Here is a 115,343-nt window from a genome sequence, read left to right on the forward strand (position 1 = left end):
CCACCCGTTCCCATCCCGAACACGGAAGTTAAGCCCTCCAGCGCCGATGGTACTTGGGGTGAAGACCCCTGGGAGAGTAGGTCGTTGCCAGGCAAAAACAAGAAACCCATCCTTAAATGAGGATGGGTTGTTTTTTTATGTGCCCGGCATGGAGAATCACCCTAATGAAATGATCATGAAACAGGATTGACGATTGATATCAAGGAAGCAGAAAAATGGCTAAAAAAAGCATTATTAGGAGATCTAAAAGCGATGACTGAACCAGGGAGAAGATATTTCACAGAGGATGGTTTTGGGGTTGATTGAGAAAAAAGAGAAATGTGGTTGAAAAAGATACAGGATCATTTGTCCAAAATCATGTAAAATGAAAAAAGATAGGGAGTTTCTCGTTGGCAAGTAAAGGTGGAGGGATCTGGGGATCTGGTGCTAAAAATGTCGTAAATCCACAATAGAAGCAAATGATTCAGACAATATAGGATGTTGGCTAATCGTTGCAAGCCTGAAGAGAGCTGACTGCATAAAATCCGGAGAATTCTGGTTAAAAAATGAGAATATTTGCTTAGGTTTAACTTTTTCTTGTCAAAGAAGGGAAAGTTTATGATAAAGTGAATATATAAATCGTAAATATGAATCGGTTTACCATAAGGGAGAGGAACGATGCGAAAGTTTTTGGCTGGGATATTATTGCTCGGGATTGGGGCAGGAGCCTTTTGGTTCACAGGACCTTATTGGCCTGAGATTGCTTCTACCATCCCTACCCTAAAGAAAGCCGTTGAAGATATTCAAGGGCTTCATGTAGTGAAAAGTGATGCACTCCCAAAAGAAGAAGTGCCTATGGTTATTGCCAGGCACTTACAAAACCGTGATCAAACCTTCACGATCAAGTATAAGGTTGATCCACAAATCATCAACAAGTATCAAGAAGTTGTTGGCACAGAAAGAAAGAACCAAATTACAAAAGAAATTGATCTGGAATTTAAAAGGTTGTTTGATCATGCCTTGCGTGAAGACGAATATCTGGAGCATGTGATTGAGAAGTATACTTGCAGATGGACTTATTCCGACTGGACAAAAGAAGTAACGCTTTATTTTGATGAAATTGTATATCGGGAAAGCAAACAGGAGACCGAAGCGGTCGATGTCGTAGCTGAACGATTGGTGGATAAACTGATCCGACCAGAGATGACCGAGTATCAAAAGGTAAAGAAGATTCATGACTATATTGTAAATCATGTGAAATATGTGCTCGTCGACAATGGTCGGGAAAAAAACACGGCCTATACAGCTCTGTTTGAAAAGCGGTCTGCCTGTTATGGTTATAGCATGCTCGCCTACAAAATGTTGGAAAAAGCAGGAGTAGACGCCCATATTGTAACAGGCAAGGCGATTGCTGACTTTAATGATGGAAAACTTGTTGGGCATGCTTGGAATTTAGTAAAAATAAAAGGGCAATGGTACCACATGGACGTAACTTTTGATGATCCAATCGGTCCGAGTGATGCACAAAAGCCTTTTTATGATTATTTTTTGATCTCTGACAAGCGTATTAAGAAAAATCATTTCTGGAATCCAGAAGAACAAAAATATGATATGCCTGTAGCTGAAAGATCATATCCACGTTAAAAAACACCCCCTTCATGGGAGATGTTTGAGGCCGCTCTATAAAACCCGGTTTTCCTTTTCCAGTTGAACGACTTCTTGCTCGTTTTTAAGCAACGGGAGTGAAACGGAAAAGGAAAACCGGCATATAACGGAAACTTTGTCAACAAGCTGAAACACCTCCTTCATGGGAGGTGTTTTTTAATGTAACCACTATGATTCTAATAATGCTACAATGTCTTTTTCTATCTCCGTTGGTTTCGTAGCAGGGGAATAACGTTTGACGACTTGTCCCTCTTTGTTAATAAGAAATTTGGTAAAGTTCCATTTGATGCTCTTGGTAAGGACACCAGGTGCTTGTTGGGTGAGATACTGGAATAGTGGATGGGCATCTTTACCTTTCACTTTGACTTTGCTAAAGAGTGGAAAGGTAATGCCAAAGTTCACTTGGCAAAATTGCTGGATTTCCTGATCGTCTGCAAACTCTTGATTCATAAATTGGTCACTGGGGAATGCGAGGACGACAAAGCCTTGGTCCTGATACTTTTGATAAAGCTCCTGAAGTTCTTTATATTGGGGAGTAAAACCACATTTACTGGCTGTATTCACAATTAAAACCACTTTTCCTTGATAATCGGATAAAGATTTTTCTTCACCCGTCATTGTTTTAGCGCGAAAGGAATAGATGGACATGATGAGCTCCTTTCTATAAGGAAATAAATTCTTTAATTAAAAGATAACATATGACACGAAAAAGTACGATTTATTCCATTTCTAGGAACTTATATTTGAACTTTTATGATATAATGCAATGGTCTATATCAAAGATACATAGAAAGGACTTATAGCATGACGGTAACGAAATATCAATTGATGAGAAAACAACGTTCCGAAGAAAACCTGCAACGTGTTGGGTTAGAGGTAAATCCAGCATTTCCTGTATTGCCTGGTGAAGCTGATATTCAGACGCGTTCGGCAGAGGAAGTAGCCAAGCGAGCGTTAGCCTTATATAACTTGCTAGGTGTTATTTTTTATGAATCTCCAGAGGAAGTCGTTCAATGGACAATCAATGAAGGCCTGTGGGATTCGTTAAGTCCTCGGGAAAAAGAAATTTTTTCGATTCCGATTTCTGATCAAGATCCAGCCGAAAAAGCTTGGGCGTTAAGGTCTTTAAAATCGAATATATTAACATGGCGTATCGAAGCGCTTTGGGTATTGCTTTGGTGTTTAGGAAAAGTGGATCGTTTAGAGCTGCCACAAGAAAAATTGGATGGCTCAGGCATTCGGGAAGTGATGCCAGAGTTAGGTGAACCCGTTCAAGCATTTATTGAGCAAGCTCGCTTACGTCCACTTTCAGAAGTGCTAGATCAAATCGATCTGCATTATCGTATTTATTGGACAATGTCTGAGGCTGAGGAACAAGAGAAGGAGCTGCCAGTCTATTTCGACTCCTATATTCTGTATGAAAGACTTCATGCATTTAGCTGGTTGGCCGGTTTTGAAGAAGAATGGGATGATTGATGCGTTAAATGATAAGAAACGATTTCGTTCAAAAGTAAAAAAACAGCCCTTATTGAAAGTGGCTGTTTTTTGCTATCAAGAAGGTCTGGTCTGAGGATTGGACTCTGGCTTATGTTTTGGCATACGAAAACCTGTAAGAAAGGTAAGGACAGCTAAAGCGGTTAACAGAATGAAAATTGTTTGGATTCCAGAAGCCAGTGCTTCACGCACGTGGAACAGTACGGTTGAAGAAAGATGCTGAGAAGCATGTGGATTGAGTATTTGATCTAATTGTTCTTTAGAGATCGTGTATCCCTGCTTAAGACTGGCTTGCATGACCATATGGTTAAAAATGGTTCCTAAAATGGCAATTCCAATCGTAGAACCTAATGAGCGGATAAAGGTATTGGAAGCAGTTGCTGCTGCCCGAATTTCCCAGCTGACAACCGATTGGATTGTTACTGTCATGGTTGTAAAACTAAAGCCAAATCCAAGTCCCATGATCGATGTAATCATCATAAAAGTTAGGCGTGGTGTTTCCATATCGACCGTTGCCAGCCAACTGGTACCCATCAGGAGAAAGGAAAAGCCGATGAAAACTGTTTTACGTGGTCCCAGTTTAATAAGCGCTCTTCCGCCAAACGTTGCACCTATGGCCCAAGCAATGGATAAGGGAATCAAAGTGATGCCTGAAGCAGTAGCTGAGAACCCTTTGATCCCTTGCATCCAAATCGGGATAAACGTAACCATCCCCGTTAAAACTGCGCTAGCTGTAAATCCGGCGATGTTGGAAAAAAGCAGAGTCGAATTTTGAAAGATTTGTAATGGCAGTAACGGATCTGCTGATTTTTTTTGGATCCAGATAAATACCCCTAAAAAGAGAAAAGCACTCGCAAATAACCCAAATGTGACAGGAGAATTCCAGGCATATAGGGTTCCTCCCGCTTGCATGGCAAAGAGTAAAGCCGTCATCGCAATCGTAAAAGTGATTGCACCGGGATAGTCGATATACTTTTTCTCCTTCTTTTTGACTGTTTCATGCAAGAAAAGCCAGATCATTGTAAGCGAAACAGCACCGATCGGAAGATTGATGAGGAAAATCCAATGCCAAGAAAGATAATCCACAATGATTCCGCCAGCAATGGGCCCGATAATCCCGGCGATCCCCCAGACAGTGCTTACCCAACCTTGCATTTTCGCCCGTTTCTCATAAGAGTAGAGATCACCCATGATCGTAGCTGTTATTGGCAAGATGCCTCCAGCTCCCAAGCCTTGAATGGCGCGAAATCCAATAAGTTGGTGAATATTCTGGGCCAAACCGCAAAGTAAAGAGCCCAATAGAAAAATGGATGCTCCAACCGTAAAAATGATTTTGCGTCCGAACAGATCAGCTAATTTCCCATAAATCGGAGTAGCAATGGATGAAGTTAAGAAATAGATGGCAATGACCCAATTAATCCACTCTGCACCGCCTAAATCACTGACGAGTGTTGGAATCGCTGTGCTTACAATAGTACTTTCGACTGCAGCGAGTAAGATGGAAATAAGGAGGGCGATGGCAACGTTTCGCTCTTTTGTCTTTGTCATACTACTGCCCCCGATCTAATGAATCATCATAAAAAAGAACGAGTCGGAAAAACGGAGCGGGTTTTGAATCGATTTGTAACTCTAGGGACTTTTGAAATTACTTATAGAAAGAGAGTTTGAGGGTCACTCTACAAACTGGTGGCTCTTATTCCAGTGGAGCGACTTTGGCTACGGAGTGAAACGGAACAGGAATCCCGTAGCCCAAAACGAAGCTTCGTTCTAATTATTTAGAGATGCAAAAAATTAGATGTTATGATTGTATAATGAAAAAATCCTTGTTGTCTAGCTCAGGATAAAGAAGATGATGCTTGATTGGCAAACGGTTGTTTATTTAAGGCAGAGAGAATGGTTGTTTTGCTTAGATAGATACTGATCAGCGAGATGAATAACAAAATACTTAAAATAAAGTAAGATCCTTGTGTTCCAATCATGTGAATTAGTTGGGTAAAGGAAAAGACCAGGAGAACCCGGATGCCTAAACTCACTCCATTAATCGAGCTGTTAATCCGCCCCATTAAGTGATTCGGTACAATCTCCATCATGACTGTATTGCGAACAATGCGTGTTCCAGCGTTGCCAACCCCTTTAAACACCTTCAATAGCAAGAAGAGAGATAAGGATGGAATCAAAGCCATAAGCAAGGTAGAGATGAAAGAGAGAAAAACGGTAAAGATGATGGCAGAAACCATATTCCATCGATTCATCAACCAAGCCATAAAAAGGCCGGATAAGGCAGCACCCACAGCATATAATGCCTCAGCGATCCCCATTGCACTTGCATCTGCTTTTAAGGTTGAAAGAATATGAATCGGGTTCAAATAATTTCCGACCATTACCACGATAAAAGGCATGAGTGAGGAGATGAAAAAGATCGCAATCCAAGGTATTTTTTTGAGATAAAGAAATCCTTCTTTCATACTGGTCCAGTGACTCATGGATTGTGGCGCTTTGTTTTTGATTTGGGGGATATATCGAATGCTCAAAATGAGTAAAAAGCCCAGTACATAGGTCATTGTGTCAATGAAAAGAATGGTAGAGATATGTACTTTGGTAATCATCAGACTGGCGAAACCAGCACTAAGTAAAGAAGCGGTTTGTGATTGGATCTCTAACAGGCTGTTTAATTTTTTATATTGATCAGGATGAAAGATTTCATGTGCAAAAGCAAAAATACCAGGGAAGATCAAGCTCCAGTAGAGTGTTCCGACAATTTCCAAGACAATTAACTGCCAGATGGATATGTCTCCTGTTAAAAAGCTGTAAACTGCAAAGCTGAAGACAAAACTCCCTCCCCATAGTTGGGTAAACAATAGATATTTTTTTCGCGAATATCTGTCAATAATAGTTCCGATATAGGGGCTCAGGAAAAAAGAAGCCAGTGTTACACCTAATAAGGTATAGCCATAAATCGTTTCCCCACCGGGCTTTTTTACAATCAACCAGGCAATTGCAATGGCAGTGATCCCACTGCCAATAGAAGAAGTAATATTCGCCAGCAGGAAGGCAAATAATTTGTAATCTTTCCAAAAGGATTTTGGTTGCATAGGACTCCCTCCCATCTATGGATGCTTCGGTCTTTAGATGATCAGCTATTCTTTTCTCCTATTTTTTGTGTTTTTCGATTTTTCTTCTTTATATCGATGCTGTACTTCTGTGATTCGCTCTTCCACTTTCATCTTGGTTAGCTGTTCGATCACGTAAATGTTATACATGTAAACCACCTCGGGATACTTTTTAAACATTTTTGTTTATTATATCTGTTTTTATATTACCCTATGAACAAAACATTCGTCAACTTTTTATATAACTAAATTTATAAATAGGTTGTTTTGTGAAATGAATCAGAAACGTTGATTTTCACCATTTTCCGGTTGGTGTCCAATATATGTCCGCTCCAAAGGATTCTTGGACGAAAAATGCCTCTCTTTCTGCATCCAAATTTTTTTATAATCAATACCGCTGAAAAGGGATGAAAGGGATCAGTAAAGCAGATATTACTGACAAACTATTATTTTGGATTGTTTGTTTATATTGGAAGGAAAAAGCCAGAAATCATCGTGATAATTCGGTTATACACGAACAATTAATGGATTCCTTTTCTTTAATATTCGTTTTTTAATTGACTCGCTCTAGCTTCCCTGTTACACTAGGGGTGAAAGAGGAATTCTCATATATGCTTGGGGATATGGCCCAAGTGTTTCTACCGGGAAACCGTAAATTTCCTGACTATGAGAAGAGCCTCGTTTAGGTTACGGGTTTTTTGTGCCTAAACAGTGGTTTTTCTCAGGGAGTGAAAATCTACTGTTTAGGCTTTTTATTTTGAACAACGAAATAAGGAGCTTAAAACCATGGCGAAAGCATTAGTGGGAGTTATCATGGGTAGTACTTCAGATTGGCCAACAATGAAAAAAGCGTGCGATATATTGGAGGAACTGGAGATTCCTTATGAAAAGCAAGTAGTTTCTGCTCATCGTACACCTGATGAGATGTTTCGCTATGCAGAGGAAGCTGAACAAAGAGGCATTGAAGTGATTATCGCGGGTGCAGGTGGTGCTGCACATTTGCCAGGCATGGTAGCAGCCAAAACCGTTTTACCGGTAATTGGTGTCCCGATCCGCAGTTCATCACTGAATGGATTGGACTCGTTGCTATCCATTGTACAAATGCCCGGAGGTGTGCCTGTGGCAACAGTTGCCATCGGGGATGCAGGAGCTACGAACGCAGGCCTGTTGGCAGCGGAAATGTTGGGAGTTAAATATACAGAGATTAGAGAACGGTTAAAACAGCGGCGTGAAAATATTCGTAACCGAGTGCTAAAGGATCGTGAGCTGAAATGAGTAAACAAGGAACATGGTTACCGGGGCAGACGATTGGCATTTTGGGTGGAGGCCAATTGGGGCGAATGCTCATTCTGGAAGGGCGAAAAATGGGGTATCGGTTTGTGACGTTAGATCCATCTGAAGATTGTCCGGGAAGCCAGGTAGCCGATGACCATATTGTTGGAGCCTATGATGATCTCCATGCAGCACAGAAGCTAGCCGAGCAGGCAGATGTGATTGTATACGAGTTTGAGAACATTGACCCACAAGTGGTGCAGTATTTGGAGAGAATCAAGCCTGTTCCTCAGGGTAGTCAGCTTCTTTCCATTACACATAACCGTTTATATGAAAAGAAAGCGTTGGAGCGAGCAGGTGTGCCTGTTGCTCCTTATCGGATTGTCCAAACAATCGAAGACTTGAATCAGGCAGTGAAAAAACTGGGAATCCCTGGCGTGTTAAAAAGCACGACAGGGGGATACGATGGCAAAGGACAATGGATGATCCGAACATTAAAAGATGTGGAGCAGTTGCCTGCAGATATGTTTTCTGAAGAACGGCTGTATATTTTTGAGCAGTTTGTTCCCTTCATTAAAGAAGTCTCTGTTGTGGTGGCGCGCAGTACGATGGGTGAGGTTCAAGCTTTTCCGGCTGTGGTGAACCTGCATCGTCACCATATTTTGCATATGACGATTGCTCCGGGCCCATTGGAAAAAGAAGTGGCTCAAGCAGCAGAGGAACTGGCGATTCGAGTTGCCGAACAGCTGCAAGTGGTTGGTCTCATTGCTGTAGAAATGTTTTTATTGCCTGATGGCAAACTATGGGTAAACGAACTCGCGCCACGCCCACACAATTCAGGCCACTATACTTTGGATGCATGTGTGTCTTCTCAATTTGAACAGTTTTTGCGGGCAGTATTGGGTTTGCCACTCCAATCACCCAAACTGGTTACGCCAGCGGTGATGATCAATCTTTTAGGTGAACATTGTCCAGCGTTTATGACGAAGATGGCTCAGCTACCACCGCAGGTTAAAGTACATTGGTATGGGAAAAAAGACGCAAAGCGTGGTCGCAAGATGGGGCATGTAACCATTTTGGTTGACCGTATGGAGGAAGCTTTGACGCTTGCGGATCAGCTCGGTATTTGGCCCCCATTGACAGAAGATGAGAAACAAGCGATTATAGCTAAATGCAAACCATTAGAAGGAGTGGAAGCAGGAAAATGATCGAGCGTTATACACGGCCAGAGATGGCAGCCATTTGGACAGAAGAGAATCGATTTAAAGCCTGGTTGGAGGTAGAAATCCTTGCTTGTGAAGCTTGGGCGGAATTGGGGGTCATTCCAAGAGAGGATGTAGAGTTGATCCGAAAAAATGCCCGTATCAATGTGGAGCGTATTCATGAGATCGAACAGGATACCCGACATGATGTTGTGGCATTTACCCGTGCTGTTGCTGAGACGCTGGGCCCCGAGTCAAAATGGGTCCATTACGGTTTAACCTCAACAGATGTTGTGGATACGGCTTTGTCTTATTTATTAAGACAAGCGAATGAAATTTTGTTAAATGATGTGGACAACTTCATCCAGATTTTGAAACAGAAAGCACTGGAGCACAAATATACAGTGATGATGGGACGGACTCATGGGGTACATGCAGAGCCAACGACCTTTGGACTTAAAATGGCTTTGTGGTATGCCGAAATGAAACGAAACCGTGAACGTTTGGTGCAAGCGATTGAAACGGTACGTGTGGGTAAAATTTCAGGAGCTGTTGGAACGTACGCCAATATTGATCCGTTTGTCGAGAAATATGTATGTGAAAAGTTAGGATTGGAACCGGCTCCGATTTCGACCCAAACCCTGCAAAGAGACCGTCATGCAGCTTATATGTCAACCCTTGCCTTAATAGCTACCTCGCTGGAGAAGTTTGCAGTGGAAATCCGAGGGCTCCAGAAAAGTGAGACACGAGAAGTAGAAGAGGCATTCAAAAAAGGACAAAAAGGATCTTCGGCCATGCCGCATAAACGCAATCCGGTGGGTTCGGAAAATATCACTGGACTGGCACGAGTAATTCGTGGCTATATGATGTCTGCTTATGAAAATGTACCGCTGTGGCATGAACGGGATATTTCGCATTCATCCGTCGAGCGGATTATTTTGCCGGATGCGACCATTTTGCTCAACTATATGCTGAATCGGTTTGCCAATATCGTCAAAGAATTAACGGTTCTGCCAGACAATATGAAACGAAATATGGAGCGCACCTTTGGTTTGATTTATTCCCAACGTGTACTGTTGAGCTTGATTGATAAAGGTTTAAAACGGGAAGAAGCGTATGACCGTGTGCAGCGCCTTGCCATGCAAGCATGGGAAGAGCAACGGCCATTTAAGCCATTGGTGGAAGCGGATGAAGTAATTGCAAGCATTTTAAGTCCGGAAGAAATCAATGATTGCTTTGACTATAACTATCACTTGAAGCATGTGGATACGATTTTCGCTCGCCTGGGTCTTGAATAACCCCAGGCGAGAGAGAAAGGAGCCAAATGATGGAGGAGCTTTTATACGAAGGCAAGGCCAAACAATTGTTCCAAACCGAAGATCCAAATATCTTGCGCGTCAAGTACAAGGATGACGCAACAGCTTTTAATGGAGAGAAAAAAGCACGACTGACGGGCAAAGGAGAACTGAATAACCAGATTGCAGCCTGGTTCTTTCAGTTTTTAAAAGACAAAGGGGTTCCCAATCATTTTATTCGCATGATTTCTCCAACCGAACAGTTGGTAAAAAAAGTGGCCATTATTCCACTTGAAGTAGTCGTACGTAATATTGTGGCTGGTTCTTTGGCGAAGCGTCTGGGATTGGAAGAGGGAACGTCATTACGTCAGCCTGTGGTCGAGTTTTACTATAAAAATGATGACCTGGGCGATCCGCTTATTAATCAGGATCATATTGCCGTTTTGGAACTGGCGAGCGAAGAACAGTTACATGAAATGAAAACGATCGCTCTTCAAGTAAACGAATTGATTCGTGGGCAGATGGATCGTTTAGGCATTACCTTGGTTGATTTTAAATTGGAGTTTGGTATTGACGCAGAAGGCCGTGTATTGTTAGCCGATGAAATTTCACCAGATACCTGCCGTTTTTGGGATCAACGGACGAAAGAAAGATTGGATAAAGACCGTTTTCGTCGGGATTTGGGACAGGTGATTGAGGCATATGAAGAAATTTTATCACGATTAGGAGGAAAACAAGGTGTTTAAAGCGACGATTTTTGTCACCTTAAAAGATAGCGTATTGGATCCACAAGGAGTGGCAGTGAAAGGTTCTCTTCATTCCCTCGGCTTTGTTCAAGTACAGGATGTTCGGATCGGAAAGAGATTGGAAGTGCTTCTGGATAGTGAAAGTCGCGAACAAGCTGAAGAACAGGTACAGGCGATGTGTGAAAAATTATTGGCAAATCCTGTGATTGAAAACTTTGCCTATGAGGTGGAGGAGGTGGCCTGATGCGGTTTGCTGTAACGGTTTTTCCAGGCTCCAACTGCGATATTGACGCCATTCATGCGATCAAAGATGTATTGGGAGAGTCAGTCACAGCAGTCTGGCATAAGGAATCGGATTTAAGCAAATATGATGCCATTATTTTGCCTGGTGGTTTTTCGTATGGGGATTATTTGCGTACAGGTGCCTTGGCCGCTCATTCTCCGGTGATGGAAGGGGTCCGTGAGGCAGCAGAAAAAGGAAAGTTGGTCATCGGCATTTGCAACGGGTTCCAAATTTTGCTGGAAACGGGACTCTTGCCAGGGGCCATGCGTAAAAATGATCATTTGCAATTTCGCTGCAGTATCCCAACCCTACGTGTGGAAAATAACGAAACTCCTTTCACCTTGCAGTATCGAGAAGGTGAATTGATTCAAATTCCGATTGCGCATATGGAAGGTAATTATTATTGCGATGAAGTCACCTTGGCGGAGTTAAAGCGTAACAAGCAGATTATTTTCCGCTATGCAGGTGAAAATCCCAATGGTTCAATCGATGATATCGCTGGTATCTGCAACCGAAATCGAAATGTACTGGGAATGATGCCTCATCCAGAACGGGCCGTCTGTGATTGGATGGGTTCGTCGGATGGCATGAAATTGTTTACTTCAATGCTTCAGTATTGGAAGGAGAATTACGGTGCAGCTTAAACAATTGGTAAAAAGCTTACCTCATGAACCAACCCCGGAAAAGATTCGTGATCAGGCATTATATAAAGAGTTGGGCTTGCGTGAAGAAGAGTATGGGCATATTGTCAGACATCTTGGTCGTCTTCCGAACTGGACGGAAGTAGGCATTTATAGTGTGATGTGGTCCGAACATTGCAGTTATAAGCACTCCAAAGCCTTGTTAAGAAAATTTCCAACCCAAGGCCCCCGTGTTTTGCAAGGACCGGGTGAAGGTGCTGGTGTCATCGACATCGGCGATCATCTAGCAGTGGTCTTTAAAATCGAAAGCCATAACCATCCATCCGCCATCGAGCCATTCCAGGGAGCTGCTACTGGAGTAGGTGGAATTATCCGTGATGTCTTTTCAATGGGGGCAAGACCCGTTGCTCTGCTAAATTCACTGCGTTTTGGTGAACTAACCTCTCCTCGTGTCCGTTATCTGTTTGAACATGTAGTCGCAGGCATTGCCCACTATGGAAACTGTATCGGAATTCCGACAGTTGGTGGCGAAGTGGTGTTTGATCCAGCCTATGATGGAAACCCGCTGGTCAATGCCATGTGTGTCGGGATTTTGGAACATGACAAATTGCAAAAAGGGATTGCAAAAGGTGTCGGTAACCCTGTCATTTATGTAGGTGCAAGTACGGGACGCGATGGAATTCATGGTGCCACTTTTGCTTCGGAAGAACTGAATGAAGCATCAGAAGAAAAACGGCCTGCTGTACAAGTGGGAGATCCCTTTATGGAGAAGTTGCTGTTGGAAGCTTGTATGGAAATGGTAGATCAAGGGCTTCTGCTTGGGATTCAAGATATGGGTGCCGCTGGTTTAACCTGCTCCAGTGCTGAAATGGCAGCCAAGGGAGAACATGGCATGGAGCTCAATCTGGATCTGGTTCCACAGAGGGAAAAAGGGATGACACCTTATGAGATTATGTTATCTGAATCCCAAGAGCGGATGCTACTTGTCGTTGAAAAAGGAATGGAAGAAAAAGTAAAAGCCATTTGTGACAAGTGGGGATTGCAATCCGCTGTGATTGGACATGTCACAGGCGATCAGCGTTACCGTTTGTACTTCCAAGGAGAACTGGTTGCAGATATCCCTGTCAAAACTTTGGTTGATGATGCACCATGCTATGCTCCTGAACAAAAAGTACCGGATTATTATAGGGAAAATGAAACGATTTGTCCAGTCGAACAGGTAAAGGATGTTGACCCGCAAGAAGCGCTTCTCCAAGTGGTTTCATCCGTCAATATGGCTAGTAAGCGCTGGGTCTATCAGCAGTATGACCATATGATTCGGACCAGTACGGCTGTACGTCCTGGCTCAGATGCAGCTGTCATCGTGATTCGGGGAACCGATAAAGCCTTGGCGATGAGTACGGATGGCAATGGGCGTTATGTTTATCTGGATCCCGAGCAAGGTGGGCGAATTGCTGTAGCCGAAGCCGCCCGCAATGTTGTATGTGCTGGAGCTGAACCTCTTGGATTAACAGACTGTCTGAACTTTGGCAATCCAGAAAAGCCGGAGGTATACTGGCAGTTCGCACAAGCCATTGAAGGCATGAGTGCGGCTTGTCGTGAGCTGGAAACCCCAGTCGTGGGTGGGAATGTCAGCTTGTACAACGAGACCAAAGGCCAAGCGATTTACCCAACTCCGATCGTTGGGATGGTGGGCTTGATCGAAAAAAGAGAGCATATTACGACACAAGCATTTAAAGCACCTGGTGATGTGATTCTGTTATTGGGTGAAACAGATGCAGAACTTGGTGGAAGTGAACTCCAATATTTGGTTACCGGAAAAATCAGTGGCCGGCCACCCCGTCTCGACCTGGAGAAAGAACGGAATGTACAGCAAACGGTATTACGTGCGATTCGGAGCGGTTGGGTGCGTTCAGCACATGACTTGGCTGAAGGTGGATTGGCACTCGCTTTGGCGGAATCTTGTATTGATGGAAAATTGGGAGCCCATGTTTCATTGGAAACCGACTTGGCTCCAGTTGTACATCTGTTTAGTGAAAGCCAGTCTCGCATTTTATTAACCGTATCCAAAGAAAATGTAGATCATGTTCGGACATTGGCTGAAGAAAATGGTGTGGCTTGTACCGTATTGGGGGAAGTAACCGATCATCCAGAGCTCACCATTCAGGTAAATGGACAGGTGGTCATCCATCAACCCATAGCGAAATTGACGCAACGATGGGAGGAGGCGATTCCATGCGCGATGAGTCCATCTTCGATCTAGACAAATTAAATGAGGAATGCGGTGTATTTGCGATTTTTGGTCATCCAGATGCGGCGCGTTTAACATATTATGGACTTCATGCACTTCAACACCGCGGACAAGAAAGTGCTGGAATCGTCGCCTCTGATGGAAAGAAGTTTTGTGTCCATCGAGGTACGGGGCTGGTCACAGAAGTTTTCCAGAATGAGACGATTGACAAGCTCAAAGGACATGTAGCCATTGGGCATGTACGTTATTCGACCACAGGCGGAACGGGGCTAGTGAATGCTCAGCCCCTCGTCTTTAACTATGCCAATGGAGAATTGGCTGTTGCGACCAATGGGAATTTGGTAAATGGACAGCGATTGCGTCGAGAACTGGAAGAATCGGGTTCCATTTTGCAGACTTCCACGGATACAGAAGTGATCGCTCACTTTATCGCGCGTTCACAAAAAGAAACATTGGTCGAGAAAGTGAAAGAGGCGTTAAGCTATGTAATTGGAGCTTATGCGTTATTGATTTTAACGAATGATGAATTGATCGTTGCCTTGGATCCCCATAGTCTGCGGCCCTTTTCGATGGCTCTGTTGGGTGATGCATATGTTTTTTCCTCGGAAACGTGCGCATTTGATGTCATCGGTGCTGAGTTTTTACGGGAGATCGAGCCGGGAGAAATGCTGATTTTAAATCGAGATGGAATCAAATCCATTCGTTTTACCCAGCCACAACCAAAAGCGATTTGTTCATTTGAATATATTTACTTTGCACGTCCAGACAGTGATATCAGCGGGATCAATGTGCATGCCGCCCGCAAACGCTTAGGTCGTAAGTTGTTTGAAGAAGCCCCCATTGAAGCGGATGTAGTGACAGGAGTACCAGACTCCAGCATTTCAGCTGCAATCGGTTTTGCTGAAGCAGCCCACATTCCCTATGAGCTTGGGCTCATTAAAAATCGCTATGTGGGTCGAACCTTTATTCAGCCAACACAAGAGCTGCGTGAACAAGGCGTTAAAATGAAACTGAGTGCTGTACGAAAAGTGGTAGAAGGCAAGCGAGTGGTCATGGTAGATGATTCCATTGTACGAGGTACCACAAGCCGCAAAATCGTCAATCTGCTCAGGGAAGCAGGCGCGATCGAAGTTCATGTGCGAATCAGCTCTCCACCCGTAATCAATCCCTGTTATTATGGGATCGATACAGCGGATCGAAAAGAGTTGATTGCTGCTACGCATAAAGTCGAAGAAATTCGTCAAGCGATTAACGCAGACAGTCTGGCGTTTTTAAGTGTGGAAGGAATGTTGGAGGCGATTGGCCGTCCAGTCGGGGATAAAAATAGAGGACATTGTCTTGCTTGCTTTACGGGAGAGTATCCAACCGTAATCGAATCGGAACATGAGTACGTTAAGGTTCTGGAGGGAAAACGATGAGTCAAGCCTATAAAGATGCTGGAGTCGATATTGACGCAGGAAATGAAGCCGTTGAACGAATTCGGGCACATGTTCAGCGTACCTATCGTTCCGAAGTGATGGGAGAGCTAGGCGGTTTTGGCGGACTGTTTGCGCTCAAGAATTATCGTCAACCCATTTTGGTTTCCGCTACGGATGGAGTTGGAACAAAGCTGAAAGTCGCATTTGCCCTCAATCGACATGACACGATTGGGATTGACTGTGTGGCCATGTGTGTCAACGATATTGTTGTTCAGGGAGCTGAACCGCTCTTTTTCCTCGACTATCTGGCAACTGGGAAATTACAGCCTGAACAAGTCGAGATGATTGTGAAAGGTGTAGCAGATGGATGTGAACAGGCAGGCTGTGCGCTGATTGGCGGCGAAACTGCAGAAATGCCAGGAATGTATGCTGCTGGAGAATATGATATTGCCGGTTTTTGTGTAGGGGTTGTTGAACGGGAACATCTTTTGCCAAGTGCAACCATTGAAGAAGGGGATGTATTGATCGGACTGGCTTCCAATGGCTTGCACAGCAACGGTTTTTCTTTGGCGAGAAAAGTATTGCTGGATGATCGAACCAGCGATTGGGATGAAAAAGTGCCGGGCAGCGAGCAAACATTGGCTGAAGCGTTGCTCATGCCGACACGTATTTATGTACGGCCTTTTCTGGAGTTAATGAAACGGTTTACGGTTAAAGGAGGAGCCCATATCACTGGGGGAGGCCTTGTTGAAAATGTACCTCGCATGCTCCCGCAAGGACTGCAGGCCGAAATCGATCCAACGGTATGGGAAATACCTGCGATATTCCGCTGGATTGCTGAACTGGGGAGAATTCCTGCAGCTGATATGTATCGTACCTTTAACATGGGAATTGGTATGGTCCTGATTGTACCAAAGAGTGAAGCGGATGAAGTGGTGAAAGCGGCAACGGAAATGGGAGAAACAGCTTATATCATTGGCCAGGTTCGGGCGGGAACGAAGCGTTTTGTTTGGACAGGAGGCGAATGGGAGTGAGTATTGCCGTATTCGCCTCAGGAAGTGGCAGTAACTTTCAAAGCCTGGTCGAAACAGCCAGACGTGAGCAGTGGCCGATGGACATCTCTTTACTTATTTGTGACAAACCAGGGGCAAAAGTGCTTGAACGGGCGAAAAACCTCGAGGTACCGGCCTATCCTTTTAACCCTAAATCATACCCCTCAAAAGCGGATTATGAGCGTGAAGTGCTTGCCTTATTGGAGCAGTATCAGATCCAATGGATTGTACTGGCAGGGTATATGCGTTTGATCGGGCCTACGCTGCTTCAGGCTTATGGTGGGAGAATTGTGAATATCCATCCTTCCTTGTTACCGGCTTTTCCGGGGAAAAATGCAATTGAGCAAGCTTTTCATTATCCAGTGAAGGTATCAGGAGTCACTGTACATTTTGTGGATGAAGGAATGGATACAGGCCCCATCATTGCCCAAGTACCTGTGGAAATTGCTGAAGAAGATACAATTGGAACATTTACACAAAAAATTCAACAAGTGGAACATTGGCTTTATCCCAAGGTGGTTTATGATTTAATCATTGGAAAGGTAACTTCTCCAGTATCGTTATGTTCTGCTAAACGCGACAAGGAGGGAGTAAGATGAGTCAGATTCGTCGGGCGTTAATCAGTGTTTCGGACAAAACAGGGGTAGTGGCATTTGCGAAAAAACTGGCAGAGCAACAGATTGAAATCATCTCCACTGGAGGAACTTATCGTGTCTTGCAAGAAGCAGGGATCCCTGTGAAGGGGATTTCTGAGGTGACTCAGTTTCCAGAAATCATGGATGGACGTGTCAAAACGCTCCATCCGAAAGTACATGGAGGGCTCCTGGCGATTAGGGATTTGGAGACCCATCGTCAGCAGATGGAGGAAAATGGAATTGAGCCGATTGATCTGGTTGTGGTCAATCTTTATCCATTCCAGCAAACGATTGCCAAACCGGACGTTACCTTTGCCGAAGCGATTGAGAATATTGATATTGGTGGCCCTTCCATGGTTCGGTCTGCAGCGAAAAATCATCGTTATGTAACAGTAGTTGTGGATCCCAGCGACTATGACACTGTGGCAGAGCAGATCGCTCAAGAAGGAAATACTGATGAAGAGACACGGGCTCGACTGGCAGCCAAAGCCTTTGGTCATACAGCGGCATATGATGCACTGATTGCGCAATATCTCCATGAACGGATTAGCGTTCGTTTCCCTGAGCAATTGACACTCACTTTTGAAAAAGTAAGTGCACTGCGGTACGGAGAAAATCCTCACCAGCAGGCGGCGTTTTATCGTGAACCGTTAGCAAAAGCGGGGCAAATCACCTCAGCCAAACAATTGCATGGAAAAGAGTTGTCTTACAACAATATCAATGATGCAAATGCTGCCCTGGAGATTGTCTCTGAGTTCACAGAACCAACCGTAGTGGCTGTCAAGCATATGAATCCTTGCGGTGTCGGGACAGGTCACACCCTGGATGATGCTTTCCAAAAAGCGTATGATGCAGATCCTGTTTCGATCTTTGGCGGTATTATCGCCTGCAACCGCCCAGTCGAAGGAACGGTAGCCCAAAAGATGAAAGAAATATTCCTGGAAATCATTATCGCCCCAAGCTTTACGGAAGAGGCCTTAGAAATCTTGAAACAGAAAAAGAATTTGCGTTTACTCCAATTGGAAACATTGGCTGATCCGAACAAGGGATTGAAGTTCCAATCGGTTGGAGGAGGTTTGCTGGTTCAAGAGACAGATGTACACCAGATTCGTTTGGAAGATTGTCAGGTGGTAACGGATCGGGAGCCGACTCCAGCTGAATGGGAACAGCTTCTATTTGCCTGGAAAGTTGTGAAACACGTGAAATCCAATGCGATTGTACTGGCTAAAGATTCCCGTACGGTCGGAGTAGGTGCTGGGCAAATGAATCGTGTGGGAGCGGCTAAAATCGCCATTGAGCAAGCAGGAGAAGCAGCCAAGGGGGCTGTCTTGGCATCGGATGCTTTCTTCCCGATGAGAGATACGGTAGAAGCAGCAGCAGCGGCTGGGATTACAGCGATTATTCAGCCAGGCGGATCGATTCGAGATGCCGAGTCCATAGAAGAAGCCAACAAGCATGGAATTGCCATGGTGTTTACGGGCGTTCGACATTTCAAACATTAAACCATGGCTGTATCAGGTTCACTTCTTTCAGCGTATACTAGTAAAAAGCTCGAAGGGAGTGAACCCCTTATGTTACGTTGGGCTATTATATGGATTATCGGTGCGATTGCACTGACTGGCATTTTTCAATATGTTATTTCGGGCTGGGATTTAGCCCTTTGGCAATACAATATTCGCATGGTTGCAGGCGGCTTTTTTCTCATTGCCTTTATTGTTGGTGGTGTACTGACAACAGATCAGGCTTATCGCCAAAAAAAGCGCTCCTATTACCGTGAAGACTGGTCACTGATTTGTATACTGGTCACCATTGCCTTATTTGGCATCAGTTATTTTTTATCTTAATGGATCAGGACAAGCTTGATTGGGGAGGAGAAACCATTGCGCATACTTGTTGTGGGTAGCGGTGGAAGAGAACATACCATCGTTTGGAAGTTGAAGCAAAGTCAGCGAGTGACAGAAATTTATTGTGCACCCGGCAACGGTGGAATCGAAGAGATTGCAACATGTGTACCCATTTCACCAACCGATATCGATGGATTAATTCACTTTGCCAAAGAGCAAAAGATCGACTTGACAGTCGTTGGACCTGAAGCACCATTATTGGCAGGTATTGTGGATCGTTTTGAAGAACAGGGACTCAAGATCTTTGGGCCGAAAAAAGCAGCGGCTAGAATTGAAGGAAGTAAACGCTTTGCCAAAGAGCTGATGCAGAAATATCAGATTCCGACTGCCTCGTTCCAGGCTTTTACAGACCCGGAAGAAGCGAAAGCTTATGTACGTAGCCACGGAGCCCCCATCGTGATCAAAGCGGATGGACTGGCTGCAGGTAAAGGAGTCGTTGTAGCACAAACGGTGGAAAGAGCGGAGCAAGCCATTGTAGAGGCGATGGAAACACGTGTGTTTGGCGATGCGGGGAAAGAAATTGTGATTGAGGAATGTTTGTTTGGTCAAGAGGTTTCATTAATGGCATTTGTGGATGGTCAAACGATCAAACCCATGGTTATTGCCCAGGATCACAAGCCAGTGTTTGATGGGGATCAGGGACCCAATACAGGTGGAATGGGAGCCTATTCGCCTGTTCCGCAAATTTCACAAGCTGTTGTAGATAAAGCCATCGAACAGATTTTATTCCCAATTGCAGAAGCTTTTCACCAAGAAGGAATTCAATATAAAGGTGTGTTATATGCTGGCTTAATGATTACACAGGAAGGGCCAAAAGTGATTGAATTCAATGCCCGCTTTGGTGATCCTGAAACCCAGGTGGTATTACCACGTTTAAAATCTGATTTGCTTGAAGTTATTTTGGCAGTTGTAGATGGGAAACTGGCTGAAATGGAAATCGAATGGTCTGATGAAGCTGCTGTTTGCGTTGTGATGGCTGCAGGGGGATATCCTGGTTCTTATCAGACAGGCCATGAGATTACAGGAATACCCAAAAACGATGAAAAACAAATCATTTTTCATGCCGGAACCAAACTGGTCGACGGGAAATTGGTTACAGCAGGTGGCAGAGTACTGGGTGTAACCGCAATAGATAAAGATATCCCCAAAGCCCAGCAAAAAGCTTATCAGATGGTGCAGCAAATTTCGTTTCCAGATGCACACTATCGCAAAGATATCGCAAACAAAGCATTGAATTAAATTTTTCTGTCAGGACAAGCATGGAAGAAATAGGATGCCCCCCTTTGGAAGGTCAGGCTACTGATTGCCATGGCGAAAGCCGTGGCTTATATTTTTGCCTCAAAAAACGTGAGGGAACTACACTACAGAGGACTCTTCCTGTTTACATGGACAGTGGACTCACCCAAGAGGTTGGAAAGTAGGAAGAGTCCTTTATTTCCTTAACAAATGGTTTGAGAATCTTTTTTTCCTTGAAAGCTCATGGCATTGACGGGGATTTTAAACCACCAGGCACCGTCTTTTCTACGTAAAGGTTGATATCCTAGCTTTTTTAAAGTGCGAGCAACTGTCCAGCTGGCTGTATAAACGGTGGCGAGGTTAGTGGATTCATCAAACTGAATCACAGTTTCTTTTTCGGCTTCACTAAGTGACATTCTTCTTCACACTCCCCATAAGGATCAGTAATTTTTACCGATCGAATGTTCAAGTTTGTTTTTTTATTCTACCACGTTGTCCTCAGATTGCCACCTACGAAACTTACACTGTTTGTATCCTATTTTTCGACGAATAGTGACAATTTTTCCTTCTTTTTTCGGCGAAAATACAAAATTTTTTTTGGGTAATTTCAAGAACAATGGCTAGAATGTATACATAAATTGGCTGAAATTGAACTTGTTGAATGGATTGGTGACAGGTTCAGATATATTGCTTTATCATTTGATACCACTTCAGAAGATTTTCAAACATGTTTTAATCAAATTAATCAGTATTTTTATTGACAAACGGAAAAACGTCTGAAGGGATTGGATATATTTTTAGCAGAAGAATGTAGTATTTCTGGCATAATCGCTGTTTTCAAGTTGAAACGATGTTTTTGGCAAAAAAACATGCTTTTAGTTAACAACCTCCTTCTATATTTCTTGGGAATCATTATACAAAAAAGTCGGAATTTATACAATAGATTGAAGTTATTTTTTGTCAATGATTCCATAAAAAAGAGAATCTCGAACATCTGTTCCTATTTTATCATATCTCTTTTGTTTTGCAACCGGTTTTTACGTGTTTGTTTGTGGGTGATCCATCCAGGAAATACTATACCCTAAATTACGTCAGGGTTATCCTGTTAACAAAGATTCCGTTAAATGCCGGTTTGTCAAGAGTCTCATTCTGAATAACATCATGGTCTTGGTATTGTTTTATTATTCTTTATAAATATAAAATCATTGATCGAAGTTATAAAACCGAATATTATATAAATGTAGTTGTAATAATATTCGTTTTTTGGAGGAATCAATCATGTTTACAATCGATAAAAATACGCCTTTTTCGTGGAAAAAAGAGATTTTTGCCGGTCTAACCACCTTTTTTACCATGGCCTATATCATGGTGGTGAATCCGATTATTCTTTCAGATGCAGGAATTCCTTTTCAGCAAAGCTTTATGGCCACCATTATCTCTACCATTGTGGGTTCATTATTGATGGGGATGTTTGCTAAATACCCCATTGCGATTGCGCCGGCGATGGGATTAAACGCCTATTTCGCTTATTCGGTTGTCAAGGCTCATGCAGGGATCAGTTATCAAGCCGCTTTAGCTGCTGTGTTTGTGATGGGAATCATTTTTGTGATTCTTTCACTAACTCCTTTACGAACAAAACTGATTGAAGCCATTCCAGATAATCTAAAGCATGCAATTACAGCTGGAATTGGCTTGTTTATTGCCTTCATTGGGATGCGGATGTCAGGACTGATAAAGGACCATCCGACTAACCTGGTTGCTTTGGGCGATCTTCATTCTCCTTCTGTCATTTTGACATTGATCGGTTTATTCATCACGCTTATTTGCATGTCCTTAAACATTCCTGCTGCCCTGTTTATTGGAATGGTTGGAACAGGAATCATTGCCTATTTGACGGGACAACTTCAATTTTCCAAAGGGTTTGTAGCAGTCCCTTCTTTACCGGAGCCAGTAGTCATCAATCCGATTCAGGCAGTAAGTGATGTGATTCATTACGGATTGTATGCAGCTGTTTTTTCCTTTTTGTTGGTGACCATTTTTGATACAACCGGAACTTTTCTGGGGGTAAGCAAGCAGGCAGGACTTGTCAAAGACGGAAAAACACCAAATTCATCGAGGGCCATGCTGTCTGACTCGATTGCAACATTGGTCGGATCGGTATTTGGGACAAGTCCAACCTCCGCCTATATTGAATCAGCATCAGGTGTAGCGGCTGGTGGACGCACGGGTTTAACAGCAGTGGTGGTGGCTGGATTATTTGCTATTTCTGCTTTCTTTAGTCCGCTGATCGGAGCTGTGACCAGTATTGCAGCGATTACATCACCCGCTTTGATCATTGTCGGTTCGCTGATGATCAGTCATGTTCGTCATTTGGACTGGGATCGGTTTGAAGAGTCATTTCCTGCGTTTCTCGTTATTCTGAGCATGCCACTTACTTCCAGTATTGCGACAGGGATTGCACTGGGTTTTATTTCCTATCCGATTCTAAAAATCTTGAAACGACAATGGAAAGAAGTACATCCATTAGTTTATATCTTTGCAGTGTTGTTTGTGATTCAGCTCATTTTCATGCCGCACTGATCCATCTTTTGAAATTTCCCGCCTCAATTGAATATAGCTGAAAGGAAAAAGTGCTGACTTACATGAGTGACCGATTTCGCTCCCATCTTTTCGAGGTAGGTCAGTACTTTTTCTTTTTTAAGTATAGATCACAAACGGATAGACAAAGATTTGGATAAACTCGAATATCGTTTTTATGATCCATGATCCTGATCAGCAGTCTTTTTTGCAGTTGTGTGACCAGATTTTATTTACAGCATGGAAAACAGTTATAATAATGCAAGAGATGTTCGCGGTCTGAAAAATACCTGACATCAAATAAACGGTTGGTAATATGAATGAATCGGCTATCAACAAAGTCACATTGATCAGAAAAGGAAATCCGGCATATAACGGAAACTTTGTCACAGGCTGGTCTTCAACATCCTCACATCGTAGAGGATATCGAGCGGGAAGAAAGGTGGGTGAACATGCCACGTGCTCGTTTAATATATAATCCAACTGCTGGCCGAGAGCTGATCAAGAAGCAGTTACCCCAAATTTTGGATTGTCTGGAACAGGCGGGTTACGAAACCTCGTGCCGAGCGACCCAGTATCCATGGCATGCTGCGGAAGAAGCTGCATTAGCTGCTGATCGTGGCTATGATATTGTAATTGCAGCTGGAGGAGATGGGACCATTCATGAAGTGGTGAATGGAATTGCTCCATATGAAAATCCACCTAAGCTGGGAATTTTGCCGGCTGGCACAACCAATGATTTTGCCCGGGCATTGAAATTGCCGAGAGATTTGTATGAAGCGTGCCAGGTCATCACGAGTGGGAAAACAATGTCTGTGGATCTGGGGAGATATGGTGACCGTTATTTCATTAATGTCGCTGCAGTCGGAAAACTGGCTGAAGTGGCGCATGAGGCTCCAAGTCGTTTGAAAACACTCATCGGTTCGCTCGCTTATTATGCCAAAGCGATCGAGAAGCTTAGTTCATTTCTCAAACCATTTCCAGTGCAAATAAAAACAGCTCAAGGCGAATATGAAGGCGAGATCTCCTTGTTGTTGTTAACCAATAGTGTCTCGGTCGGAGGATTTGAACGGATTGCGCCTGAAGCCCGGATTAATGATGGCTTCCTGGACGTGCTGATCATTTCCAAAGTGAATATACCAGAATTGGTGCAATTGGCTGCTCAGGCATATAAGGGAGAGCATATTAGCAATTCCCGTGTGATTTATTTTCAAACAGACCAAATTGAATTAAAGACAGGAAAGGATTTACCCCTCAACTTGGATGGCGAGTGGGGCGGAGAGATTCAAGGATCTTTTTCTGTATTACCTCGCCACTTGGAAGTGTTTTGTCCATGAGCAACGTTCATCGGATCAGGTGAACGTTTTTTTATGAGAAAAAAAGGCGATAAGGGAGATGTTTATGAAAGAAAGAGCACCTGTTGAAGCAGGACAAGTTATTGAGTATGAAGTGACAGGCATTGCACATAATGGAGCAGGTGTTGGCAAATGGGATGGATTTACTGTGTTTGTGCCGTTTGCGGTTCCAGGAGAAAAGGTACGTGCTCGAATTGTGCAAGTAAAGAAAAACTATGCCCTTGCCCAATTGATGGATATCCTGGATTCCCACCCGGATCGGATTGATCCGCTCTGTCCGATTTATATGGAGTGTGGTGGTTGCCAGATCCAGCATGTATCTTATCAACGCCAGTTAGAGCTCAAACGTCAACAAGTGGTGGACAGCTTTGAGAGAATTGGCGGGCTGAAAGGGGTGGTCATTCATCCGGTTTTGGGAATGGATGAACCCTGGCGATATCGTAATAAGGTTCAAGTCCCGTTCGGATGGCAAAAAGGAAAAATGGTTGCTGGATTTTACGCATCTGGCACGCATGAAATTATCGATATGGAACAGTGTTTGATTCAACCATCTGAAAGTGACAAAGCCATTCGAATGATCAAAGAGTTGGCCCATCAACTCGGCATTCCACCTTATGATGAAAAGAGACATCAAGGTGTTCTTCGACATGTGATGGTGAGAGTGGGGCTACATACACAGGAAATGATGATTGTTCTGGTGACAAATGGTGAGCATTTGCCCAGGAAAAAAGAACTGGTTCAGCAATTACGCACAGCGTTTCCACAAGTGCGGTCGATCATTCAGAATATCAATGCCAAGCGTACCAATGTGATCCTGGGCGAGAAAAATAAAAAGTTATGGGGAGATTCGGTGATTCATGATCGCATCGGCGACGTTCAGTTTGCGATTTCGCCTCATTCGTTTTTTCAGGTCAATCCTGTTCAAACGGAAGTATTGTATGAGCAGGTACGGAAGTATGCGGATCTTACCGGGAATGAGACGGTGATCGATGCTTACTGTGGGATTGGGACGATTGCCTTGTATCTGGCAAAAGAATCAAGAAAAGTTTATGGAGTGGAGATTGTTCCAGAAGCCATTCGTGATGCGATCCGCAATGCGGAACTGAATGGAATGAAACATGTTCATTTTGAAGTGGGAGCAGCGGAAAAGGTAATGCCAAGGTGGTTGAAGGAAGGCATTCGACCTGACGTCGTTGTGGTAGATCCGCCACGTAAAGGATGTCAGCCGGAGTTGCTGGACGCGGTGGTTGGGATGGCTCCAGAGCGAGTTGTTTACGTCTCCTGCAACCCCGCCACGCTCGCTCGTGATGCCAGGTATTTGCAAGAGAAAGGATATATCGTGCAAGAAGTACAACCGGTGGATATGTTTCCACAGACCATGCATGTGGAGTGTGTGGCGTTGTTAACATCGACATAAGAGACTTTTTGGTGTGTTAGTGGTAGATTCACCACATTTTGACCACTAACTTTTTATGTCTCCGGCGATTTTGCTGCTGGAATGTCCCAACCTTTCTTGTATTTCTTTTAGGATTAGCTTTCAATAACTGTAGCATGTGTGTGCCTTGGATCGTGAAAGCGTATCTTAGGCACTTTTGTTTTTTTATCCCAAAAACAAACCGATTAAGCTTGATAAGGACAAATACGTTAACAAATCCGCTTCAACCTTTTTTGTCACAGTTATAAAATAGTTGATGTATAGAGTGATAGATAAGACTTCTTTCACCCCTTAGTGAAGGGAAATAGAAATAGATCGAGAAGGAGAATCGCATATGCACAATTTTCAAGAGAAGGTCAACTTCATCTGGACCATAGCTGAAATTTTACGGGGACCCTATAGAAAAGAAGATTATGGAAAAGTCATCTTACCCATGGCCGTGTTGCGGCGCTTTGACTGTGTGTTAGCAGAAACCAAAGAAAAGGTACTGGCAGAGTATGAGAAATTCAAGCATCTGCCGCAAGAAGCAAGGGATGAGATCCTGAACCGGGTAGCGATTATCCAGAATGGCATTCAGCTTTTCTTGCGTTTTTGCTGATAACGATGATTTAGTGCAAAAAGCCCAAAACAATACGAAAGAAAACTTCAAATTCAGCTATGAGAAAGCATTTTTGGACGTGGTCATTGGCCGAATGGCACAGAACGAAAAGTTTTTCCTCAAAATACTCGAAGACAGCGAATTTAAGGAAATGATTATGGAGTATATGTTTGATGAAGTTTACGATAGCTTGAAAAATAAGGTCTCATAAACAGAATTCGATTGGAGGGTGAACAAGTTCTCGAAACAATAAACAGGAAGCCAGTAACCTTTGGCTTCCTGCTATTCATTCACACAGCTGAAAAGCTGTGGGTCGATTATGTACTTATATCATATGTAGAAACTCAAAAAGCAACCCTCATTTTTGAAGATTGCTTTTTGGGAGGTATTTCAAATTTTAACTCGTAGCTTTCATTCACTACGGGACGTTTAATGTACATTTATTATATCCTTATTCGTACAGTACAGTCAAACAAAGTTGCTTTTAAACCCTAACCTCTTCTTGTGACAAGAACCAAGGGGTTGTCAACAATCTCAGAACCAATGCGATAAACATTTGGTTCTTTTTATCTCTCATTACCATGGTCATCCTCGATCCCTAGTCTTTGAAAAGCTCTTTTTACAATTGCTTTTGTGATGTATTTGGGGTTAGATTGATGTATTCGCAGAATGACCTCCTTTGCGTGTAAAGTGGGGAGGCCGCCTGATTCTACCAAGAGACAAATCAATTCGATTCCCCAGATCAGTTCTATACCGTCCGTTTCACATTCTCTTCTTAGTGCCTTATCATTTGTAACACATGTCCAGCCATGTTCTTTTGCAAGGATGAGGCATAAATGATCTTGAAATGATAAAGGTCCTCGTTTTTCTGATGCTGTGATGAGTTGATCTAATTCGGGTTCAATCAGCCTGATTCCTAATTCAGTGCAATCACTTTCTTGGATTTCTTTCACTTCATCTAATATGGGGGTAGGTAAATGAATTTGTCCTACATATTGACAAATTAATTTGATGACTGTTCGGTCACAATGAATAAAGTCAATCAAAATGTTCGCATCGAGAATAAGAAATTTTTGTTTATTTGTTCCCATATCTATTCCCAGGAAGAAACTCTTTCGCGCATCTCATTTAGATCTAATCTTAGGATTTCTGCACCACGGCTTAGAGTGATCAGTTCCTTTTCAAGAGCGATGCGAACAAGTCGGGATAGACGATCTTCCATGAAGTCGGAAGATGATAAAGAGTCTGGTTCATGCGCACGAAGTACCTCTGGCATGGATTGCTGGAAACTGTCAGGTTGTAGAGCATCTGGTTCTTCAATATTGGTAAGAGTCTTTCCGGTTCGTAATTTATAAGAGAATTTGAATTTCTTCCACACATCCCTATCTTTCTCTGAGAGGCGATAGAGTACAGTTTTGTAGCTTACATGAAAAATGCGTTTCACTTTAAGCACCCGATCGAAAAAAGATAAACCATAAGTTTCGTCCCACTCGCCTTTGAAGGCGCTTTCAGGCATTAAGAAATAGGAGGCGAAAATATTGGCTTCCAATTCATCATCAGGGTTCTCGTTACTTTCTTCAACGTTGTAGGTATCCAAATGAAGCAGTAAATGACCTAATTCATGTGCGGCACTAAAAATCCAGCGCTCCACTGAAATTCGATCCCAAACATTTACAATAATGGCTGGTCCCCCATCGGACTTGGCAACTGATAATCCGAAAAAACCATCAGATGCCAAACGGATTGGGTAAACTTTTATTCCACTCGCTTCCAGTAATCCCGCAATATCACGGATTGGCTCCTTTTCGGTCAAGTTTAATACCTTTCTTGCTTCTTTGGCAGCATATTTAGCCCGTTCAGCTCCTGGCGGGATAGTAGACAATTCAAGAGTCAGGTTTTCAAACTTGTATTCAATCTGTTGATTTAATAACTTTTCGAGATCATTGAAGTCATCCAGCCATCGTGCGACCTCAGCAAGAATATAATCACGATTATTCATTCTTTTCAAAGCTCGGAAACGAACCTTTTCCAAAGTGCGCACGGGTACAAATAAGTCCTGTAGCTTTATGCCGAGACCTTGAACGATTGCTTGCAAGGTTGACACTTTGGGAATGGACTCTCCATTCTCAATATTCCGATAAGTGAGTCGGGAAATACCTGCCCGTTCAGCAGCTTCGGACTGGCTTATACCTTTGAACTCTCGAATGCGGCGGAGATTCATCCCGATCATTTTCTGATCCATCTGCTCCACCTCTTATATTTTTGTTTTTCTATTAATTATTATATACAAAAAAACAAATTGTGTATACATGTAAATTCAACTTATCAATTCTTATTGTAGTACTTTCTTGATATGAAAAGCGAAAGTAAGCCAGCAAATCTTGCTTCATTTTTTCTAACTGAACCCGATCAGATTTTTTCCACCCATCTTTCCATGTCTTAACTTGACACATGGAGCAAGAACAATGAATTTTTCCTTTATTTAAGCGGCCTTTGTTTTGAGGGAGTGCATACCAATTTTCAACGGTTGAATCATAGCGCCATGCGTTGGTAATCGAAATTTTCCGCTGAATAACCCGTTTCCGGTGATGACGATAGTATGCAGTTGAACGATTCTTCTTCTTTGGTTTTTCAAACATCGCGTCATACCTCCTTGAGTGGAGCTCTGCCTGCAGGAAACCCCAAGGAGGTTTTTCGTATTCCCTACAGGCAGAGCATTGGTATGACGCTCGCTGGATTTGAGAGCATGAGCATGATCCCTCCATCCCATCTTCATTTTTATCTTATACCATTTCGGGTATCTTTTCATTAACCCTTATCAGTCAAGTGTTTGAGCGATTTTTGACGGTTATGGTTTGGTTCTAGCGAAAGATGGGAAAGTTGAGTAATATAACAAATGGAATCAAAAGAAATGATGGGCTTTATCTATTTAAACAGACTGCATGATATTCTTTTTTCATACTTGTCTGATGAATCTGAGTGATATAAACTGTAACTGTTATTTTTTTACAAATCGGATCCGGTATTTTCCTTTTCATTGGTGGCAAAGGTAGCCGAAAAAAATCATGTATGAACCTCGGAACGGTTTGTTGCAGGTAGGTGAGGTATGTAGATGAGCATCTTGGTTTGTTTGGATCCAGGACATGGAGGAAGAGATCAAGGCGCAATTGGCTTTTCATTGAAGGAAAAAGAAGTATGCTTGGATCTGGCATATCGGATTGAGCGACAGCTCAGAAAGTATGAAGGGATATCTGTTACGATGACTCGCTCCATTGATATTGATACAACTCCGGAAGAAAGAAGCGAATGGGCGAATCGTCATCATGCTGATCTGTTTTTAAGCATTCATACCAATGCCTCATCGGATCCAAGCGCAACAGGTTTTGCCTCCTATGTCAGTGTGATCGCTGGTTCCAAAGCTCGGAGAATACAGTGTTGGTTACACAATCGGATTGTCAGCTTTTTACGGCAATTTGGGGTAACGGATTTGGGCAAGAAAAATGATACAGAGACGCTCGATGGCCAGCTCATGGAGCTGAGACAAGCGCAAATGCCTGCAATTACCTTGGGTTCTCTCTTTATTACACACGCCAAAGATAATGTACTGCTTCGGGATTCATATTTTCGTGATCAGTATGCAGAATGTATTGCACAAGGTATTGCCAATATCTATCGTTGTCAACCCAAATAATTGATGGAATCATTTTCGATTTTACTGTTTCCTTTCATTCATCTATGACAAAACCCAGCAATCTCAGAAAGAGATGCTGGGTTTTTTGGTCTTTGAATTTATTCTTCCCAAACTTTTACTTCTTTCATGACGGCTCCTGGCCGCATATTCAAGACGTGTTCCAGACCTTCTGTAACTTGTCCAAACACAGTATGTACACCATCCAGATGTGGCTGTGGCTCATGTACGATGAAGAACTGACAGGAACCGGTATCTTTTCCGGCATGAGCCATTGATAAAGCGCCTGGAATATGTTTGTGCGGATTGTTGGCGGTTTCGCAGGGGATGGTATAACCTGCATTTCCTGTACCTGTTCCGTATGGGCAGCCACCTTGGCTCACAAAACCGGGAATGACCCGGTGAAAGGTCAAGCCATTGTAAAATCCGCTGTTAGCCAATTTCTTGAAGTTTTCTACCGTAATGGGAGCCGATTCAGGATATAAGTCGAGCAAAATTTTTGCTCCGTTTTCCAATTCAATGCTGGCTTTGGTTGCCATGAAATCACTCCTTTGTTATCAACGCTTTTATTCTAACTGATGAAATAACCAGTGAGCAATGAAAAAAACAAAGAGGTTCCTTTCATGTTCAGTGACTGAAAAGGACCTCTTTGTCGAAATCATTCGTTTGAATCGTTTCCTACCCGATCTCTATGTAAAATAAACCCATGCTTAGAGTACAAAGGATTTTTTTCGTGCTTGCCATCCAACTTATATGGGGATTGATTCCATTTATGCGTCATTTCGCTTTTGGACGAGTTGTGCTCCTTCTTGTTTAATAAGACGTTCCAGTTGATTGAGGTGTTCCATACTTTGGGGAAGCGTATGGATTTTTTTTAAATCAGGCTCCAAAAATTGAACACGTCCCCCTTGATTGGTGTGTACATAACGGGCGACACTGGCAAGAAATTCTTGCTGATTTTGCAAAATGGCATAGCGAATGACATAAAATGGATGTTGTTTTTCCTCTAATCCACGTGTTTCAATGGTAATTTCCACTCGGAAAAAGACCTCCTTCTTTTTCGTTATCTTTATTGTACCATATCAGAGATTGTTCAGCTTGTTGACAAAGTTTCCTTTATTGCCGGTTTTCCTTTTCCGTTTCACTCCCGCTCTATAAAAACGAGCAAAAGTCGTTCAACTGGAAAAGGAAAACCGGGTATGTGAACGGGTTCAATGGATACTTCTTTGGAATCGAAAGATTAAACATGAATCGGGAATCAAATGGTGCAAGGACCTCTGCCGTGTCTATTCTGCTTTGCGTTACATGTTTTCCAGTGGCAAAGGGATGGGTATATTTTTATTGATCCATCAAGAAAAAGTTGATTCCACCGACTCTTTTTAAGATAATAAGAAAGCGATATTTGATTAACGGAATAAAGTGGGTTGTTCTTCATTTTATTTAAAACATAGAAAAAATTGATCAAAATAGAAAAGGAAGGTTTTTTTCATTGTTTTGTTGAATGTTATGCTTTAAAGGATTGAACGGATGAAAAGGTGAGGAGGGGTAGGACATGCAACTGAGCAAATTGAAAAAAGAAGAAGTAGAGCAATTATTTGCCGCTGTGTTACAGTTGAAGACCATGGAAGATTGCTATAAATTTTTCGAGGATTTATGTACTGTAGGGGAGATTAAATCGTTGGCTCAGCGCCTGGAAGTGGCCCGGATGTTAAGAGCCGGGTATACCTATAATCAGATTGAATCAGAGACAGGTGCAAGTACAGCGACAATTTCAAGAGTGAAAAGATGCCTTCACTATGGGACGGATGGCTATAACATGGTGTTGGAGCGCTTGGAGCAGAATTCCTCTTCATGATAGTCACCCTCCGGTAGGGGATGAAAGCGTTTTAATCTTTGGAGTAGCCCTCTTGTTGCGGAACAACACGAAGAGGGATAATGTTTTCTATAAAGCGGAGGGATGGTTCCTTGCGGAGTGACTGTGATGGTACGGAAGTTGTCACGGAGAAAGGAACCCATCCCGAAGCGTGGGAGAAACAATCCATATTTTCGGGATGGCTTTATCCAAAAGGAGACCTCACCTCGCGAAAGATGCGGGGTTTTTTTTTGCCTCATGGTGTCGTGTATAATAAGGGATGGTGTGGGCCAGAGCGGAAGGAGTATGCGAGATGTTGCGAAAAAAGATAAAAAAGTGGCGCCATGTATTTAAACTCGACCCCAATCGATTGCTGTCCGATTTAGCGCTCAAAATGATATGTACATCGGGGACAGATGCGATTATCATTGGAGGAACGGATGGGGTTACATTTGAAAATACATTTCGATTACTGGAGCGCGTCAAAAAATACCCTGTGTATTGCGTGCAAGAGATTTCCAATCACTCTGCTGTTGTACCAGGTTTTGACGGCTACTTGATTCCTTCCGTTTTAAATACGGATCAATCCTATTGGATCAAAGGAGCTCACTTCGAAGCGATTCGCACTTATGGCAGTCTCATTCCCTGGAATCAGATTGTCCTGGAAGGCTATGTGATTCTGAATCCTGAGGCCAAAGTAGCGAGGCTGACCAAGTGCGATGCCAACTTGCAAGCCCGTGATGTCACAGCTTATGCCAGACTGTGTGACCAGTTGTTTCGGATACCTGTTTTTTATCTGGAATATAGCGGGACGTATGGAAAGGCGGAAATAGTCAAAGCGGCACGCAAGGGGTTACAGTATTCCCGTTTATTTTATGGTGGAGGAATTACGGATGAACAGCAGGCAAAAGAAATGGCGGCATGGGCTGATACCGTCATTGTGGGCAATCTGGTTTATTATCATGTGGAAAAAGCGGTGAGTACGGTAAAATGGGTAAAAGAAACAAAATTACGGGCCCTGAAGTAGAAAGGAAGAATGGCGATGAATCCTTCAACCCTGTCATTATTAAGCGGTTTAAATCCCATGCAGAGGCGAGCAGTCGAGACAACGGAAGGTCCTGTGCAGATTTTGGCTGGTGCAGGGAGTGGAAAAACAAGAGTATTGACTTATCGGGTAGCCTATCTGTTAGCTGAGAAGCAGATTCATCCTTGGAATATATTGGCGATTACCTTTACGAATAAGGCAGCTCGTGAGATGAAAGAACGGATTGTCTCTTTGGTAGGCTCAGTCGCTGAGGATATTTGGATTTCCACGTTTCATTCCATGTGTGTACGGATTTTACGGCGGGATATTGATCGGATCGGTTATTCTCGTAATTTTACGATTTTGGACACTTCTGATCAGCTATCCGTCATCAAGCAAGTACTCAAAGAAGAAAATTTGGATCCCAAAAAATTTGAACCCCGTTCGCTTCTGAATAAAATCAGTGCAGCGAAAAACCTTCTCCAAGGCCCTGGTGAGATGTTGGCGAAAGCACGAAGCTCTGGGAGTTTTTTGGACGAAGTGGCGGCACAGGTTTATGAAAAATACCAACATAAGCTACGAACCAACGAATCGTTGGACTTTGATGATCTGTTGATGAAAACAGTAGAGTTATTTAAGCAGGTTCCAGAAGTAAAGGAATACTATCAAAAGAAGTTTCAATACATTCATGTGGATGAGTATCAAGATACCAATCACGCACAGTACGTACTCATTCATACATTGGCCCAGCATCATCAAAATATTTGTGTGGTAGGGGATGCTGATCAATCGATTTATCGTTTTCGGGGCGCAGATATTACCAATATCCTTCAGTTTGAGCGGGATTGGCCACAAGCGCAGCTGATCAAACTGGAACAAAATTACCGTTCAACCAAAAAAATCCTGCAAGCTGCTAATCATCTGATTGCCCACAATACAGAACGAAAACCCAAAAACTTATGGACCGAAAATGATGAAGGAGAACCTCTTTATTATTTTGAGGCAGACAATGAACATGATGAAGCCTACTATATTGCTGAGAGAATTACCCAAGCACATCGAAATGGTGCAGATTATGGGGATTTTGCAATTTTATATCGAACCAATGCCCAGTCACGTGTATTGGAGGAAGTATTGCTCAAATCCAACATTCCTTACCAGGTCATCGGAGGAATCAAGTTCTATGAGCGCAAAGAAATTAAAGATATCCTTGCGTATTTGCGTTTGATCGTCAATCCGCAGGATGACTTGAGTTTGACCCGTGTGATCAATGTTCCGCGTCGCGGGATCGGTGCTGCCACTTTGGACAAGATTGCAAACTATGCAACCGAACAAGGAATTTCCATGTTTGATGCATTGCTGGAAATGGAGCAAATCGGATTAACCAAGCGTTCGCTCCAACCACTTCAGGGTTTTGTCACACTCATTCAACAATTGCACGCGATGGTGGAATATTTGTCCGTTGAAGAGTTAACAGAAGAAGTATTGACGCGTACGGGTTATCGGGAAGAGTTGAAGAAAGAAAATACATTGGAAGCACAAGGTCGTTTGGAAAACTTGAATGAGTTTTTATCCGTTGTACAGGAATTCGAAAAACGAAATGAAGACAAATCATTAGTGGCCTTTCTGACCGACCTGGCACTCGTTTCAGATGTAGATGCTTTGGATGAAACCGTCAATGAAGCCCACTCGACTTCATCTGTTTCGCTGATGACCCTGCACAGCGCAAAGGGACTTGAATTTCCTTATGTATTTTTAGTGGGAATGGAAGAAGGGATTTTCCCGCACAGCCGTTCATTGGACAATGAGGAAGAGATGGAAGAAGAAAGGCGCCTGGCTTATGTAGGGATTACGCGGGCAGAAAAATGTTTGCATTTGACACGAGCGCGTGTTCGTACTATCTTTGGACATACCAGCACCAATCCACCTTCTCGCTTTTTAAAAGAGATTCCAGGCGAATTGATGGAAACGGTTGGACAAGCCAAGAGCATGACCAGACAAGCTCCTGCATGGCGACGGACAGTAACCGGGCGGCCAGCTTCTACACAGTTCGAGTGGCAAGTGGGAGATAAAGTACAACATGCCAAATGGGGTATTGGTACCGTTGTGAAGGTACAAGGTGAAGGAGATGATCTGGAGCTCAATGTTGCTTTCCCATCCCCGATTGGGGTGAAAAAATTGTTAGCTCGCTTTGCACCGATTACCAAGTTGTAACACGGATATATTGAAAGGAGAATGATTTTGGAGTTACAAGCGGCCAAAGAGCGGATCCATCAACTGCGTGAGATGATTGACGAGCATAATTATCGTTATCATGTACTGGATGACCCCATTGTTTCCGATGCTGAGTATGATCAAATGATGCGGGAGTTGCTTCAGCTGGAGGAGCAGTTCCCTCAGCTCGTAACCCCTGATTCCCCTACTCAACGTGTGGGAGGAAAGCCGCTTCCGTTTTTTGAAAAAGTGGTGCATCTGTCTCCAATGCTGAGCCTGGGTAATGCTTTTGATGAAGAGGACTTGCGCGAGTTTGATGAGCGAGTTCGAAAAGCAGCTGAAGGGGAGCCTGTTCACTATGTCTGTGAGCTGAAAATCGATGGGCTTGCTGTCTCTCTTCGTTATCAGGATGGAATTTTTCAACTGGGGGCGACGCGTGGAGATGGACAGACAGGAGAAGATATCACCCAAAATCTGAAAACCATCCGCTCGCTTCCCTTGCGATTAAAACAGCCTGTCACATTGGAAGTGCGTGGCGAAGCGTTTATGCCCAAAAAGGAATTTGAACGCCTGAATAAAGATCGGGAGAAAAAAGGGGAGCCACTGTTTGCAAATCCTCGCAATGCGGCAGCAGGTTCTCTGAGACAGCTGGATCCGAAATTGGCAGCGGAAAGAGCCCTGGATATTTTCCTTTATGGAATCGGCTCCATCGAAGGGAAAGAGTTGGCCACCCATACGGAAACCTTGGATTATCTGGAGAAACTGGGATTTAAGGTAAATCCGGAAAGAAAAACCGTGGATAGCATGGACGGGGTGCTTGAATACATCAACGAATGGCGTGAAAAAAGACCGAATTTGCCCTATGAGATTGACGGGATCGTGATCAAGGTCGATCAGCTGGGATTACGGGAAAAAATGGGAGCAACAGCCAAGAATCCCCGCTGGGCCATTGCGTATAAATTTCCAGCTGAAGAAGCTGTAACGATTCTAAGAGATATTGAAGTACGTGTAGGGCGAACAGGTGTCATTACACCTACAGCGATCCTTGATCCGGTGTTACTGGCAGGAACCACTGTCAAACGGGCGTCCCTGCATAATGAAGAGATGATCCGTGAGAAGGGGATCATGCTTGGCGATCATGTGATTGTGAAAAAAGCAGGCGACATCATTCCAGAAGTCGTGGGAGTATTGGTGGAGAAGCGTACGGGTGACGAGCGTCCTTATCAGATGCCGACCCATTGTCCTGAATGTAAAAGTGAATTGGTTCGTTTCGAGGGAGAAGTGGCTTTACGCTGTATCAATCCTGGATGCCCTGCCCAAACGCGGGAAGGCATTATCCACTTTGTTTCGCGCAATGCGATGAATATTGAAGGATTGGGCGAAAAAGTAGTCACGCAATTGTTTGAACATGGGCTGGTTCGTGATGTAGCTGATTTGTACTATTTGCAAAAAGAAGACTTGCTCAAGCTGGAACGGATGGGTGAAAAATCGGTTCAAAATCTCCTGGAGGCGATTGAGGCAAGCAAAGATAATTCGCTTGAACGCTTATTATTTGGTCTAGGTATTCGCTTTGTGGGAGCCAAAGGAGCGAAAATTCTCGCACAGCACTTCCAAACGATGGATGCCTTTTTGGAGGCGACAGAAGAAGAGCTGTTATCTTTGGAGGAAATTGGCCCGAAGATGGCTTCGAGTATTTTGGCATATATCCAGCAACCGGAAGCACAGAATACGATCCAGCGTCTGAAGGAAGCAGGCGTTAACATGACCTATAAAGGGGCTTTGCCACAAAAAGAACAAGGCGATCATCCTTTTGCAGGCAAGACGGTTGTCATTACGGGTACATTGGAGCAGATGACGCGCAAAGAGGCGACAGAGTTACTGGAGTCGTTAGGTGCTCAGGTAACCAATAGTGTAAGCAAGAAGACAGATATTCTGATTGCTGGAGAAAAAGCAGGTTCCAAACTGAAGAAAGCCCAGGAGTTAGGGATCGAAATTTTGGATGAACAAGCCTTTTTGGAGCAACTTCCGAAATAATGGGCGAAAAAAATAAAAAAAATCACCTATTTTTACGCACATGAAAGCAAATTTAGTGTATGATAATATTGTTTTTTTATTTTCATTTTGTCATTGTCCGAATTCGTCTCGTTTTGGTCTTTGGTTTCTATTCTTCATTGGCGCAGGAAACTCCGATTCAACCATAATCGGAGGGAATGCGCTTTTTTTATTGTATAGAAATAGGATATAAGGATCCTCATATTGTTCATCAAACAGGAAAAGAATTTGATCATCATGAATATATCAACAATTGGAAAAATGGTTTAGGGGAGCGTTTTTTTGGATGAAAAAGGAGAGTTTCTTCGCTGTAGGAATAATCTCGGTGTTATTCAGTATTTTTGGACTTTCCGCTAGTGGATATGACTGGTCTCACTTGGCTCTGCCACCATCGATCTCTTCTTTTTGGGATTTGCAAGTGCAAACATGGAACAAACGCTTTAAACAGAAAAAAATCGAATTGTCTCCTGAAGCCAGACAACTGGGTGTAACCTTAACCTCGCCTCTATATCATCGGTTTGCGGCGAACTCAATCGTGACTGTATCCGGAAATATAGAAAAACGTCCCGTTTTGGCGAATGCCCTTATGTGGATACAAGTCGATGCGATAAATCCGAAACATAAAGCAATACCTGCTTCTTTCCACTACTATACGCCTATTCAAGCTAAACAATTTAAGCAGGCGATTCGTTTGTTCGCAGGGGAAGGAATGTATCGTGTAACGATACGGATGCCAGATCCAAAGGGGAATGGTTATCTTCCCTTAACTTCGTTTGATGTGATGAATGTGAATGCACGAGTGGAAAAAGATATTAGCTATAGCGAGGAGGGTATAAAGAGCGGTCTTCAGATTACCTCCCCACAGTTAAGTGACAGTGTGCAAAGAGGCTATCTGAAGCTGGAAGGAAAGACAAAAGCACCGAAGATGTGGGTGCAACTGAAAAAGGATCGACAAGTGTGGAAGCATCAGATCATTCCCTTAGATGGCAATTTCTCCGAAGAGTTGCCATTTCCTCATGGGGAAGGAAATTATGAAGTGGACATATTGGTTCCAGAACAGAGCCGTCCTGATCGGTGGGTAACTGGAGCCAGACTGGATGTGAAAAATATCTTGCTTTCTTCTTCCATACCCATTGAATATACAGATGTATATAAAAAGCGGGGAGTGGAACTGATCCAACCCCGGACAGGGTTTGATCAAGCAGAGCTAACTTATCGGATTGCTGGAAGAATCGATCCAAAAGCTCCATTCGCTACAGGAACCACCCATATGATTGTACGGATTGAAAAAGGATTCGAAGAAGCAACCTATTTTCTTCCAGTCCATGATTTTCGCTTTGATCAGGAGATCGGTCTGCGCTTTGGCGGAGGAATGTATCAGGTGACGGTATTTGTACCAGAGATAACGAAACGAAAATCAGATTATTTCCGCTTTTATCCTGTTGCTCACTTTCGTATTTGGAGCCATGCCAGGCAAGATTTGCGTGATTTGATGCCATCACGTGGAATTGAGTCCAATCATCCGGCCATTAAAAAATTGGCGCGGCGTTTAACTGCGGGGAAAAGGACAGACAGAGAAAAGGCAAAAGCGATTTATGCCTTTGTTGCAAAATATGTTCGCTATGATGTGGAGAAGTTCCGGCAACAGGATTATGCTTGGGATGATAGCGGCTTGAAAACCCTGCGCTTGCGTAAAGGTGTATGTCAGGATTTTGTCTTTTTGACGATTTCCTTACTTCGGGCGGCCAATCTCCCAGCCCGTTTTATTGAAGGGGAAGCAGGTGGACAACAGCACGCCTGGGTTGAAGTGTGGGTCGATGGCAGATGGTTGGCAATGGATCCTACCTGGGGTTCTGGGATCATTAATACAAATGGCCGTTTTATCAAAAAGTACGATGAACAGTATTTTGATCCAGCACCGGAAAAGTTTTCACAAACACATAAGCGTCGAGGGGTTATTTATTGATTGTGATAAAAGAAACAGTCTTGATCTGAATTCTATCTTGGTTTTATGAATTAACTTTCTGAAATTTCGTATGTTATACTGAAAATGAAGGAGTGATCGGGATGAGTAGCGATAAGGATAAGATGGATCAAATCCTGCAATTGTTAAAGAGTTTGCAGGCTGATGTGAACCATTTGAAGAAAAATGCGGTAACCAGAGAAGAGATTCAGGCGGCCAAGGAAGCGGCGACAACGATAGAGGATAAGGCGGAAGCAGGGTATATTTTGAATCGATCGTTAATTGACGGATTGTCCAAACAGATGAAGGAAGAGTTTAAAAAGGCGCGGGAAGACTTCCAAAACGTTTATGAGCATATTGAACTATTGGATGATCATGTGTCAGACGGCTTCAAACAGATCGGCAGCGTTTTAAGAGATGTGCAAGACGTGTTGACGCTACTGGCAGAACGACAGGATGAACAAGAGGAAATGATTCAATTCCTTGATGAACGCATGCGCCAGCAGGAAAAAACCTCGTTCCAAATCCGGATGAAGCTTAAAAAACTGGAGGGAGAATGAGTTGGATAATGGCAAGAGTTCTAGAACGCGGGAACAAAAGGACCCGCTTATTTTTTACTTGCTTTTAGCCAAACACCGCTTCCACCACCGATAAAAACTCTACTATTTGGTCTTGAAAAGGTAACATGGTAGTATCTGCTGTGGCTGGTATATTGGATTATTTTAGAGGAATTTCCATATTTGGAAATGGGCTATTCGCTCAAAAACTGTTTAACATTATTCAGCAATATCGCCTCCAGTTCGACCGGGTTTATCTGTCTTAAGTGGGCTATGTGTTGGATCACCTCAGGTAACATCGTCGGTGTGGTCTTCATACCCGTAAAAGGCCCTTCAAATGGCCAAGGTCCGTCTGTTTCAACCATAATCAGTGACAATGGATAAATGGCAGCGATGTCTGCTGTTTTTTTCTTGTAGAGAATATCGGGTGTAAAGGAGACATAATATTGATGTTCGGCCATCCGTTTCAAAGTCGATGGATCTGCCTTGATCCAATGAAAATGGGCGCGGCGAATGCCATATTCTTCAAGAAGATCACAGGCGCGAGCTGCATCGTCATAGACGGCATGCAGGATCACAGGCTTGTCGAGGTCTTTGGCCAATTGGAGGAAAGTGCGGAGAATTTCTGTATATGAGAGATAGTGAAAAGATTGCCCCATCTGCGTATTCGTTTGATGTAGGTAATAGGGTAGGCCTATTTCACCGATGGCATCGATTTCATCGGCATGTGCCTGGATAAAACGGACGAGAGGTTCGACTTCCTGCGCCTCCTGCTCAGGATGGAATCCACAGGCAATCCGGATCTTGTCAGGGAATCTCCGTTTCAAGGCAAGAGTTCGCTCGGAAGATGGCAAATCCATGGAGACAGCCAGTACCCCTTCCAGCTGCGGATCACGCAAGATTTGATCAATTTCGGTATCCGTATATTTCTCCAGATGGATATGGGCATCAAAGTAATTCATGGTAACACTCCTGTTGTTTGATTATTTCGTTAATATGCATTTATCGTATATTCTTTGATTTATAGTATAATAAAAATACAAATCTGAATATCTTTTCCTTATCTCTGTAAATAAATTCGCTATTTTTGAAGAGGAAGAGGGGAATGGATGTTTATTATTCTGATCATGTCTTTTTTCAGTATACTGATTGCAGGCATTCAGTTACTGGCTGCTGGTAACGTACTCGCAGGAGCTTCGCTTCTGGGATCAAGTGCTTTGATCAGTACGGGAACCATGTATTTTTACAAAAAGAAATCAGCGGCCAAGAAGTTCAAAAAGGCACTGAAACTGGGAGATTGCGACTGCTGTGATGTACCAGACTGCGACTGTTGTGATGTGCCAGATTGTGGCTTGGATTGTGATTGATAAATGAGGCTCTTCTGTTGATCGAGATCGATCTGTTCCATAGAGAGCAATGCTTTCACAACTGTGGATAAACATGCTTCGGCATACCTGGTTCAAATGGTTTCGGACCATCTGGGTTCGCAACCATTTTTTGTGTTTACAGCTTTTGAGGCTGCCAGTTGTTCAACTTGATGGTTGTAGCTTACCAGACATCAATAATTGGCTCTTTGAAATGGGTGAGATGTTATGAAATTTTTATCCATCATTCCCTGTCATCGAAGACCTGATCGGACCATTCATATCAAAGGAAAGCCGATGCCGCTTTGTGCACGATGTACAGCAATTTATAGTGCTTATCTGTTTTTGCCATTTTTCTATTTTGTACCTCAGACATGGTTCGTTTTGTACCTTTCCATTATTTTTCAACTGCCTATGTTCATCGATGGCTTGACACAAAAGTTGGGGATGAGGGAAAGTAATAATGTTTTGCGCGTGATTACTGGAGGATTAAGCGGCATTGGACAATGTCTGTTTATCTGGTATGTAGCACGGGTCATTATTCAGGTATTTAAATGAAACGAAGATGGTTAAAGGTGTTCTGATTTCTATAAAGCGAAGGGATGTGTTCCTTACGGAGTGACTTTGATGGTACAGAAATCGTCACTGAGGACAGAATCCATCCCGAAGCGCAGGAGAAGCAGGATCGCCTCTGGATCAATGTAAGCAGAAATTCAGGTGATCGCACCTTTTTATGTGAAAATGGTGCGATTCCTTTCTGAATACAGCTCAAAAAATCAGTCATGGAAAACGGTTATTTGCCCGGAGTGAATTTGATTGAGGTGTAGTTATGGGAGAATCGCAGCCAACGTTTTTCTACCAGGTAGAAGAAAAAGAGAATGGAAAGATGTTACGCCAGGTGTTGGAGAGTCGCTTTCGTTTTTCGAAGCGGATGATGCGCAAACTGAAAGCCCATCAATTGGTTACCGTCAATGGCGAAGTGATTTATTTAACTTCCCGTGTAAAGACGGGGGATCAGATTGTCGTACGGATGATGGAAGAGGAACTTCCTGAGCATATAGAACCGCAACCGGTTGATTTTCGGATTGTTTATGAAGATGAGGATATTGTGGTGGTGGATAAGCCGCCTGGATTGGTTGTACATCCAACCCGTGGCCATCCTGATCATACCTTGGCCAATGGCTTGTTTTATCATTGGCAACAACAGGGGCAGACACACAAGATGCGACCGGTTACCCGTTTGGATAAAGATACGTCCGGGTTGATGGTGGTTGCCAAGCATGCTTATGCTCATGCATTTTTAGCTGAGCAGATGGCCAAGAAAAGGTATCAACGGATGTACTTGGCGGTTGTACATGGACAGATGGAACAGGATACAGGGACTGTCGAAGCACCGATTGGCCTGCATCCGGAGGTAGCAACCGCACGAAGGGTCGATTTTGAAGACGGTGATCCGGCGATTACCCATTATCAAGTGGTCCAGCGCTATTCGAATGCCACTTTGGTACGGCTTCAGCTGGAAACGGGAAGAACGCACCAAATTCGAGTGCATCTTTCTTGGTTGGGATATCCGATTATTGGAGATTCTTTATATGGAACGGGCAATGATATGCATCTGGTTTCCAGACAGGCTCTTCATGCCACTTATCTTCGGTTATACCATCCACGTCTGCAGGAATGGAAAGAGTGGGATAGCCCGCTGCCGGAGGATATTCAGGATTGCATTCGCAAATTGCAAGCCATGATGGAATAACTCGTAGAGCTAAAAATGGACAAGTTTACATATAATGAGAGCGAGTTCAAGAGGGGACTCGCATTTTTCATATAATTGTTTCTATCTTTATAAAATCTCTTTGATACAATAAGAACATGATGGAGTAGGAAAGGAGCAGAACATGCGCAGGAAAGTAGCGTGGATCCTTGGCGGAGCCAAAGGACTAGGGGTGATGATCGCCAAAGGCCTGGCAGAAGAGGGGTACCGTTTGGCCATCAATTATCGACGCAGCCAAACAGCAGCGAATGAATTGCAGAGAGAATTGGCCCAGATGGGGTGTGAATCGCTCATTTTGCAAGGAGATGTCAGTCAGCTGGCTGATGTTAAACGAATGGTGAGCGAGATCATAACAAGTTGGGGAAGGATCGATGTACTCGTTTGTACAGCAGGACCATTTGTTTTTCGATCAACTCCGACCATTGGGCTAACGGATGAACAGTGGCGTAACATGATCGACGGGAACTTGTCCAGTGTGTTTTATTGTGTTCGTGAAGTAATCCCGCTCATGCGCAAACAGGGTGGAGGCCGGATTATCACTTTTGGTTTTTCAGGAGTAGATTCAGCTCCCGCTTGGGAAGGGTATGCTGCTTATGCGGCGGCAAAAGTGGGGCTAGTGTCGCTTACACGATCACTAGCCAGAGAGGAAGCGCCTTATGGGATTACCGTCAATATGATTGCTCCTGGAGATATTCGTGATCCCTTTAAAGAAGCTCCTATTGCTGCTGCCAGAGGGAAAGAGGATCCTCGTTCATTGGTTGGCCGTCCCGGTACCGGGGAGGATATTGCCAGAGTGGTTCGTTTTTTGGCTCATCCGGATTCTGATTTTATTACGGGAGCCATTATTCCAGTTACTGGGGGTTTTGATCTCCGGCGAGATTTTGTAAAATAAGTAAATAAATTGTAATACTATTGTAATATTCTCTTGGCAAAATCAGCCCATTTTTTTTTATATAAGTTATAATGTATATTGGATTATATTTATTTTTGTGTGGAGGATTTCTTTAAATAAGAAGCCAGTCCAAACCAAAGACCAGAACCAATCAAACCGGCGATGAGGCCAACTGCTCCATATAGCTTGAGGAAAAGCAAGGATGCCAGCATGCCGATTCCGCCCGTCACTCGACAAGCAAAGATAGCTGCTTTTGTATGCATAATGGTTTCACCTCTGCTTCAATATATCACAGATTTGGGAATAAAGGCAGAGGACAAGCGATGAATGTTGTGTTTTGATTGCCAAAAAAGGGAAAATAATCCAAAAAATATCAGATATCAAAATAGGAAGTTTTGTAGAAAAAGTATTTAGGAGGTTCATTCATGAACGATTATCATCGTATGGACCAACCTACCTTATCGCGTAGTCAGCGCCTTTCCAGGAAATCAGGGAGAGGAAATGATAAAAAGAAGAAAAAAGGTAGTGTGTGGCTTTTTTTTAAGTGGTTTATGTTGGGGATGTTGGTTCTCTTCCTTGGAGGTTTCAGCTGGGCGGCTTATATCTTTTTGACAACCGAGAAGCCTCCACTTGATGCGATTGCGAAGATCAATTATTCATCGGTTGTAAAAGATGCAAAAGGAACTGAAATTGGGCGAATCGGAAGAGAACAAAGAGAGTTTATTGATATTCAAACTTTAAAGAAAACCAATCCTCTGCTAGTCCAAACAATCAAAAAAGTAGAGGACGTACGTTTTGACCAGCACAGTGGGATTGACTATTTTGGTTTGGGCCGTGCGCTGGTGAAAAACATCATTCACCTTGGCAATGCCGAAGGTGGTGGAACGATCACCATGCAGGTCGCACGGAACATTATCTTGAATAACAAAGAAAAAACATATACGCGGAAGATTCGGGAGCTGGCGATTGCAAAGCATTTGGGCGAAAGCTATGACAAAGAAAAGATTTTAGAGGCTTATTTGAACTACATTGATTTCCATCCAAGAGCAAAAGGAATTGCCATGGCGGCGAAGCTTTATTTTGACAAAGACCTGAAAAAGGATACGCTTACGCCTGAGCAAGTAGCGATTTTGTGCGGATTGCCGAAGTCACCTTCTGGCTATAACCCGACTTCCCAAAACCCCAAGATTGTGAAACGTGCACAGGAAAGACGTGACCTGATCTTGGGTAAAATGGCCACCGAAGATGAAATGCCAGCTCTGATCAGTCAGTCTGAGGCTGAGAAATATAAACAACAGCCATTATCTGCGAAAAACTATACGCAAAAATACCTGAAAGGCGATAATACCTTAGCCGCTGCTTATTTGGATCTGGTTGATGAAGAATTGGAGAAACTGGAAGCAGATGGAAAACTGGAACCGAATGCACTGAATCGTGGTCTGGTCATTTACACAAACTTGGAGCAGAAGGTGCAGAAAGCGGTTGATAAAGCACTGAAAAATGATGATCTCTATGTTTCGAAGTCGGGTAAAAAACAGACACCGAAACAGTTTGATGCAGGGATCACAGTCATCAAACCGGATACAGGAGCAGTAGTAGCGGTCGGTGGCGGAAGACAATATCAACCTACATTCACCAACCGTGCACTTGAACCGCGACAACCAGGATCATCGATCAAACCATTGACCGTTTATACACCAGCGATTGAAAAAGGATATAACGAATATACCAAGATCAAGGATGAAGAAATTTATGTAGGCGACAAGAAGATTGAAAACTTTACCAAACGGTATTATGGAGAAATTTACTTTAAGGATAACGTAAAGCAATCCTTGAATGCTTCAACCGTTAAAATTCTGCAAAGTGTAGTTGGACTGCCAACCGCTTTTAACTATGCGAAATCTCTAGGTTTACCTCTTGTTCCAGAGGATCAGAACGTTTCGCCTTTGGCCTTGGGTGGATTAACCAAAGGGGTTTCTACTTTAGACATGGCACAGGCTTTTACGGTGTACCCGCAAAGTGATGGGAAAGTGAAGAAGGCCTATACCATTGAAAAAATTGTGGACCCAGCTTCGGGTGAGATCTATAATCATTCGGTAGATGAAAAAGATGTATTTACCCCAAAAGCTTCATACTATATGACGCGGATGCTGAAAGCGGTGGTTATGGAAGATGGTGGAACCGGTACTAGCGCTCGATTAAAAGACGGTCGCCCTGTAGCGGGAAAAACGGGTACTAGCCAGCTGGAAAAAGATGTATGGTTTGTGGGTTATACACCGCAATATGTAGCAGCAGTCAACGTGTTTAACCTGCAAAAGCCGTACGCACCGATCTCCAGTAAGGTACCAGCTTCGATCTTCAGTGAGTTTATGTCAGAAGCCTTGGAAGGTGTACCGGCAAAAGACTTCCCGCGTCCACCAGGAGTTGTCGACCCACAACCACCAGCACCTGAAACGAAAGAAAAACTGGCATTAACCGGTCATTACAACGAAGAGAGTAAGGCAGTCGAGCTGAAATGGACCGACTTGGGCAAAGACTATAGCTATCAGTTGCTGAAAGGAGAAGGAAACCCGTCCACACCTGTACCGGTATCCGGTACCAGTTATTTAGACAAGGATGTCAAAGAAGGTAAGACTTATGCTTACCAAGTGGTTGCGGTGAATAAGTCCAAACCGGATGAGAAATTGGAGTCGAATGTAGAGACGATCACAGTGAGCGGTAAGAAAGAGGAAGAGAAGTGTCAGCAAATCGGCCCCGATGGTAAATATGATCTGAATGATCCAGCATGTAAACGTTGGTGCGATGAACATAAGGAGGATCCTAAGTGTAAGGAAGAAAGAACTAATAATGACTGTGGACCAGGTGTAAGTGATGATGTGTGCGATAGAGCAAATAATAAAGCCAAAGAATGGTGTCGGAACAGCACCGATCCACAATGTGAACAGCAAGTGAAACAGTGTATTATCCGTCAAAATGGAGTTACTACGGGCTGTCGACCACCTCAAGATCAGGGAGGCGGTGGAGGACAACCACCACGTCCACCTTTCCAAATGTTCATCCGCCGGTTCTAACCTCCAGAAAGTCCCAGTGCATATGCGCTGGGACTTTTTGTTACCACAGCCAGATCAGAGGGAATATTCGTAATAACCTTTTCATATCTTTTTGTTCTGTAAACATGGTATTCTGACAATGAAAGATAAGGTGATACCATGACAAGTACATAGATACATATAAGAAGAGACACACCAAGGGGGGAGAAATGTGGATAAGCAAAAAGGGGAAAGGGATTTTTCGCCTCGCATTCGCAGTGCGCGTATAGGCTCAGCGAAAGAGAAAAAAGAGCAACCCCAGGAAGAAAAAAAGCCTGAGCATGAGGCACAAACAAAGAAAGTAACGAAGCTGTCTTCACCGCCTGCCCCAGATGGTCGGCCCAAGGCGGCGAAAGCTCCACGCCATAGATGGGGACTTCTTTTTTCATGGAAATGGCTGTTGGTCGTGCTCGTTTCCTCACTTGGCTTGATGTTGGGGATTATCGGCACGATTATGGTCACTGGCGAATTTTTACCGTTAGAGCGCATTGATGAAAGTGGTTTGATTATTTTTGACAAAGATAACCAGCGCCTGATTCAATTGGCGAAAGAACAGGATCCAACTGAGAAGAGGCGGGAGATCTATCATGAATACATTTCGTTACAGGACTTGAAAGCAAAGAATAAAAAATTGGTCGATGCCATGATCAAAGTCGAAGATGTTCGTTTCTATCAGCATAATGGCGTCGATTTTTATGCGTTATTGCGTTCTGCTTTTTACACCTTGTCTGGAAAAAAAGAACAGGGTGGCAGTACCATTACCATGCAAGTGGCGCGCAAAGTGGTCTTGGGAACACAAGAGCGCACACTCAGCCGAAAACTGAAAGAGATCGCCGCTGCCTGGAATCTGGAGCGAACCAAGGGAAAAGATAAGATCTTGGAGGCTTACCTGAACCGGATTGAATATGGAAACAATATTTATGGCGTACAGACAGCAGCAAAAGTGTATTTTGGCAAAGATTTGCAAAAAGATACCTTAACCCCAGGCGAAATCGCCATTTTGGCAGGCTTGCCGCAAGGAACCACCACATATAATCCATATCTCGGTGAAGACAATAAAAAACGGCTCAAAAAGCGTCAAGTCGATGTCTTGTATATCATGGCACGAAAAGATGACATGCCGCCACTGATTAGCAAAGAAGAAGAGGAAAAATGGTCCAAAAAAGAATTGCCGCTCAAAGATAAATCCAGTTTATATGCGTATAAAGAGAAGTTAGCCAATCTTCCGTTTCTTGAATTAATTCAGGACGAAATGGAACGAAAATACCCTCATTTCAAAGGAAAAAAGTTATATAGCAGTAACTTGAAAATATATACCAGTATCGATCGGAAAGTACAGGATGCAGTCAACGAAATTTTGAAAAACGATAACGTGTTCATTGATCAAAATGGGAGAAAAATGCCAGCCGAAAAAGTAGATGCCGGTATCACCGTATTAAATCCCAAAGACGGAACCATTGTAGCCGTAGGGGGCGGCAGGCAATATCGTTCAGGTTACCAGTTGCGTTCGGTGGAGAAACATCAGCCTGGCTCCACGATCAAACCACTGACTGTATTTTCTCCAGCGATTGAAGAGGAAGGATATCGCAGAGATTCGGTAGTCATGGATGCACCGATCGAGGTCAAAGGAAAGAGAATTCATAATTATGACCAACGCTATTATGGTTTAGTGACACTGGAGCAAATGACGAAGTGGTCATTAAATGCCTCAGCAGTTCAATTACTGAAAGATACGGTCGGATTGGATCGGGCTTTTGATTATGGCAAACGATTAGGTCTTCCCCTTTTGCCTGCAGATAAAGATTTTTCACCTCTGGCTTTAGGTGGACTTACCCAAGGAGTCTCCACGATAGATATGGCTCAAGCTTATGCGGTATTTCCGAATCATGGCCACTATGTTGAAGCTCATATCATCAAAGAGATTAAAGTGCCCAATCCCGATGGTAACGAAGAGACGATCAAAGTGGATCATCCAGTGAAGCAAGTATTTTCGCCAGAAACGGCTGCAGAGATGACCTATATGCTGAAAAAAGCAGTCCAGGATCCAGATGGATCAGGCAGTACCCATGCCCGTTTGGCTGATGGACGAGAAGTGGCTGGCAAGAGCGGAACTACACAAAACAAAGAAAAAGCGTGGTATGTGGGGTTTACGCCGGATTTGGTTACGGCGGTAGTTGTTTTTAATCAGAAGAAAGAGGAGAACGAATTGTATGAATTGACCGGTAGTGGCTTACCGGCAAAATTATTCAGTATGGTCATGTCGCAAGCCCATCAAGGTAAACCGGCCACCACATTTGCCGAACCTGGCTCTCTGCCTCAACCCAACTTGTCTGGTCAAGAGTTTGGGCTTAAGGCGATTTATGAAAAAGGACGGGTGACATTAAGTTGGAATCCACAGGGAGAAGGAGTCAAATATCAGATTTCCCGTTCGGAAAATGGGGAACACTTTGAAGACCTGGCGCAGAATCTTGCCGCAACCAGTTACGTTGACGAAATTGGAGAGCCCGGTCTCCTGGATCAAATGATGTCACTCCTCGGCAGCAAGAAAGTATATTATTACCGGGTGACTGCCATGGATCCCCGACGGCCCATGCAGCCGACATCGGCAGTGGTAAAGGTTTCTTTGTTTGAATAAGTTGGAGAGAAACAAAGAGTCCCCTTTTCCCGTTTAATGACTATTACAAAAATGCCGTCTGAAAGCCCCTTCAGCCGTGTGGAGTGTCAATGGTACTTATGGACAGGCAATGAAAGAGAAAAAATGGAGATATTGTCTACCAACCCGGATCTTTCCGGGTTATTTTTTGTCTAAAAAATAAAAATGGATAAAAAATAAAGGAAACATGTCACTGTTTGTAAAGATGACACCAATTCCAAAGAGATTTGCGTTATAATGGTTAAGTGTTAATTGCTAGCCAAACTTTCAATTCTTTCCCTTTCATGTGGATTTTATAACAAAGAGAAAAATCAGCTTAGATAGAGCAAGGTAGAGAATTCAACCACCAATTATATAACCAAGGGGGAAGCTAAATGGAGGATAAAAACAGGGATGATTTTCACTTCGCACCGAGGGTACGAAGTGAGCGAATCGGTCCCCGTCTGGAACGACAGAAAGAGGGGAAGAAGCAGAATTTTTTTAACCAGCTTTTCAGTAAATTACCAAGCTTAAAGGGAAAGAAGGGGCCAGACTCATCACCGAAGAAGCCGACGTCTCCCCAAACACCGAAGAGCAAATGGGCCAGTTTGTTTAGCTGGAAATGGTTTGCGCTTGTATTTGTGACTTCCTTTCTTTTGATGTTGGGATTTGTGTTTACAATCATGATCACTGGGGAAGTCCTTCCGCTGGAAAAAATGGATGAAAAATATACCCCGTCGATTATCTATGATAAAAACGGCAAAGAATACGCCAGAATGAGTAAAGAGATCGTTGAACCTGTGAAAATCAGTGAGATACGCAAAAACAACAACTTACTGGTAGAAGCTTTTAAAAAGGTGGAAGACGCCCGGTTCGACAAGCATAGCGGGGTTGATTATTATGCTTTGATGCGTGCCGTCGTGAAAAATATTTTTATGGGCAAAAAAGAAGGCGGCGGTACGATTACCATGCAGGTGGCGCGTAACGTGATCCTGGATGATCTGGATCAGACGTTGAGCCGGAAGCTAAGAGAGATTGCCGTAGCCTGGAACCTGGAAAGAGAATATGGAAAAGAACGGATTTTGGAAGCCTATCTGAACTTTATCTCTTTTGGAAATGGGATTAAAGGGGTTCAAATGGCAGCCAAAGCCTACTTTGGTAAAGATCTGACCAAAGACAAGCTGACGCCAGGCGAGGTAGCCATTTTGGCCGGTCTTCCCAAAGCACCAGAAGGTTATAATCCCTATAGCATATATAATGCTGAAGAAAAAAAGAAAAAACTGAAAGATCGGCAAAAAACGGTACTCATGATTATGGCCCGTGAAGATGATATGCCACCTCTCATTACTGAAGAAGAAAAAGAGCGATGGCAAAACGCACCACTTCCTTTGGCGTCAAAATCCAATGTGGAAAAGTATACAAAGCAGGGAAAAGCAACCCCATTTGATGACTTGATCAAAGCAGAAATTGAGAAGAAGTTTCCGCAATTTAAAAATAGAAACTTGAACACAAGCGGTTTGAAGATCTATACCAATATTGATCCAAAGGTACAGTCTGCAGTCGAAAGTGCGCTTAAAAATGATGATTTGTTTAGAAGCTATGGGACAGGTAAGATCATGCCATCGGATGAGGTTGAGGCAGGGGTGTCCGTTATTAATCCTAAAGACGGCTCCATTGTTGCCCTTGGTGGAGGACGGAATTATAAACCGGTACTGTCCCGGAATCGCGCATTGGATCAACACCAACCAGGATCGACGATTAAGCCACTAACGGTATACGGACCGGCTGTGCAGGAGAAAAACTTTAATGAGCATACCACGCTCATTGATGAGAAGATTACGGTTAACGGTAAACAGATTCAAAACTTTGATCATAAATATTATGGCAAGATCAGCATGGGAGATGCTTTGAAAAAGTCGCTCAATGCTTCGACGATTTGGCTCTTGGAAAACCATGTGGGAATTGATAAAGCCTTTGAATATGGAAAAAAACTGGGTCTGCCTCTGGTTGATCCCGATGACAAGAACCCTTCACCACTGGGACTCGGTGGGTTAACTAAAGGGGTCTCCACTCTTCAAATGGCACAGGCATATGAAGTTTTCCTCAATGAGGGAAAATACTACCCGGTACACTTGATTCGGGAAATTCGTGGTCAGGATTTGGAAACCAAAGAAGAGATTTCGGTTAAACCTGAATATGAGCCGATCCAGGTTTTTGACAAAAAGACGGCATGGTATATGCTGCGCATGCTTCGCAATAACATCATGGATCGTGATGGTACGAAGAGCGCTCGCTTGGATGATGGGCGTGAAGTTGCCGGAAAGACGGGAACAACGCAAGAGAAGAAAAAAGGGTGGATGGTTGGCTTCACACCTGATTTGATCACTGCAGTCACTGTGTTTAATGAATATGATCCTGATGAAAAGGGAAGTAAACAAAAAGATTATGAGATTACAGGTGCTGGGGCTCCAGCCAATGTGTTCAGTGCCATTATGTCTGAGGCACTACGTGGTACACCAGAGAAGAAATTCATAAGACCAGAAGGAGTCAGCGATCCTGCAGCGCCAATCAAGGATCTCGACTTGAAAGCGGAGTATGAAAACGGTCAAGTGAAGTTAAGCTGGAGTAACGCTGGCGAAGGCGTCAAATATACAGTGGCTCGTTCCGAAGACGGTAATAACTATCAAGATATTGCACGTGATCTGACAACCAATAGTTATGTCGATAATGTTGGCGAGCCTGGAATCCTGGATCAAGCTTTATCACTCTTCGGCAAAGAAAAGACCTACTATTACAAAGTCACCGTGATCGATCCGAATAATCCAGCGAACCAGAAGTCGGCAACGGTAAAAGTTACCATTATGGGAAACAAGAAGCAACAGGATCAAGGCCAAAATGACCAAGGAAATGACCAGGGTAAAGGCAAGGGTCATGATCGCGGACGTGGAAATGACAGAGATAACGGCAACTCATTTAATATTGGTGATTGGTTTAATTTCTAAGTCCAGCAACATTTTGCTGGACTTTTTTTTGTTTTATCGCAGGTTCGTTTCATCCATGGAGCGGGTACTAAAAATGATAACTGTTTCGTTTGTAGATAAATATTGATCCGGACGGCTTTCAGGGGGTGATTAGAATGAAAGGCAGGAAAAAAGATCCATTCGAGTTTGCACCAAAAGTACGAAGTGAACGAGTGGGGAAAGATGCAAACCAGGTGCAGAAAAATGAGGGGAAGGGTTTTTTCGATGCGTTGCGTCAGAATCTGGCTCAGCGGAGAAGAGAGAAAGAACCGAGTAAAAAGCCCCCATCCATTCCACCCCATAAACAACTGAAAGTACCTAAAAATATATGGCTTCGCTTGTTTAATTGGCGATGGTTGGCACTGGTTTTGGTTACTTCTGGTTTATTAATGTTTGGAATGGTATTGACGATTATGCTCAGTGCTGAATTTGTTCCACTGGAAAAGATGGATCAACAAGATCCGGCGACTATTATTTATGATAAGGATAATAAGGAGTATACCCGGTTAAAGAAAAAAAGAAATGAACTCATTTCCATTGCTGAATTGCGCAAACATAATCGAATGCTGGTAGAAGCTTTTAAAAAAGTGGAAGATGTACGTTTTGAACAACATGATGGTGTGGATTACTATGCATTGGCTCGTGCAGTTATGAAAACTATTTTTACAGATCATCAGCAAGGTGGCGGTACGATTACGATGCAAGTGGCCCGCAATGTCGTACTGGAAAGTTTTGATCAGACCATCAGCCGGAAGTTGGCCGAGATTGCGGTGGCCTGGAATTTGGAACGGAAATACACAAAGGACCAGATTTTAGAGGCCTATTTAAACCATATTTCCTTTGGAAATGAGATTTATGGTGTACAGTTGGCTGCCAAAGTCTATTTCAATAAAGACTTGAAAAAGGATACCCTAACCCCAGGAGAAGTGGCTGTATTGGTGGGGCTGCCGAAATCCCCTAACGGATATAACCCTTACCGAACAAAGAAGGACAATACAGGGAAGACAGGTTTGGAAAGATTGGATGATCGCCAATATATCGTGTTAGGTGAAATGGCAGAGGAAAATGAGATGCCACGGCTGATTTCGGAAGCGGAAAGAGACAAGTGGCGGAATATTCCCATACAAGTCCAACCTAAATATCATATGGACACGGTGTTACGGAAATATATGAGTACGCCTTTTGATGGAATCATTCATGAAGAGCTCAAAGAAAAATTCCCGCAATTTGAATATGAAAAGCTGCAAACCAGTGGATTGAAAATCTATACCAATATCGACCCTAAAGTTCAGCAGGCAGTGGAAAAAGCGTTAAAAGATGATCGACTTTTTGTAAGTTATACAGGCCAACCGATGCCAGCAAATGAAGTAGAAGCGGGAGTGACGGTGATCAATCCAAAAGATGGATCGATTGTGGCTATTGGTGGCGGGCGAAATTATAAGCCCAAGATCACGAGAAATCGAGCTTTTGATAAACATCAACCAGGTTCAACGATAAAACCGCTGACGGTTTATGCTCCAGCAATCCAAGAAAAAGGACTGGATGAGAACACCCTCCTGATCGATCAAAAGGTGACTGTGAATGGAAAAACCGTTCATAACTTTGATCAGAAGTATTATGGCAAGATCAGCATGGGAGAAGCACTGAAAAAATCACTCAATGCTTCAACGATTTGGTTATTGGATCATTATGTGGGAATCGATAAAGCCTTTGATTATGGACGAAAACTGGGCCTGCCTTTGATTGATCCAGATGATAAAAATCCAGCCCCTCTCGCATTAGGTGGATTGACAGAAGGGGTATCGACAGTCGACATGGCTCAAGCTTACTCCGTTTTCGTCAACCAAGGGGAGTACTATGAAGCTCATTTGATTCGTGAAGTGAGAGGAAAACGCCCGGGAGAAAAACAGGAGATTTCAGTAAAAGCCGAGTATAAACCGATTAAAGTTTTTGATAAGCAAACGGCCTGGTACATGTTACGGATGTTAAGAAACAATATCATGGCACCCGATGGTACCTCCAGTGCTCGACTTCCAGATGGAAGAGAAGTAGCCGGGAAAACCGGAACGAATCAGAATAAGGAAAAAGGCTGGTTTGTGGGCTTTACTCCCCAACTGGTTACGGCTGTTGCCGTGTTTAATGAAACACCCTCGGATGATAAACAAAAGGACAAAGAGTATGAGATTACGGGTGCAGGGGCTCCAGCACAAATCTTCCGCTCCATTATGTGGGAGTCTCTTCAAGATACTCCACCACAGCGATTTGTGAGACCACCAGGTGTAACGGATCCTGCCATTTTGCTCAAAGATCTGAATTTGAAAGCCGTGTACCAGGGAGGCAAAGTAAGATTAAGCTGGACTGGTACTGGAGAAGGAGTTACATATCAAATTGCCCGCTCAGAGGATGGCAAAAGTTATGAAGAGATTGCCAAGGATTTAACCACGACAAACTACATCGATCCTGTGGGTGAACCCGGACTCCTGGATCAGGCTTTGGCCCTATTTGGTAAAGACAAAGTCTATTACTACAAGGTCACGGTCGTGGACCAAAATAATCCGAAAAACCAAAAATCCGCTACTGTGAAGGTAACGGTTTCGAATTAACCAGCTTTTGAAAATGAGGAATCGTTTCTCATGGCAGTTTTATCGATGGTGAGTCAGGAATCCGTGAGAAATTGATTCCTCATTCATGATAGTGATATGCGGTCATTTTGTTTAAAATAGATGTGAGCGTGATGAGGATCGTTTTATGCTTCTGATTGCGATGGAAAGGGGGAACATGGATGCGGGAGGAATACGATCAACTGAAAGGCAAGTTGGATTATGCTCCCCCAGTTCGAAGCTTTCGGTTACGTAATTCAGATGCGCCTGAAAATAAGCAGACACAAGACAAAGGGATTCCAAAACCGAACAGAAAAAAAATGAGCCGGCGAAGGTATCTTTGGTTACGTTTGTTTAACTGGAAGTGGTTTTTGTTGGTATTGACGACTTCTTCTCTGTTGGTAGCTGGATTTGTGATGTCCCTGTTGGCAGCCGCTGAATTTCAACGTTTGGATAAGGTTGAAAAACTGAAGAGCCAACCAGCTGTCAGCGTTCAGGGAGGACAAAAACTGTATTATGAATTTGTCCCGATTCATCAGCTTCGAGTGAAAAACAAAATGTTGGTGGATGCATTTGTCAAAGTAGAAGATGTGCGTTTTTATCAGCACCAAGGCGTTGACTATTATGCCTTGTTTCGGGCAACGATCAAAACGTTGTTGGGAAGGAAGCAAGGAGGCGGGACCATTACCATGCAAGTGGCCCGCAATGTGGTGATTGGAAGTCATGCACAAAAGTTGTCCCGAAAATTGAATGAAATTGCAGTTGCCTGGAACCTCGACCGAAAATTCAGTAAAGACCAGGTATTGGAAGCTTATTTGAATGGGATCGGGTTTGGTAATGGAATTCAGGGTATACAGCTTGCAGCGAAGGCCTATTTTGGCAAGGACTTACGGTATGATGAGTTAACGCCTGAAGAAGTGGCTATATTGGTCGCCATCATTAATGGTCCTGATGTATATGACCCTTATAGAAGCGAAACAACAAAAAAGAACTTGAAAATGCGAAGAAATGCCGTATTAGACGTGATGGCAAAAGAGGATGATGGGATGAAACCGTTAATTTCGTCCGTTGATCGGGAACGTTGGAAGCAAACAGACTTGTCTGTTCGGAGTGAGGCGTTTAAAAATCGGGTAATCAGACAAGTAGCAGGCAAATAAGGAATTATGTTTATAAAAAAGCAAGAGATACAAATGTAGACCAGTATGGATGGCTGTGAGACCGTTGACAAAGAGATTTCATTTCCTGTCAAAGATGGCGCCATAGGAGGCAGGATAAAAAAGAGGCACTGTAACCAAAAGGTGCTTTGTCAACTTACTCACCCGTCGGGAGGCTGGTCTTTTCTATTGTTCTAACCCTTCCCTGTCACCCATACACTAGTCCTAAAAAGGAAAAAGGGGGGACAAGGTTGAACCAAAGGTGGCGCCGTGTTTGCCAGGTAGGCTTTACCTATATTGGGACGGTTATCGGGGCGGGTTTTGCGTCAGGACAGGAAATTTTGCAGTTTTTTACGGTGTATGGAAAGTATAGTGTACTGGGGATTGCCATGTGTGCTTTTTTCTTTGCATGGTTAGGCATTCGCATGATGATCATCGGAGCACGTCTGCAAGCAAAGTCATATCAGGAATTTAATCTTTTTTTGTTTGGGGAGCGGATCGGAGGCTGGATGAATTATCTTGTCAGTCTCATGCTGTTGGGCGTTACCATTGCCATGCTGGCTGGAGCCGGTGCTTTGTTTGAAGAACAGCTGGGTTTATCCTTTCATATAGGCGTATTGTTGACGTTTTTCTTCTCATATATGGTGATTGTGCGAGGTATGGATGGAATTTTATCCATCAATTCATTAGTGGTTCCCATGATGTTGGTGTTTACTCTTGTAATCGGATGGATGGGTTGGCAAAATGATGGACTCCATCTCCTTTTTCAACAGATGCCGATCCGGAATGAGCCAAGCTGGCTTTTGTCAGCTATTTCATATATGGCTTTTAACCTGGTTTTGTCACAATCGGTACTTGTTCCGCTCGGAGCCAGCATTCAGGATGAATCGGTTTTACGTTGGGGTGGCTGGCTGGGAGGAATTGGTCTTGGAGCGATGCTGATTGTGAGCAATTTAGTGATGCAATTGCATCTGGATGAAGTACTTTTCAAGAAAATACCGATTGGTTGGGTGATTTCTGATTTAGGACAAGGAATCCATGTTTTATTTATCCTTGTAATTTGGAGCGAAATCCTGACCACTTTGATTGGAGATATTTATGGACTGATCGCCAATCTGCGTGCATGGGTTCCTCTCCAACCGAAATGGATGATGATCAGTATTTTTCTTTTCGCTTATCTCATGTCTTTTATCGGGTTTCCGAATTTGGTTCGCTATCTTTATCCCGTGTTTGGTTATTGTGGGATGTTCGCCCTTTTTGTTCTCCTCATTCGTCGGGTACCTTCCTACTAGAGAAAGGAGGGAATGGTCTGAAAAGCATAATCATCATTTGTCTGGCCTATATCCTGGGCGCTCTGCCCTTGACGGAATGGATCAAACGTAAACAGAGGTATATTCCAAAGTTGTTTTTAAGCCTTATAGATCTGCTGAAAGGGATGATTGCCCCTGGACTGGCCTGGTTGACAGTGGGAATGGTTGGAGCTCACCTGGCTGCGGTTGCCGTTGTCCTGGGGCAAATATATCCGATATGGGGATCCAAACGGGGAGATACGGGAATCACCGTGGCAACGGGTGCCATTTTCATCCTGAGTCCGATCTTGATCCTGGTGGGAAGTGTGATTTATCTGTTCAGTCTATTGGTAACAAGATATATGGTGTTATCAGTTTTTTTTGCAACTTTGGCGGTGATGCTTTTTTCCCTGGTTTTTATTGCACATGTTTATTTATGGGTGGTAACGATTAGTGTAGGAGGCTTGATTTTATTTCGACAGCAACGATATTGGCGCCGTTTTCGCCGAGGAATGGAACCTCCCTTTCGTTGGCGTCATTTTTTTTAGAAGTGATTTCACAAGTCCGTGGAGTTACAAACGGATTTGGGCACCCGCTTTGTTTTTTCCGATCGTTCCAACCTAGCATTGTAAAGCGATTTTATAGCCAGTGTGCTTGCGGATGTTAAGCACTCCCTGATCCAAAATGAGATACTGGGCTTTTATACCAAGCAATTTTCCGGAAATGAATGTCTGTTTATCCAAGTTAAGAGAAGTCATTTTGGTTGGCGCAGAAATCTGTGGATAAGTAAATTCATAGATCTGTTTTTCTGACAAAAGGTAGTCACTGTAAGAGGGCGGAATATGGTCAAGAAGTCTTTCCCTCACTTCGAGTAAGTTTTCATCACTGATTTCGTTTTTTAACATTTTGCGCCAATTGGTTTTGTCTTTGATATATTGAGCAAGATGAGCCTCGATTTCACCTGCGATTTTTCGTGTTGGCACTTCCATGATGGGGATGGCGGATATGGCTCCTTGATCAATCCAGCGTTTGAAGGCATTGGTTTTGCGTGTGATGCCAATTTTGACATCGCTGCTAAGGGCAAGATAGACGTAATGGGTTTGCATGCAGTGTTTTTCGCCAAAAGCCTGGTCACGACAAGTGCCAGCTTGATAGTGACATAATTCGGGCTTCACAATGCATAAATCATTTTCCGCCCGATTGATATAGCAGGGGTAGCATGAGCCATTGTTATAGGTTTTTTTTATTTTTCGACCGCAGTAGGAGCAGGCTTTTTCGCCCAGAAATGTGATTTGAATGGTATTTCCAAGTGCTTCATTTAATCGAATCCGTTCATTTCCCAATGTCAAGTGATAAATAACAGGATTGGACGGTTCATGTTGCAAGGGTTGTATATAGCCGATCTGTTCCATTATTTACACCTCAAAAGATACCAGTTTATTGACAAAGTTTTCGTTATATGCTGGTTTTCCTTTTCCGTTTCACTCCCGCTCTATAAAAACGGGCAATAAGTCGTTCAACTGGAAAAGGAAAACCGGATTTGTCAACAGTCTCTATACTAAACTATTTCTAGTATAGCGGTGATCCATCGAATAAGATAGTTGTTTTTCACAGAAAGTGGGGGAAATGTTGGAAAGTATCCGGTTCTGGAATGAGCAACATCAGGGAGATGGAAAAAAGGTAAATGCCGCTTTTTTGTGCTGACTTCGATGATAAGCAGAGTAGAAAATTGCTTGTTCTAATATTTACAGTTAAAATAAAAATAAGATTATATAAAAATCATATAGACTCAAAGGAGAGGCTTTTGGTTGAAAAAATCTTGGAAATCACTGACAGCTGTATTGTTGTGTGGACTGCTATTGATTGGCGGAGTCATGTTGATGATGGATGCCCAAGTATCAGTAGCAGACAAAAAGAAACCCGATTCGCTCACTCCTTCATCTCCTGCTGCGGTAGCGACAGGAAATGCGGGGATGGTAGTAACTGCGCATCCGCTCGCTTCCAAGGTGGGCGCAGAAGTGTTGAAAGATGGTGGCAATGCTGTGGATGCCGCCGTTGCCATCCAGTTTGCCCTCAATGTGACAGAGCCCATGATGTCAGGAATTGGTGGCGGAGGGTTTATGATGGTCTATGAGGGCAAGAGCAAAAAAGTCACCATTATCAATAGTCGGGAGCGAGCTCCTAAATCCGCTCATCCTAGGATGTTTCTGGATGCCAATGGAAAGGAAATTCCGTTTCCTGTTCGTTCAACGCAAGGTTATGCGGTTGGAGTTCCAGGTACTGTCAAAGGTTTATATACGGCGCTTGAAAAATGGGGAACACGTCCCATGTCCAAGCTGATCCAACCGGCCATTGAACTTGCGGAGAAGGGTGTACCTGTTAACCGGGTATTGGCAAAGTCGATCGCCGACAATCAGGAGGCGTTGTCTCGCTCTGCGGCCAAAGATGTCTTCCTTCCCGGTGGCAAACCACTCAAGGAAGGCGATCGACTGGTTCAGAAAGATTTGGCAAAAACATTCCGACTGATCCAAAGTCAAGGCTGGAAAGCATTTTATGAAGGTCCCATTGCCAAAGCACTGGTTCAGGTAGTCAATGAAAAAGGCGGCAAGATGGATTTGAACGATCTGAAACGCTATCAAGTAACTATTGATCAGCCGCTGTGGAGTGATTATAAAGGTTATCGCATTGCAACGATGCCGCCACCTAGTTCAGGGGTCACCATGCTGCAGATTTTAAAGTTGTTGGATGAAGTAAAAGCGCAAGAAAAAGCGCCACGTTCAGCAGATAAGTATCATCTGTTTGCAGAAGTATCGCACCTTGCTTATAGCGATCGAGGTGCTTATATCGGTGATCCGGCATTTGTGGATGTTCCGCTAAAGGGACTGTTGGATCCTCAGTACGTTCGTGAGCGGGCAAAGCTGGTAAATCCAACGTATGCCAATGCATCTGTACAACCAGGGGATCCATGGAAATATGAAGGACGGCAGCCACAGAAGAAGGGAACACAGCAAGAGCATCCACCCGGTCAAACGACACATTTTACCGTAGCGGATCGGTGGGGAAATATTGTTTCTTTCACGACCACGATTGAACAGGAGTTTGGAACAGGGATCATGGTGCCAGGCTATGGATTTCTCCTGAACAATGAGTTAACCGATTTCGATGTTTATCCTGGAGGACCCAATGAGGTACAACCCGACAAGCGTCCACGTAGCAGTATGATGCCAACCATTATTTTTAAAGATGAAAAACCGATTATGACCGTTGGCTCTCCGGGTGGTTCCACAATTATTTCGTCTGTTTATCAGGTGATCTTCAACCGGTTGAGTTATGGCATGGATCTGAAGGCCGCCGTAGAAGAACCACGCATTTTTAGCGACAAATATCCAATGATTCGCTGGGAAAAAGGAGTTCCAGATGAAGTGAGAAAAGAGTTAATAAAGCGCGGGCATCAGTGGGAGCAAAATCCCAAAGAAATTGGAAATGCCAATGCCATGTGGATCGATCACAAAACAGGTGTTTACACAGGAGTAGGAGATTCTTCACGTGAAAGTACAGCTATTGGCTTATGGAAAAAGAAATAGGCTCGACCCTCGTGTTGCCGAGCAACATCAACAGAGGGATGGGGGCCTTACGGAGTGTCTGTGATGGAACAGAAGTCGTCACGGAGGAAGGAACCCATCCCCAAAGTGAGGGAGACAGGATAGAAAAAAGGCTGGCCTCATCAGGGCTAGCCTTGTTTATTTGGAGTAGTCCTCAGTCTTTTAATGTTTCATTGAAAAAGTGAATGGTTTCCGTGATCGCTTCTCTAAGTTGCGGAGTCATTTCTGAAAAAGGATGGACAGCTCCAAAGGTGTGATTTGCGTTTGCAATCACCTTGAGTTTGGCTTTGGGAGCGCGTTTCGCCATTTCTTGTGCACCTTCCAAAAAGCCGGGATGATCCTGATCGGCTTGTACGAGAAGAAGCGGACGGTCCAGATCAGGCAGTCGTTTCATAAAATGATATCGCTCAGCGTTTTGCTCGATATCGTCCAATACTTCACGATCAATCGGCATCCATTGACCGGTTCGGGCGTTAAGGATCGCTGATTTTCCTTTTTCCTTCAATTCACGGATAATGTCTTCCCCGAAGAAATCGGGACGATGAATGCTGTTCCAAACAGCTACACTTTTAATATCAGGATGTTCCAAAGCAAAGATGATACTGTTACCGCCACCACGGCTATGTCCTAAAATCCCTATATTCTTTTTATCCAATTGATCCCCGTAAGGAAGAGTGCGGGAATGAATATGTTCCAGAATCAGTGCGATATCTTCCTGTTCACGACTAAAGGTGAGATGGGCAAATTTATCAAGCTCCGTATAGGTTTCTGAATTTTCGCCAACCCCATTCATCGAAAAGTTAAACGTAATAACAGCAAAACCTGCTTCTGCCAGTTTGGTAGCCAGTATGGGAATGAATCCCCAATCTTTAAAGGCCTTAAAACCATGACAGAAGATAATCGTTGGAGACGGGATAGCGCTTTTTGGAATTCTTACTTCCCCACGAATGACTCGATCTTCTTTCCCTACATCCAAGGTAAAGGATTGTTTGTACATGCTCCCTCTTCCTCTCCATGTTGATATCGAAACGAAGGGTTTACCCTGCTTTTATCATAGCAGATTAGCAAAATTCCAACGAATCTCTTATAATAGGTGTGGACACGTCATGAAATGGTAGAAAATGATGTGAAAAACACATGATATTGATGGCAAAAGCAGGCAAGAGAATGATTTCTCAAGCATCACAGCCATGTCATGTCAGCAAGCTCGAGACAGATAACGAGAGGTGAAATCATGAAAAGTCGTAGAAGTTGGGCTATTATTTGCAGCTTGGTCCTGATCCTTGGCATTTTAGCTGGTTGTACTGGACAACAACAATCAGGCGGAGTGAATGCCCCTTCTCCTGAGAAATCCTCTGGAGTTAAATACCCGCTGGAAGTAAAAGATCAAACAGGGGCTAACGTAAACATTAAACAAGAACCGAAGCGAATTGTTTCCCTGGCCCCAAGTACGACAGAAATCGCCTTTGCTCTGGGATTGGGGAAAGAAGTGGTTGGAGTTACAACCAACGATGATTACCCAGCAGAAGTCAAGAAATTGCCCAAAGTAGGGGATATGAATATCAATCCGGAAAAAGTGTTGGAGTTAAAGCCTGATCTGGTTTTGGCAGCCAAAATCAATAGCAAGGAAACGATTGATAAGCTAAGAAAACTTGGTTTGCCGGTTCTGGTTGTCGATGGCAATAATTATAAAGAAGTATATCAGTCGATTGGCATAGTCGGAAAAGCGACCAATCGTGCTCATGAAGCAGATGAACTCATAAAAAAAATGGAGCAGGAAAAATCATCGTTATATCAAACGGTGGCAAAAATCCCGGAAAATCAGCGAGTAAAAGTGTGGGTGGAAATATCTCCGCAATTACATACGGCTGGAAAAGGAACCTTTATCGATGAGCTGGTCACATTGGCAAGTGGAAAAAATGTTGCTGCTGGACAAAGTGGATGGCCACAAATTTCCGCAGAACAGGTCATTAAATGGAATCCCGATGTGATTATTTCGACCTATGGAGATACCAAAAGCATCCTGGAGAGAAAAGGTTGGGAAAACGTTGCAGCTGTCAAAAACAAGCGGGTCGTCGCTGTTGACCAAAACCTGGTCAGTCGTCCAGGCCCACGGATTTTCCAAGGATATAAGGAAATCATTAAAGCATTGTATCCAGACAAAGTAAAGTAGGTTGAGCAGTATGAAGGTTTATCGTTTTGTTTGGTGGAGCGGAGGCTTGTTCCTCTGCTTTCTTTTTTCCATTGGCGCAACGGTTACATTGGGAAGTGCACAAATTGACATGGGCACGGTATGGAAAATCATCTTTTCCCATTTGTGGTATGGCGATCATCTGCCTCCTGACATCGATGTTTCTTCAAATGCAATCGTTTGGCAGTTGCGTTTGCCCCGTGTGATTCTGGCCGCTGTCGTTGGGGCATCACTCGCCATTGCAGGCGTGATTTTTCAGGGGTTATTAAAAAATCCACTCGCTGATCCTTATGTGTTAGGGATTTCTTCCGGAGCGGCTACAGGAGCAGTGTTAGCCATTTTAACCGGTTGGGGAAGCCTGTGGTTGGGAAAATGGACTGTACCTGTTTATGCTTTTAGTGGGGCATGTTTGGCATTGTTTTTGGTACTAAGAATTGCGGATCAGCGTTTGCGGACTGAATCGTTGGTACTCTCGGGAGTCGTTACCCAGGCTTTTTTTGGTGCTCTCCTGACTTTGGCCTTGTCGCTTTCGGAGAAGGAGTTCCAGCGTATACAATTTTGGCTGATGGGTAGCTTCGTGTTACGTGATTGGGATCATGTTTGGATTTTGCTGCCGGTGATGGGACTCGGTTCCCTTTGTGCATGGTGGTTTAGCCGAGAGCTCAATTTACTTGTCCTGGGAGATCGATCAGCTGCACATCTTGGGATGGACGTGACGAAAGTTCGCTTTTTTTTGTTGATGTTGGCCTCGCTGGTAACAGCCGTAGCCGTATCAGTTTCAGGAACAATTGGTTTTGTAGGACTGGTCATTCCCCATATGATGCGAATGCTCACGGGAGCGGATCACTATACTCTGATTCCTCTTTCCGCTTTGGCAGGAGCCATTTTTATGGTATGGGGTGATTGCGCAGCTCGGCTGATCCTGGATCCGCGTGAATTGCCTGTTGGTGTCATTACGGCTTTTATAGGTGCACCTTTTTTTGCCATGTTGCTCAAAAAGCAGCAAAAAGGGTAAGGGAAAGGAGGGAAACATTTGCTCAAAGCGCAAGGGCTGGTCAAGTCGTATGGTTCTCGGTGTGTTCTCCATGAAGTGGACTTGGAAGTGGAACGGGGTGAATGTGTAGGAATAGTTGGTCCGAATGGGAGTGGGAAAAGTACTCTCATGAAAGTGCTCATTGGCGAAGAACTGGCGGATCGAGGCCAGGTGTGGCTGGATGGACGGGAACTTTCTTTATACCATCCCAAAGAAAGAGCCAAAAAGGTGGCTGTTTTAGCGCAAGAAAGCTTGGGATCTGTTCCATTTACGGTTGAAGAAGTTGTTTATATGGGCAGATATCCATATCAGAAAAAGTGGTCATGGAAAGGGAAGAAAGATCGTCAAATCGTCGAGCAAATGATGAAGCTGATGGGAATTGAAGCATATCGGGATCGGAGTGTTGAATCCCTAAGCGGAGGAGAAAGACAGCGCGTTGCGATCGCCAAAGCCTTGGCTCAGGAGCCAGAGTTACTCATCCTGGATGAGCCGACGACGTATTTGGACATTCATTACCAGTTGGCGATTTTGGACTTACTGCACGAATATCGGCAAAAGCATCAATTAACCATGATCATGGTCTTGCATGATTTGAATCTGGCCGCTCAGTATTGTGATCGGATCGTGATGCTCAAAGAAGGAAAAGTGCATGTGATTGGTCGACCTGAACAAGTGATTCAAACCCGTTTCATTGATGAAGTGTTTGAGGTAAAGCCGATTATTCTCTCCCACCCCAAATGGCATGTGCCCCAACTTCTTTTGTCAGCGAAAAGGGAGTCGTGCGTTTCAGGCGAATGTTCATAAGGGAGTGTATGAGGAAAGGGTGAATCGATGTGAAAATTTATACCCGTACGGGTGATGAAGGTAAAACAGGTGTGATTGGCGGTCGGATCGAAAAGGATGATGTTCGTGTCGAGGCATATGGAACGATTGATGAGCTGAATGCCTTGATAGGGGAAGCCATGATTCGCATGAATGCCCAGGTTTATGCTGATCTGCTCACCGATTTAACAGAGATTCAGCATGAGCTGTTTGATGCTGGAGGAGATTTGGCCCAAGTGGGCAAGAATAGAAAGTATAAGGTAACCAGGGACATGGTGACCCGATTGGAAGAACTCATTGACAAGTATGATGCGGAATGTCCACCGATTCAGCGTTTTATCCTTCCAGGCGGTTCTCCAGTATCTGCAGCGTTACATATGTGCCGGGTGGTTGCCCGTCGGGCCGAACGATGTGTCGTAACCTTGACACGGGAACAGGAGACCAATGACGAAGTACGTCGTTATCTCAATCGTTTGTCGGATTTCTTTTTTGTTGCAGCCAGAGTGGCCAACGTTCGAGCCGGTGTACCCGATGTAGAATATAAGCGTGGTGGACAAGTATTTGGATAAGTGGGTAGGGAGTAGTGAACAGCAACTAGAAATATAGTCAAATATAGCTAAATCAGGAAAAATATCCTTAATTATTTTAACTTGAAAGGAGGGAAACTGCTACAAAGCATAGAAATTAATATCCTAAGACAAAACCAAGTCAAAATCCATACATGATGATCACATAACGAAATCATGTATATGTACCGGTGGCTAGCCGGGAATTTACACCTGTGGAGTGTTATAACAAACGAAAGTAGTATCTTCCCTGGAAGTACGAAATCGGACACGTTGAAACAGGAATTTTCTAGACATAGGGATATTTTTCTATGTTTTTAGTAGCAGGATGGAAATGGCTCTTGTCATGTATCAGTATCCCAAGTGTGGAACCTGTCGAAAGGCAATAAAATATCTGGAGGATCAAGGTGTTCCGTTTACTGCAAAGCATATTGTGGAGGAACCGCCATCCAAAAAAGAACTGGCTGAACTCATCAAGAAAAGCGGTCTTCCCATCCAGAAATTCTTCAATACCAGTGGAAAAAAATATCGGGAACTCGGTTTATCGCAAAAGTTAAAAGAAATGAGTGACGAAGAGAAGCTGGATTTGCTTGCATCAGATGGGATGCTCATCAAACGTCCGATCGTCACTGATGGGGAGAAAGTAACCGTCGGTTTTAAAGAGGAAACGTTTGATAAGACGTGGGTGAAATAAGAGAACACAGGAGCCAGAATCAAACCGAACGATGGCAGGTGTTCATTTTGGAAAGATCGAGGTCGTTGACAGAGCAAGCGGTCAACGGCCTCGGTGTTTATTTGGATAATTGAATCTAACCCAGCTCCACATATACCAAATGAACAAGCTCGTTCATTTGTTTCGTTTGCACTTTGGCTCCTTCCTGGTGAAACCAGGCCAGGAGTCTGCTTCGATCCGCATAAAATTCATCTTCAATCTGGGCAATAATATCTTCTCGACCCCGTTTACGCCATTGTTCCAAATAATCCATCCGTGCCTTTTCGTCGACAAACATCAAGTCTGCGATGCAAATGCGTCCCTCGGGTTTCAGAACCCGTTTCATTTCCTCCAGGGCCAGCAGTTTTTGATCATCAGTGAGGTGATGTAAAGCATAGCTCGTTACTACAAAGTCAAAGCGGTGATCCGGATAAGGAATGGCGAGAAAATTGCCGATTCGTGTTTCGATCTCCGGATGTTTTCGTTTGCATTGCTTTAGCATCTCTTTGGATTGATCAATGCCTTTGATCTCAATTCCTCTTTGCAGAAAGCGTCCAGCCAGGTTTCCGGTACCGATCCCAATTTCCAGCCCGACTTCGTCCTGCTTGGGCTGGATCATATGAACCACTTGATCCAATACCTGGTCATAGTCTTTGTGTATATATAATCCAAACTGCTGTGCACGGATTTTCTCATCATAGGTGGCTGCCTGCTTGTCAAAATTCCAGCGATCCATCCAATTGTCCCTCTCAGATTCGACCCGCTTGCACTGATTGGCGAGTTCCCATAAATTTTCCCAAGACCAGCTGTTTTCTGGATCATAGCTTTGAATCATATCGTCGAGCGTATGGATGATCTGTTTGAGCCGAACCCATTCTTTGAATAAAACGGCTCGTTGTAATTCTAGGTAGTCAAGGATTTCTTCAGGTGCCCCCTGATCAATCTTTTCCAGTACTTGCCGAATCTGTTCAATGGGCATTCCTACTTCACGCAGAGAGACGATGGTCTGCAGACGCCATGCTTCTTTCTCAGTAAAAACACGATATTGGTTTTCTTCGTTTTTCAAAGGAGCGATCAGTCCTTTTTCTTCATAAAACCGGATCGTTCGTGGTGTAATATTGAGTCTCTGGGCAATTTCTTTGATGTGCATCGCATTTCCCCCTATGAAAGTTCCTCCTTTGCAAGTATTGTACAGGTTAACGTAACGGAAAGGTAAAGGGGGGATGGACAAACCGGCATATAACGGAAACTTTATCTACAAACTGTATAGATTTATATACTTATTTAGAATATAATCAAATAAAAAGTTTCCATTTATAACAGAAAGAAGAATTCTGATTGAAAACGTTTTCAAAAGACTGTACTATCGGAAGAAGTTGTGGAGTTGGAAGAGAAAGGGGAAAGCAGATGGCCGAACAGCTGAACGAAACGCATCAACCTGATGTTTTTGAGCGTGAAAATGTACTTGAGAGAAAATTGGGCACACGCCAATTGTCGATGATGGTCATTGGTACTGCCATTGGAACCGGCCTGTTCATGGGATCTGGCCTGTCCATCAGTTATGCAGGACCGGGAGTCATTGTCAGTTATTCCATTGCTGCCTTAATCGCCTTTTTGCTTATGATGTGTTTGGCGGAAATGACGGTTAAACATCCGACTGCCGGCTCATTTGGAACCCATGCGGAATACTATATGGGGCCTTGGTCTGGATATCTGGTTCGACTCACTTATTGGGTGTCTTGTGTAATTGCGGTAGGCAGTGAAGTAACCGCTGTTGCTTTGTATATGAAGTATTGGTTTCCATCGTTTCCACAGTGGCTATGGATTGTGCTGTTTTCAGTCCTCATTGTTTATTTTAATGCTCGCTCTGTTTCGAATTTTGGTACACTGGAATACTGGTTTTCCTTTGTTAAAGTAACGGCTATTATTGTCTTTATTATCATTGGTACTGCCATTATTTTCGGGATCGGAACAAAGCCTACCGGATTTTCCAATTATGTTGCACATGGTGGATTTTTACCCAATGGTTTGTATGGAGTATGGATGGGAACAGTCACGGCCATGTTTAGTTACATCGGTTCGGAGATGATTGCTGTAGCGGCAGGGGAGAGCAAAAATCCAGCTGAAAATATTCCGAAAACCATGCGTTTATCTGCAGCTCGGCTTATTCTCTTTTACGTTTTGTCGTTGGCGGTTATGGTAGCCGTTATTCCATGGAAACAGGCCGGTTCGCAGGAAATTGCACAAAGCCCCTTTGTGAAAGTGTTTGCGACACTGGGAATCCCATTTGCAGACCATATCATGAATTTTGTCGTACTCATTGCAGCACTATCTGCGATGAATGCACAGGTCTATGCTTCCACACGCATGATGTTTTCACTGTCGAAAGGTGGATATGTGCATAGCTCCCTAGGCAATCTGAACAAACGCAACGTACCGATCTATTCTTTGCTGATTTCTTGTGGTGGTTTGGTGTTGGCCACGGTTTTGAATATCATGGTGCCGGATGCATATAACATTCTGATTGGACTGGCTACCTTTGGTGCCCTGTTTGCATGGCTGATGATCTTTTTCACTTATTTGCGCTTTAGAAAAGCAAACAGGGAAGCATCAAGCTATCAAGCACCGCTCTATCCGTTTGTTCCGCTGTTGGGAATCATCTTGTTAGTCGGTGTTTTCTTGACCCTCTTGCTTGATGCCGACTGGCGATTTACTTGGTATTCAGGGATCGCCTGGTTGGTGATCATTTCGCTATTCTATGTGGGTTGGGTGAAAAGAAAGAGGCAGTCATAATGAAAATAATAGGGTCTACTCTATATATCATGTCATGAATTTGAAAAAAGCTCTATGTTAGCGTTGGGGTTCCTTTTCCGTTTCAGCAAAAGCCGCTGGTTGGAAAAGGAACCTCTTTCTTTGTCAACAGCCCCTCAACCCCTTCAGAGGGATGAAAAAGGGGTTTTGTTTTTTATAAAGCCGAGGGATCTGTCTCTTCCGCTATGACGACTTCTGTACCATCACAGACTCCGTAAGGAACCAATCCCGGAGCGTTTAGGACAGCCACATGTTTTTGTTTTGTTATTTTATCGAAAATGATTTCAATTATAAAAAATATTTCTTTTCTATTGTGAAGGATTTGTTCTAGATTTTTGTGATGAATGGGATATAATGAATGAAAAACAGCAATAAAAATCTTTTATAAAAAAATAACATGGGCATTATTTTTTTAACTTTATTACTTTATTACTTAAAAGCGTATAAGTGTTAAAGTGGCTGAAGCGAGTAGAAAGGAATGCAGTAATGGCTAAAGCAAGTGAACAAGCATTATTTAAACAGGAAAATGTATTGGAAAGAAAGTTATCAGATCGACAACTCATGATGGTCGGATTGGGAACAGCCATTGGGACTGGGCTGTTTATGGGTTCAGGGTTGGTTATCCACCATGCTGGACCCAGTGCTGTCATTAGTTATGCAATTGCGGCCGTGATCACTTTTCTGATGATGGTTTGCCTGGCAGAAATGACAGCAAAACATCCTACAGCGGGCTCGTTTGGTAGCTATGCTGAAGTTTATATTGGCCCGTGGGCAGGGTATGTGCTTCGTTGGAACTATTGGGCTGTAAATGTGGTCGTACTGGGGGGCGAAGTGATGGCGGTCGCTTTATATATGGGTTACTGGTTTCCAGCTGTTCCCCAGTGGTTTTGGATTGTGGCCTTTTCTTTATTGGTTATCTGTTTGAATGCACGTTCGGTACGCTATTTCGGAGCATTGGAATATGGATTTTCACTCATCAAGGTAATCGCCATTGTGGCTTTTATTTTATTGGGAGCCGCACAAATTTTTGGGATCGGGACGGAAGCAGTCGGTTTCAGGCATGTAGTAGCCCATGGTGGTTGGATGCCAAATGGTTGGCAAGGCATCTGGTTTGGAACCGTTGTGGCGATGTTCAGTTTTCTTGGATCTGAAATTATCGCTGTGACGGCGGGAGAAAGTCAAAATCCGGAACGATCGGTCCCCCGAGCGATGCGATTGGCCGTGTGGCGTCTGATATTGTTTTATGTATTGGCGATTGCGGTCATGATTACCTTGATTCCATGGAATCAATCAGGAGCGGAAAAAATTACACAAAGTCCGTTTGTGAAAGTATTTTCTGCGCTCGGCATTCCTGGAGCTGATCATTTGATGAATTTTGTGGTATTGATTGCCGCTCTTTCCGCCATGAATGCACAGGTATATGCTTCTACACGCATGATCTTTTCACTGGCCCGGGCGGGTCATGTTCCTGCTTCGTTGGGCAAACTAAACAAACAAGAGATTCCCATGCGTGCCCTTCTATTATCCAGTACCGGGCTGGTATTGGCTACTGCCTTAAACCTTGCTTATCCCAACGCTTATGAAGTCTTGGTCGGGTTAACGATTTTTGGCGGTATTTTCGGATGGTTCATGATTTTAATCACCTATCTTCGTTTTCGGCGCAACGTTGATCCAGCAAGCCTGAGCTATCGGGCTCCTCTTTATCCGTGGGTGCCTGCCATTGGCATTCTGATGTTAGGAGCAGTGCTGGTATCCTTATGGATGGATCCGACCTGGCGTTTTACATGGACTGTCGGTTTAGTATGGTTGGGACTTCTTCTTCTATCCTATTGTTTTATCTACCGGAAAAAGAAAAAAGAGTTAATGTCATCTTGTTGAAAAAGTGGTTTGTCAACAGACCCTCGACATTATCAGAAGTTCTACAAAGCGGAGAGATGGGTTCCTTACGGAGTGACTGTGATGGTACAGAAGTCGTCACAGAGGAAGGAACCCATCCGAAGCACGGGAGAAACGTATCCACATTTTTCAGGATACGGTAGCTTCAGTTAAATGCAAACAAAATAGTCGTGGATCCAGTTGAGATGAGATAATGGAAAGGGGGCAGCACAATTTTCCTGTAATTGTGCAGAAGAAAATGAAGGAGAAACAAAACAACTTGTTTGATCGAGAAAATGTTTTGGAACGAAAGCTGACTGCACGGCAATTGACGATGGTGGCGATCGGATCGGCAATAGGAACCGGTTTGTTTATGGGATCTGGCCTGGTCATTAGCTACGCAGGGCCTGGTGCGATTATCAGCTATGCGGTTGCTGCGCTGATTGCGTTTATGATGTTGATGTGCCTGGCCGAAATGACAGTGCAACATCCTACAGCTGGTTCATTCGGGACCCATGCAGAAAAATATTTGGGTGGATGGGCCGGATATCTGATGCGTTGGAGTTATTGGATGATCAATGTGTTAGCCATTGGAAGTGAAGTGACTGCCGTTGCCCTGTATATGAATTATTGGTTGCCAAATGTACCCGGTTGGGTCTGGATTTTGCTATTTTCCCTGGTCATTATTTATTTTAACACGCGCTCTGTTCATTATTTCGGTACGCTCGAATATTGGTTTTCCATGATCAAAGTGACAGCGATTCTCGGATTTATCTTATTGGGAACAGCTATCATCTTTGGAATTGGAACCAAACCGGTCGGATTCTCCCATTATTTCAACCACGGAGGATTTCTTCCTCATGGTTGGATCGGAATCTGGTTGGGGATCGGGATGGCCAGTTTCAGCTACTTCGGATCTGAACTTATCGCCGTCACCGCAGGGGAGAGTCAAGAACCAACAAGGATCATTCCGAAAACCATGCGTCTAACGGCATTTCGTTTGATTCTGTTTTATGTTTTATCGATGGTTGTAATGCTGGCGATCATTCCCTGGGATCAATCAGGGACCAAAGAAGTGGTTCAGAGCCCGTTTGTAAAAGTGTTTTCTTATTTGGGTATTCCTGCTGCAGATCATATCATGAACTTTGTTTTATTGATTGCCGCTCTGTCGGCAATGAATGCTCAGGTCTATGGTGCCACACGCATGCTATTTTCCCTATCCCGTGGTGGCTATGCACCAGCGGTATTGGGCAAATTGAATGACCAGCAAATTCCTGTTTATGCCCTGCTTCTCTCCTCTGTGGGATTATTTATTGCCATTGTGCTGAATCTGTTTGTTCCGGATGCCTATAATATTTTGTTTGGTATCGTGATTTTCGGCGGTTTGTTTGTATGGAGCATGATTTTTGTCACATACTTTGCGTTTAAAAAGCAAAATAGACAGCAACAGCTTGCCTACCAAGCTCCTTTCTATCCACTTACTCCTGCCTTGGGACTCATTTTGATGGTCGGTGTTTGGGTCACTCTTCTCTTTACACCGGAATGGCGATTTATCTGGTATGTGGGAGTGAGTTGGTTTGTGTTGATTTCCGCCCTTTATTACTTTATATACAGAAAGAAACAGAAGGGATGGACAGAAGAAGAATCTGTTGCTTAAAGAAGATGAATTCATTGCTCTGCATGCGATATTTCGTCGACATGTAGAGCTTTTTTATTTGATTGTATGTATGAATTCCTTTCAGCCCATTCTATAGATGAAAACATGTTTGATAGAAATCAGGTGATAAGGATTTTCAAATTATATTAACTACAAACTAGTATTGACTTTAATCTAAGTACATGTTATCTTATTCTTGTCAAAAGCAAAACGCCTGTTTACGAAAATCCCAGATTGGGAAAAGTAAACATGGCTACATACATTATTGACTCTCGTGATTACAAACAAGGAGGAATGGATCATGTCCAACCTAGTAGGTAAACCAGCTCCAGATTTTGAATTGGAAAGTACAAAAAACTTGGAAACCTTAAATGAAAACGTAAAACTGTCTGATTACAAAGGTAAATGGCTCGTTCTCTTCTTCTATCCAATGGACTTTACCTTTGTTTGCCCAACCGAAATCACTGCATTCAGCGATAACTATCATGAGTTCCAAGCACTCAACTGTGAAATCCTGGGTGTAAGCACGGACAACAAATATGTGCATCGTGCATGGATCAACACCCCACGTTCTGAAAACGGTTTGGGAGAACTGAACTACCCACTAGGTGCTGACACTAACCATAAAGTAAGCCGTGACTACGGTGTATTAATTGAAGAAAAAGGTATCGCAAAACGTGGTCTGTTCATCATCGATCCAGAAGGTATCGTTCGTTATCAAGTAGTAACAGACCTCGACGTAGGTCGTAGCGTAGATGAAACCCTACGTGTACTTCAAGCTCTGCAAAGCGGTGGCCGTTGCCCGGCTAACTGGAAACCAGGTCAAAAACACGTTTAATGATGAGAAAGGACCTAACATTTAGGTTAGGTCCTTTTTCAAACGGATATAAGGAGGCGTGGGATCATGGCTTTGCGTTTGCGTACTGAAATGCCCGAATTAAAAGGAATTACAGAATGGGTGAATGGTGAAGTCACAAAAGAAGACTTAAAAGGAAAGCCTGTTCTGGTTCACTTTTGGTCCATTAGCTGCCATATGTGTAAAGCGAGCTTGCCGGATGTGAATAAAATCAGGGAAGAATATCCACAATTGGCTGTTGTGGGAATCCATATGCCACGTTCGGAGAAAGATTTGGAGATTGAGCCGGTCAAGGAAACCATTGAAAAATATGAATTGAAACACCCGCAAGGAATTGACAATACGCACAGTGTAGTTGATGCTTTTGAAAACGAATATGTACCTGCGTTTTATCTGTTTGATCCAGAAGGAAAATTAAGACATCGCTCAGCTGGCGAAAAAGCCTTGTCCATGTTAAAAGCACCTTTGGAGCGGGTTATGGCTGAAGTAAACCAAGCGTAATCTGGAGGGAACAAAATGAATTTGCCTAAGGAACTAAGATATTCTGTAGAGCATGAGTGGGTAAGAACTGAAGGAAATAAAGCCATCATTGGTATTACGGACTTTGCCCAATCCGAGCTGGGAGATATCGTATTTGTTGAATTGCCAGAGGTGGGTACGGAAGTATCGGCTGGCGAGCCATTTGGTAGTGTAGAATCCGTAAAAACGGTTTCTGAGCTTTATGCGCCAGTAAGTGGAAAAGTAGTGGAAGTAAACAGTGCTCTAGAAGAGTCCCCGGAAAATGTCAATGAATCTCCTTATGAAGATGGCTGGATGATTGTAGTTGAAATGTCAGATGAATCAGAGCTCGATAAACTGTTGACTGCTGAAGGATATGCAAAAACCATTGAACAAGAGTAAGATGGTTTGGTAAATCCCCTGTTTCCCAATAAGTGGATCAGGGGATTTTGTCGTTTTGAGGTTTAAATTGACGAAAGAAGTGGTAAATAATCAATACTTAACTAAAGAACTTGTATCGTTTTTCGCTTAATGTTTTTCTTTTATATGGGGATGGGAAGAGGAGGGAAAATGCTATGAGTTTCTGCTGTGGAGCCAGTATGATCGGTGTGGTAGGTACATGGAATCATCAGTATGTAAAAGTCCATCATGTCCCGTTGCTTTGTTGCCCGGTTTGTCAGAATGTGATCGTACATCCAGCTGTGAAGGAAGAATTTGACCTGGTTGTGGAATACGCACAAGAGGACCAAGTAAAGGAAATAACCCTCCGCGAATCGGTTACCCCTGAAATGATTGATGAATGGAAAGAAATTTGCGTAAGTTTCCAGGACGATGATTCGGAAAGAGTAATACGTGAGCAAATTGACCATTCTTTGGATTTATTGAGTATAGCAAAGCAACTAGAGGATCAATCATGGGAGGAAGATTTGAAAAATCGTTTGCGTGTACTCAGCTTACGCTTACGGAAATTGGAAGAAAACAAGGAAAGTAGTAAATAAATAGGATTGGCAACGAACCAGTTCGAGGACTCGAGCTGGTTTTTTTAGTGGCAGGGTGAATGAAGAATCCTGGTGGATGAAAAACTATGTACAAAAAATATTGGAGAGAAAACCTTATGATTCAGGACTATATTTCTGAAGAGCTCATTCAATTGGATATACAGGCGGAGATGAGAGAAGAAATCATTGACCGATTGGCTGAACTCATGGAGAAAAAGGAAGTAATGGCGGAATGTGAAGATTTTTTATCCCATGTGTTTGAGCGTGAGAGAAATGGTACCACAGCCATTGGTTCAGAAATAGCCATACCGCACGGGGCATCCAAGGAGGTTCAAACCCCCGCTATTGCATTTGCGCGTCTTACTCGCCCAATATATTGGGATAACGGTCAGCCTGTCTCCCATGTTTTTTTGGTAGCAGCACCCGAAGGAAAAGAGCGGGATCTCTATGCATCACTGAAAGAACGGTTACAGGATCAACAGGCACAGGAGCTGCTGAAAAGCGCAAAAACACCACAAGAAATTGTGTCAGCTTTGCAAGCTTAGAAATGGTATCTGGCTACAAAATTCGTTTGAACGATAGTGAGTCCATCATGACCAAATGATCACGAATGAAATAAAAACACTAAATAACCCCTGATCCATAACTGGGGTTATTTAGTGCCTGGTGAGTTGAGTCATGATTTGAATGAAATCAGATTTCATGCCTTGAAGCACACTTGCTTCAAGGCATGGTTTTTTAGTTATTGTTTAGGACCGGCTGCACGAATGGCTTCAGATACACCTGTGAATTTGTTGAAGTTATCATGGAAACGTTGTGCCAACTCTTTCGCTTTTTGATCATAGGCTTCTTTGTCTTCCCAAGTGTTGCGTGGGTTGAGAATTTCGCTTGGTACATCGGGACATTCGACCGGGATGGAGAGGCCGAAAATTGGATCAGTCGTATATTCCACTTCTTTCAGTTTGCCTTCGATCGCTGCGCGGACCATCGCACGAGTATAGGTGAGGTTCATCCGCTTACCGATGCCGTAAGGTCCACCGGTCCAGCCTGTGTTCACCAAATAAACAGCCACGTCATGCTTCGTAATTTTGTCACCGAGCATTTCAGCATAGACATGAGCTGGACGCGGCAAGAATGGTGCACCAAAGCAGGTGGAGAAGGTGGCTTCCGGTTCTGTGACACCCCGCTCCGTTCCAGCTAATTTACTGGTATAACCGGACAGGAAATGATACATCGCCTGTTCTGGAGTGAGGCGAGCAATCGGCGGTAAAACACCAAATGCGTCAGCTGTCAGGAACAGGATGACATTGGGATGTCCAGCCACGCCTGGAATAACGGCGTTGGGAATATTATCAACCGGATAGGCAGCCCGTGTGTTTTCGGTCAGGGAGTTATCATCGTAGTCGGGTTTTCTGTAATCATCCAGCACCACATTTTCCAAAACTGAACCGAAACGGATGGCTTCCCAGATTTGAGGTTCTTTTTCCTGGCTCAGGCCGATACATTTTGCATAGCATCCACCTTCAAAGTTAAAGACACCACGATCCGACCAACCATGCTCGTCGTCACCGATCAAGCGACGGTTTGGATCTGCGGACAAGGTGGTTTTTCCTGTACCGGACAGCCCGAAGAATAGCGCCACATCCCCATCATCGCCAACGTTTGCGGAACAATGCATTGGCAGCACATCACGATCTGGCAAGAGATAGTTCATGACACTGAAGATGGACTTTTTCATTTCGCCGGCATAGTGAGTACCAGCGATCACGACGACTTTATGTTCAAAGCTGAGGGCGATCAGGGTTTCAGAGCGTGTTCCGTCTTCCTGGGGATCGATTTTGAAGTTTGGAACACAGATTACCGTGAATTCAGGTTGATGGTTAGCCAGTTCTGCTTGGGTTGGACGAATAAATAACTGATGAACGAATAGATTATGCCAGGCATATTCATTAATCACGCGAATTGGGAGACGGTAAGTTTCGTCCGCACCAGCAAAACCATCAAAAACAAACAGCTCTTTATTTTTGAGGTAAGCAAGCAAACGTTGATAAATTTTTTCAAACTTCTCAGGGGCCATTGGTTGATTGACAGCGCCCCAGTCAATGCTGTCTGCAACCGATTTTTCCTGTACGATATATTTATCTTTTGGAGAGCGACCCGTGAATTTTCCAGTGGTTGCTCGAAGTGCTCCATTTTTTGCCAAAACAGCTTCATTGCGACGAATCGCTTGTTCCACAAGTTCAGCTACTGACAAGTTGGCGTGGATTTTCCCTTCCAATCGAATCGAAGGAGAAGCTTCAGTCGTTAACATACTCATGTTTTCATCCATCCTTAAACATGTTATTCAAATCGTGAAATAGAACTTAATGATGTGTTTCATATCGGTAAATAATATAACATATTTCGGGGTAATTGGTGAACCATTTATAAGAAAAAAGTATGAAAAAGATTGGTTCTATCATTGTAAAATGTTTTGTTGGATATATGTTTCATAATGTGAAACATGGAATAGAATGGTTAGATGATGTAAGGTAACATGATACCGAATCCAGAACCACTTACACCCTTATTATGGCAATTTGACTTTATATTATATTTAACTTAGTAAATATAGGAATTAAGCCTTTTGTACATTGACATAAATAAAAAATAATGATACCATCTTACAGAATGAATACCATTTCGGGAGTGTTAGAATGAGTCAGTTAAAAGAAGGGGCTATTGTAACAGGTGAAGTGATCTCGACCAAGCCCTTTGGCGCATTTGTAAAACTGGAGTCGGGAGAAACTGGATTAGTTCACATTTCTCAAATTTCTACAAAGTATGTAGAGAAAGTCGAAGATGTTGTTCAAGTAGGTGCAAAGGTGAAAGCAAAAGTGCTTTCCATTGATGAAAAAGGCAAAATCTCTTTATCAATGAAAGCCTTGAGCGAGGAGAAACCTCCACGTGAACGCAAAGGCGGAGAACGCCGCGGTGGACGTAGAGGTGCCCCTGCCGATTTCGAAGACATGATGAAAAAATGGCTGAAGAGTAGTGAGGAAAGATTGAGTGCCCTTGCTGCGAAACAGAAAAGAAATCGTTAAATCAAAGATTATGATTTAACGGTGAATATAGATGGCAAAGCTAACAATGGCAAGTTGGATATCGATTTGGCATAATTGACAGCAATCATTGGTTATGATTTGATGAATCTTCATCCATTTGCTTTTGTTAGTATAGGTAAGTGCAAGTCTGGATTACTCTTTCTTTCGGTCTGAGTCACCATCGTTGGCAAATGGTTGCCAACGTTTTTTTATGTGCAAACAGAAATATGGATATGACAAAAAGCTCTGTTCCTTCTAGATGGGAAACAGAGCTTTTTTAGGCTGGCAAGTTTATTACTCTTCTGCCAGTTTCACCGCGCGATAGAATTCCGCTAAAGCGGATGAAGTTGTTTGGGAGTCGAAATGAAATAATCGGATTGAATGAATGATGGGTAAAGCTAACAATATTGCATATGAAGCAAAACGAGCTCCGGCCAAGTGGACAGCAACGGAGCTCGTTTTTATTTCACCCTTTGCTATAGCTTACTTTTTGATTTGGGGAATAGGATGTTAGACTGTTTCCATTGACCATAACTTAAGGGACGTATTCAAGTTTGATGGCATCGGCAATTACCAGATTATCTGCCTTGTCAGATAAGGAGATTTTATTGGTTCCACTATTGAATTCATAGGTACCTAACTGAACCCATTTTCCACCATTGATTGTTTGGTTGACGGTTTTTGTGACGACTCCATTTTTGGTGTAGAGGAGATAGGGAGCATTGGTAGCGTTATTGGTACCAGCGGGGTACCATACAGAAACGCGGTAAGAACCACTCACAGGAAGAGAAAAATTCCATGTATATAAGTCTTGCCCGGTTCCTTTTGAACTGTAATGGTAATTTGCTCCATATCTTTGTGGAGAGATGGTGGAAAGAGTCCAGCTGCCAGTGATGGAGTTGCCTGTTGCATTGTTATCAACGATGACGGAAGGGGGTTGGAGTTTACTTTTGATGATCGTACGTAAGTTAGGTAAATCGTTTTTGATATAGGTTCCTGGGCAATCGGTTGAAGCACGTGGTAACAGTCCATGCCCTGTCAGTGTTGGGAGGGCGGGATCAGTTTTAGGAACATTGGGATCACTGTAACTATAATCGCGAACATAGTCTTTTTGGGCAGTGGGGTCAATGTTATTCAGATCGGCAACATAGGTGAGAATATTGATGAGCGAATTTCGCATGGATTCAGGAAGAGGCTTTTCATCATAATTTCCCATCATGGATACACCAAATGTACCATAGTTAAAGGAATAGGCATGTCCTCCTACAACACCGTTGCTGAGCACCTCACCATCTTTTCCGTGTCGTCCTTCATAGATGCGTCCATCGCTTCCGATGATCGCATTATAGCCAATGTCTCCCCAGCCACGGGTGACCGTATGATAATAGTAGATGGAACGAACGCGAGCAGCTGGATTAGGATCGTCATTGGGGGTATCGGTATGATGAACAACCATATGGGTAGGCGCTTTATATTCTCTGGGCCATATTTCTGTGCCATTGGCATCAAAACGTAACGACTCATCTGCTCCCCATTCAGATCGGCTAACAATTCTCCTGAAAAATCAGTTTTTTTGTGGTGGTGAATTTCTTCATGGAGAATTTTGACTGCTTTTGGCTTTGCCCAAGATTCCGGAATGATAGGTAAGGTGAGGGAAGCAAAAATAATGCCGACTGAAATTAAAACTCTCTTCCAAGTAAGTAATTTCATGCTTGTATCACCTATTCTAATTTATAAAATATTATATTTTAAATATATATTATATTATTTTATTTATCAATAATCATGCAATGTTAGATGGAAAATTTTTAGAAATAAATGAAACAAACCTCCCGATTGGCAGGATTAACCTTTAACCTTTTTTAAATTGGAACAATTTTTATCTAGAAAGGTATGGTTTTGGGCAAAAAATGGACGAACGTTTCGTCAAATGTGGCAAAATAATAAAATAATGTTTCATAGACAGGGAATCAATTGACAAACTTTACTAATAAAAGCTAGATTAGATCTATCTCACATCCAATTTCATAAAAAACATTTTGGGAGAGATTTCATGAGAATGAAGAGAACTGTTTTAGCGATCGCTGGGCTTGTCGTCTCTCTATTTTTGTCGAAGCCAACCGTTTTGGCAGCAGAAGATATTTATGCCAATTATGCAGAACTTGCCCAACATCATAAATTAGGGGAAGATTATACGATTTCGACACAGTCAACCAATGCAGATGTGATGATTCTGGGAATTCACGGTGGTGAGATTGAAATAGGCACTTCTGAAATCGTGAAGGCTGTGGCCAAAACGGACTTGAGTTATTACCTGTTTGAGTCCAACATCTATTTGGATTCCAATAACGATGGCCGAAATGACCTGCATGTTACCTCCACACACTTTGATGAGCCCACAGCGATTAAAATGACCGCTCAGAAAAATAAAGTGGTCTCTATTCATGGGGCTGATGGTAAAGACCAGAAGATTGTATATATGGGCGGGCTTAACACACAGATGAAGGATATTATCAGTAACAAGCTCTCTCAAGCTGGATTTAATGTAGAGCCAGCACCACCGGAACTTGCCGGAACAAATCCTGGCAATATCTGTAACAAAAACCGGAACCTACATGGAGTTCAACTGGAGATCACCCGAGGGCTTCGTGATGACCTCCGGGAAAATACAGATGAAGGGCGTGCGTTGCTGGCCAAGTTTGCCGATGCCATCCGGGAAGGGATTGCCGAATCAAGCTCCTATCCAGATGGTAGAACCCATGACTTTAATAGCCACAGTTTTTCTTCATACTTCTGGCTAAATGGAGGAAATCCATTTTACCTGACAAGCGGCGATTATCTAGTCGGTGTACAAAGTCCTCTTAATCCTGCTCAGAATGGCAAAGTCCGTTTTGACATCTATGATCAAAACAACAAACTGGTATTATCCAAAACAGCAGAAGCTGTTGGACATCGAACGTTTAAACATGTTCTATCTTTGCCTACGGGTTACTATAAAATAAAAGTGGTAAATGTAACTGGAAATCCTTCCTGGATATATGGAGGATTACATTATTAATAGAAAAAAGGGTTGATGAGCAATACATCAACCCTTTTTTAACTGCTAGGAAATGGATTTATCCAAATTACGAATCGGTAAACGCCAGTTGTACTGGAGGGAAATCATCCGCAGGATAATAATAATGATTCCTAATAGATACAGTTCCCAATCCTGTTGGAACCATTTCAGCCCGATGACAATCCCGATTAAGATTGACCAGAAAGCATATATTTCCTTTTGAAAAACGATGGGTTTTCGACCCGCGAGGGTATCGCGAATTACTCCGCCACCAATCCCTGGCAATACAGAAGCGATAATTACCGCAACAATTGGCTGGTGTAATTGAACGGCGTATAATGCACCTTGAATCGAAAAGGTGGATAACCCAATGGCATCAAAAAGATTGATCCATTTTCTCCAATACTTCATCCACTTGGAAGGAATGACAGCAATCAGTGTAATCGCAAGTAGAGCCGTATAAATCAATAACTCCTGTTGCCAGAGAGTGGTTACGGGAATACCGATGAGTATATTGCGAATGACCCCTCCACCAAAAGCCGTAACCAATCCCAGTACATACATGCCAAAAATATCGTATTTCTCTTCCATTGCTACCATTGCACCACTAACCGCAAAGGCAATCGTTCCGATGACATTGAGTACATCCCAAATCATTCTTTCTCACTTCCATCCATCTCTTCCTTGATGCCTAGCTCATTATATTACGCAAAAGATGGAAAGTGAACAGGAAAATATAATGATATATTCAGGATCATTAAGAATACAATTTTGGTATTAAAAGGAAAAAGAGCGCCATTTTTATTTAAGACTTGGCGCTCTGGTTTAAGGCTAATTTTAAAATCGTTACGATCTTTGATTATCTTTTTTCCACAACTACCAAAGAAGGGGCATGATGCCGATTCAAGATCTGCTGCCACATCACTTGAAAGGATTTGGCCGGCAAGGAAGAAGCCCATTTGACAACGGCATCGGCTTCTTCCTGTCCACCCGGATGGCCTGTGTAAAGTGCCAGTGTGATGACTCCACCTGGCGCCAACCACTCGCTCAATTTGTCTAGAGCAGTGATGGTTGTGTCCGGTCGAGTGATAATGGAGGGGTTTCCGTGTGGCAGATAACCCAGATTAAACATCACAGCTTCGAGTTTTCCACAGAGATCAGCTGGGATGACTTCATCAAATCGCTCATGTCCGAGTAAATGGAGTTCGACAACATCGAGCAAGTTGGCTTGTTCCAAACGTTTGGTCGTAGTCGAGATGGCTTCGGGTTGGATATCGAAGCCATACACTTTTCCTTGTGGGTGAACGATCTCGGCTAAAAACAGAGTGTCATGCCCATTTCCGATGGTCGCATCCATTACCACAACCGGATCATGGGCGGGATCAACTTGTTTGAGATGGGAAGTGATATAGTGACGAGCGCTGGCCAAGGTTGAAGGAATTAACATCGCCTTATTTGGCTAACGAAAGTGGCTTGCGTGCTTTGGCTTTTTTTCCTTGCCAAGTATTGCGGCGCTGAAGCTCGTCATCGATCGCATTGAGCACTTCCCATTTTTTGCGGCTCCACATCGGACCGATCAAAAGATCTGGAGGTCCGTCTCCTGTAATTCGGTGAATAACGACATCAGGTGGTAGAAGCTCAAGGGAGTCAACCACCAACCGGACATAGGTTTCTTTATCCAGGAACTTGACCAATCCTTCTTCGTATTGCTTCACCATGGGGGTATTTTTGAGCAGGTGGAGCAAGTGGATTTTGATTCCCTGAATATCCATATTGGCACAAGCTTCAACCGTTTGAAGCATCATTTCTTCCGTTTCACCCGGCAAGCCGTGAATGATGTGGGCACAAGTTCGGATGCCGTGCTTGCGCAGTTTTTCGACTCCTTCCACGAAGCAGGCAAAATCATGGCCACGATTAATCAATTCTGCTGTTTGGTCATGCATGGTTTGCAGTCCCAACTCTACCCACAGATAGGTACGCTGGTTCAGCTCGGCCAAGTATTCGACCACATCATCAGGCAGACAGTCAGGGCGGGTGGCGATCGAGAGTCCCACGACCCCTTCTTGTTCCAGGATCACTTCGTACATTTCACGAAGCTCCTCGACGGGAGCATAGGTATTGCTAAAGGCTTGGAAGTAGCCAATATATTTGGCTTCTGGCCATTTTTGGTGCATCCTATCTTTCACATCATTGAACTGTTTCACCAAGTCATCCCTGCGATTTCCCGCAAAGTCTCCAGATCCCCGCGCACTACAGAAAGTACAGCCACCGATGGCCACTTTTCCATCACGGTTGGGACAGGTGAATCCGCCATCCAGCGAAACTTTAAATATCTTTTGGCCAAAAAGCTGGCGTAAATGATAGTTCCATGTATGATAACGTTTATCTCCCCATAGACGAGGAGTTTCATTTATAGAGAGATTCTCTTTCATGATCATCATCCTTTAGTTATCAAGCTTTTCTTATTATACATGATTTAATCAGAATGCAACCTGCCTACTCGTGATTTCAATCCAGTTGATGTTTGGCAGTACGCTTATCTATAACATTTTGACAGATTTATCTATTTATTTGAGAAGATTAATGCAATAAGGTCTTTAAATAAAAATTGCATTATGCTAATATATGTAAATATCTCAATCTAAAAGGAGAAGAAGATATGAAACGTGTACTTTATTTGGGCTTATTGGCATTATTGACTTTTTCAGTTATAACGGGCTGTTCTTCTATATCTATGGAAGAAAAACAACAGGATACACCTAAACAAACGCAAGCCGAAGCTTCAGTGAAGAAAGAATTGTCTCCGATGGAAGTATTGATGAAATCGAATGAAGCGATGAATAAATTGAAAGGCTTAGCCTATGACATCGATGCGGAAAATACTTTAAATACTGGCGATATCAAAATGAATGTAAAAATGAACATGAGTGTAAAAGAAAAGCAAGAGCCATTTATGATGCATGGAAAAGGGAACGTAACTGTTTTGGGCATGGAAATGCCCATGGAATTCTATGAAACAGAGAAGTATTCTTACTTTAAAATGGGAAAAGAAAAATGGCAGAAAGAGCCAGTTGATCATTCTCAGGTAGAAAAACCTGATGATTCGTTGAAGGAAATCGAAGCATTTATGAAGGCCGCCAGTGATCCAAAGGCAACAAAAATGACGAAAAATAATGGGGTTTATTTGTTAAGCCTGGATTTACAGAAAGATCAGCCACTGAAAGGCGAACTGCTGAACATCATTGAAGATGATCTGAAAGATTTATTGGAAGATGAGGGGACAGATCAATCAGGTAAGACGCCTGATATGAAAGAGTTAGAAAATAAAATGAAACTGGATAAACTAAAATTGAAAGTTGAAGTTGATGAAAAAACATTTGAGCTAAAAAAACTGTATCTTAATTATGGTATCAAGGTTTCAGAAGGAAAAAGGAATTTAAAAATGGGAATGAAGATCTCCATGGATATTAAAGGGCATTTTGAGGGAGATATCAAATTGCCTGCTGAACTTAAGAATAAGTAAACATACCGGCTGTATTTTCGGTGAGGCAGTTGACAAACCCGGTTTTCCTTTTCCAGTTAAACGACTTCTTGCTCGTATTTATAGAGCGGGAGTGAAACGAAAAAGGAAAACCGGCATATAACGGAAACTTTGTTAACAAGCTGACCGGCTGTATTTCCGGTTTTTTTATACCCCTAATTTTCACTAATTTTTTACAAAGAAAGCTAATCCTAGTGTTTAAATATGATATATATATAAATGATAGAAGAATAGGAATTTTATTTTAAGGAGGATATGTTTTTTGAGAAGAATAGTAGCGAGTTTATCCATTCTTTTTCTTATATTTGGTGCGGGATGCGGATTGAAAGAAAGTCAGCCAGCACAGAAATCTGCTTCCGCACAGACAGCTCCAACAACCCAACCGAAAAAAGAGCAGACACCACTCAAACGTGAACCGAATGAAGTAGAAAAAATTCTGCTTCGTTCACCTGGGAAATATAGTGGGAAAAACTATAATGAGTCAAAAGTGAAAGCAGAACTGGATCGGCTACCTAACCATTTGACAGCTGAGCAATATATGGATGAGTTTTTAAAATTAGTGGCTGAAGATTTCCGACCTTATGTGACGACTTTTATTAATTTTGATCCATCTGTCAAAGTGAATAATGCCACTCCAAACGAAAATATTACGTTACCCGCCGGGAAAAAAGTACACTTTTCATTGTTATTGGATGCCAGTGGAAGCATGAAGGAAAAGATTGGATCGGAAACCAAGATGGAGGCTGCGAAACGGGCACTGCAGCAGTTTGCCTCAAAATTGCCTAAAAATGCTTCGATTTCATTGCGCATATATGGACATAAAGGCAGTAATCGTCCGCAGGATAAGGCAGCGTCCTGTGCCAGTACCGAAGAAGTATATAAGGGAACCGGTTATGATGAGCAGCGTTTTCAGGCAGCACTTGATCGGATCCGGCCAGTGGGGTGGACGCCCATTGCCAATGCGCTGGAAAAGGTGAAACAGGATATCCCGAATGATGCGACAGAAACGGTTGTATATGTGGTAAGTGATGGAATAGAGACGTGTGGTGGAAATCCTGCTCAGGTAGCCAAAGAGTTGAGTCAGTCCAATATCAAGACAGTTGTCAATATCATCGGTTTCAAGATTGATGATCAGGGACAAAAGATGCTGAAAGAAGTGGCAGAAGCGGGAAACGGAGAGTTTACGGATGTGCAGGATGAGCAGTCATTAAACAAATACTTGGAAAGCGAATATAGCCGTTTGATGGATGAATGGGAAAAATGGCAACAAAAGGGATTGAAGGACGCCGATCGCATTCAGAGAGAAAAACTGGATTTGGCTGAAGATACACAAAGTGCGATGATTGAATTAAATGAAACAGAGCACAAACATTTAACATTTGCCCGGGAATACTTGGAGAAGAAGTTTGGATATAATCATCCGGTCAGTAAAACGTTCAGCCTGATTTCTGAACGAGATAAGATGATTTTCAATTATGCTTACAATACGGGAAATCAGCTTTGGAGCCAGGCATATCACAACGGAAACGCTGAATGGAGTAAGATCTATGAACAGGGAAATAAAAAATGGAGTGAAAATTACCAAAAGAAAATTCAAACGGATTAGCTCAATGACATAGTCTGTTTTCCACAAAGCGGAAGCCTCAGAAATGAAAAAATGACTTGAGACGCCACTTAGGCAACTCAAGTCATTTCTTGTTTATCAGCTTACTTGTGAAAAAACGGAACAACCCTAAATTAACAGATTAATATGGATCTGCCGTAACACCGATCACCGCACCGCGGACATACTTTTGGCCTTTCAGCTTTTGTAACTGCGCCGGAGTTCCGACGACCACTGCACCAATGATTCGGATATCGTTCTTCTCCACCCTGGATTTACCATGACTGAGAATATGATATATTCGTTCCGCTTCTTTCTGATATGGAGTATACCCATCTTTAAAATTTCTGTTGTCCTCTAAGGCACGGATAAAGTCGTTTTCATCCTGCTTTCTTCCATCTCTCTCCTGTGCATCAAACCCGTAAACTGCTATGTTCAAGTCAGAAGGCGCATCTTTTTTTACATGCAATTCCTTTTTCTCATATGTGTCCACCCAGAGCCAGGACAGCTCCACATCAGATGGGAGCATCTGTCTCACTTCTTCCAGAGAGTAATCACGATCAAAGGAGAGGGACATTTCCACATATTTATGGGGATCGATATTACTGGCTAGCGGCAATTCGTTTTTTAGCTTTGTATAATGAATTTGTGGATGATAAAACTCTATCTGTTTTTTTAAGGACTGGTAATGGTACAGGTTTACCTCTTTGGTATGGGGATTCATGGTTGAAATGGAAGAATACTCTTGATAGTACTTACTTGGATCTCCAAACAAATCTGTATCCAACCGCCTGTTTTCCCAGGCAACTGGCACCCCTTTTAATAACTTATAGGTTTGCATTTCTACATATCCATCAGCTATTCCCGTAAAACCAAAACTCGTTCCAACATGAACATTGGGGCCACTGATTTTTTCGAATAACTCAGCACTATTTAGAGCATCCAAATTTTTTTCAGCAATGATCTGATCATTAGCGATATATACACCTAAAAACACCGCCACTGCTGCCAACAGCGAAACAAAAATCGTCTTAAACAAACTTCTTTGTCTCGCTTTACGAACCGCCTTCTCTAGTTTGTCGTCAAAAGCGAGCTCCTCTTCCAACACTTGATCTGGCATATGGTTCTTATTTTCAGCCATCTAGTTAACCTTTTGAGTCAGACGCATTTTTGTTTGTGTGATTCTAAAAGTCAATGAACAAAAATATAGACAGAATTGTAATTATCTGGTATAGTTTGATAAAAATAAGATAGATTTCTAAAATTATGTCAGATTGTGTCGAACCTATAGGATTGAAAAATTTTAGTAAAGCAGAAACCCGATACATCCTTGGGTTCGGCACACTCAACCTTTTTATTTTTAGCTCCCCTACATATTAATGAGATGAAGAGGTGGAACGATGAGAAAATTGAGCTTGTTTTTTTCGGTGGGTCTCGTGCTTTTTTTAGTGGCAGGTTGTAATAATAAAACACAGCCTACCAGTGCGGATCAAGGGATGCCGTCCCAAGTGAAAACGGAACTGACAGCAGTAGAAGTATTGAAAAAATCGGCTGAGGCAATGAATCAGGAGAAAGGGTTTGTTGCTCAAAGCAAACAGGAGCAGAAAATCAAACAGGGCAAAGTGGATAAAGTCGTTTCAAGTGAGATGGAAGTTCAAGTGACCAATCAGCCTTTGGCCATGCATATCAAGGGAACGATGGCATCAAATGGCGTAAAAACGCCAGTGGAAATGATTACAGCCAATGGTAAAAGCTATGTGAAATTGGGCAAAAAATGGATGAAAGAACCGGAAACGAAAACAGAGCAGGCTGAAAATCCATCAGATCAATTGAAAAAAGCACAGCAAGCCATAACTGCCCTGGAAGGCGGAAGCACATCGCCACAAGGGGTTAAAGTAACCAAAGAAAATGGCTTTTATATAGTGGAAATTACCAAAGAAGCCATTGCAAATGAGCAGTTTAAAGCCATGTTGGCAGAGGAAGTCAAACAGGCACTCAAAGGTTCGCTGAGTAGCAAGAAAAAGCAAAACGAATTGCAAGTAGATCAAATCCAGTTTGAAGAGTATAATCAAAAAATCTGGATTGACGCACAAACCTTCAAATATTCCAAGCAATCTGTTGCTTACAGCATGACGATTCCTGGGAAAAAATCCCCGCTCAAGTTGGATCTGAAATTGGAGATGAATGTAAAAGGTCCATTTGAAGGGAAAATTGAAATTCCTGTAGATGCAAAGAAATCATAATTTTTTTAACTAAAGGGATTTTGCCTCTAACAATAAGAGGGGGTGAATCCCTTTTTTATTTTGAATATTAGGTTTTGAAAGAATATATTTCTTTATATGAACAGTGCACTGGTTTTTTAAAAGGTTTATAATGAATTGTAACAAAATTTTTGATGGAAAGAAGGGGAGAAAGATGTCGGTACGGGTTCGAACCTATACGCTAGCAGATTATCCGGGGTTGTTACAAGTGCAAAGAGAAGCTTTTCCACCCCCGTTTCCAGAAGAATTGCTTTGGAGCAAGGAGCAAATTCGGTCTCATATTGAAACGTTCCCGGAAGGAGCGATGGTGGCGGAGATTGACGGGGAAATTGTTGGTTCTGCCACATCCTTGATCATTCAGTATACAGGCGAGCCACATACATGGGCGGAAGTGGCAGATCATGGATTTATCCGAAACAGTCATCAACCAGATGGAGACAGTTTGTATGGAATTGATCTATGTGTTCGTCCTTCTTTTCGTGGACGTGGTGTGGCTCGTGCTTTATATGAAGCGCGGAAAGCACTGGTCAGACGTCTCGGTTTGAAACGGTTTTTGGCTGGCTGCCGCATTCCCGGATATCATCAGGTGCATGAACAATATTCAGCAGAAGAATATGTAGAAAAGGTAAAAAATGGAGAGCTGAATGATTTGGTATTAACGTTTATGATTAAGCAGGGAATGCGTCCTTTGCAGGTGTTGCCGGAGTATCTTGAAGATGAGGAATCACTTAATTTTGCTGTGCTGGTAGAATGGCAAAACCCAGACTTAAAGGAGGGATGAGGGATGTCCTGCGCCAAAATTGGTGTAGTACAGTATGCCGTTTCGCCACTTCAGTCTGAAGAAGCGTTTTGGAACGGAATTCGGCAGTATGTCGATCAGGCTCAAGCCGAGAATGTGGAATTGCTTATGTTTCCAGAGTATTTGACTGCTCATCTGTTAAGTTTGAATTCGTCATTGACTCACCGGGAAGCATGTGCTTACTTGGATCAGTTTACAGAAAAATATCTGAGTTTCTTTCAAGAAATCAGTCGTGAATCAGGGATCATGATTTTGGGTGGTACGCATATTCATCAGGAGTCGCCCGGAGAGTTTTTCAATGAGGCATTCTTTTTCTGTCCGGATGGGAGTATAAAGCGGCAGAAAAAGGTTCATTTGATTCCTGAAGAGCGAAAGATCTGGCACTTAACCCCTGGTAAGGATTTTGCTGTTTTCGAGACTCCGCTGGGAAAGGTGGCGATCTTGATCTGTTATGATATTGAATTTCCAGAGGTGGCACGTTATGTGACCGATCAAGGAGCGGAAATCATTTTGTGCCCGACTTATACAGATGCACCAGCTGGGTATTACCGGGTTCGCTATTGTGCCCAAGCACGCGCGATCGAGAATCAACGTTTTGTAGCGCTATGTGGATTGGTTGGAGAAATGCCAGGGAACCCGCAAGTCGATGTGGGGCGCTCACGATGCGGCTTTTTTTCACCCTGCGATCATCCTTTTCCAGCAGATGGTGTGTTAAGGGTGGGAGAATGGGATCAGCCGATGCTGCTTACTTGTGAACTCGATTTGGGGCAGTTGCGCAAGAATTGGGAGATAGGGCAGGTTTCTCCATTTAAGGATCGTCGACCTGAAGTATATCAAGAGTGGGGAGCATGAAAAAACATTCTTTGTATTCGAATAGTACAGATAGAACAGATGGACACAATTTTGTCATTAATATATAACAGATGGGGAAAGATAACTATAACAAACACCCTGTAGAAAAATATTCGTATTTGTCAGTCTATTAGTGTAAACCCTTGAATTTCAAGGGTTTTATTTTGTGTAACTTTTTACCACACAAAAAATCTAGTTAAAATACCTTTACATTGTATTTATTGATTAGTAATCTCTATATTAGTAAGAAAGAAGAATATAAAGGCTGTTGGCACATCGAAGGAATCATCGGCTGTGACAAGAAACCGATTCCAGTGTGTCCATGTTTGGTCAACGGCTTGTATGTCAGTTGGAAAAGATGGTTGAGAATAGTGGAGAAGAGTTGGATTGTTGACATGTGGAGCAGGAAATTGTTTTTCGAAGATTGACTTGAGCGGGCAAAAAATGTAGCAACTCGAAAGCAGTTTTGCGATTCAGACGAATTTTGTCAGCAATCGTGAGCATCTTTTTTCCTTCACTAGGTATTCTATGAATAAATGAATCTTATGGACTGGGGTGAATTCTGTGGCGTTAGATATGCAAAAAGAGTTTAAAATGCTGCAAATTCTGGATACAGACGGTAATATTGTCAAAGGTCAAAAGACACCAAAGCTTAGAGATGAAGAGTTGAAAAACCTGTATCGTTGGATGTTGCGTCTACGTGTGTATGATGCTCTGGCAATCAAATTGAATCGTCAGGGACGTTTGGGATTCTATGCGCCACTCGGTGGTCAGGAAGCATGCCAGATTGGTGCGATGGCTGCACTGAGAAAAACAGACTGGTTGTTCCCAAGCTATCGTGATTTGGGAGCGGCCATGTACCATGGTTGGCCGATTGCCGATACCTTCAAATGGTCGCGTGGACAAATCGGTGGAATGAAAATTCCAGAAGATGTAAACATGTTCCCGCCACAAATTATCATTGCGATGCAAACCATTCATGCTGCTGGTGCCGGTTGGAAATTCCGCCTGAAAGGGGAAGATCATGTAGCGATTACCTTCTTTGGTGACGGGGCTACTTCTGAGGGAGATTTCCATGAAGGACTGAACTTTGCAGCTGTAAACAATGCACAAACCATTTTCTTCAATCAAAATAACGGTTATGCGATCAGTGTACCACTCCGTAAACAAACCAAATCCGAAACCATTGCTCAAAAAGCTCTTGCTTATGGCATGAAAGGTGTTCGGATTGATGGAAATGATATCTTCGCTGTGTACACAGCTGTTTCCGAAGCAGCAGAACGCGCGCGCAAAGGTGAAGGACCAACGCTCATTGAAGCTGTTACATATCGCCTGGGGCCGCACAGTATGTCTGGCGACGATCCAACTCGTTATCGTCCTAAATCGGAAGAGATTGAGTGGAAAGAAGGAAAAGATCCAGTCAAACGTTTCCGTCTCTATCTCGAGAAAAAAGGTCTGTGGACCGAAGAATGGGAGAAAGAAATCGAACAGGAGATGAAAGCAGAAATCAGCGCAGCGATCAACGAAGTACAAAAAGCACCGATCGGCGAAGTAGAGGAAATCATGGAATACGTCTACGATGAAATGCCAGCTGAGCTGAAAAGACAACATGCGGAAGTACTCTCTTGGAAGGAGGCAAAATAAGCATGGCACAAATGACAATGATTCAAGCGATTAATGATGCTATGCGCGTGGAAATGGAGCGCGATGAAAACGTTATCGTATTAGGGGAAGACGTAGGTGTTAACGGTGGCGTATTCCGTGCAACCGATGGCCTGCAAAAACAATTTGGTGAAAATCGTTCGATTGATACCCCGTTGGCGGAGTCCGGAATCGTTGGTACTGCGGTAGCGATGGCAGCACTTGGCATGCGTCCAATCGCTGAGATCCAGTTTGGCGGATTTATTTACGAAGCGATGGATGCGGTTTGTACTCAGGCAGCCCGTCTACGGTTCCGTACGGGCGGACGTTTTAACTGCCCACTTGTGATTCGGATGCCATATGGTGGTGGAGCAAAAACTCCAGAAATGCACTCGGACAGCTTTGAAGCGTTGTTCTTGCATACACCTGGACTGAAAGTGGTAGTTCCAAGCAACCCATATGATGCAAAAGGACTCTTGATCTCTGCAATCCGTGATAATGATCCTGTCATTTTCTATGAAAATATGCCACTTTATCGTTCGGTCAAACAGGAAGTACCAGAAGGAGCTTATACAGTTCCAATCGGAAAAGCCAATGTTGTCAAAGAAGGTAATGATGTAACCGTGATCGCTTACGGAAACATGGTTCGTCTTTCTCAACAGGCGATCGAAGCAGTAGAAAAAGAGCGTGGAGTCAGTATCGAACTGATTGATCTTCGTACCATTTCTCCGTTGGATATGGACACGATCTTTGAATCCGTAGATAAAACGGGTCGTGTAGTCATTGTGCACGAAGCTGTTCGTACGGGTGGGGTAGGTGCAGAAATCATTGCACGGATTAACGAAGAGCGTATCCTGAAATTGGAAGCGCCATGTGTTCGTGTGACGGCTCCAGATACTCCTTACCCACCAACCTTGATCGAGGATAAATGGTTGCCAACGAAAGGGCGTATCGCTGCAGGTATCAAGAAAGTACTTGACTTCTAATGTTGGAAATTGAAAAAGGGAGGAACTGTACGTGGCAGCATTTGAATTTAAGTTGCCAGATGTGGGTGAAGGAATCCACGAAGGTGAAGTCGTAAAACTGCATGTTAAAGAAGGAGATCGGATTGAAGAGTTCGATACCTTTGCTGAAATCCAAACAGATAAAGCAGTGGTTGAAATTCCAGCGCCTGTTACTGGTACAGTGAAAGAGTTACGGGTAAAAGAAGGAGAAATTGCGATTGTAGGCTCTGTGATCGCTGTCTTTGAAGTTGAAGGAGCAGCCCCAGCGGCTGAAGCGTCGGAAGCGAAAGAAGAAGGTCAACCGGAGAAAGTGGAAGCAAAAACGGAGGTTTCTGCACCAGCCCCAGCAGCTTCTGCTCCAACGAGTGCGGATAAACGCAGAAACGTTTTAGCTATGCCGTCCGTTCGTAAACTGGCTCGTGAATTGGGAGTCGATATTACACAAGTAACAGGAACCGGAAAAAATGGACGGATCACTGCTGAGGATGTACAGGCATTTGCTCGCGGTGAACAGCAAGTAAATGCACAAGCCGTTGCAGCAGAAGAAAAAGCCCCAGCAAAAGAAACGGCTATCCAAAGAACACCAATTGAAACAGTTGGAACAGAAGAGCGTATCCCGCTACGTGGAATTCGCCGTACGATTTCCAAACGGATGGTAGAAAGCAAACATACGGCTCCGCATGTAACCCTAATGGATGAAATTGATGCATCGGAGTTAATTGCTCTCAGAAAATGGGGTAAAGAATTAGCGGCAGAACGCAACATTAAGCTGACCTATTTGCCATTTATTATCAAAGCGGTAATTGCTGCGCTCCGTGAGTTCCCAACGCTAAACGCATCGATCGATGATGAAAAAGAAGAAATCATCATCAAACATTATTACCACATTGGTTTGGCTGCGGCGACAGACAACGGTTTGATGGTTCCTGTCATTAAAGATGCCGATCGCAAATCCATCTTTGATCTGGCCGATGAGATTACAGACAAAGCAAATCGGGCACGTGATATGAAGCTGGATCCAAGCGAACTGAAAGGTAGCACATTCACAATCACCAATATCGGTTCGTTTGGTGGCATGTTCTTCACGCCAATCATCAACTACCCAGAAGTGGCGATTTTAGGTGTTGGAACGATTAAAGAAAAACCGGTTGCCATCAATGGTGAAGTTGTGATTCGTCCGTTGATGTTCGTATCCTTAAGCTTTGACCATCGCTTGATCGATGGTGATGTAGCGGCTCGTTTCCTCAGTCGGGTAAAACAACTGTTAGAGAATCCCAAATTATTAATGATGGAGATGAGATAAGATGGTAGTAGGAGACTTCGCTAAAGAAGTTGATGTGCTCGTCATTGGAGCGGGTCCCGGTGGTTATGTGGCCGCCATTCGTGCGGCCCAATTGGGACGCAAGGTAACGATTGTGGACAAAGATGCTTTGGGTGGCGTATGCCTGAATCGTGGCTGTATTCCTTCGAAGGCGATTATCAGCGCTGCTGAAAGATATCATCATATGAAAGATTCAGCTGATATGGGGCTGGAAGTTACAGGTGAAGTTCGTGTCAATATGCCAAAATTGATCGAGTGGAAGAACTCGGTGGTCAATAAGCTGACAGGTGGCGTAAAGCAACTGTTAAAAGGAAACAATGTAGAAATCGTTTCTGGAGAAGCTTATTTCAGTGGAACCAATACCGTTCGGATTTCGACCGAAGATTCCAGCCAAACCTATCAGTTTAATGACTGCATTATTGCCACAGGATCCCGTCCAGCAGAGTTACCGATTTTGCGTTTTGATGGCAAACGGATTCTTTCTTCAACAGAAGCACTCAATTTGAAGGAAGTACCCAATCGCCTGATCGTCGTTGGTGGTGGATATATCGGTCTTGAATTGGGAACTGCTTATGCAAAATTAGGTAGCCAAGTCACCATTTTAGAAGGAACCAAGTCGCTCTTGCCAGGAACGGATCCAGCTCTCACCCGTATGGTAACTCGCCGTTTGAAAAAGTTGGGTGTCACCGTCGTAACGGAAGCATTTGTACAAGGCGGTGAAGTCAATGGAGACGAAGTGACTGTAAAAGCGGAAGTCAAAGGAGAAGAAAAAACATTCACCGGAGACTACTGCCTGGTGTCGGTTGGCCGGAAGCCAAACACCGATGAATTGGGTCTTGATCTCATTGGTGTCGAGTTGGATGAGCGTGGGTTTATCAAAATCGATAATCAATGCCGGACAAATGTGGAACACATTTATGCCATTGGGGATTGCGCTGGCGGCGCTCTTCTCGCCCATAAAGCGAGTTATGAGGCCAAAGTGGCTGCAGAAGCCATGTCTGGGCATCCAAGTGTGATTGATTATCAAGCCATGCCATTTGTCATCTTCAGTGATCCAGAAATTGCTTACACTGGACTCACGGAAGAGCAAGCAAAAGCAGAAGGTTATACTCCTGCTGTAAGCCGCTTTGCCTTCCAGGCAAATGGTCGGGCTCTGTCCATGAACAATGCCGATGGTTTTGTGCAAATTGTAGCAGACCAGGAAACGAAGCGAGTTCTTGGAGCACAAATCGTCGGACCGGAAGCATCCAGCTTGATCAGTGAGATCGTCTTGGCGATTGAAATGGGAGCAACCGCTGAAGATATTGCTCTGACCATTCATGCTCATCCGACCTTGCCAGAAACGGTGATGGAAGCAGCTGAGGGAATATTGGGTCATGCCATTCACATGGTAAATAAGAAATAAGGAAAAGCGCCCTCCTTTTGGGCGCTTTTTTTGTAGAAAATCAATTGTGATTTACATTGAAAAATCCCATGACCTCGACGGTTTCCATGATGTTTACAAAAGCTTTGGGATCTGTTTCTTTAATCAGTTTTTTGATTTCAGCCAGTTCATGGCGGGTAATGATCATAAATAGCACTTTTCGTTTTTCGTTCGTATAAGCCCCCTTGCCATCCAACATCGTAATGCCTCGAACAAAACGGGATAATAATACTTCCTTAATCTCTTCTCCACGACTTGTAATAATCATTAAAGTAAGTTTTAAATGACTGGTATGAATGGCATCGATTACTTTTCCAGTGATAAAGATCGACAGTAACGTATAAAGTGCGGTGTCCCAGCTAAATAAAAATCCGGAAACAAATACCACTACAGCATTCATGAAAAATAGCAAAGAACCAAGTGGAAATTCTTTTTTCCGTGTCAATAGCAGCCCGATAATATCAAAACCTCCTGTGGAAGCAGAAAATCGAAAAATAAGTCCACTAGCAATACCGGCCAGTACTCCACCAAAGGTGGAAGAAAGGATGGGATCAGTCGAAATGGGCTGAATCGGGATCAAGACAAGAGCGAGCGAGTTGACCAGTACAGAAAAAATGGTATACCCCATAAACTTTTTCCCTAGCTTTAAATAGCCAAGAATGAACAAGGGGAGATTGAGCACCAGGTTCACAATTCCTGTGTTGACAGGAGTTAATAAAGAGGTCATCATGGCAATCCCTGAAACGCCTGTGCTTAACACCTTATGTGGCAAGAGAAATAAATTGTAAGCGACAGCAAGTAAAATCGATGCCAGAAATATAATGACAATCCGAAACATCTGTTCATCACCAAACCTACTACTAAAAGATTTTTTCTTTTTTTACCTTTATCGGTATGAACCTATATAACTATACATGAAATGGATCAACAGGGAATAGATATTTATATAAAAGAGAAAAAATGGAAATGGATCTTTAGATCATAATGATCGACCAATGAAGTAGGTCATGAATGATGAAAATAAATAAGGGGAGAACAAATTTTCTCTTAACACATAAAATGGTTTTACGCTATAATTAGATTAGTGCAACAAATTTTACCTTGTACACAAAACTTCCTTGTTGGGAGTTTCCTTTTTTCTCTGAAATTTTCCTTTGTGCAACAAAGATGCCTCCGTTCACTTATTATGGATTATCCAAAAAAGAAAGGAGGAATTTGGAATGAATTTTTCAGTTGAACAAATCGATAAAGGATGGCGACGAAAAAGGGATAAGGCGTCGTTGTCAGAGGTTTATAAATCCGTAGCGATTCCGAAGACCGGTAGCAGGGTACGAAAATTTTTGGCCTTTGCAGGCCCAGGCTACTTGGTTGCCGTGGGTTATATGGATCCAGGAAACTGGGCGACGGATATTGCTGGTGGAGCAAAATTTGGTTACCTTCTGTTGGCTGTCATTTTGCTTTCCAATCTGATGGCGATGTTGTTACAGGCTTTGGCTGGGAAATTGGGGATTGTGACAGGACGAGATTTGGCCCAGGCATGTCGGGATCATTATAGTAAACCCGTGGCGATGGTGTTGTGGGTTTTATGTGAATTGGCGATAGCTGCTACTGATTTGGCGGAAGTGATCGGTGCGGCGATTGCCTTGAATTTATTATTTGGTATCCCGTTGATGTATGGAGTGATCTTGACGGTTCTGGATGTTATGTTGATTTTAATCTTGCAAAGCAAGGGATTTCGTTATATTGAGGCCATTGTGATTTCTCTGGTTTCGATCATTGGACTTTGCTTTGCAATCGAACTGATGATGGCACGCCCCGAGCTGGGAGCGCTGATGAAAGGATTTGTTCCATCTGCACAAATTGTGATGAATCCAGAAGCTTTATATTTGGCGATGGGAATTTTGGGAGCAACCGTGATGCCTCACAATCTGTATCTTCATTCTTCCATTGTGCAAACACGGCAATTTAGCGAAACATCCTTGGGAAAGCGTGAAGCGATTCGTTATGCGACGATAGACTCAACCGTAGCATTATTCTTTGCCTTGTTTATAAACGCTTCGATTTTGATCTTATCTTCGGCGGTATTTCATCAAGCGGGTATGCACGAAGTGGAAGATATTGGGCAAGCCTATCACTTGCTCTCGCCCTTACTGGGAACATCCATGGCAAGTATATTATTTGGAATTGCTCTGCTCGCTTCCGGTCAGAATTCAACCTTAACCGGAACGATCGCAGGACAGATTGTGATGGAAGGATTTCTCGATATTCGCTTGAAGCCATGGTTAAGACGGCTAATCACCCGTTTGATTGCGGTCATTCCTGCCGTTATAGTAATCGCCATCTATGGGGAAAAAGCGACGATGGATCTGTTGGTATTGAGCCAGGTAATCCTGTCATTACAGCTCTCGTTTGCCGTTATTCCGTTAGTCAAATTTACCAGTGATAAAGAAAAAATGGGTGAGTTTGTGAATCCACCATGGCTGAAGGCTATCGCTTGGTTTGTAGCCATTGTTATCGCTTTATTGAATATTTATCTGCTGTATAAAACGGTTTTTATATAAATAAGGCTGACCGTTTTTGTCAGCCAGCTTGTTGATAAATTTTCCGTTATATGCCGGTTTTCCTTTTCCGTTTCACTCCCGTTGCTTAAAGACAAGCAATAAGTCGTTCAACTGGAAAAGGAAAACCGGGTTTGTCGACAACCTTGCTGACCATTTTTGTCAGCCTTTTTTAATGTCGATGGAGTATTTGACAATCGACGTGTTGAAAGTCTTCTGTTTCGATTTGAAGTGTCGTATGTTGAATTTTAAAATGCTCTTCGATCTTTTGAATCGATTCGCGTAAGATCCGCTGACTATCTTTGGCATCCTGAATTACCAAATGGCAACTTAATGAATCCAGGCCAGAGGTAATCGTCCAAATGTGCAAGTCGTGGATTTGAATGACACCTGGTATGTTGGTCAACACCTCTTCGACCTGCTTTTTATCGATCGTAAAGGGAGAGCCCTCCATTAAGATATGAGTAGCATGATTGACCACACTCCAGGCACTTTTTAAAATCAGGAGCGCAACAATGACACTGATGATTGGATCTGCTATATACCACTGAAAAAAGTACATCAGTAATCCAGCGAAAATGGCTCCAACCGATCCCAAAGCATCCCCTAAAATATGCAGATAAGCACTGCGTAGATTGATGTTTCCCTTCACATCCCCTTTTCTCATTAAGACCCATGCACTGAGTAAATTGGAGACCAGACCGATCGCGGCAATGATCATCATTGATAAACTGGAAACATTTTGGGGTTGAAGCAGGCGTTCATAAGCTTCAACGATAATCCAACCTGCGATGAGGAATAACGTGATGCCATTAAACAGGGCAGCTAGAATTTCAAAGCGGTAGTAACCAAATGTTTTATTGGCAGATGCAGGTTTATTGGCAAACCAAAAAGCAACCAAGCTTAAAAGAAGAGAACTTGAATCGCTCAGCATGTGGCCGGAATCCGATAGAAGAGCCAAGCTGTTTGTAAAAATGCCACCAAAAAACTCTAACAACATGATGCCGAGGGTAATGGATAAAGCGATCAACAAGCCTTTGCGATTGTTTTCCCGCTGAATATCATGGTGATGGACATGACCATGATGATGAGAATGATGATGGTGGTGATGGTGCATGAATAAACCTCCCTGACTTTATTGCTAATCATGTTCGATGTGATCAATGGTCATTTTTAATAAGTCGATGACATGTTCATCATCACAAGAATAATAAATCGTTTTTCCCTGTCGTCTTGCTTTTACAAGGCGATAGCTTTTTAAAAAAGCAAGCTGATGTGACACCGCAGATTGGGAGACATCGAGCACTTCAGCGATATGATTGACATTGCATTCCTCTTGAGATAACAAGTACAGAATTTTAATGCGGGTAGGATCTGAAAGTACCTTAAAGGTTCGAGAAACTTCCTCAACGATTTCTTCTGATAGAAAATGATGGTCATCTTTGCGCAAAGAAAGTCCCTCCTTTTTATTTATCTTATTTTATCATATGAGCAATTATTCATATTTAAGTCCATTATAAACCCTATTTTCTGAAACAGACAATCATGTTAAGAGGCTGATTTTATGGTTACGCAAAAATAGGGTTCTTATCTCTAGGCTATGGTGGAGCCGTTGAGCTTAGAACCCTGGAAAAACTAAGAGTGGTTTTGGATCCAAAGCAGGTAGGAAATAAAAATGGCGATGAAAGAGAAAGAGGTATAAATGACTGTTCCCATAAAGAAAGGGTTTTGTGTGAGATCATTTTCATCTGCGAGTGGATCTTTGGGTTTCATTTTAAAAAAACGGGTGATGGATTCTCTTTTTGCATAGATAAGAAGCAGTCCTGTAAAAATGATGCCGACAAAGAAAGTTAGTTCAAGAAAACTGTAACCTGTTTTGTAGGAGAATAACCAAGTAATGAAAGCTTCTACCAGAATCGTCATGAGTGCAGTAAATATGAAACGCTTATTCATCTTCAAACTCCCCAACTGTCTGTTTTGTTCATTATATAGTTAATACTATCAAAAAAAGAGGGAGATCAGATACATTTTGAGGCTCCTTTTCCCGTTAGTGATTTTTGAAAGCAAAACCAAAGGGAAACGGAAAAGGAACCTCATGTCAGGAGATTAAGGTAAATCAGAAAGACGTTCGTTTCAATACAGTTCGATATCTATGATCTTCGCTAAACTGATTTGTTTTTTAATGGAGCCATTGATGAGTTGAATCCATCTTTCATGGGGATCAATCTGACCCACATATCCTGCAAATTGATGGGAACCAAAGGGAGTATTGAAAAGAATCAATAAAGGCCGTTCTTGTTCATAAGCTGTTTGAATTTTAATGCTGAACTGTAGCAGTTGTTCCTTGTCTAGATGAGGCCGGACATAGGGAATCGGCGTTTGTTGTTTTTGCGTTAACCATTCCCTTGTTTCAGGTGGGATGATGCCATTTTGTTGTTGCAGTGGTTTCATCATTTTTCATCCACCCTTTCATAGGAACGTATTTTCTTATATCATATACAAACATTTGTTCTTGTCAAGGGGAAAAGGGATATTTCTTTAAGGATGTGGCAACACCAGATGGGGAGCCAGAAAAGAGAGACAGACCAAATCAAAATATGATAAAATTTTTGCAGAAAAGTCTACAGCTGAAAGGAAGTTGAATAGAGTGGAAGCATCGATTCAGATTGAGGTCCGTTCTACAGAGATCGATGTACTGGGGCATGTCAATAATGCGAAATACTTGGAATATCTTGAGTGGGGACGGGAAGACTGGTATAACAAAATCGGGTTGCCTTATCATTTGTTTGAGGAAATGGGAATTGGTACGGTTACTGTAAATATTAATATTAATTATCGAAAAGAAGCGAAGTTGGGCCAGAAATTGACGATTACGACGAAGCCGTTACGCCGCGGAAGAAGCAGTTTTGTATTAAAGCAGGAAATACATAACGAAGCGAACGAACTTGTAGCCGACGCAGAAGTGGTTAGCTGCACCATGTCTTTAAAAGAAAGAAAGTCGGTCCCCCTCCCAGAAGCATTGGCCAAACATTTTCCAGCATCTAAGTAAATAAACAAAAAAACGACGTGATGGACTGTTTGGCACGTCGTTTCTTTTTCGGAATTATTTATTTGCTTTGCGCAGTTCACCCAGCTCTTCCAAAATCCCTTCGATTTCCATCATGGTCAGACGACCTTGCTTTTTTTGAATGAGCTGGTAAATCTCCAGTAAGCTGTCATAATCACTTAAACGGAAATCTTCAGGATTAATCAGAGCAGCATTGACGATTTTCAAACTTGTCTTGATTTCATTCACGATGTAATTCAAATTGGCCTGGGTAGCTGTATCCAAGTTCACTCCATCCATCCTCTCTAAAATCAGGCATTTTATCTTTATTGTATCGAAATAACCAGGAAAAACCTAGAGAAAGGAATTTGAAAGTTGGAAACCATGTATTCAGAGTTATATGTTGATTTTTTATATTACTTCAATAAGAAACAGGATTATTACGAATGCCACGAAGTCTTGGAAGAGCTCTGGTTGGAAGAGGGGCGGGAGATTTTTTATCAGGGATTGTTACAGATTGCGGTAGGCTTGTATCATTTTCAGAATGATAATCTGGGCGGAGCGAAAAAGATGTTTCAATCCGCTTTATCCAAGTTGATGGAATATCCAGCGGAATGGATGGGGATTGATGTGAAGAGTTTGCGACAAGATGCCCAAGACTATCTTTCCAGGTTACAGGCATTTGAGAATCAACCGTTTTCTTTTGTTCCACTTTACATCAAGATTGTAGATCCGCTTTTGAAAAAATGGGTGGAACAAAAGTCGTGAGAGGAATCGCTAGAAAAGGTTCATCATGACTATGTTTTTATTAATCGATCGTTTCCAGCGTGCAACCTGGAATAAAAGGGGGGTTCGGATGGTAAACCATAAACTTTCCATTTTCACGGTTAATGTCGATGACCAGTCCGTCGATCCAGGTAGCTTCTCGGGGTAACCAGGCAAAAATGATTCCTTGTTCGACTCTTGTGTGAAACTCGGGGCGAATTTCTGTCATTTGCAGACCAAAAGAAGAACGTCTACATCCAGTAGTGAGGAGAATAACCCGAATGACGAGAGGGTGTTTGGCATTCTCTTGCATCAAGAGGAGTTTTAATTTTGCTGCAGCCAGTGGAGAAAGTCGGATTTTCGAGCGGAAAGGATAGGCCGTCTGCTGAGTGTTCATAAAAGGTTATACTCCTTCCTCTCGTTTTGTTATGATATATTTTACTATTCAGAAATATATTACCCTTTATTTATTAACATATTCCTTCTTTCCATTAGATAAAACGAGTGGCTGCCAACTTGGAAGTTATTTGTTGACGAATTTTTTGTTATATGCCGGTTTTCCTTTTCCGTTTCACTCCCGCTCAATAAAAGCGAGCAAAAGTCGCTCAACTGAAAAAGGAAAACCGGGGTTTGTCAATAGCCCCTCATGTCGCCGAGCAACACCATCTGAGGGATGAAAAAGGCTGTTTTCCATAAAACGAGGGGTGGATACCTTACGGAGTGACTGTGATGGTACTGAAGTCGTCACGGAGGAAGGAATCCATCCCGAAGCTCAGGAGAAACGTATCCATTTTTTCCGGATAGACATCCATGTAGATTTTTTTGTGATGGATCTAACCGAAGATATGCAATTTGATCATGGCAAAACATTCACGGAATTTATGGTAAGGAAGCCACAGTACTTGTGAATGCACAGGAGCAGGTGATGCAGTAATATGGGCTTGCTTGGCATAAATTAGAGCACGGTGCATGTGGTAGTCATGCGTTACGAGATATATCTGTTTCAAGTGGTGTTGATCCAGTATTTTTCGAGTGTTTAACAGGTTTTCCTGAGTATTGGTGGATTGATCTTCAAGGATCAAATCTTCTTCAGGAATCTGCCGTTTCAGAAGGTATTCTTTCATTACTTGTGCTTCCGATTTCTTCTTCAAAGTCCCTTTTCCACCAGAGAGAATAAGGTATGAAACCAGACCTTTTTCGTATAGTTCTGCTCCTTTATCAAGTCGTTCTCTCAAAGCAGGACTCGGTTGATCTTTCCAGACAGCTGCTCCAAGAATAATGGCAGCCTCCCGTTTCTTTCCATCGGCTTCTAACTGATCGTATTTGGATACATCGCGCCAAAACAGAAGGACGACAATGAGCATGATAATCAGAAAGAAAGTGAGAACACCCAAGCTCCATTTATAGATAGGGTCAAGTTGATGAAACAAGTGAGTCCCTCCTGGTTAAAAGTAATTGAGTTGGTAAGTGGCGGAGAAAGGAAAATTATTTCATATCCAATTGGCAATCGGACATAAATGGAGGATTGGGATGGTAAATGGAAAACTTGCCATTTTCCCGGTTGAGATCAATGACCAATCCATCCATCCAGGCTGCTTCTTGTGGTAACCAGGCAAATACTATATCTTCAACAGCCTGCGTTTCAAATTCAGGGCGAACTTCAGTCAGTTCGATCGCAAAAGAAGGAGTACTACAGCCTGATGTAAGTGGGATAACACGAACGGCAAGAGGATGTTCTGTGTTCTCCTCCATCAGGATTAATTTTAATTTTGCTGCAGCTAAAGGAGATAGTTGGATATTCATGATTAGTCAGCTCCATGTATTGATGTTGGGGTAACATTCCCATTGTAATCGAATGTCAGCAATAGAAAGGCTCATGAAGATTGTACAAAAGAAAATATAACAAAAAAGGACATCAAGGGAAATATTGCTTTCTGTTTTAAATATATTACTACAACATCTGCATTGCATGATATGATAACAATGAAACTACATAGAAAGGAGCAACTTTTATGTTGCCAGAGCGCCAAGGAGTTGTAACGTTTAAAGGAAATCCAGTTACTTTGGCAGGACCTGAAATTAAGGTGGGGGATCAGGCACCTGATTTTTCAGTGTTGGCAAATGATCTGTCTCCCGTTACGTTGGAAGATAGCAAAGGTTTTGTGCGAATCATCAGTGTAGTCCCTTCTCTGGATACAGGGGTATGTGATGTGCAAACTCGCAAATTTAATGAAGAAGCAGCAAAATTGGAAGGCGTCAAAGTGTTAACCATCAGTGTTGACTTGCCTTTTGCACAGAAGCGCTGGTGTGGTGCAGTCGGAGTAGAAAATGTCCAAACTCTTTCTGATCATCGTGATCTTTCTTTCGGTACAGCTTATGGTGTATTAATGAAAGAGTTGCGTTTACTTGCACGTGCTGTGTTCGTCGTAGATCGGAATGGGCAAGTTGTTCATGCAGAATATGTACCAGAAGTGGCTGAGCATCCAAACTATGAAGCGGCCATTGAAGCAGCTCGAAAAGCCTTATAGAATGCGAGTGAGAAAACCCTATAGCTTCAGCTATGGGGATGAGAGAGAGCGCCTCTTTCGCCAGGCTGAAAAGCGAAAACCAAGCAATAGGCCTAGTTTGAAAAAACAACTTTTCACGCTGGACTGGCGGGTTGAGCTTGGTCAATATCCTGTCAGCAGATAGGAGTTCCCAAGAATCCCCTTCGTTTACGCATGGGGAGTGGTCAATAGAAAAAAGCCCGGTAATATGTACCTGGATTAGAGGATGTTAACAAACATAGGGGTTCCTTTTTCCGTTCAATGATTTTTGCCTGTATTGTTGGAGTGGTATGAAACGGAAAAGGAACCCTGAAACAGTTTTTAGAAGTTATTTCAAAAGTCTCTGGAGTTACAAATCGATTCAACACCGTTGCGTATGAATATAAGTTTTGAAATAACCTGTGTTACCCATTTTGGCCAACCAGGTAATCCTATTTTTTATGAACAAATCGTGACAATAAATAACAGAAACCAAATGATTTTATATGAAACTACCTATTCTTTATATTTTGGTTTTTGTATTCGATGTGTTTGTAAAATTTATTTATGTCAAACATAAATAGATTTATTATATTAAATATTAAAAAAATATTCAATTTACGTACTTGTCATATATTAACTCATCCTCTATAATTCAAAACAGAAAAGCCAATTACACATTTTATGATGGAGAGAGGTTAGTTATGCGTAACAAAAAGTTTATGTTATCTGTTGCAGTTGTCTCCCTGTCGCTATTAGGAACAGCGTGTGGTAATTTAGGTGCTCAGCCTGTCCCAGGAAATCCGAAAAAACAATCAACATCCAATCCCAATACTCCTGGCAACACATCTGTTGGAGCGGATGTAAATGCCAATGTTGGAGTTCAGGCAGATGCAAAAGCGGGTTCTGGTGCCAAAGTGGATACGAATCTAAATGCCAATGCAGGATTGCAAGTTCGAATCAATGGCAAAAAGATAAATGCAGATCTGGAAAAGGTGCTTACGGTAAAAGTGAAACAGGGATTAACATTATCTGAGGCACTGAAGGAAACAAAATTGGTTGAACTGAATAGCAAGGTTGATAGTAAAGGTGTAGTCAAAGCAGTTAAGGGAGTTAAAGGTAGTTGGAAACTGAAAGTAAATGGAAAAGTGGTAAGTAAAAAAGATTTGGATCTGAAAGTGAAGAACGGGGATAAAGTCGACTTGGTTCTTGATAAATAAGTAAACGTATATGGGATATTAGTTTATGGTGAGTTAGTTTTTTGAGTAATGAAGGGGAGCGATTTCATACATAATATAAAACCTAACATCCTGCCACTGGATGTTAGGTTCGTTTTTTATTTATAGAGTTTGGAGCTGGATTGTTTAAATTCTTCGGCTTTCTCTTTTAATCCCTCTTGCGTTGCTTCCTCCAGTGTCAATCCTTTTTTGGCTGCATATTCACGAATATCCTGGGTAATGCGCATACTACAGAATTTGGGCCCACACATAGAGCAGAAATGCGCTGTTTTGGCTGGCTCCGCAGGTAAGGTTTCATCATGGTACTCACGTGCTCTTTCAGGATCCAGTGAAAGGTTGAATTGATCTACCCAACGGAATTCAAAGCGTGCTTTCGATAACGCATCATCACGCAGTTGAGCTCCTGGATGTCCCTTGGCCAAATCGGCGGCATGAGCAGCGATCTTATAGGCGATGACCCCTTCCTTGACATCCTGTTTATTGGGAAGTCCCAGATGTTCTTTTGGTGTTACATAGCAAAGCATGGCTGTACCAAACCAACCGATCATTGCGGCACCGATCGCAGAGGTGATGTGATCATAACCGGGAGCGATGTCTGTTGTAAGTGGTCCCAAGGTATAAAATGGAGCTTCTTGGCAAAGTTTTTGCTGAATATCTACATTTTCTTTGATTTTATGCATAGGAACATGACCAGGACCTTCAATCATCACTTGCACATCATATTCCCAAGCGATTTTGGTTAACTCGGCAAGTGTTTCCAATTCAGCCATCTGTGCTTTGTCATTGGCATCAGCAATCGATCCAGGACGTAAGCCATCACCCAGGGAGAAACAGATATCATATGCCTGCATGATTTCACAGATTTCACGGAAGTGAGTGTATAGGAAGTTCTCTTGATGATGTGCCAGGCACCATGCAGCCATAATGGATCCACCACGGGAAACAATTCCAGTTACACGGTTTGTCGTCAATGGAATATAACGTAAGAGTACGCCGGCATGAATGGTGAAGTAATCTACACCTTGCTCGGCTTGCTCAATTAACGTGTCACGGAAGATTTCCCATGTTAACTCTTCCGGTTTTCCTCCTACTTTTTCAAGTGCCTGATAAATGGGAACTGTTCCGACAGGAACCGGAGAGTTGCGAATAATCCATTCGCGAGTGGTATGGATATTTTTACCTGTGGATAAATCCATAATCGTGTCAGCACCCCAGAAGGTAGCCCAGGTCATCTTTTCAACTTCTTCTTCAATGGATGAAGTTACTGCTGAATTGCCAATATTGGCATTAATCTTGGTAAGAAAGTTTTTTCCGATAATCATGGGCTCGGCTTCAGGATGATTGATATTGGAGGGAATAATTGCGCGACCTCGGGCTACTTCCTCCCGAACAAACTCAGGGCTGACATTTTCCCGTAAGGCCACAAATTCCATTTCGGGAGTAATGATCCCTTTCCGGGCATAATGCATTTGAGTTACTACTTTTCCCGGTTTGGCTCGAAGAGGGCGGCGTTTACCTAAAGGGAAAGCAATAAGTTGCTGCTGCCTTGCTTTTTCTTCCGTTCGGTATCCGTCGTCTATCGGCTGGACTTGTCGGCCTTCATATTCTTCTACATCGCCTCTTTCCAAGATCCATGGGCGGCGTAATGGAGGTAATCCTTTGCGAACATCGATTTCGGCATTTGGATCCGTATAAGGCCCACTGGTATCATACACTCTGATCGGATCGTTAGGTGTTTCGCCACGAGCATTAATGGTTGGAGAAAGTTGAATTTCTCGCATAGGCACTAAAATATCGGGACGAGATCCTTGGATATACACTTTTTTACTTGCTGGAAAGGAAAATTTTTTCATTCCAACTTGCCTCCTTTATTTTAATGACGCAACCCATAAACAAGGAGGTGGATGGAACTTGACCATGAAAAAAAGCCGTACGCCAAGCGTACGGCTTTCGATTGTCTACATTCTCCGATAAAGAACAGATCGAAAGCAATGGAAAAGTTACATCCCTACGCTGGCATTACCCAGATCAGGTTAACGGTCGGTGGCAGAGTTCTCCACCCTCTCAGCCTGGCTCCCTCCAAGCTCCCGTGTTTTATGTAGTTGCTATATTCAAGGTAGCATAGAATGAACAGAGGATCAATCCTATTTCTACAAATCTATCAGATTTTGCTATTTTCGTTGGGGATTGTTTGTTTATCAGCGATTGGTGATTCATGAATGATGGAAATTTCCGCTTGACAGTAGTTGCCAAGCATGGTTGTTATCTTTTTGAATTATTGATAATATTAGGATTCATGTTAATATATTGGAAGAGTGTATTTGAAAAGGTGATGAAAGATAAAAGCGTGGGAAGTAGAGAGAACCAGTGGGTCGAGAAAGGATGGGAAAGACCATGACCATGTGGATCGAATGGTCACATGTGACCAAGATATATGAATTTGAGACCGAAAATAAATGGGCTCGAAATATTGGTTTGCTTGATTTTTCAGCTTCTGTACAAAGTGGTATTACAGTGATTTTAGGACCAAGAGGTGCCGGAAAGAGTACGCTTTTGAAAATCACGGCCATGATGATGTTACCAGATGATGGGCGGGTGACATTTCATACTCATCATCAAACGATGGATTGGTCCACCGGAAATGTTCATGCATCCAGACCTGAACAATTGGGGGAATTAAGGAGGAAGATCGGGTATGTACCTTTGGTTCCTCGCCTTGATCAAGAGATGACGGTTGAGTTAGCCCTTTTTCATTTGGCGCAGTTGTATGGTACACCTGATCCACGTAAACGGAGTTGTGAAATGATGATTCGCTGGGGATTGGCAGGTTATCGCCAGACACCACTGATGAAACTAAGAGGGGGTGTATTAAAGCGGTTTCTGCTTGCACAGAGTTTACTTCTTCATCCGACCTTCTGGATTTTGGACGAACCCACCCGAGGATTGGACCTCTTGGGAAAGCAGTTGTTAAGGGAAGAACTGCAGCGTCAGCCCAAAGATCGGATTACGATCATCGCTACACATGATATGCAGCTGGCAGAATGTGCAGATTATCTGATGCTGCTGGAATCAGGAGCTTGCCGGCGATTGGGCAAAAAAAAGTTGTTGACAGCAGGAGTTTCCGAAGGTACAGTAGCAGCGTGGTACCAAGCAATGCAAGTCTTTTCTAAAGAAAAAAGTTCTTTTAAAGTATAAATAAAAAAATCCATTTTTAAAGTTGGTGTCAAACATCATGGAAAGTAATCAACAACAGGTACAAGTGAATTGGCGAAAGTTTTCCCATTTGATTCGTCAGACGCAAATCCCAAAGCGATTGGCTTTCATCGTCGTTGGCTTAAGTTTGATTCAAGCCATCGCAGGATTAGTTGTTCCTTGGTTTACAAAAGATTTGGTAGATATTTTAGCAGTATCCAATTGGAAATGGGAAGTATTTGTTTTGCTGATTGTTGCTTTTATTGTCCAAGGTGTTGCCGGGGCCTTTTCTACTTATTTTCTTTCCTTTTTGGGGGAAAGAGTGGTTTCCAATCTACGTCGCCTATTATGGAACAAGATGCTGGCTCTGCCGATTTCTTATTTTGATGAAAAGCGTACAGGTGAAACCGTTAGTCGTATCAATAATGATACGGCTGTGATCAAAAGTTTGATTACAGATCATCTGGTTTCTCTTTTTTCCAGTATTATTTCCATTATCGGTGCTGTGATCATTTTATTTTATTTGGATTGGCCGATGACTTTAATGATGTTTTCAGCAATTCCCATTGTCTTTTTGATCATGCGACCCATGGGGCGGAAGATGTATGAAATATCGAAAAGATTACAGGAAAAAACAGCACATTTTACCAGTTTGCTCACTCAGGTAGTAACGGAAATTCGTTTGGTTAAAGCATATACAGCAGAAGAAATTGAACGCAAAAATGGAGAAAGGGAAATTGAGAATTTATTTCGTTTTGGTTTAAAAGAGGCGAGAGTGGTTGCTGTTCTCCAACCGTTGATGTCCCTGGTGATGATGTTTGTTTTAGTCATTATTATTGGGTATGGCGGAATGCGTGTAGCAACGGGAGCTCTAACAGCTGGAGAATTGGTTGCTTTTATTTTGTACCTCTTCCAAATTCTTGCCCCGATGGTCATGGTGGCCCGCCTTTTTACCAGTTTGCAGAAAGCAATGGGAGCTACGGAGAGGATCATTAAGATTTTAGAGCACGAAGAGGAAGAGCAGAAAGAAGAAAAACATCTAAAAGTCGATCCAACTTTACCTATTGTGATTGATCGCCTGTCTTTTGCATATCCAACGAGTGATGAAGTATTAAAGGATGTTTCATTTACCATTCCTGCAGGGCGGGTTACGGCGATTGTCGGACCGAGTGGTGGTGGAAAGACCACATTATTTGCTTTGCTGGAGCGATTCTACCAACCGACGAAAGGAGAAATCCGCTTAGGGGATACACCGATTGATCAGTTTTGTCTGCATGAGTGGCGTCGGCACATTGGATATGTATTGCAGGATAATCCTCTTTTAGCGGGAACTGTCCGGGAAAATATATGCTATGGGATGGATCGTGAAGTTTCAGATCAGGAGATTGAAAGAGCAGCTCGTTTAGCATATGCTGACGAATTTATCCACGAGCTCCCACAAGGCTATGACACAGAAGTAGGGGAGCGCGGTGTAAAACTGTCTGGTGGACAACGTCAGCGAATTGCCATTGCACGTGCGATTTTGCATGATCCAAAAATCCTGATGCTCGATGAAGCAACCTCGAATCTGGACTCCACTTCGGAACAGGCAGTACAAGAAGCGTTACATAACCTGATGAAAGGGCGAACCACGATCGTCATTGCCCATCGTTTGGCTACCGTGGTGGATGCGGATCAGATCATTGTGTTGGAAAAAGGAAGAGTTACAGGTCAGGGAACGCACGAGGAATTGTTACAAAGCCATCAGTTATATCAAAAGCTGGTTAAACATCAGTTCAAAGTCCAGATGGAAAAGTAAAGAGGACAAGCTGTTCATAACTAAGGGGTTCCTATTCTGGTGGAGTCAGAGTGAACTGGAAAAGGGCCCTTTTATCTGTGATTTGACTAAAGAAAGGAAGAGAAGATTATGCAAACAAAGGAAGAGATTCGTGTTCAACCATGCATAACGGCAGAGGATCATGAATGGCTAAAGCAATTATGGCAAGAGGAATGGGGTGGAACCACCATGATTACTTGCGGTACAGTCCATTCCTTAACCGATTTGGAGGCGCTCATCGCTTGGGAAGGGACTGAACGGGTTGGAACGCTAACGTACCGGATCCCCAGCATCACAAAGCTGGGGTGATTTTCTGAATAAGTTCTACCCGGTTGCCAAAAGGATCCCGAAACTCAAAACGATCATAACCTGGGATCGGAACGGATTCAAGGATTTTGATGTCATGTTCAGCCAATTTGTTTCTCCATGCGTCCAGATTGTCGACTAAATAGGCCAAATGCGCTTTGGTTCCATGGCGATCAACGCCATCTTCTGTTCCGACATGTACTTCTTTGGAGCCTACTTGGAGCCAAAAGCCGCCACGTGGTTTCAGAGAATCCGGTTTTTCGATTTCGGGCAAGCCAAGAACGTGGCAGTAAAAGAAGCGAGCTTTTTCTTCTTCACCTTTCGGAATGGTAATCTGGGCATGATGCAGGTCCAATATTTTCACCAAGCATTCTCCTTTCCCAACGCATGAAAAGAGAGTCTCATTTTGATCTATTTTTTGACTAATTGTCTATATCGCATTTTTCAGTCTATTGATAAGGAAAAAGAAGCTATTTTTCCGAGGAGATCGGAAAAATAGCTTTTGATTTTAAGCTGGAGACGAAACTTAAGCTTTTACTTCTTCGGTGTTGTTCAGGATTTGGCGAAGTACTGTTTGCAGAATACCACCATTGCGATAGTATTCGATATCTACAACACTGTCGAGACGAACGATGGTATCGAATTCGATGACCGTACCGTCTGGTTTGGTTGCACGTACTTTTAAGGTTTGACCTGGTTGGATATCGTCGCTCAGGCCGAGAATGTCGATGGTTTCTTCTCCGGTCAGATCTAGTGATTTCCAGCTGTTACCTTCAGTGAACTGCAGTGGCAGTACGCCCATACCTACGAGGTTACTACGGTGAATCCGTTCAAAGCTTTCAGCGATTACAGCTTTGACACCAAGTAAGTTGGTTCCTTTAGCTGCCCAGTCACGAGAGCTACCTGTACCATATTCTTTTCCAGCGATGACCACAAGTGGAGTACCTTCTTCTTTGTATTTCATGGCTGCATCGTAAATGGACATAACCTCACCGGACGGAATGTGTTTGGTTACGCCACCTTCGGAGCCAGGAACCATTTGGTTGCGAATCCGGATATTGGCGAAGGTACCACGAGTCATAACACGGTCGTTACCACGGCGAGAACCGTAAGAGTTGAAGTCTTTCACGGCAACACCATGCTCTTGCAGATATTTACCTGCTGGGCTGTCCGGTTTAATAGCACCGGCTGGTGAGATATGGTCGGTGGTGACGGAATCACCCAAGAGCGCCAGGATATTTGCTTTCTTGATTTCTTTAATGGGTTCCACTTCACGGGACATATTGACAAAGAATGGTGGTTCTTGAATGTAAGTGGATTTTTCATCCCACTCGTAGAGAACGCCTTTTGGTGTTGGCAACTGATTCCAACGCTCATTGGCATCAAATACCTGGCTGTATTGTTTGCGGAACTGCTCTGGGCTCATTGCCGAAGCCATGACATCGCTGATTTCTTTGGAGCTTGGCCAGATATCTTTGAGATAGACAGGTTGATTGTCTTTGCCATAACCGATTGGCTCTTTTTCGAAATCGATGTCTACCGTTCCAGCCAAGGCGTAAGCGACAACCAATGGTGGAGAAGCGAGATAGTTTGCTTTTACCAATGGGTGAATCCGACCTTCGAAGTTCCGGTTACCACTTAATACAGAGGTAACAGTGAGGTCATTTTCTTCAATGGCTTTGCTTATTTCTTCAGAGAGTGGTCCACTGTTTCCGATACAGGTTGCACAACCGTAACCAGCTACGGTAAAGCCAAGCTGAGCGAGTGGCTCGAGCAAGCCTGCTTTTTCGAGGTAATCGGATACGACACGAGAACCAGGAGTTAAGCTGCTTTTTACATATGGCTGAACAGTGAGCCCTTTTTCCACTGCTTTTTTCGCTACCAAACCTGCCCCGATCATAACGGATGGATTGGAGGTATTGGTACAGCTGGTGATCGCAGCGATGACAACGGCTCCGTTTTTGAGCTCGAAGGTTTTACCGTCTTTTTCCACTTTTGCAGATTTGTTTACTTCTTCTTCAGACAGGCCAAAACCACGCTCTTCAATCGGTTTGCGCAAGGTTTCATGCCAGGATTCTTTCATTTTGTTGAGTTCAATACGGTCTTGTGGACGTTTTGGACCAGACAAGCTTGGAACGACATTGCCCAGATCTAATTCAATGGTATCAGAGAAGATTGGATCTGGTGTTTCATCGGTACGGAACATACCTTGAGCCTCATAGTATGCTTTTACGAGTTGAACGAGGCTTTCGTCACGACCCGTATTACGCAGATAGTTGAGTGATTCTTCGTCTACTGGGAAGAATCCGATCGTTGCTCCATATTCAGGTGCCATGTTTGCTACGGTTGCACGGTCAGCAAGGCTGAGATTGCTGAGGCCTGGACCATAGAACTCTACAAATTTGCCAACGACACCTTTTTTACGTAGCATTTCAGTGACGGTGAGTGCCAGGTCGGTAGCAGTTGCACCTTCTGCAAGCTCTCCAGTGAGCTTGAATCCGATCACTTCAGGTGTAATAAAGTACAGTGGCTGTCCGAGCATACCTGCTTCAGCCTCGATTCCACCAACACCCCAACCAACGACACCCAAACCGTTAATCATGGTTGTGTGAGAGTCTGTTCCAACCAGAGAATCCGGGAAAATAACCGTTTCGCCGTCTTCTTCACGTTGCGCTACAACAGTAGCCAAGTACTCCAGGTTTACTTGGTGTACAATACCTGTTGCTGGTGGCACAGCACGGAAGTTATTAAACGCTTCTTTAGCCCAGCGCAATAAGCGATAACGTTCTTCATTGCGCTTGAACTCCAGATCCATATTGTATTCCAATGCATCTTTGGTACCGGCACGGTCAACCATCACAGAGTGGTCGATCACAAGGTCAACAGGGATGAGTGGGTTGATGCGTTCCGGATCGCCACCTACCCGAGCCATGGCAGAACGCAAGGCAGCCAAATCGACAACGGCTGGTACCCCTGTGAAGTCTTGCAATACGATCCGAGCTGGTTTGAAAGCAATCTCTTTATCTGAACGCTTTTCAGTCCACTTAGCGAGTTGCTCAATATGTTCTTTGGTGACAGCGACACCATCGTATTGACGAACCGCTGCTTCAAGTAGCACTTTAATGGAGAAAGGAAGACGGGAAATATTTCCGAGTCCTTTTTCTTCCAGAGCTTTCAGGCTGTAGTAAGTATATTCTTTTCCGTTTACATTCAGTTTGGTACGAACTTGATACAGATCTTGAGCCATGCTAATCAACCTCCTTACTTTTTGGATGTTTCATACAATGAAACCTTGTTTCTCTTCGCAAAATTATTATACAATGTTTTTAGGAAATTGTATAGTCCTGAATTAGCTTCTTCTATAACATTTCCAAGCAGGGTATAATAAATGAAAATGTTTCTCATATAGTGAAACACGGAGGGCTGGCCGTGATGGAAAAGAAAAGGATAAACGAAGAGAAAAAAATGACAGTTCGTGCTGCAGAACGTGCTTTGGACATTTTATTGTGTTTTGTACAGCAATCCCAACTGGGTTTGACAGAGATTGCAAAACAGACGAAATTGAATAAAAGTACTGTGTTTCGTTTGCTAGCGACGCTGGAGAACAAGGGATTTGTCAAGCGGGATCCTGAGACGGACAAGTATCAACTGGGGTTTCGTATCTGGGAATTGGCTGCCAATCTGGATCAATCGAATGACCCAGCGATTTTATTTTTACCAGAAATGGAAAGTTTAAGAGATGAATTGGATGAAACGGTCAGTTTGTATATTCGGGATGGAAATGAACGGATTCGGATTCAGGCAGTGGAGAGCAAACAGGCCATTCGCCGTGTAGCCCCGATCGGTGCACGCATGCCACTTGCGGTAGGTGCATCGAGCAAGGTACTGATGGCTTATGCTGATCCAAAGGTAGTGGATCAAATTCTAAATGATCCGATGTGGCCTTCAGGGGTAAATAAAGAAGTATATGTAGCCCAACTGAATCAGATTCGTCAGGAAGGTTATGCGATCAGCATTGAGGAAAGGGAAGCGGGAACGGCTGCTGTCGCTGTGCCGATATTTAACCGTCGGAAACAATTGATTGCGGCCCTGGCGGTTTCGGGACCCGTATCCCGTATGAATGTGCAAAAAATGATTGATTTTGTCCCGCATATGGTTCGTGCAGCTGAGCAGATGGGGAAAAAAATCGGATAAGATTGGGCGAATCACCTTCCTTTTATCGTAGTGGGAGGTGATTCGCTTTTTTATCGGGATATGAAAGGAAAAAACCTGGCGCCTGAAAAGAAAGGAATGCCAGGTTTTGATCTATAACCTGTTTATTCACAGTTTGAAAAACTTTTCCAAATAAATGGCGATCCCATCTTCTTCATTGGTCAAGGTG

The 115,343-nt window shown here is 43.1% G+C and carries 104 protein-coding genes, 1 rRNA gene, 1 pseudogene and 2 riboswitches (1 of these 108 running past the window's edge); of the genes and pseudogenes, 72 read left to right on the forward strand and 34 right to left on the reverse strand.

Translation table 11 applies throughout. The features are described 5' to 3' along the window. Together rrf and BMZ78_RS10790 are read left to right on the forward strand one after the other, a co-directional pair. Positions 1 to 93: ribosomal RNA gene (gene rrf / locus BMZ78_RS10785) — 5S ribosomal RNA — on the forward strand; the annotation flags it as partial. 564 nt (positions 94 to 657) lie between these two features. Then, positions 658 to 1,623: a transglutaminase domain-containing protein gene (locus BMZ78_RS10790; RefSeq protein ID WP_093230263.1), complete on the forward strand. Its 966-nt coding sequence runs from the start codon at positions 658 to 660 to the stop codon at positions 1,621 to 1,623. Positions 1,624 to 1,812: 189 nt separating this feature from the next. Here BMZ78_RS10790 and BMZ78_RS10795 read toward each other — a convergent pair whose 3' ends face one another. Beyond that, complete coding sequence (locus tag BMZ78_RS10795) at positions 1,813 to 2,292, reverse strand: glutathione peroxidase (RefSeq protein WP_093230264.1); 480 nt, start codon at positions 2,290 to 2,292, stop codon at positions 1,813 to 1,815. Positions 2,293 to 2,448: 156 nt separating this feature from the next. Here BMZ78_RS10795 and BMZ78_RS10800 point away from each other — a divergent pair, with 156 nt between their 5' ends. Further along, positions 2,449 to 3,120: a DUF4272 domain-containing protein gene (locus tag BMZ78_RS10800; RefSeq protein ID WP_093230266.1), complete on the forward strand. Its 672-nt coding sequence runs from the start codon at positions 2,449 to 2,451 to the stop codon at positions 3,118 to 3,120. Positions 3,121 to 3,195: 75 nt separating this feature from the next. On the opposite strand, the gene BMZ78_RS10805 is transcribed toward BMZ78_RS10800, so the two are convergent. The 3 genes from BMZ78_RS10805 to BMZ78_RS19375 form a co-directional block, all read right to left on the reverse strand. After that, the gene (locus BMZ78_RS10805) at positions 3,196 to 4,686 is read right to left on the reverse strand and encodes an MDR family MFS transporter (protein ID WP_093230267.1); all 1,491 of its coding nucleotides are present in this window, start codon (positions 4,684 to 4,686) and stop codon (positions 3,196 to 3,198) included. Between the two features lie 287 nt (positions 4,687 to 4,973). Beyond that, entirely contained in the window at positions 4,974 to 6,230 is a 1,257-nt protein-coding gene (locus tag BMZ78_RS10810; RefSeq protein ID WP_175482416.1) for an MFS transporter, read from the reverse strand. Positions 6,231 to 6,275: 45 nt separating this feature from the next. Next, a complete protein-coding gene (locus BMZ78_RS19375) occupies positions 6,276 to 6,398 on the reverse strand; it encodes a hypothetical protein (protein WP_281244560.1) in 123 nt (40 codons plus the stop codon). A gap of 435 nt (positions 6,399 to 6,833) precedes the next feature. Continuing rightward, positions 6,834 to 6,935, forward strand: a riboswitch (purine riboswitch). 99 nt (positions 6,936 to 7,034) lie between these two features. On the opposite strand from BMZ78_RS19375, the gene purE reads away from it, so the two are divergent. The 13 genes from purE to purD all read left to right on the forward strand — a co-directional run bounded on the left by purE (position 7,035) and on the right by purD (position 20,186). Then, positions 7,035 to 7,523 carry a 5-(carboxyamino)imidazole ribonucleotide mutase gene (gene purE, locus BMZ78_RS10815; protein ID WP_093230270.1) on the forward strand — a complete coding sequence of 163 codons (489 nt, stop codon included), beginning with the start codon at positions 7,035 to 7,037 and terminating at the stop codon, positions 7,521 to 7,523. Further along, a complete protein-coding gene (purK, locus tag BMZ78_RS10820; RefSeq protein ID WP_093230272.1) occupies positions 7,520 to 8,728 on the forward strand; it encodes a 5-(carboxyamino)imidazole ribonucleotide synthase in 1,209 nt (402 codons plus the stop codon). The genes purE and purK overlap by 4 nt, the downstream gene beginning before the upstream one ends. After that, positions 8,725 to 10,020 carry an adenylosuccinate lyase gene (gene purB / locus BMZ78_RS10825; RefSeq protein WP_093230273.1) on the forward strand — a complete coding sequence of 432 codons (1,296 nt, stop codon included), beginning with the start codon at positions 8,725 to 8,727 and terminating at the stop codon, positions 10,018 to 10,020. Before purK ends, purB begins: the two co-directional genes overlap by 4 nt. Before the next feature lie 29 nt (positions 10,021 to 10,049). Next, positions 10,050 to 10,763: a phosphoribosylaminoimidazolesuccinocarboxamide synthase gene (gene purC, locus BMZ78_RS10830; protein WP_425263931.1), complete on the forward strand. Its 714-nt coding sequence runs from the start codon at positions 10,050 to 10,052 to the stop codon at positions 10,761 to 10,763. Further along, positions 10,756 to 11,007 (forward strand): phosphoribosylformylglycinamidine synthase subunit PurS, encoded by a 252-nt coding sequence (gene purS / locus BMZ78_RS10835; RefSeq protein ID WP_093230276.1) that lies wholly within the window; start codon positions 10,756 to 10,758, stop codon positions 11,005 to 11,007. The genes purC and purS overlap by 8 nt, the downstream gene beginning before the upstream one ends. Further along, a complete protein-coding gene (purQ, locus tag BMZ78_RS10840) occupies positions 11,007 to 11,690 on the forward strand; it encodes a phosphoribosylformylglycinamidine synthase subunit PurQ (protein WP_093230278.1) in 684 nt (227 codons plus the stop codon). Before purS ends, purQ begins: the two co-directional genes overlap by 1 nt. Next, entirely contained in the window at positions 11,680 to 13,950 is a 2,271-nt protein-coding gene (gene purL, locus BMZ78_RS10845; RefSeq protein WP_245739822.1) for a phosphoribosylformylglycinamidine synthase subunit PurL, read from the forward strand. The genes purQ and purL overlap by 11 nt, the downstream gene beginning before the upstream one ends. Continuing rightward, positions 13,923 to 15,356 (forward strand): amidophosphoribosyltransferase, encoded by a 1,434-nt coding sequence (purF, locus tag BMZ78_RS10850; RefSeq protein WP_093230279.1) that lies wholly within the window; start codon positions 13,923 to 13,925, stop codon positions 15,354 to 15,356. Before purL ends, purF begins: the two co-directional genes overlap by 28 nt. After that, positions 15,353 to 16,390 carry a phosphoribosylformylglycinamidine cyclo-ligase gene (purM, locus tag BMZ78_RS10855; protein ID WP_093230281.1) on the forward strand — a complete coding sequence of 346 codons (1,038 nt, stop codon included), beginning with the start codon at positions 15,353 to 15,355 and terminating at the stop codon, positions 16,388 to 16,390. Before purF ends, purM begins: the two co-directional genes overlap by 4 nt. Continuing rightward, positions 16,381 to 17,007 carry a phosphoribosylglycinamide formyltransferase gene (purN, locus tag BMZ78_RS10860; RefSeq protein WP_093230282.1) on the forward strand — a complete coding sequence of 209 codons (627 nt, stop codon included), beginning with the start codon at positions 16,381 to 16,383 and terminating at the stop codon, positions 17,005 to 17,007. The genes purM and purN overlap by 10 nt, the downstream gene beginning before the upstream one ends. Beyond that, on the forward strand, positions 17,004 to 18,545 hold the full coding sequence (purH, locus tag BMZ78_RS10865; RefSeq protein ID WP_093230284.1) for a bifunctional phosphoribosylaminoimidazolecarboxamide formyltransferase/IMP cyclohydrolase: 1,542 nt from the start codon (positions 17,004 to 17,006) through the stop codon (positions 18,543 to 18,545). Before purN ends, purH begins: the two co-directional genes overlap by 4 nt. Before the next feature lie 69 nt (positions 18,546 to 18,614). After that, a complete protein-coding gene (locus BMZ78_RS10870; protein ID WP_093230285.1) occupies positions 18,615 to 18,887 on the forward strand; it encodes a hypothetical protein in 273 nt (90 codons plus the stop codon). 36 nt (positions 18,888 to 18,923) lie between these two features. Beyond that, complete coding sequence (gene purD / locus BMZ78_RS10875) at positions 18,924 to 20,186, forward strand: phosphoribosylamine--glycine ligase (RefSeq protein WP_093230287.1); 1,263 nt, start codon at positions 18,924 to 18,926, stop codon at positions 20,184 to 20,186. A 200-nt stretch (positions 20,187 to 20,386) separates the two neighbouring features. On the opposite strand, the gene BMZ78_RS10880 is transcribed toward purD, so the two are convergent. Beyond that, positions 20,387 to 20,599: a hypothetical protein gene (locus BMZ78_RS10880; protein ID WP_093230288.1), complete on the reverse strand. Its 213-nt coding sequence runs from the start codon at positions 20,597 to 20,599 to the stop codon at positions 20,387 to 20,389. 862 nt (positions 20,600 to 21,461) lie between these two features. On the opposite strand from BMZ78_RS10880, the gene BMZ78_RS10885 reads away from it, so the two are divergent. The 4 genes and pseudogenes from BMZ78_RS10885 to BMZ78_RS19595 form a co-directional block, all read left to right on the forward strand. Continuing rightward, entirely contained in the window at positions 21,462 to 22,763 is a 1,302-nt protein-coding gene (locus tag BMZ78_RS10885; RefSeq protein WP_093230290.1) for an NCS2 family permease, read from the forward strand. Positions 22,764 to 23,212: 449 nt separating this feature from the next. After that, positions 23,213 to 24,097, forward strand: a complete 885-nt coding sequence (locus tag BMZ78_RS10890) for a diacylglycerol kinase (RefSeq protein WP_093230291.1) — start codon at positions 23,213 to 23,215, stop codon at positions 24,095 to 24,097. A 64-nt stretch (positions 24,098 to 24,161) separates the two neighbouring features. After that, positions 24,162 to 25,532: a 23S rRNA (uracil(1939)-C(5))-methyltransferase RlmD gene (rlmD, locus tag BMZ78_RS10895; RefSeq protein ID WP_093230293.1), complete on the forward strand. Its 1,371-nt coding sequence runs from the start codon at positions 24,162 to 24,164 to the stop codon at positions 25,530 to 25,532. Positions 25,533 to 25,884: 352 nt separating this feature from the next. After that, positions 25,885 to 26,106 (forward strand): annotated as a pseudogene (locus BMZ78_RS19595) (type I restriction-modification system subunit M N-terminal domain-containing protein); the annotation flags it as partial. Between the two features lie 608 nt (positions 26,107 to 26,714). On the opposite strand, the gene BMZ78_RS10910 reads toward BMZ78_RS19595, so the two are convergent. The 3 genes from BMZ78_RS10910 to BMZ78_RS10920 are packed head-to-tail and all read right to left on the reverse strand — an operon-like array spanning position 26,715 to position 28,787. Continuing rightward, positions 26,715 to 27,239, reverse strand: a complete 525-nt coding sequence (locus BMZ78_RS10910; protein WP_093230297.1) for a PIN domain-containing protein — start codon at positions 27,237 to 27,239, stop codon at positions 26,715 to 26,717. A gap of 2 nt (positions 27,240 to 27,241) precedes the next feature. Beyond that, complete coding sequence (locus BMZ78_RS10915; RefSeq protein WP_093230299.1) at positions 27,242 to 28,390, reverse strand: ImmA/IrrE family metallo-endopeptidase; 1,149 nt, start codon at positions 28,388 to 28,390, stop codon at positions 27,242 to 27,244. Positions 28,391 to 28,421: 31 nt separating this feature from the next. Then, on the reverse strand, positions 28,422 to 28,787 hold the full coding sequence (locus tag BMZ78_RS10920) for a hypothetical protein (protein ID WP_093230300.1): 366 nt from the start codon (positions 28,785 to 28,787) through the stop codon (positions 28,422 to 28,424). A gap of 473 nt (positions 28,788 to 29,260) precedes the next feature. Here BMZ78_RS10920 and BMZ78_RS10925 point away from each other — a divergent pair, with 473 nt between their 5' ends. Further along, positions 29,261 to 29,839 (forward strand): N-acetylmuramoyl-L-alanine amidase family protein, encoded by a 579-nt coding sequence (locus tag BMZ78_RS10925; protein ID WP_093230302.1) that lies wholly within the window; start codon positions 29,261 to 29,263, stop codon positions 29,837 to 29,839. Between the two features lie 98 nt (positions 29,840 to 29,937). On the opposite strand, the gene BMZ78_RS10930 is transcribed toward BMZ78_RS10925, so the two are convergent. Then, positions 29,938 to 30,375 carry a peptidylprolyl isomerase gene (locus BMZ78_RS10930; protein ID WP_093230303.1) on the reverse strand — a complete coding sequence of 146 codons (438 nt, stop codon included), beginning with the start codon at positions 30,373 to 30,375 and terminating at the stop codon, positions 29,938 to 29,940. Positions 30,376 to 30,606: 231 nt separating this feature from the next. Beyond that, positions 30,607 to 30,873: a hypothetical protein gene (locus BMZ78_RS10935; RefSeq protein WP_093230305.1), complete on the reverse strand. Its 267-nt coding sequence runs from the start codon at positions 30,871 to 30,873 to the stop codon at positions 30,607 to 30,609. Positions 30,874 to 31,388: 515 nt separating this feature from the next. On the opposite strand from BMZ78_RS10935, the gene BMZ78_RS10940 reads away from it, so the two are divergent. The 6 genes from BMZ78_RS10940 (at position 31,389) to BMZ78_RS10970 (ending at position 39,501) form a co-directional block, all read left to right on the forward strand. Next, complete coding sequence (locus tag BMZ78_RS10940) at positions 31,389 to 31,691, forward strand: YerC/YecD family TrpR-related protein (RefSeq protein WP_093230306.1); 303 nt, start codon at positions 31,389 to 31,391, stop codon at positions 31,689 to 31,691. A gap of 310 nt (positions 31,692 to 32,001) precedes the next feature. Beyond that, positions 32,002 to 32,715 (forward strand): heptaprenylglyceryl phosphate synthase, encoded by a 714-nt coding sequence (gene pcrB, locus BMZ78_RS10950; protein ID WP_093230309.1) that lies wholly within the window; start codon positions 32,002 to 32,004, stop codon positions 32,713 to 32,715. Between the two features lie 15 nt (positions 32,716 to 32,730). Then, complete coding sequence (gene pcrA / locus BMZ78_RS10955; protein ID WP_093230311.1) at positions 32,731 to 34,926, forward strand: DNA helicase PcrA; 2,196 nt, start codon at positions 32,731 to 32,733, stop codon at positions 34,924 to 34,926. Between the two features lie 27 nt (positions 34,927 to 34,953). Beyond that, a complete protein-coding gene (gene ligA, locus BMZ78_RS10960) occupies positions 34,954 to 36,960 on the forward strand; it encodes an NAD-dependent DNA ligase LigA (protein WP_093230424.1) in 2,007 nt (668 codons plus the stop codon). Between the two features lie 304 nt (positions 36,961 to 37,264). Beyond that, positions 37,265 to 38,944 carry a transglutaminase-like domain-containing protein gene (locus BMZ78_RS10965; protein WP_093230312.1) on the forward strand — a complete coding sequence of 560 codons (1,680 nt, stop codon included), beginning with the start codon at positions 37,265 to 37,267 and terminating at the stop codon, positions 38,942 to 38,944. Between the two features lie 101 nt (positions 38,945 to 39,045). Then, complete coding sequence (locus BMZ78_RS10970) at positions 39,046 to 39,501, forward strand: hypothetical protein (RefSeq protein ID WP_093230314.1); 456 nt, start codon at positions 39,046 to 39,048, stop codon at positions 39,499 to 39,501. A 191-nt stretch (positions 39,502 to 39,692) separates the two neighbouring features. Here the strand turns inward: BMZ78_RS10970 and BMZ78_RS10975 are convergent, their stop codons facing one another. After that, entirely contained in the window at positions 39,693 to 40,460 is a 768-nt protein-coding gene (locus tag BMZ78_RS10975; protein ID WP_093230315.1) for a TatD family hydrolase, read from the reverse strand. 147 nt (positions 40,461 to 40,607) lie between these two features. Here BMZ78_RS10975 and BMZ78_RS10980 point away from each other — a divergent pair, with 147 nt between their 5' ends. From BMZ78_RS10980 to BMZ78_RS10995, 4 genes are all read left to right on the forward strand, one after another. After that, positions 40,608 to 40,865: a hypothetical protein gene (locus BMZ78_RS10980; protein ID WP_093230317.1), complete on the forward strand. Its 258-nt coding sequence runs from the start codon at positions 40,608 to 40,610 to the stop codon at positions 40,863 to 40,865. Between the two features lie 225 nt (positions 40,866 to 41,090). Beyond that, complete coding sequence (locus tag BMZ78_RS10985; protein ID WP_093230318.1) at positions 41,091 to 41,420, forward strand: DUF2085 domain-containing protein; 330 nt, start codon at positions 41,091 to 41,093, stop codon at positions 41,418 to 41,420. Positions 41,421 to 41,691: 271 nt separating this feature from the next. After that, positions 41,692 to 42,615 (forward strand): RluA family pseudouridine synthase, encoded by a 924-nt coding sequence (locus tag BMZ78_RS10990; RefSeq protein WP_093230320.1) that lies wholly within the window; start codon positions 41,692 to 41,694, stop codon positions 42,613 to 42,615. A 142-nt stretch (positions 42,616 to 42,757) separates the two neighbouring features. Continuing rightward, positions 42,758 to 43,525: an SDR family oxidoreductase gene (locus BMZ78_RS10995; RefSeq protein WP_093230321.1), complete on the forward strand. Its 768-nt coding sequence runs from the start codon at positions 42,758 to 42,760 to the stop codon at positions 43,523 to 43,525. Positions 43,526 to 43,614: 89 nt separating this feature from the next. Here BMZ78_RS10995 and BMZ78_RS18800 read toward each other — a convergent pair whose 3' ends face one another. Beyond that, positions 43,615 to 43,788, reverse strand: a complete 174-nt coding sequence (locus tag BMZ78_RS18800; protein WP_175482417.1) for a hypothetical protein — start codon at positions 43,786 to 43,788, stop codon at positions 43,615 to 43,617. 162 nt (positions 43,789 to 43,950) lie between these two features. Between BMZ78_RS18800 and BMZ78_RS11000 the strand changes: the two genes are divergently transcribed. The 7 genes from BMZ78_RS11000 to BMZ78_RS11025 all read left to right on the forward strand — a co-directional run bounded on the left by BMZ78_RS11000 (position 43,951) and on the right by BMZ78_RS11025 (position 57,857). Next, positions 43,951 to 46,596, forward strand: coding sequence for a transglycosylase domain-containing protein (locus BMZ78_RS11000; protein ID WP_093230323.1), 2,646 nt, complete (start codon positions 43,951 to 43,953; stop codon positions 46,594 to 46,596). A gap of 190 nt (positions 46,597 to 46,786) precedes the next feature. Next, a complete protein-coding gene (locus tag BMZ78_RS11005) occupies positions 46,787 to 49,249 on the forward strand; it encodes a transglycosylase domain-containing protein (protein WP_093230324.1) in 2,463 nt (820 codons plus the stop codon). A 392-nt stretch (positions 49,250 to 49,641) separates the two neighbouring features. Continuing rightward, on the forward strand, positions 49,642 to 52,248 hold the full coding sequence (locus BMZ78_RS11010) for a transglycosylase domain-containing protein (RefSeq protein WP_093230326.1): 2,607 nt from the start codon (positions 49,642 to 49,644) through the stop codon (positions 52,246 to 52,248). A gap of 134 nt (positions 52,249 to 52,382) precedes the next feature. Continuing rightward, complete coding sequence (locus BMZ78_RS11015) at positions 52,383 to 54,869, forward strand: transglycosylase domain-containing protein (protein ID WP_093230327.1); 2,487 nt, start codon at positions 52,383 to 52,385, stop codon at positions 54,867 to 54,869. A gap of 179 nt (positions 54,870 to 55,048) precedes the next feature. After that, complete coding sequence (locus BMZ78_RS11020) at positions 55,049 to 56,023, forward strand: biosynthetic peptidoglycan transglycosylase (protein ID WP_093230329.1); 975 nt, start codon at positions 55,049 to 55,051, stop codon at positions 56,021 to 56,023. 248 nt (positions 56,024 to 56,271) lie between these two features. Beyond that, positions 56,272 to 57,312, forward strand: coding sequence for a YkvI family membrane protein (locus BMZ78_RS18805; RefSeq protein ID WP_175482418.1), 1,041 nt, complete (start codon positions 56,272 to 56,274; stop codon positions 57,310 to 57,312). A gap of 68 nt (positions 57,313 to 57,380) precedes the next feature. Next, the gene (locus BMZ78_RS11025) at positions 57,381 to 57,857 is read left to right on the forward strand and encodes a glycerol-3-phosphate acyltransferase (protein WP_175482419.1); all 477 of its coding nucleotides are present in this window, start codon (positions 57,381 to 57,383) and stop codon (positions 57,855 to 57,857) included. Positions 57,858 to 57,929: 72 nt separating this feature from the next. Here the strand turns inward: BMZ78_RS11025 and BMZ78_RS11030 are convergent, their stop codons facing one another. Further along, complete coding sequence (locus tag BMZ78_RS11030) at positions 57,930 to 58,721, reverse strand: DUF2797 domain-containing protein (RefSeq protein ID WP_093230332.1); 792 nt, start codon at positions 58,719 to 58,721, stop codon at positions 57,930 to 57,932. Positions 58,722 to 59,117: 396 nt separating this feature from the next. Between BMZ78_RS11030 and ggt the strand changes: the two genes are divergently transcribed. Further along, positions 59,118 to 60,893, forward strand: coding sequence for a gamma-glutamyltransferase (ggt, locus tag BMZ78_RS11035; RefSeq protein WP_245739824.1), 1,776 nt, complete (start codon positions 59,118 to 59,120; stop codon positions 60,891 to 60,893). A gap of 172 nt (positions 60,894 to 61,065) precedes the next feature. Here the strand turns inward: ggt and BMZ78_RS11045 are convergent, their stop codons facing one another. Continuing rightward, complete coding sequence (locus BMZ78_RS11045) at positions 61,066 to 61,908, reverse strand: alpha/beta hydrolase (protein ID WP_093230335.1); 843 nt, start codon at positions 61,906 to 61,908, stop codon at positions 61,066 to 61,068. Between the two features lie 237 nt (positions 61,909 to 62,145). Between BMZ78_RS11045 and BMZ78_RS11050 the strand changes: the two genes are divergently transcribed. From BMZ78_RS11050 to BMZ78_RS11070, 5 genes are all read left to right on the forward strand, one after another. Next, positions 62,146 to 63,084, forward strand: a complete 939-nt coding sequence (locus tag BMZ78_RS11050; protein ID WP_175482420.1) for an ABC transporter substrate-binding protein — start codon at positions 62,146 to 62,148, stop codon at positions 63,082 to 63,084. Between the two features lie 10 nt (positions 63,085 to 63,094). Further along, positions 63,095 to 64,117, forward strand: a complete 1,023-nt coding sequence (locus BMZ78_RS11055) for a FecCD family ABC transporter permease (protein WP_093230338.1) — start codon at positions 63,095 to 63,097, stop codon at positions 64,115 to 64,117. 18 nt (positions 64,118 to 64,135) lie between these two features. Further along, positions 64,136 to 64,939, forward strand: a complete 804-nt coding sequence (locus BMZ78_RS11060) for a heme ABC transporter ATP-binding protein (protein WP_093230339.1) — start codon at positions 64,136 to 64,138, stop codon at positions 64,937 to 64,939. A gap of 29 nt (positions 64,940 to 64,968) precedes the next feature. Continuing rightward, on the forward strand, positions 64,969 to 65,526 hold the full coding sequence (locus BMZ78_RS11065) for a cob(I)yrinic acid a,c-diamide adenosyltransferase (protein ID WP_093230341.1): 558 nt from the start codon (positions 64,969 to 64,971) through the stop codon (positions 65,524 to 65,526). 331 nt (positions 65,527 to 65,857) lie between these two features. Further along, a complete protein-coding gene (locus BMZ78_RS11070) occupies positions 65,858 to 66,217 on the forward strand; it encodes an arsenate reductase family protein (protein WP_093230342.1) in 360 nt (119 codons plus the stop codon). 115 nt (positions 66,218 to 66,332) lie between these two features. On the opposite strand, the gene BMZ78_RS11075 is transcribed toward BMZ78_RS11070, so the two are convergent. Further along, positions 66,333 to 67,385, reverse strand: a complete 1,053-nt coding sequence (locus tag BMZ78_RS11075; protein ID WP_093230344.1) for a MerR family transcriptional regulator — start codon at positions 67,383 to 67,385, stop codon at positions 66,333 to 66,335. A 257-nt stretch (positions 67,386 to 67,642) separates the two neighbouring features. Between BMZ78_RS11075 and BMZ78_RS11080 the strand changes: the two genes are divergently transcribed. From BMZ78_RS11080 to BMZ78_RS11115, 8 genes are all read left to right on the forward strand, one after another. Beyond that, positions 67,643 to 69,028: an amino acid permease gene (locus BMZ78_RS11080; RefSeq protein WP_093230345.1), complete on the forward strand. Its 1,386-nt coding sequence runs from the start codon at positions 67,643 to 67,645 to the stop codon at positions 69,026 to 69,028. A gap of 504 nt (positions 69,029 to 69,532) precedes the next feature. Continuing rightward, on the forward strand, positions 69,533 to 70,924 hold the full coding sequence (locus BMZ78_RS11085) for an amino acid permease (RefSeq protein ID WP_093230347.1): 1,392 nt from the start codon (positions 69,533 to 69,535) through the stop codon (positions 70,922 to 70,924). A 277-nt stretch (positions 70,925 to 71,201) separates the two neighbouring features. Then, a complete protein-coding gene (locus tag BMZ78_RS11090; protein ID WP_245739825.1) occupies positions 71,202 to 72,578 on the forward strand; it encodes an amino acid permease in 1,377 nt (458 codons plus the stop codon). A 301-nt stretch (positions 72,579 to 72,879) separates the two neighbouring features. Then, the gene (locus tag BMZ78_RS11095) at positions 72,880 to 73,416 is read left to right on the forward strand and encodes a peroxiredoxin (protein ID WP_093230350.1); all 537 of its coding nucleotides are present in this window, start codon (positions 72,880 to 72,882) and stop codon (positions 73,414 to 73,416) included. A gap of 72 nt (positions 73,417 to 73,488) precedes the next feature. Then, entirely contained in the window at positions 73,489 to 73,935 is a 447-nt protein-coding gene (locus BMZ78_RS11100) for a redoxin domain-containing protein (protein ID WP_093230426.1), read from the forward strand. Between the two features lie 15 nt (positions 73,936 to 73,950). After that, complete coding sequence (gcvH, locus tag BMZ78_RS11105) at positions 73,951 to 74,334, forward strand: glycine cleavage system protein GcvH (protein WP_093230351.1); 384 nt, start codon at positions 73,951 to 73,953, stop codon at positions 74,332 to 74,334. Positions 74,335 to 74,507: 173 nt separating this feature from the next. Beyond that, the gene (locus tag BMZ78_RS11110) at positions 74,508 to 74,930 is read left to right on the forward strand and encodes a hypothetical protein (RefSeq protein WP_093230353.1); all 423 of its coding nucleotides are present in this window, start codon (positions 74,508 to 74,510) and stop codon (positions 74,928 to 74,930) included. 116 nt (positions 74,931 to 75,046) lie between these two features. Beyond that, positions 75,047 to 75,475: a PTS sugar transporter subunit IIA gene (locus BMZ78_RS11115; RefSeq protein ID WP_175482422.1), complete on the forward strand. Its 429-nt coding sequence runs from the start codon at positions 75,047 to 75,049 to the stop codon at positions 75,473 to 75,475. Between the two features lie 197 nt (positions 75,476 to 75,672). Here the strand turns inward: BMZ78_RS11115 and pckA are convergent, their stop codons facing one another. Then, positions 75,673 to 77,247, reverse strand: a complete 1,575-nt coding sequence (gene pckA, locus BMZ78_RS11120) for a phosphoenolpyruvate carboxykinase (ATP) (protein WP_245739826.1) — start codon at positions 77,245 to 77,247, stop codon at positions 75,673 to 75,675. A gap of 379 nt (positions 77,248 to 77,626) precedes the next feature. On the opposite strand from pckA, the gene BMZ78_RS11125 reads away from it, so the two are divergent. Beyond that, positions 77,627 to 78,013 (forward strand): S1 RNA-binding domain-containing protein, encoded by a 387-nt coding sequence (locus BMZ78_RS11125; protein ID WP_093230356.1) that lies wholly within the window; start codon positions 77,627 to 77,629, stop codon positions 78,011 to 78,013. Between the two features lie 535 nt (positions 78,014 to 78,548). Here the strand turns inward: BMZ78_RS11125 and BMZ78_RS11130 are convergent. After that, on the reverse strand, positions 78,549 to 79,565 hold the full coding sequence (locus BMZ78_RS11130; RefSeq protein WP_341849635.1) for a golvesin C-terminal-like domain-containing protein: 1,017 nt from the start codon (positions 79,563 to 79,565) through the stop codon (positions 78,549 to 78,551). Positions 79,566 to 80,066: 501 nt separating this feature from the next. Between BMZ78_RS11130 and BMZ78_RS11140 the strand changes: the two genes are divergently transcribed. Further along, on the forward strand, positions 80,067 to 81,071 hold the full coding sequence (locus BMZ78_RS11140; RefSeq protein WP_093230360.1) for a poly-gamma-glutamate hydrolase family protein: 1,005 nt from the start codon (positions 80,067 to 80,069) through the stop codon (positions 81,069 to 81,071). A 45-nt stretch (positions 81,072 to 81,116) separates the two neighbouring features. On the opposite strand, the gene BMZ78_RS11145 is transcribed toward BMZ78_RS11140, so the two are convergent. The 3 genes from BMZ78_RS11145 to mnmL form a co-directional block, all read right to left on the reverse strand. Beyond that, positions 81,117 to 81,728: a trimeric intracellular cation channel family protein gene (locus BMZ78_RS11145; protein WP_093230362.1), complete on the reverse strand. Its 612-nt coding sequence runs from the start codon at positions 81,726 to 81,728 to the stop codon at positions 81,117 to 81,119. Between the two features lie 202 nt (positions 81,729 to 81,930). Beyond that, on the reverse strand, positions 81,931 to 82,518 hold the full coding sequence (mnmM, locus tag BMZ78_RS11150) for a tRNA 5-(aminomethyl)-2-thiouridylate-methyltransferase MnmM (RefSeq protein WP_093230364.1): 588 nt from the start codon (positions 82,516 to 82,518) through the stop codon (positions 81,931 to 81,933). Positions 82,519 to 82,522: 4 nt separating this feature from the next. Then, positions 82,523 to 83,509 (reverse strand): tRNA modification radical SAM protein MnmL/YtqA, encoded by a 987-nt coding sequence (gene mnmL, locus BMZ78_RS11155; RefSeq protein ID WP_093230365.1) that lies wholly within the window; start codon positions 83,507 to 83,509, stop codon positions 82,523 to 82,525. Positions 83,510 to 83,679: 170 nt separating this feature from the next. Here mnmL and BMZ78_RS11160 point away from each other — a divergent pair, with 170 nt between their 5' ends. Together BMZ78_RS11160 and BMZ78_RS11165 are read left to right on the forward strand one after the other, a co-directional pair. Beyond that, a complete protein-coding gene (locus BMZ78_RS11160) occupies positions 83,680 to 84,594 on the forward strand; it encodes a DUF6612 family protein (RefSeq protein WP_139203312.1) in 915 nt (304 codons plus the stop codon). 280 nt (positions 84,595 to 84,874) lie between these two features. Continuing rightward, the gene (locus BMZ78_RS11165; protein WP_093230368.1) at positions 84,875 to 86,218 is read left to right on the forward strand and encodes a VWA domain-containing protein; all 1,344 of its coding nucleotides are present in this window, start codon (positions 84,875 to 84,877) and stop codon (positions 86,216 to 86,218) included. Positions 86,219 to 86,357: 139 nt separating this feature from the next. Here BMZ78_RS11165 and BMZ78_RS11170 read toward each other — a convergent pair whose 3' ends face one another. After that, positions 86,358 to 87,356: an anti sigma factor C-terminal domain-containing protein gene (locus BMZ78_RS11170; RefSeq protein ID WP_093230370.1), complete on the reverse strand. Its 999-nt coding sequence runs from the start codon at positions 87,354 to 87,356 to the stop codon at positions 86,358 to 86,360. 259 nt (positions 87,357 to 87,615) lie between these two features. On the opposite strand from BMZ78_RS11170, the gene BMZ78_RS11175 reads away from it, so the two are divergent. The 7 genes from BMZ78_RS11175 to lpdA all read left to right on the forward strand — a co-directional run bounded on the left by BMZ78_RS11175 (position 87,616) and on the right by lpdA (position 95,498). Then, positions 87,616 to 88,458 (forward strand): DUF6612 family protein, encoded by an 843-nt coding sequence (locus BMZ78_RS11175; protein ID WP_093230371.1) that lies wholly within the window; start codon positions 87,616 to 87,618, stop codon positions 88,456 to 88,458. Between the two features lie 172 nt (positions 88,459 to 88,630). Beyond that, on the forward strand, positions 88,631 to 89,257 hold the full coding sequence (locus BMZ78_RS11180) for a GNAT family N-acetyltransferase (protein ID WP_093230373.1): 627 nt from the start codon (positions 88,631 to 88,633) through the stop codon (positions 89,255 to 89,257). A gap of 3 nt (positions 89,258 to 89,260) precedes the next feature. After that, positions 89,261 to 90,127: a carbon-nitrogen hydrolase family protein gene (locus tag BMZ78_RS11185; RefSeq protein ID WP_093230374.1), complete on the forward strand. Its 867-nt coding sequence runs from the start codon at positions 89,261 to 89,263 to the stop codon at positions 90,125 to 90,127. A gap of 576 nt (positions 90,128 to 90,703) precedes the next feature. Continuing rightward, complete coding sequence (gene pdhA, locus BMZ78_RS11190; RefSeq protein WP_093230429.1) at positions 90,704 to 91,771, forward strand: pyruvate dehydrogenase (acetyl-transferring) E1 component subunit alpha; 1,068 nt, start codon at positions 90,704 to 90,706, stop codon at positions 91,769 to 91,771. Positions 91,772 to 91,773: 2 nt separating this feature from the next. Next, a complete protein-coding gene (locus tag BMZ78_RS11195) occupies positions 91,774 to 92,754 on the forward strand; it encodes an alpha-ketoacid dehydrogenase subunit beta (RefSeq protein ID WP_093230376.1) in 981 nt (326 codons plus the stop codon). 31 nt (positions 92,755 to 92,785) lie between these two features. Then, positions 92,786 to 94,075 (forward strand): dihydrolipoamide acetyltransferase family protein, encoded by a 1,290-nt coding sequence (locus BMZ78_RS11200; RefSeq protein WP_093230377.1) that lies wholly within the window; start codon positions 92,786 to 92,788, stop codon positions 94,073 to 94,075. Between the two features lies 1 nt (position 94,076). Beyond that, positions 94,077 to 95,498 carry a dihydrolipoyl dehydrogenase gene (gene lpdA / locus BMZ78_RS11205; protein ID WP_093230379.1) on the forward strand — a complete coding sequence of 474 codons (1,422 nt, stop codon included), beginning with the start codon at positions 94,077 to 94,079 and terminating at the stop codon, positions 95,496 to 95,498. Between the two features lie 40 nt (positions 95,499 to 95,538). Here lpdA and BMZ78_RS11210 read toward each other — a convergent pair whose 3' ends face one another. Next, a complete protein-coding gene (locus BMZ78_RS11210; RefSeq protein WP_093230380.1) occupies positions 95,539 to 96,354 on the reverse strand; it encodes a YitT family protein in 816 nt (271 codons plus the stop codon). 382 nt (positions 96,355 to 96,736) lie between these two features. Here BMZ78_RS11210 and BMZ78_RS11215 point away from each other — a divergent pair, with 382 nt between their 5' ends. Then, positions 96,737 to 98,077: an Nramp family divalent metal transporter gene (locus BMZ78_RS11215; RefSeq protein ID WP_093230382.1), complete on the forward strand. Its 1,341-nt coding sequence runs from the start codon at positions 96,737 to 96,739 to the stop codon at positions 98,075 to 98,077. Between the two features lie 169 nt (positions 98,078 to 98,246). Here BMZ78_RS11215 and BMZ78_RS11220 read toward each other — a convergent pair whose 3' ends face one another. From BMZ78_RS11220 to BMZ78_RS11235, 4 genes are all read right to left on the reverse strand, one after another. Continuing rightward, on the reverse strand, positions 98,247 to 99,191 hold the full coding sequence (locus BMZ78_RS11220; protein ID WP_093230383.1) for a cation diffusion facilitator family transporter: 945 nt from the start codon (positions 99,189 to 99,191) through the stop codon (positions 98,247 to 98,249). A 24-nt stretch (positions 99,192 to 99,215) separates the two neighbouring features. After that, positions 99,216 to 99,524 carry an ArsR/SmtB family transcription factor gene (locus BMZ78_RS11225; RefSeq protein WP_093230385.1) on the reverse strand — a complete coding sequence of 103 codons (309 nt, stop codon included), beginning with the start codon at positions 99,522 to 99,524 and terminating at the stop codon, positions 99,216 to 99,218. 185 nt (positions 99,525 to 99,709) lie between these two features. Next, a complete protein-coding gene (locus BMZ78_RS11230) occupies positions 99,710 to 100,027 on the reverse strand; it encodes a hypothetical protein (protein ID WP_093230386.1) in 318 nt (105 codons plus the stop codon). 180 nt (positions 100,028 to 100,207) lie between these two features. Then, complete coding sequence (locus BMZ78_RS11235; RefSeq protein ID WP_093230388.1) at positions 100,208 to 100,528, reverse strand: YolD-like family protein; 321 nt, start codon at positions 100,526 to 100,528, stop codon at positions 100,208 to 100,210. Positions 100,529 to 100,721: 193 nt separating this feature from the next. Here BMZ78_RS11235 and BMZ78_RS11240 point away from each other — a divergent pair, with 193 nt between their 5' ends. Next, the gene (locus tag BMZ78_RS11240; RefSeq protein WP_093230389.1) at positions 100,722 to 101,123 is read left to right on the forward strand and encodes an acyl-CoA thioesterase; all 402 of its coding nucleotides are present in this window, start codon (positions 100,722 to 100,724) and stop codon (positions 101,121 to 101,123) included. A gap of 54 nt (positions 101,124 to 101,177) precedes the next feature. Here BMZ78_RS11240 and BMZ78_RS11245 read toward each other — a convergent pair whose 3' ends face one another. Continuing rightward, the gene (locus BMZ78_RS11245) at positions 101,178 to 101,411 is read right to left on the reverse strand and encodes a DUF1128 domain-containing protein (protein ID WP_175482423.1); all 234 of its coding nucleotides are present in this window, start codon (positions 101,409 to 101,411) and stop codon (positions 101,178 to 101,180) included. A 93-nt stretch (positions 101,412 to 101,504) separates the two neighbouring features. Between BMZ78_RS11245 and BMZ78_RS11250 the strand changes: the two genes are divergently transcribed. After that, complete coding sequence (locus BMZ78_RS11250; RefSeq protein ID WP_093230431.1) at positions 101,505 to 101,888, forward strand: DUF309 domain-containing protein; 384 nt, start codon at positions 101,505 to 101,507, stop codon at positions 101,886 to 101,888. A 40-nt stretch (positions 101,889 to 101,928) separates the two neighbouring features. Here BMZ78_RS11250 and BMZ78_RS11255 read toward each other — a convergent pair whose 3' ends face one another. The 3 genes from BMZ78_RS11255 to BMZ78_RS11265 form a co-directional block, all read right to left on the reverse strand. Continuing rightward, a complete protein-coding gene (locus BMZ78_RS11255) occupies positions 101,929 to 102,282 on the reverse strand; it encodes a hypothetical protein (protein ID WP_093230392.1) in 354 nt (117 codons plus the stop codon). Between the two features lie 436 nt (positions 102,283 to 102,718). Next, a complete protein-coding gene (locus tag BMZ78_RS11260) occupies positions 102,719 to 103,315 on the reverse strand; it encodes a YdcF family protein (RefSeq protein WP_093230394.1) in 597 nt (198 codons plus the stop codon). 55 nt (positions 103,316 to 103,370) lie between these two features. Next, positions 103,371 to 103,688 (reverse strand): iron-sulfur cluster assembly accessory protein, encoded by a 318-nt coding sequence (locus BMZ78_RS11265; RefSeq protein ID WP_093230395.1) that lies wholly within the window; start codon positions 103,686 to 103,688, stop codon positions 103,371 to 103,373. Positions 103,689 to 103,897: 209 nt separating this feature from the next. On the opposite strand from BMZ78_RS11265, the gene tpx reads away from it, so the two are divergent. Both tpx and BMZ78_RS11275 read left to right on the forward strand, forming a co-directional pair. After that, positions 103,898 to 104,413 (forward strand): thiol peroxidase, encoded by a 516-nt coding sequence (gene tpx / locus BMZ78_RS11270; protein WP_093230397.1) that lies wholly within the window; start codon positions 103,898 to 103,900, stop codon positions 104,411 to 104,413. A 701-nt stretch (positions 104,414 to 105,114) separates the two neighbouring features. Further along, positions 105,115 to 105,630, forward strand: a complete 516-nt coding sequence (locus BMZ78_RS11275; protein ID WP_093230398.1) for a hypothetical protein — start codon at positions 105,115 to 105,117, stop codon at positions 105,628 to 105,630. Between the two features lie 116 nt (positions 105,631 to 105,746). Here BMZ78_RS11275 and thiC read toward each other — a convergent pair whose 3' ends face one another. Further along, the gene (gene thiC, locus BMZ78_RS11280; protein WP_093230400.1) at positions 105,747 to 107,501 is read right to left on the reverse strand and encodes a phosphomethylpyrimidine synthase ThiC; all 1,755 of its coding nucleotides are present in this window, start codon (positions 107,499 to 107,501) and stop codon (positions 105,747 to 105,749) included. 135 nt (positions 107,502 to 107,636) lie between these two features. Continuing rightward, a riboswitch (TPP riboswitch) is annotated at positions 107,637 to 107,748 on the reverse strand. 294 nt (positions 107,749 to 108,042) lie between these two features. On the opposite strand from thiC, the gene BMZ78_RS11290 reads away from it, so the two are divergent. From BMZ78_RS11290 to BMZ78_RS11300, 3 genes are all read left to right on the forward strand, one after another. Next, the gene (locus BMZ78_RS11290; RefSeq protein ID WP_175482424.1) at positions 108,043 to 108,843 is read left to right on the forward strand and encodes an ATP-binding cassette domain-containing protein; all 801 of its coding nucleotides are present in this window, start codon (positions 108,043 to 108,045) and stop codon (positions 108,841 to 108,843) included. A 37-nt stretch (positions 108,844 to 108,880) separates the two neighbouring features. Continuing rightward, positions 108,881 to 110,638 carry an ABC transporter ATP-binding protein gene (locus BMZ78_RS11295; RefSeq protein WP_093230404.1) on the forward strand — a complete coding sequence of 586 codons (1,758 nt, stop codon included), beginning with the start codon at positions 108,881 to 108,883 and terminating at the stop codon, positions 110,636 to 110,638. Between the two features lie 108 nt (positions 110,639 to 110,746). Then, positions 110,747 to 110,965 (forward strand): hypothetical protein, encoded by a 219-nt coding sequence (locus BMZ78_RS11300; protein WP_093230406.1) that lies wholly within the window; start codon positions 110,747 to 110,749, stop codon positions 110,963 to 110,965. Here BMZ78_RS11300 and BMZ78_RS11305 read toward each other — a convergent pair. Both BMZ78_RS11305 and acnA read right to left on the reverse strand, forming a co-directional pair. Beyond that, positions 110,949 to 111,326, reverse strand: coding sequence for a VOC family protein (locus BMZ78_RS11305; protein WP_093230407.1), 378 nt, complete (start codon positions 111,324 to 111,326; stop codon positions 110,949 to 110,951). The genes BMZ78_RS11300 and BMZ78_RS11305 overlap by 17 nt on opposite strands. A gap of 162 nt (positions 111,327 to 111,488) precedes the next feature. Further along, the gene (gene acnA, locus BMZ78_RS11310; RefSeq protein WP_093230409.1) at positions 111,489 to 114,209 is read right to left on the reverse strand and encodes an aconitate hydratase AcnA; all 2,721 of its coding nucleotides are present in this window, start codon (positions 114,207 to 114,209) and stop codon (positions 111,489 to 111,491) included. A 185-nt stretch (positions 114,210 to 114,394) separates the two neighbouring features. Between acnA and BMZ78_RS11315 the strand changes: the two genes are divergently transcribed. Then, positions 114,395 to 115,156: an IclR family transcriptional regulator gene (locus BMZ78_RS11315; RefSeq protein WP_175482425.1), complete on the forward strand. Its 762-nt coding sequence runs from the start codon at positions 114,395 to 114,397 to the stop codon at positions 115,154 to 115,156. Positions 115,157 to 115,282: 126 nt separating this feature from the next. Here BMZ78_RS11315 and BMZ78_RS11320 read toward each other — a convergent pair whose 3' ends face one another. Beyond that, on the reverse strand, positions 115,283 to 115,343 hold the 3' end of the coding sequence (locus BMZ78_RS11320) for a Cof-type HAD-IIB family hydrolase (protein WP_093230410.1). Its footprint extends 752 nt past the window's final position; the window shows 61 of its 813 coding nt (coding positions 753–813); its start codon lies beyond the right edge, outside the window; its stop codon occupies positions 115,283 to 115,285.

This window comes from Thermoflavimicrobium dichotomicum (assembly GCF_900114055.1).
GTDB lineage: Bacteria > Bacillota > Bacilli > Thermoactinomycetales > Thermoactinomycetaceae > Thermoflavimicrobium > Thermoflavimicrobium dichotomicum.

Bases quoted from the DNA above. Each gene is read 5' to 3' on its own strand.
- BMZ78_RS10790 (WP_093230263.1), top strand. From the start codon at position 658: ATGCGAAAGTTTTTGGCTGGGATATTATTGCTCGGGATTGGGGCAGGA.
- BMZ78_RS10795 (WP_093230264.1), bottom strand. From the start codon at position 2,292: ATGTCCATCTATTCCTTTCGCGCTAAAACAATGACGGGTGAAGAAAAA.
- BMZ78_RS10800 (WP_093230266.1), top strand. From the start codon at position 2,449: ATGACGGTAACGAAATATCAATTGATGAGAAAACAACGTTCCGAAGAA.
- BMZ78_RS10805 (WP_093230267.1), bottom strand. From the start codon at position 4,686: ATGACAAAGACAAAAGAGCGAAACGTTGCCATCGCCCTCCTTATTTCC.
- BMZ78_RS10810 (WP_175482416.1), bottom strand. From the start codon at position 6,230: ATGCAACCAAAATCCTTTTGGAAAGATTACAAATTATTTGCCTTCCTG.
- BMZ78_RS19375 (WP_281244560.1), bottom strand. From the start codon at position 6,398: ATGTATAACATTTACGTGATCGAACAGCTAACCAAGATGAAAGTGGAA.
- purE (WP_093230270.1), top strand. From the start codon at position 7,035: ATGGCGAAAGCATTAGTGGGAGTTATCATGGGTAGTACTTCAGATTGG.
- purK (WP_093230272.1), top strand. From the start codon at position 7,520: ATGAGTAAACAAGGAACATGGTTACCGGGGCAGACGATTGGCATTTTG.
- purB (WP_093230273.1), top strand. From the start codon at position 8,725: ATGATCGAGCGTTATACACGGCCAGAGATGGCAGCCATTTGGACAGAA.
- purC (WP_425263931.1), top strand. From the start codon at position 10,050: ATGGAGGAGCTTTTATACGAAGGCAAGGCCAAACAATTGTTCCAAACC.
- purQ (WP_093230278.1), top strand. From the start codon at position 11,007: ATGCGGTTTGCTGTAACGGTTTTTCCAGGCTCCAACTGCGATATTGAC.
- purF (WP_093230279.1), top strand. From the start codon at position 13,923: ATGCGCGATGAGTCCATCTTCGATCTAGACAAATTAAATGAGGAATGC.
- purM (WP_093230281.1), top strand. From the start codon at position 15,353: ATGAGTCAAGCCTATAAAGATGCTGGAGTCGATATTGACGCAGGAAAT.
- purN (WP_093230282.1), top strand. From the start codon at position 16,381: ATGGGAGTGAGTATTGCCGTATTCGCCTCAGGAAGTGGCAGTAACTTT.
- purH (WP_093230284.1), top strand. From the start codon at position 17,004: ATGAGTCAGATTCGTCGGGCGTTAATCAGTGTTTCGGACAAAACAGGG.
- BMZ78_RS10870 (WP_093230285.1), top strand. From the start codon at position 18,615: ATGTTACGTTGGGCTATTATATGGATTATCGGTGCGATTGCACTGACT.
- BMZ78_RS10880 (WP_093230288.1), bottom strand. From the start codon at position 20,599: ATGTCACTTAGTGAAGCCGAAAAAGAAACTGTGATTCAGTTTGATGAA.
- BMZ78_RS10885 (WP_093230290.1), top strand. From the start codon at position 21,462: ATGTTTACAATCGATAAAAATACGCCTTTTTCGTGGAAAAAAGAGATT.
- BMZ78_RS10890 (WP_093230291.1), top strand. From the start codon at position 23,213: ATGCCACGTGCTCGTTTAATATATAATCCAACTGCTGGCCGAGAGCTG.
- rlmD (WP_093230293.1), top strand. From the start codon at position 24,162: ATGAAAGAAAGAGCACCTGTTGAAGCAGGACAAGTTATTGAGTATGAA.
- BMZ78_RS10910 (WP_093230297.1), bottom strand. From the start codon at position 27,239: ATGGGAACAAATAAACAAAAATTTCTTATTCTCGATGCGAACATTTTG.
- BMZ78_RS10915 (WP_093230299.1), bottom strand. From the start codon at position 28,390: ATGGATCAGAAAATGATCGGGATGAATCTCCGCCGCATTCGAGAGTTC.
- BMZ78_RS10920 (WP_093230300.1), bottom strand. From the start codon at position 28,787: ATGTTTGAAAAACCAAAGAAGAAGAATCGTTCAACTGCATACTATCGT.
- BMZ78_RS10925 (WP_093230302.1), top strand. From the start codon at position 29,261: ATGAGCATCTTGGTTTGTTTGGATCCAGGACATGGAGGAAGAGATCAA.
- BMZ78_RS10930 (WP_093230303.1), bottom strand. From the start codon at position 30,375: ATGGCAACCAAAGCCAGCATTGAATTGGAAAACGGAGCAAAAATTTTG.
- BMZ78_RS10940 (WP_093230306.1), top strand. From the start codon at position 31,389: ATGCAACTGAGCAAATTGAAAAAAGAAGAAGTAGAGCAATTATTTGCC.
- pcrB (WP_093230309.1), top strand. From the start codon at position 32,002: ATGTTGCGAAAAAAGATAAAAAAGTGGCGCCATGTATTTAAACTCGAC.
- pcrA (WP_093230311.1), top strand. From the start codon at position 32,731: ATGAATCCTTCAACCCTGTCATTATTAAGCGGTTTAAATCCCATGCAG.
- BMZ78_RS10965 (WP_093230312.1), top strand. From the start codon at position 37,265: ATGAAAAAGGAGAGTTTCTTCGCTGTAGGAATAATCTCGGTGTTATTC.
- BMZ78_RS10970 (WP_093230314.1), top strand. From the start codon at position 39,046: ATGAGTAGCGATAAGGATAAGATGGATCAAATCCTGCAATTGTTAAAG.
- BMZ78_RS10975 (WP_093230315.1), bottom strand. From the start codon at position 40,460: ATGAATTACTTTGATGCCCATATCCATCTGGAGAAATATACGGATACC.
- BMZ78_RS10980 (WP_093230317.1), top strand. From the start codon at position 40,608: ATGTTTATTATTCTGATCATGTCTTTTTTCAGTATACTGATTGCAGGC.
- BMZ78_RS10985 (WP_093230318.1), top strand. From the start codon at position 41,091: ATGAAATTTTTATCCATCATTCCCTGTCATCGAAGACCTGATCGGACC.
- BMZ78_RS10990 (WP_093230320.1), top strand. From the start codon at position 41,692: ATGGGAGAATCGCAGCCAACGTTTTTCTACCAGGTAGAAGAAAAAGAG.
- BMZ78_RS10995 (WP_093230321.1), top strand. From the start codon at position 42,758: ATGCGCAGGAAAGTAGCGTGGATCCTTGGCGGAGCCAAAGGACTAGGG.
- BMZ78_RS18800 (WP_175482417.1), bottom strand. From the start codon at position 43,788: ATGCATACAAAAGCAGCTATCTTTGCTTGTCGAGTGACGGGCGGAATC.
- BMZ78_RS11000 (WP_093230323.1), top strand. From the start codon at position 43,951: ATGAACGATTATCATCGTATGGACCAACCTACCTTATCGCGTAGTCAG.
- BMZ78_RS11010 (WP_093230326.1), top strand. From the start codon at position 49,642: ATGGAGGATAAAAACAGGGATGATTTTCACTTCGCACCGAGGGTACGA.
- BMZ78_RS11015 (WP_093230327.1), top strand. From the start codon at position 52,383: ATGAAAGGCAGGAAAAAAGATCCATTCGAGTTTGCACCAAAAGTACGA.
- BMZ78_RS11020 (WP_093230329.1), top strand. From the start codon at position 55,049: ATGCGGGAGGAATACGATCAACTGAAAGGCAAGTTGGATTATGCTCCC.
- BMZ78_RS11030 (WP_093230332.1), bottom strand. From the start codon at position 58,721: ATGGAACAGATCGGCTATATACAACCCTTGCAACATGAACCGTCCAAT.
- BMZ78_RS11045 (WP_093230335.1), bottom strand. From the start codon at position 61,908: ATGTACAAACAATCCTTTACCTTGGATGTAGGGAAAGAAGATCGAGTC.
- BMZ78_RS11050 (WP_175482420.1), top strand. From the start codon at position 62,146: ATGAAAAGTCGTAGAAGTTGGGCTATTATTTGCAGCTTGGTCCTGATC.
- BMZ78_RS11055 (WP_093230338.1), top strand. From the start codon at position 63,095: ATGAAGGTTTATCGTTTTGTTTGGTGGAGCGGAGGCTTGTTCCTCTGC.
- BMZ78_RS11070 (WP_093230342.1), top strand. From the start codon at position 65,858: ATGGCTCTTGTCATGTATCAGTATCCCAAGTGTGGAACCTGTCGAAAG.
- BMZ78_RS11075 (WP_093230344.1), bottom strand. From the start codon at position 67,385: ATGCACATCAAAGAAATTGCCCAGAGACTCAATATTACACCACGAACG.
- BMZ78_RS11080 (WP_093230345.1), top strand. From the start codon at position 67,643: ATGGCCGAACAGCTGAACGAAACGCATCAACCTGATGTTTTTGAGCGT.
- BMZ78_RS11085 (WP_093230347.1), top strand. From the start codon at position 69,533: ATGGCTAAAGCAAGTGAACAAGCATTATTTAAACAGGAAAATGTATTG.
- BMZ78_RS11095 (WP_093230350.1), top strand. From the start codon at position 72,880: ATGTCCAACCTAGTAGGTAAACCAGCTCCAGATTTTGAATTGGAAAGT.
- gcvH (WP_093230351.1), top strand. From the start codon at position 73,951: ATGAATTTGCCTAAGGAACTAAGATATTCTGTAGAGCATGAGTGGGTA.
- BMZ78_RS11110 (WP_093230353.1), top strand. From the start codon at position 74,508: ATGAGTTTCTGCTGTGGAGCCAGTATGATCGGTGTGGTAGGTACATGG.
- BMZ78_RS11115 (WP_175482422.1), top strand. From the start codon at position 75,047: ATGATTCAGGACTATATTTCTGAAGAGCTCATTCAATTGGATATACAG.
- pckA (WP_245739826.1), bottom strand. From the start codon at position 77,247: ATGAGTATGTTAACGACTGAAGCTTCTCCTTCGATTCGATTGGAAGGG.
- BMZ78_RS11125 (WP_093230356.1), top strand. From the start codon at position 77,627: ATGAGTCAGTTAAAAGAAGGGGCTATTGTAACAGGTGAAGTGATCTCG.
- BMZ78_RS11140 (WP_093230360.1), top strand. From the start codon at position 80,067: ATGAGAATGAAGAGAACTGTTTTAGCGATCGCTGGGCTTGTCGTCTCT.
- BMZ78_RS11145 (WP_093230362.1), bottom strand. From the start codon at position 81,728: ATGATTTGGGATGTACTCAATGTCATCGGAACGATTGCCTTTGCGGTT.
- mnmM (WP_093230364.1), bottom strand. From the start codon at position 82,518: ATGTTAATTCCTTCAACCTTGGCCAGCGCTCGTCACTATATCACTTCC.
- mnmL (WP_093230365.1), bottom strand. From the start codon at position 83,509: ATGATCATGAAAGAGAATCTCTCTATAAATGAAACTCCTCGTCTATGG.
- BMZ78_RS11170 (WP_093230370.1), bottom strand. From the start codon at position 87,356: ATGGCTGAAAATAAGAACCATATGCCAGATCAAGTGTTGGAAGAGGAG.
- BMZ78_RS11175 (WP_093230371.1), top strand. From the start codon at position 87,616: ATGAGAAAATTGAGCTTGTTTTTTTCGGTGGGTCTCGTGCTTTTTTTA.
- BMZ78_RS11180 (WP_093230373.1), top strand. From the start codon at position 88,631: ATGTCGGTACGGGTTCGAACCTATACGCTAGCAGATTATCCGGGGTTG.
- BMZ78_RS11185 (WP_093230374.1), top strand. From the start codon at position 89,261: ATGTCCTGCGCCAAAATTGGTGTAGTACAGTATGCCGTTTCGCCACTT.
- pdhA (WP_093230429.1), top strand. From the start codon at position 90,704: ATGCAAAAAGAGTTTAAAATGCTGCAAATTCTGGATACAGACGGTAAT.
- BMZ78_RS11195 (WP_093230376.1), top strand. From the start codon at position 91,774: ATGGCACAAATGACAATGATTCAAGCGATTAATGATGCTATGCGCGTG.
- lpdA (WP_093230379.1), top strand. From the start codon at position 94,077: ATGGTAGTAGGAGACTTCGCTAAAGAAGTTGATGTGCTCGTCATTGGA.
- BMZ78_RS11210 (WP_093230380.1), bottom strand. From the start codon at position 96,354: ATGTTTCGGATTGTCATTATATTTCTGGCATCGATTTTACTTGCTGTC.
- BMZ78_RS11215 (WP_093230382.1), top strand. From the start codon at position 96,737: ATGAATTTTTCAGTTGAACAAATCGATAAAGGATGGCGACGAAAAAGG.
- BMZ78_RS11220 (WP_093230383.1), bottom strand. From the start codon at position 99,191: ATGCACCATCACCACCATCATCATTCTCATCATCATGGTCATGTCCAT.
- BMZ78_RS11230 (WP_093230386.1), bottom strand. From the start codon at position 100,027: ATGAATAAGCGTTTCATATTTACTGCACTCATGACGATTCTGGTAGAA.
- BMZ78_RS11235 (WP_093230388.1), bottom strand. From the start codon at position 100,528: ATGATGAAACCACTGCAACAACAAAATGGCATCATCCCACCTGAAACA.
- BMZ78_RS11250 (WP_093230431.1), top strand. From the start codon at position 101,505: ATGTATTCAGAGTTATATGTTGATTTTTTATATTACTTCAATAAGAAA.
- BMZ78_RS11255 (WP_093230392.1), bottom strand. From the start codon at position 102,282: ATGAACACTCAGCAGACGGCCTATCCTTTCCGCTCGAAAATCCGACTT.
- BMZ78_RS11265 (WP_093230395.1), bottom strand. From the start codon at position 103,688: ATGAATATCCAACTATCTCCTTTAGCTGCAGCAAAATTAAAATTAATC.
- tpx (WP_093230397.1), top strand. From the start codon at position 103,898: ATGTTGCCAGAGCGCCAAGGAGTTGTAACGTTTAAAGGAAATCCAGTT.
- BMZ78_RS11275 (WP_093230398.1), top strand. From the start codon at position 105,115: ATGCGTAACAAAAAGTTTATGTTATCTGTTGCAGTTGTCTCCCTGTCG.
- thiC (WP_093230400.1), bottom strand. From the start codon at position 107,501: ATGAAAAAATTTTCCTTTCCAGCAAGTAAAAAAGTGTATATCCAAGGA.
- BMZ78_RS11290 (WP_175482424.1), top strand. From the start codon at position 108,043: ATGACCATGTGGATCGAATGGTCACATGTGACCAAGATATATGAATTT.
- BMZ78_RS11295 (WP_093230404.1), top strand. From the start codon at position 108,881: ATGGAAAGTAATCAACAACAGGTACAAGTGAATTGGCGAAAGTTTTCC.
- BMZ78_RS11300 (WP_093230406.1), top strand. From the start codon at position 110,747: ATGCAAACAAAGGAAGAGATTCGTGTTCAACCATGCATAACGGCAGAG.
- acnA (WP_093230409.1), bottom strand. From the start codon at position 114,209: ATGGCTCAAGATCTGTATCAAGTTCGTACCAAACTGAATGTAAACGGA.
- BMZ78_RS11315 (WP_175482425.1), top strand. From the start codon at position 114,395: ATGGAAAAGAAAAGGATAAACGAAGAGAAAAAAATGACAGTTCGTGCT.